The organism is Scardovia wiggsiae, assembly GCF_051045985.1.
Classification (GTDB): Bacteria; Actinomycetota; Actinomycetes; order Actinomycetales; family Bifidobacteriaceae; genus Scardovia; species Scardovia wiggsiae.
This window is the reverse complement of sequence record NZ_CP157350.1, coordinates 1,267,668-1,383,010: the sequence shown is the minus strand read 5'-3', so window position 1 is coordinate 1,383,010 and position 115,343 is coordinate 1,267,668. Positions and strand designations below refer to the sequence as shown.

General features: G+C 52.1%; 95 protein-coding genes, 2 tRNA genes, 3 rRNA genes, 1 other RNA gene and 3 pseudogenes (2 of these 104 cut by a window edge). 81 read left to right on the top strand and 23 right to left on the bottom strand.

Annotated elements, in window-relative coordinates; translation table 11 throughout:
* Together ABKA16_RS05895 and ABKA16_RS05890 are read left to right on the top strand one after the other, a co-directional pair.
* Nucleotides 1-524, top strand: the 3' end of a protein-coding gene (locus tag ABKA16_RS05895) for a YhgE/Pip family protein (protein ID WP_381000039.1). Its footprint begins 1,765 nt before the window's first position; only the last 524 of its 2,289 coding nucleotides appear in the window; the start codon falls outside the window, past its left edge; its stop codon occupies nucleotides 522-524.
* 102 nt (nucleotides 525-626) lie between these two features.
* A complete protein-coding gene (locus tag ABKA16_RS05890; protein ID WP_381000040.1) occupies nucleotides 627-1,211 on the top strand; it encodes an HdeD family acid-resistance protein in 585 nt (194 codons plus the stop codon).
* Between the two features lie 174 nt (nucleotides 1,212-1,385).
* Here ABKA16_RS05890 and ABKA16_RS05885 read toward each other — a convergent pair.
* The 7 genes from ABKA16_RS05885 to ABKA16_RS05855 all read right to left on the bottom strand — a co-directional run bounded on the left by ABKA16_RS05885 (nucleotide 1,386) and on the right by ABKA16_RS05855 (nucleotide 7,591).
* A tRNA-Leu gene (locus ABKA16_RS05885) sits at nucleotides 1,386-1,472 on the bottom strand.
* Nucleotides 1,473-1,573: 101 nt separating this feature from the next.
* On the bottom strand, nucleotides 1,574-2,860 hold the full coding sequence (gene tgt / locus ABKA16_RS05880) for a tRNA guanosine(34) transglycosylase Tgt (protein ID WP_381000042.1): 1,287 nt from the start codon (nucleotides 2,858-2,860) through the stop codon (nucleotides 1,574-1,576).
* Between the two features lie 308 nt (nucleotides 2,861-3,168).
* The gene (locus ABKA16_RS05875; RefSeq protein WP_381000045.1) at nucleotides 3,169-3,690 is read right to left on the bottom strand and encodes a hypothetical protein; all 522 of its coding nucleotides are present in this window, start codon (nucleotides 3,688-3,690) and stop codon (nucleotides 3,169-3,171) included.
* 51 nt (nucleotides 3,691-3,741) lie between these two features.
* Nucleotides 3,742-4,980 carry a hypothetical protein gene (locus ABKA16_RS05870; protein WP_381000046.1) on the bottom strand — a complete coding sequence of 413 codons (1,239 nt, stop codon included), beginning with the start codon at nucleotides 4,978-4,980 and terminating at the stop codon, nucleotides 3,742-3,744.
* Complete coding sequence (locus ABKA16_RS05865) at nucleotides 4,977-6,215, bottom strand: YcxB family protein (protein ID WP_381000048.1); 1,239 nt, start codon at nucleotides 6,213-6,215, stop codon at nucleotides 4,977-4,979. The genes ABKA16_RS05870 and ABKA16_RS05865 overlap by 4 nt, the downstream gene beginning before the upstream one ends.
* The gene (locus ABKA16_RS05860; RefSeq protein WP_381000050.1) at nucleotides 6,212-7,447 is read right to left on the bottom strand and encodes a YcxB family protein; all 1,236 of its coding nucleotides are present in this window, start codon (nucleotides 7,445-7,447) and stop codon (nucleotides 6,212-6,214) included. Before ABKA16_RS05860 ends, ABKA16_RS05865 begins: the two co-directional genes overlap by 4 nt.
* Nucleotides 7,448-7,456: 9 nt before the next feature.
* Nucleotides 7,457-7,591 (bottom strand): hypothetical protein, encoded by a 135-nt coding sequence (locus tag ABKA16_RS05855; RefSeq protein WP_381000052.1) that lies wholly within the window; start codon nucleotides 7,589-7,591, stop codon nucleotides 7,457-7,459.
* A 318-nt stretch (nucleotides 7,592-7,909) separates the two neighbouring features.
* Between ABKA16_RS05855 and ABKA16_RS05850 the strand changes: the two genes are divergently transcribed.
* The 19 genes from ABKA16_RS05850 to ABKA16_RS05760 all read left to right on the top strand — a co-directional run bounded on the left by ABKA16_RS05850 (nucleotide 7,910) and on the right by ABKA16_RS05760 (nucleotide 31,423).
* Nucleotides 7,910-8,203, top strand: a complete 294-nt coding sequence (locus tag ABKA16_RS05850) for a WXG100 family type VII secretion target (RefSeq protein ID WP_381000054.1) — start codon at nucleotides 7,910-7,912, stop codon at nucleotides 8,201-8,203.
* Between the two features lie 181 nt (nucleotides 8,204-8,384).
* Nucleotides 8,385-13,343, top strand: coding sequence for a type VII secretion protein EssC (essC, locus tag ABKA16_RS05845; protein WP_381000055.1), 4,959 nt, complete (start codon nucleotides 8,385-8,387; stop codon nucleotides 13,341-13,343).
* Entirely contained in the window at nucleotides 13,340-13,618 is a 279-nt protein-coding gene (locus ABKA16_RS05840) for a hypothetical protein (protein ID WP_381000056.1), read from the top strand. Before essC ends, ABKA16_RS05840 begins: the two co-directional genes overlap by 4 nt.
* Before the next feature lie 147 nt (nucleotides 13,619-13,765).
* Entirely contained in the window at nucleotides 13,766-14,182 is a 417-nt protein-coding gene (locus ABKA16_RS05835; protein WP_381000058.1) for a hypothetical protein, read from the top strand.
* 85 nt (nucleotides 14,183-14,267) lie between these two features.
* Nucleotides 14,268-14,537, top strand: coding sequence for a hypothetical protein (locus ABKA16_RS05830; protein WP_381000060.1), 270 nt, complete (start codon nucleotides 14,268-14,270; stop codon nucleotides 14,535-14,537).
* A gap of 215 nt (nucleotides 14,538-14,752) precedes the next feature.
* Complete coding sequence (locus ABKA16_RS05825; protein ID WP_007147992.1) at nucleotides 14,753-15,232, top strand: YwqH-like family protein; 480 nt, start codon at nucleotides 14,753-14,755, stop codon at nucleotides 15,230-15,232.
* 236 nt (nucleotides 15,233-15,468) lie between these two features.
* Nucleotides 15,469-16,203, top strand: coding sequence for a WXG100 family type VII secretion target (locus ABKA16_RS05820; RefSeq protein WP_381000062.1), 735 nt, complete (start codon nucleotides 15,469-15,471; stop codon nucleotides 16,201-16,203).
* 44 nt (nucleotides 16,204-16,247) lie between these two features.
* Nucleotides 16,248-17,609 (top strand): hypothetical protein, encoded by a 1,362-nt coding sequence (locus ABKA16_RS05815; RefSeq protein WP_381000064.1) that lies wholly within the window; start codon nucleotides 16,248-16,250, stop codon nucleotides 17,607-17,609.
* 64 nt (nucleotides 17,610-17,673) lie between these two features.
* Nucleotides 17,674-18,138 (top strand): hypothetical protein, encoded by a 465-nt coding sequence (locus ABKA16_RS05810; protein ID WP_007147995.1) that lies wholly within the window; start codon nucleotides 17,674-17,676, stop codon nucleotides 18,136-18,138.
* A 295-nt stretch (nucleotides 18,139-18,433) separates the two neighbouring features.
* On the top strand, nucleotides 18,434-19,003 hold the full coding sequence (locus tag ABKA16_RS05805) for a hypothetical protein (RefSeq protein ID WP_381000066.1): 570 nt from the start codon (nucleotides 18,434-18,436) through the stop codon (nucleotides 19,001-19,003).
* A 207-nt stretch (nucleotides 19,004-19,210) separates the two neighbouring features.
* Nucleotides 19,211-19,786 carry a hypothetical protein gene (locus tag ABKA16_RS05800; protein WP_381000067.1) on the top strand — a complete coding sequence of 192 codons (576 nt, stop codon included), beginning with the start codon at nucleotides 19,211-19,213 and terminating at the stop codon, nucleotides 19,784-19,786.
* Between the two features lie 279 nt (nucleotides 19,787-20,065).
* On the top strand, nucleotides 20,066-20,515 hold the full coding sequence (locus tag ABKA16_RS05795) for a hypothetical protein (RefSeq protein WP_381000069.1): 450 nt from the start codon (nucleotides 20,066-20,068) through the stop codon (nucleotides 20,513-20,515).
* Between the two features lie 100 nt (nucleotides 20,516-20,615).
* Entirely contained in the window at nucleotides 20,616-22,184 is a 1,569-nt protein-coding gene (locus tag ABKA16_RS05790) for an FHA domain-containing protein (RefSeq protein WP_381000071.1), read from the top strand.
* A gap of 59 nt (nucleotides 22,185-22,243) precedes the next feature.
* Nucleotides 22,244-23,974 (top strand): serine/threonine protein kinase, encoded by a 1,731-nt coding sequence (locus ABKA16_RS05785; RefSeq protein WP_381000073.1) that lies wholly within the window; start codon nucleotides 22,244-22,246, stop codon nucleotides 23,972-23,974.
* Nucleotides 23,961-24,470, top strand: a complete 510-nt coding sequence (locus ABKA16_RS05780; RefSeq protein ID WP_381000075.1) for a hypothetical protein — start codon at nucleotides 23,961-23,963, stop codon at nucleotides 24,468-24,470. Before ABKA16_RS05785 ends, ABKA16_RS05780 begins: the two co-directional genes overlap by 14 nt.
* Before the next feature lie 33 nt (nucleotides 24,471-24,503).
* On the top strand, nucleotides 24,504-28,457 hold the full coding sequence (locus ABKA16_RS05775) for a hypothetical protein (protein ID WP_381000077.1): 3,954 nt from the start codon (nucleotides 24,504-24,506) through the stop codon (nucleotides 28,455-28,457).
* A gap of 171 nt (nucleotides 28,458-28,628) precedes the next feature.
* A complete protein-coding gene (locus tag ABKA16_RS05770; protein WP_381000079.1) occupies nucleotides 28,629-30,182 on the top strand; it encodes a glutamate synthase in 1,554 nt (517 codons plus the stop codon).
* A gap of 8 nt (nucleotides 30,183-30,190) precedes the next feature.
* Entirely contained in the window at nucleotides 30,191-31,129 is a 939-nt protein-coding gene (gene htpX, locus ABKA16_RS05765) for a zinc metalloprotease HtpX (RefSeq protein ID WP_381000080.1), read from the top strand.
* A gap of 220 nt (nucleotides 31,130-31,349) precedes the next feature.
* Nucleotides 31,350-31,423, top strand: a tRNA-Gly gene (locus ABKA16_RS05760).
* 20 nt (nucleotides 31,424-31,443) lie between these two features.
* Here the strand turns inward: ABKA16_RS05760 and ABKA16_RS05755 are convergent.
* The 3 genes from ABKA16_RS05755 to ABKA16_RS05745 form a co-directional block, all read right to left on the bottom strand.
* Entirely contained in the window at nucleotides 31,444-32,694 is a 1,251-nt protein-coding gene (locus tag ABKA16_RS05755; RefSeq protein WP_381000082.1) for a hypothetical protein, read from the bottom strand.
* A gap of 96 nt (nucleotides 32,695-32,790) precedes the next feature.
* Nucleotides 32,791-33,207, bottom strand: a complete 417-nt coding sequence (locus tag ABKA16_RS05750; RefSeq protein WP_381000084.1) for a hypothetical protein — start codon at nucleotides 33,205-33,207, stop codon at nucleotides 32,791-32,793.
* The gene (locus ABKA16_RS05745) at nucleotides 33,189-33,818 is read right to left on the bottom strand and encodes a sugar O-acetyltransferase (protein WP_381000085.1); all 630 of its coding nucleotides are present in this window, start codon (nucleotides 33,816-33,818) and stop codon (nucleotides 33,189-33,191) included. The genes ABKA16_RS05750 and ABKA16_RS05745 overlap by 19 nt, the downstream gene beginning before the upstream one ends.
* A 235-nt stretch (nucleotides 33,819-34,053) precedes the next feature.
* Between ABKA16_RS05745 and ABKA16_RS05740 the strand changes: the two genes are divergently transcribed.
* From ABKA16_RS05740 to ABKA16_RS05730, 3 genes are all read left to right on the top strand, one after another.
* Complete coding sequence (locus ABKA16_RS05740; protein ID WP_381000087.1) at nucleotides 34,054-34,602, top strand: TM2 domain-containing protein; 549 nt, start codon at nucleotides 34,054-34,056, stop codon at nucleotides 34,600-34,602.
* A gap of 55 nt (nucleotides 34,603-34,657) precedes the next feature.
* The gene (gene fbaA / locus ABKA16_RS05735) at nucleotides 34,658-35,716 is read left to right on the top strand and encodes a class II fructose-bisphosphate aldolase (RefSeq protein WP_381000089.1); all 1,059 of its coding nucleotides are present in this window, start codon (nucleotides 34,658-34,660) and stop codon (nucleotides 35,714-35,716) included.
* A 97-nt stretch (nucleotides 35,717-35,813) separates the two neighbouring features.
* A complete protein-coding gene (locus tag ABKA16_RS05730) occupies nucleotides 35,814-37,115 on the top strand; it encodes an adenylosuccinate synthase (protein WP_381000091.1) in 1,302 nt (433 codons plus the stop codon).
* Nucleotides 37,116-37,308: 193 nt separating this feature from the next.
* Here ABKA16_RS05730 and ABKA16_RS05725 read toward each other — a convergent pair whose 3' ends face one another.
* Complete coding sequence (locus tag ABKA16_RS05725; RefSeq protein WP_381000093.1) at nucleotides 37,309-39,060, bottom strand: ClC family H(+)/Cl(-) exchange transporter; 1,752 nt, start codon at nucleotides 39,058-39,060, stop codon at nucleotides 37,309-37,311.
* 11 nt (nucleotides 39,061-39,071) lie between these two features.
* Nucleotides 39,072-39,932, bottom strand: a complete 861-nt coding sequence (locus ABKA16_RS05720; protein ID WP_381000094.1) for an SIR2 family NAD-dependent protein deacylase — start codon at nucleotides 39,930-39,932, stop codon at nucleotides 39,072-39,074.
* A gap of 704 nt (nucleotides 39,933-40,636) precedes the next feature.
* Between ABKA16_RS05720 and ABKA16_RS05715 the strand changes: the two genes are divergently transcribed.
* The 4 genes from ABKA16_RS05715 (at nucleotide 40,637) to ABKA16_RS05700 (ending at nucleotide 47,699) form a co-directional block, all read left to right on the top strand.
* Nucleotides 40,637-42,176, top strand: a 16S ribosomal RNA gene (locus tag ABKA16_RS05715).
* A gap of 452 nt (nucleotides 42,177-42,628) precedes the next feature.
* Nucleotides 42,629-45,702, top strand: a 23S ribosomal RNA gene (locus tag ABKA16_RS05710).
* 120 nt (nucleotides 45,703-45,822) lie between these two features.
* Nucleotides 45,823-45,939, top strand: a 5S ribosomal RNA gene (gene rrf / locus ABKA16_RS05705).
* The 16S, 23S and 5S rRNA genes sit together here, the layout of an rRNA operon.
* Before the next feature lie 128 nt (nucleotides 45,940-46,067).
* Nucleotides 46,068-47,699 carry an MDR family MFS transporter gene (locus tag ABKA16_RS05700; protein WP_381000196.1) on the top strand — a complete coding sequence of 544 codons (1,632 nt, stop codon included), beginning with the start codon at nucleotides 46,068-46,070 and terminating at the stop codon, nucleotides 47,697-47,699.
* Here the strand turns inward: ABKA16_RS05700 and ABKA16_RS05695 are convergent.
* Nucleotides 47,652-48,023, bottom strand: coding sequence for a phage holin family protein (locus ABKA16_RS05695; RefSeq protein WP_381000198.1), 372 nt, complete (start codon nucleotides 48,021-48,023; stop codon nucleotides 47,652-47,654). The genes ABKA16_RS05700 and ABKA16_RS05695 overlap by 48 nt on opposite strands.
* A gap of 263 nt (nucleotides 48,024-48,286) precedes the next feature.
* Between ABKA16_RS05695 and ABKA16_RS05690 the strand changes: the two genes are divergently transcribed.
* The 3 genes from ABKA16_RS05690 (at nucleotide 48,287) to ABKA16_RS05680 (ending at nucleotide 51,761) form a co-directional block, all read left to right on the top strand.
* Nucleotides 48,287-48,829 carry a fluoride efflux transporter FluC gene (locus ABKA16_RS05690; protein ID WP_381000200.1) on the top strand — a complete coding sequence of 181 codons (543 nt, stop codon included), beginning with the start codon at nucleotides 48,287-48,289 and terminating at the stop codon, nucleotides 48,827-48,829.
* Complete coding sequence (locus ABKA16_RS05685; RefSeq protein WP_381000602.1) at nucleotides 48,829-49,227, top strand: fluoride efflux transporter FluC; 399 nt, start codon at nucleotides 48,829-48,831, stop codon at nucleotides 49,225-49,227. Before ABKA16_RS05690 ends, ABKA16_RS05685 begins: the two co-directional genes overlap by 1 nt.
* 152 nt (nucleotides 49,228-49,379) lie before the next feature.
* Nucleotides 49,380-51,761, top strand: coding sequence for an acyltransferase family protein (locus tag ABKA16_RS05680; protein ID WP_381000202.1), 2,382 nt, complete (start codon nucleotides 49,380-49,382; stop codon nucleotides 51,759-51,761).
* Between the two features lie 112 nt (nucleotides 51,762-51,873).
* Here ABKA16_RS05680 and ABKA16_RS05675 read toward each other — a convergent pair whose 3' ends face one another.
* Nucleotides 51,874-52,323, bottom strand: coding sequence for a DUF4235 domain-containing protein (locus ABKA16_RS05675; protein ID WP_381000204.1), 450 nt, complete (start codon nucleotides 52,321-52,323; stop codon nucleotides 51,874-51,876).
* 276 nt (nucleotides 52,324-52,599) lie between these two features.
* On the opposite strand from ABKA16_RS05675, the gene ABKA16_RS05670 reads away from it, so the two are divergent.
* The 7 genes from ABKA16_RS05670 (at nucleotide 52,600) to ABKA16_RS05640 (ending at nucleotide 59,383) form a co-directional block, all read left to right on the top strand.
* Complete coding sequence (locus ABKA16_RS05670) at nucleotides 52,600-53,292, top strand: histidine phosphatase family protein (protein WP_381000206.1); 693 nt, start codon at nucleotides 52,600-52,602, stop codon at nucleotides 53,290-53,292.
* 194 nt (nucleotides 53,293-53,486) lie between these two features.
* Nucleotides 53,487-55,385, top strand: a complete 1,899-nt coding sequence (gene dnaK / locus ABKA16_RS05665; RefSeq protein WP_381000207.1) for a molecular chaperone DnaK — start codon at nucleotides 53,487-53,489, stop codon at nucleotides 55,383-55,385.
* The gene (gene grpE / locus ABKA16_RS05660; RefSeq protein WP_381000209.1) at nucleotides 55,385-56,113 is read left to right on the top strand and encodes a nucleotide exchange factor GrpE; all 729 of its coding nucleotides are present in this window, start codon (nucleotides 55,385-55,387) and stop codon (nucleotides 56,111-56,113) included. The genes dnaK and grpE overlap by 1 nt, the downstream gene beginning before the upstream one ends.
* Nucleotides 56,114-56,139: 26 nt before the next feature.
* Nucleotides 56,140-57,225: a DnaJ C-terminal domain-containing protein gene (locus ABKA16_RS05655; RefSeq protein ID WP_381000211.1), complete on the top strand. Its 1,086-nt coding sequence runs from the start codon at nucleotides 56,140-56,142 to the stop codon at nucleotides 57,223-57,225.
* A 63-nt stretch (nucleotides 57,226-57,288) separates the two neighbouring features.
* Nucleotides 57,289-57,882: a heat shock protein transcriptional repressor HspR gene (locus ABKA16_RS05650; RefSeq protein ID WP_007148203.1), complete on the top strand. Its 594-nt coding sequence runs from the start codon at nucleotides 57,289-57,291 to the stop codon at nucleotides 57,880-57,882.
* Nucleotides 57,883-57,926: 44 nt separating this feature from the next.
* The gene (locus tag ABKA16_RS05645) at nucleotides 57,927-58,304 is read left to right on the top strand and encodes a VOC family protein (RefSeq protein WP_381000214.1); all 378 of its coding nucleotides are present in this window, start codon (nucleotides 57,927-57,929) and stop codon (nucleotides 58,302-58,304) included.
* A gap of 305 nt (nucleotides 58,305-58,609) precedes the next feature.
* Nucleotides 58,610-59,383, top strand: coding sequence for a (S)-acetoin forming diacetyl reductase (locus ABKA16_RS05640; RefSeq protein WP_381000216.1), 774 nt, complete (start codon nucleotides 58,610-58,612; stop codon nucleotides 59,381-59,383).
* A 585-nt stretch (nucleotides 59,384-59,968) separates the two neighbouring features.
* Here the strand turns inward: ABKA16_RS05640 and ABKA16_RS05635 are convergent.
* The 3 genes from ABKA16_RS05635 to ABKA16_RS05625 are packed head-to-tail and all read right to left on the bottom strand — an operon-like array spanning nucleotide 59,969 to nucleotide 64,170.
* Nucleotides 59,969-60,652: a thymidine phosphorylase gene (locus ABKA16_RS05635; RefSeq protein ID WP_381000218.1), complete on the bottom strand. Its 684-nt coding sequence runs from the start codon at nucleotides 60,650-60,652 to the stop codon at nucleotides 59,969-59,971.
* Nucleotides 60,642-61,910, bottom strand: a complete 1,269-nt coding sequence (locus ABKA16_RS05630) for an NUDIX hydrolase (RefSeq protein WP_381000220.1) — start codon at nucleotides 61,908-61,910, stop codon at nucleotides 60,642-60,644. Before ABKA16_RS05630 ends, ABKA16_RS05635 begins: the two co-directional genes overlap by 11 nt.
* A gap of 10 nt (nucleotides 61,911-61,920) precedes the next feature.
* The gene (locus ABKA16_RS05625) at nucleotides 61,921-64,170 is read right to left on the bottom strand and encodes an RNA degradosome polyphosphate kinase (RefSeq protein WP_381000222.1); all 2,250 of its coding nucleotides are present in this window, start codon (nucleotides 64,168-64,170) and stop codon (nucleotides 61,921-61,923) included.
* A 187-nt stretch (nucleotides 64,171-64,357) separates the two neighbouring features.
* Between ABKA16_RS05625 and ABKA16_RS05620 the strand changes: the two genes are divergently transcribed.
* From ABKA16_RS05620 to ABKA16_RS05475, 30 genes and pseudogenes are all read left to right on the top strand, one after another.
* Nucleotides 64,358-65,734: a dipeptidase gene (locus ABKA16_RS05620; protein WP_381000224.1), complete on the top strand. Its 1,377-nt coding sequence runs from the start codon at nucleotides 64,358-64,360 to the stop codon at nucleotides 65,732-65,734.
* A gap of 375 nt (nucleotides 65,735-66,109) precedes the next feature.
* A complete protein-coding gene (locus ABKA16_RS05615; RefSeq protein WP_381000226.1) occupies nucleotides 66,110-67,405 on the top strand; it encodes a hypothetical protein in 1,296 nt (431 codons plus the stop codon).
* The gene (locus tag ABKA16_RS05610; protein WP_381000228.1) at nucleotides 67,405-68,508 is read left to right on the top strand and encodes a CpaF family protein; all 1,104 of its coding nucleotides are present in this window, start codon (nucleotides 67,405-67,407) and stop codon (nucleotides 68,506-68,508) included. The genes ABKA16_RS05615 and ABKA16_RS05610 overlap by 1 nt, the downstream gene beginning before the upstream one ends.
* A complete protein-coding gene (locus tag ABKA16_RS05605; RefSeq protein WP_007148211.1) occupies nucleotides 68,505-69,206 on the top strand; it encodes a hypothetical protein in 702 nt (233 codons plus the stop codon). Before ABKA16_RS05610 ends, ABKA16_RS05605 begins: the two co-directional genes overlap by 4 nt.
* Nucleotides 69,207-69,250: 44 nt before the next feature.
* Complete coding sequence (locus ABKA16_RS05600) at nucleotides 69,251-69,931, top strand: hypothetical protein (protein ID WP_017147323.1); 681 nt, start codon at nucleotides 69,251-69,253, stop codon at nucleotides 69,929-69,931.
* A 378-nt stretch (nucleotides 69,932-70,309) separates the two neighbouring features.
* Nucleotides 70,310-70,567 carry a DUF4244 domain-containing protein gene (locus tag ABKA16_RS05595; RefSeq protein WP_381000604.1) on the top strand — a complete coding sequence of 86 codons (258 nt, stop codon included), beginning with the start codon at nucleotides 70,310-70,312 and terminating at the stop codon, nucleotides 70,565-70,567.
* A 151-nt stretch (nucleotides 70,568-70,718) separates the two neighbouring features.
* Nucleotides 70,719-71,069, top strand: a complete 351-nt coding sequence (locus ABKA16_RS05590; RefSeq protein WP_017147325.1) for a TadE family type IV pilus minor pilin — start codon at nucleotides 70,719-70,721, stop codon at nucleotides 71,067-71,069.
* The gene (locus ABKA16_RS05585; RefSeq protein WP_007148215.1) at nucleotides 71,062-71,526 is read left to right on the top strand and encodes an Rv3654c family TadE-like protein; all 465 of its coding nucleotides are present in this window, start codon (nucleotides 71,062-71,064) and stop codon (nucleotides 71,524-71,526) included. Before ABKA16_RS05590 ends, ABKA16_RS05585 begins: the two co-directional genes overlap by 8 nt.
* A 9-nt stretch (nucleotides 71,527-71,535) precedes the next feature.
* The gene (locus tag ABKA16_RS05580; protein WP_007148216.1) at nucleotides 71,536-74,058 is read left to right on the top strand and encodes a DNA polymerase III subunit gamma and tau; all 2,523 of its coding nucleotides are present in this window, start codon (nucleotides 71,536-71,538) and stop codon (nucleotides 74,056-74,058) included.
* A 5-nt stretch (nucleotides 74,059-74,063) separates the two neighbouring features.
* Nucleotides 74,064-74,675: a recombination mediator RecR gene (gene recR, locus ABKA16_RS05575; RefSeq protein WP_381000231.1), complete on the top strand. Its 612-nt coding sequence runs from the start codon at nucleotides 74,064-74,066 to the stop codon at nucleotides 74,673-74,675.
* A gap of 15 nt (nucleotides 74,676-74,690) precedes the next feature.
* Nucleotides 74,691-75,566, top strand: coding sequence for an aspartate kinase (locus ABKA16_RS05570; RefSeq protein ID WP_007148218.1), 876 nt, complete (start codon nucleotides 74,691-74,693; stop codon nucleotides 75,564-75,566).
* A 212-nt stretch (nucleotides 75,567-75,778) separates the two neighbouring features.
* Complete coding sequence (locus ABKA16_RS05565; protein ID WP_029246284.1) at nucleotides 75,779-76,360, top strand: ACT domain-containing protein; 582 nt, start codon at nucleotides 75,779-75,781, stop codon at nucleotides 76,358-76,360.
* A gap of 73 nt (nucleotides 76,361-76,433) precedes the next feature.
* Complete coding sequence (locus ABKA16_RS05560; RefSeq protein ID WP_007148220.1) at nucleotides 76,434-77,522, top strand: aspartate-semialdehyde dehydrogenase; 1,089 nt, start codon at nucleotides 76,434-76,436, stop codon at nucleotides 77,520-77,522.
* Between the two features lie 113 nt (nucleotides 77,523-77,635).
* A pseudogene (locus ABKA16_RS05555) lies at nucleotides 77,636-77,755 on the top strand (phosphoribosylglycinamide synthetase C domain-containing protein); the annotation flags it as partial.
* A gap of 81 nt (nucleotides 77,756-77,836) precedes the next feature.
* A complete protein-coding gene (locus ABKA16_RS05550) occupies nucleotides 77,837-78,118 on the top strand; it encodes a phosphoribosylglycinamide synthetase C domain-containing protein (protein ID WP_394957073.1) in 282 nt (93 codons plus the stop codon).
* 58 nt (nucleotides 78,119-78,176) lie between these two features.
* Entirely contained in the window at nucleotides 78,177-79,415 is a 1,239-nt protein-coding gene (locus tag ABKA16_RS05545; RefSeq protein ID WP_007148222.1) for a hypothetical protein, read from the top strand.
* 41 nt (nucleotides 79,416-79,456) lie between these two features.
* Nucleotides 79,457-79,966, top strand: coding sequence for a helix-turn-helix domain-containing protein (locus tag ABKA16_RS05540; protein WP_007148223.1), 510 nt, complete (start codon nucleotides 79,457-79,459; stop codon nucleotides 79,964-79,966).
* A 17-nt stretch (nucleotides 79,967-79,983) separates the two neighbouring features.
* Nucleotides 79,984-80,520 (top strand): IS630 family transposase, encoded by a 537-nt coding sequence (locus tag ABKA16_RS05535; protein ID WP_081482452.1) that lies wholly within the window; start codon nucleotides 79,984-79,986, stop codon nucleotides 80,518-80,520.
* Between the two features lie 22 nt (nucleotides 80,521-80,542).
* A pseudogene (locus ABKA16_RS05530) lies at nucleotides 80,543-81,118 on the top strand (transposase); the annotation flags it as partial.
* Nucleotides 81,119-81,199: 81 nt separating this feature from the next.
* Nucleotides 81,200-82,090, top strand: a complete 891-nt coding sequence (locus tag ABKA16_RS05525) for a LysR family transcriptional regulator (protein ID WP_007148226.1) — start codon at nucleotides 81,200-81,202, stop codon at nucleotides 82,088-82,090.
* Nucleotides 82,091-82,220: 130 nt separating this feature from the next.
* Nucleotides 82,221-82,670, top strand: a complete 450-nt coding sequence (locus tag ABKA16_RS05520) for a flavodoxin family protein (RefSeq protein WP_381000235.1) — start codon at nucleotides 82,221-82,223, stop codon at nucleotides 82,668-82,670.
* 126 nt (nucleotides 82,671-82,796) lie between these two features.
* The gene (locus ABKA16_RS05515) at nucleotides 82,797-83,753 is read left to right on the top strand and encodes an alpha/beta hydrolase (protein ID WP_231198112.1); all 957 of its coding nucleotides are present in this window, start codon (nucleotides 82,797-82,799) and stop codon (nucleotides 83,751-83,753) included.
* Nucleotides 83,754-83,767: 14 nt separating this feature from the next.
* Nucleotides 83,768-84,286 carry an iron-containing alcohol dehydrogenase gene (locus tag ABKA16_RS05510; protein WP_007148229.1) on the top strand — a complete coding sequence of 173 codons (519 nt, stop codon included), beginning with the start codon at nucleotides 83,768-83,770 and terminating at the stop codon, nucleotides 84,284-84,286.
* On the top strand, nucleotides 84,255-84,920 hold the full coding sequence (locus ABKA16_RS05505; protein WP_007148230.1) for an iron-containing alcohol dehydrogenase: 666 nt from the start codon (nucleotides 84,255-84,257) through the stop codon (nucleotides 84,918-84,920). Before ABKA16_RS05510 ends, ABKA16_RS05505 begins: the two co-directional genes overlap by 32 nt.
* A gap of 24 nt (nucleotides 84,921-84,944) precedes the next feature.
* Nucleotides 84,945-85,694 (top strand): flavodoxin, encoded by a 750-nt coding sequence (locus ABKA16_RS05500; RefSeq protein WP_381000238.1) that lies wholly within the window; start codon nucleotides 84,945-84,947, stop codon nucleotides 85,692-85,694.
* Nucleotides 85,695-85,755: 61 nt separating this feature from the next.
* A complete protein-coding gene (locus ABKA16_RS05495; protein WP_007148232.1) occupies nucleotides 85,756-85,950 on the top strand; it encodes an SDR family NAD(P)-dependent oxidoreductase in 195 nt (64 codons plus the stop codon).
* A gap of 2 nt (nucleotides 85,951-85,952) precedes the next feature.
* Nucleotides 85,953-86,534 (top strand): SDR family oxidoreductase, encoded by a 582-nt coding sequence (locus ABKA16_RS05490; RefSeq protein ID WP_196793130.1) that lies wholly within the window; start codon nucleotides 85,953-85,955, stop codon nucleotides 86,532-86,534.
* 150 nt (nucleotides 86,535-86,684) lie between these two features.
* The gene (locus tag ABKA16_RS05485) at nucleotides 86,685-87,674 is read left to right on the top strand and encodes an aldo/keto reductase (RefSeq protein WP_381000240.1); all 990 of its coding nucleotides are present in this window, start codon (nucleotides 86,685-86,687) and stop codon (nucleotides 87,672-87,674) included.
* 17 nt (nucleotides 87,675-87,691) lie between these two features.
* Nucleotides 87,692-88,543, top strand: coding sequence for an aldo/keto reductase (locus tag ABKA16_RS05480; protein WP_007148235.1), 852 nt, complete (start codon nucleotides 87,692-87,694; stop codon nucleotides 88,541-88,543).
* Between the two features lie 18 nt (nucleotides 88,544-88,561).
* On the top strand, nucleotides 88,562-88,789 hold the full coding sequence (locus tag ABKA16_RS05475) for an NAD(P)H-dependent oxidoreductase (protein ID WP_381000243.1): 228 nt from the start codon (nucleotides 88,562-88,564) through the stop codon (nucleotides 88,787-88,789).
* Here the strand turns inward: ABKA16_RS05475 and ABKA16_RS05470 are convergent.
* From ABKA16_RS05470 to ABKA16_RS05460, 3 genes and pseudogenes are all read right to left on the bottom strand, one after another.
* Nucleotides 88,739-89,863 (bottom strand): annotated as a pseudogene (locus ABKA16_RS05470) (IS1249 family transposase). The gene ABKA16_RS05475 and the pseudogene ABKA16_RS05470 sit on opposite strands and share 51 nt — an antisense overlap.
* A 277-nt stretch (nucleotides 89,864-90,140) precedes the next feature.
* Complete coding sequence (locus ABKA16_RS05465) at nucleotides 90,141-90,929, bottom strand: SDR family NAD(P)-dependent oxidoreductase (RefSeq protein ID WP_381000245.1); 789 nt, start codon at nucleotides 90,927-90,929, stop codon at nucleotides 90,141-90,143.
* A gap of 170 nt (nucleotides 90,930-91,099) precedes the next feature.
* The gene (locus ABKA16_RS05460; protein WP_381000247.1) at nucleotides 91,100-91,981 is read right to left on the bottom strand and encodes an aldo/keto reductase; all 882 of its coding nucleotides are present in this window, start codon (nucleotides 91,979-91,981) and stop codon (nucleotides 91,100-91,102) included.
* A 155-nt stretch (nucleotides 91,982-92,136) separates the two neighbouring features.
* On the opposite strand from ABKA16_RS05460, the gene ABKA16_RS05455 reads away from it, so the two are divergent.
* On the top strand, nucleotides 92,137-92,772 hold the full coding sequence (locus ABKA16_RS05455; protein WP_007148239.1) for a DUF5701 family protein: 636 nt from the start codon (nucleotides 92,137-92,139) through the stop codon (nucleotides 92,770-92,772).
* Between the two features lie 116 nt (nucleotides 92,773-92,888).
* On the opposite strand, the gene ABKA16_RS05450 is transcribed toward ABKA16_RS05455, so the two are convergent.
* Nucleotides 92,889-93,713, bottom strand: a complete 825-nt coding sequence (locus ABKA16_RS05450; protein ID WP_381000249.1) for a hypothetical protein — start codon at nucleotides 93,711-93,713, stop codon at nucleotides 92,889-92,891.
* Between the two features lie 66 nt (nucleotides 93,714-93,779).
* Nucleotides 93,780-95,186 carry a PspC domain-containing protein gene (locus ABKA16_RS05445; protein ID WP_381000250.1) on the bottom strand — a complete coding sequence of 469 codons (1,407 nt, stop codon included), beginning with the start codon at nucleotides 95,184-95,186 and terminating at the stop codon, nucleotides 93,780-93,782.
* Nucleotides 95,187-95,330: 144 nt separating this feature from the next.
* On the opposite strand from ABKA16_RS05445, the gene ABKA16_RS05440 reads away from it, so the two are divergent.
* From ABKA16_RS05440 to ABKA16_RS05430, 3 genes are all read left to right on the top strand, one after another.
* Complete coding sequence (locus ABKA16_RS05440; RefSeq protein ID WP_381000252.1) at nucleotides 95,331-96,692, top strand: ATP-binding protein; 1,362 nt, start codon at nucleotides 95,331-95,333, stop codon at nucleotides 96,690-96,692.
* A gap of 208 nt (nucleotides 96,693-96,900) precedes the next feature.
* Nucleotides 96,901-97,647 carry a LuxR C-terminal-related transcriptional regulator gene (locus ABKA16_RS05435; protein WP_381000607.1) on the top strand — a complete coding sequence of 249 codons (747 nt, stop codon included), beginning with the start codon at nucleotides 96,901-96,903 and terminating at the stop codon, nucleotides 97,645-97,647.
* Nucleotides 97,648-97,930: 283 nt separating this feature from the next.
* Nucleotides 97,931-99,667 carry a S1C family serine protease gene (locus ABKA16_RS05430; protein ID WP_381000254.1) on the top strand — a complete coding sequence of 579 codons (1,737 nt, stop codon included), beginning with the start codon at nucleotides 97,931-97,933 and terminating at the stop codon, nucleotides 99,665-99,667.
* Nucleotides 99,668-100,299: 632 nt separating this feature from the next.
* Here the strand turns inward: ABKA16_RS05430 and ABKA16_RS05425 are convergent.
* Complete coding sequence (locus tag ABKA16_RS05425; protein ID WP_381000256.1) at nucleotides 100,300-102,720, bottom strand: transglycosylase domain-containing protein; 2,421 nt, start codon at nucleotides 102,718-102,720, stop codon at nucleotides 100,300-100,302.
* Nucleotides 102,721-103,198: 478 nt separating this feature from the next.
* Here ABKA16_RS05425 and ABKA16_RS05420 point away from each other — a divergent pair, with 478 nt between their 5' ends.
* The 9 genes from ABKA16_RS05420 to ABKA16_RS05380 form a co-directional block, all read left to right on the top strand.
* Complete coding sequence (locus ABKA16_RS05420; protein ID WP_381000258.1) at nucleotides 103,199-104,341, top strand: inositol-3-phosphate synthase; 1,143 nt, start codon at nucleotides 103,199-103,201, stop codon at nucleotides 104,339-104,341.
* Between the two features lie 200 nt (nucleotides 104,342-104,541).
* Nucleotides 104,542-106,587 (top strand): LTA synthase family protein, encoded by a 2,046-nt coding sequence (locus tag ABKA16_RS05415; protein ID WP_381000260.1) that lies wholly within the window; start codon nucleotides 104,542-104,544, stop codon nucleotides 106,585-106,587.
* Between the two features lie 64 nt (nucleotides 106,588-106,651).
* Nucleotides 106,652-106,742: signal recognition particle sRNA small type (ffs, locus tag ABKA16_RS05410), an RNA gene on the top strand.
* 107 nt (nucleotides 106,743-106,849) lie between these two features.
* Nucleotides 106,850-108,181, top strand: a complete 1,332-nt coding sequence (locus ABKA16_RS05405) for a phosphatase PAP2 family protein (RefSeq protein ID WP_381000262.1) — start codon at nucleotides 106,850-106,852, stop codon at nucleotides 108,179-108,181.
* A gap of 156 nt (nucleotides 108,182-108,337) precedes the next feature.
* On the top strand, nucleotides 108,338-111,316 hold the full coding sequence (topA, locus tag ABKA16_RS05400; RefSeq protein ID WP_381000264.1) for a type I DNA topoisomerase: 2,979 nt from the start codon (nucleotides 108,338-108,340) through the stop codon (nucleotides 111,314-111,316).
* Nucleotides 111,317-111,336: 20 nt separating this feature from the next.
* The gene (gene tmk / locus ABKA16_RS05395) at nucleotides 111,337-112,050 is read left to right on the top strand and encodes a dTMP kinase (RefSeq protein WP_381000266.1); all 714 of its coding nucleotides are present in this window, start codon (nucleotides 111,337-111,339) and stop codon (nucleotides 112,048-112,050) included.
* Nucleotides 112,047-113,342, top strand: coding sequence for a DNA polymerase III subunit delta' (locus ABKA16_RS05390; RefSeq protein WP_381000268.1), 1,296 nt, complete (start codon nucleotides 112,047-112,049; stop codon nucleotides 113,340-113,342). The genes tmk and ABKA16_RS05390 overlap by 4 nt, the downstream gene beginning before the upstream one ends.
* Nucleotides 113,343-113,671: 329 nt before the next feature.
* A complete protein-coding gene (locus tag ABKA16_RS05385; RefSeq protein WP_381000270.1) occupies nucleotides 113,672-114,223 on the top strand; it encodes a YbhB/YbcL family Raf kinase inhibitor-like protein in 552 nt (183 codons plus the stop codon).
* A 337-nt stretch (nucleotides 114,224-114,560) separates the two neighbouring features.
* Nucleotides 114,561-115,343: the 5' portion of a C69 family dipeptidase gene (locus ABKA16_RS05380; RefSeq protein WP_381000272.1), read on the top strand. The gene runs 756 nt beyond the window's last position; only the first 783 of its 1,539 coding nucleotides appear in the window; it begins with the start codon at nucleotides 114,561-114,563; its stop codon lies beyond the right edge, outside the window.

Here is a 115,343-nt window from a genome sequence, read left to right as displayed (position 1 = left end):
GGAATATGCGTTTCCTTGGGCTGCATCTGAACGAAGAATATTTCGGACGCTATATAATATTCATGCTTCTTGCCCTCGCCCAGGCAACACTGATATGCATGGGGGACCTGTGGTTCCTGAAAATACAGTGTGAAAAACCGTGGCAGTTCTTTGTAGCGGGATGGCTGTGCGCATTCGTCTTTTCCAGCCTTATGTATGCGCTTACTGTGGCATTCGGTGCAGCGGGCAAAGCTATAGCTGTAGTCCTTCTTGTCATGCAGGTTGCCGGTACCGGAGGGACATTCCCTATACAGATGCTCCCTGAACCGTTCCAAGTGATCTACCCGCTGTTTCCCTTCCCCTATGCTATCAATGCGATGAGGGAAGCGATAGCAGGCCCCTACCTCGCGAATTACGGAATATATATGGCCCAGCTGTCTATTTTTGCGGTTGCTGCCCTGTTTATAGGTGTTATCCTGCGCAGGCCGTTTATCCTGATGACAACATGGTTCACAAGGCAGGTCGACAGCACCAAAGTATACTGATACTGCTGGCAATACCGGCAGCCGTATGCTGAAGGCCCTGCCTGAATACCCTGCCGGTACGGCGAATCAGTGATTATGTTAGTGACTATAAGAAGGCAAAATATGTCACAGCAATTCGACCATATCCCGGATTTCTTTGAAACGGTTACTGATGAACTCGCCAGAGTCGTCCGCAGGAATACTATTATCCTGAGTATCGTAGCTATTGTGGCGGGTGTCTGCCTGCTGGCCTGGCCTGGGCACACACTTGCAGTTGTTGCTGTTATCCTTGGCCTCTATTTTATCGTTGATGCCATTGTGCGCCTGGTGGCATTATTCCGCATCAAAGGCATATCGGATGGATGGAGGGTACTCCAGATACTGCTCAGCATACTTCTGCTGATCGCGGGTATTTCCGTCCTTCGGGCACCGTTCATTTCCGGTGCATGGCTTGCAGTTTATATGACGATTTTTGTTGGGACCTCATGGCTCATTGAAGGTATGATGTCATTCGCTACTGCTGCCACACAGCTTGCGCCGGGCTGGTCCATATTCTATGGGCTGCTCTCGGTTATAGCTGGTATCGTTGTTCTGGCATCACCGGCATGGAGCACGGAGTTTTTTATCATCTTTGCGGGTATAGCGCTCATTGTTCTCGGTATCTCTGCAGCAGTGCGGGCTTTTGCAATATCGAAGTCGCTGGACTAAATGCTGCTGACAGTACAATAATTAGGATCAGCTGAATGGGCTGACCGATAATAACTGATAATGGATATCTAAGGATGCCCCGGAAATTTTCCCCGGCATCCATTTAATTTATTTATTATTTATTTAGTAAACTTTTATTTAACGGATACTGGGATATCAGGTGTATACAAATACTGGTGCGCACGGGGGGAGTTGAACCCCCACGGCCTTAACGGCCACTGGCACCTGAAGCCAGCGCGTCTACCATTCCGCCACGTGCGCGTACCTGAAAAACTTTAACACGCACCCACCCCAGACCCTGCATGGGTGCCCGGGCTGGCGTGGCGCAATTTCCGGGACAGCTATTTCTCATGGCCTGTATCTTATCCCTTTGACCCGTGCGCATAAAAACGTGAGAGGGTATCATTTTTGAACTCGGTGAAATATCCGCCGTCGATTGAAGCGCGTATATCATCAAGGAGGCGTATAAAAAACCTTTCATTATGGATCGTTGCCAGCGTTGCGCCGGCCATTTCCCCGGCGTGCAGAAGGTGGCAGACGTAAGCGCGCGAATAGTTTTTGCATGTGTAGCAGTCGCACCCGTCTTCTATCGGCCTGAAATCGTTGCGCATAGCTGAACGCTTTACGTTCCAGCGCCCGTCGCGCGTATAGACTGCACCGTTTCTGGCTGTACGTGCAGGCGCAACGCAGTCGAACGTATCCCCGCCGTTTTCTACACATGCAAAAATGTCATCCACAGCTGCAATGCCGAGGACATGACGGGGCTTGCCCTCGGGCAGTTCGTCGCATATCCATGAGCAGATATCGCCGATAATGCGTTTTTCAATGGCCCCGCCGATCCCGAAACCGTCAAAGCCTAAAGAACCGATCTGCGAGGCAGCTTTTCTGCGCAGATCCTCGTAATTCGCCCCCTGGATCACGCCGAACAGGGCCTGATACGGTTTACCGGTGCGCTCCGCTGTCAGTTTCTCGTGTTCCGCGATGCATCGTTTCGCCCACCGGAAGGTTCGTTCGACTGATTTCTCCTGGTAGTGCCGGGTATTCATCAGCGTTGTCAGCTCGTCAAAAGCAAACATGATATCTGCGCCGATCTTGTGCTGTATCTGCATAGAGATTTCAGCGGAAAAACGTTTCTGAGCACCGTTAAGCGGGGATTTGAAGGTTACCCCGTCCTCATCGACGAAAGCCAGGCGGTTCTTGCCCTTGGCTATCACATCGTCGGATTTCTTCCCTTCAGTATCCATTGCCAGCGTCTTCTTGAAGCCGGCTCCGAGGGAGAGCACCTGGAAACCGCCGGAATCTGTGTATGTAGGCTTGTCCCAGTGCATGAATTCATTCAGCCCGCCGGCTGCGTCAAGGATATCTTCGCCCGGGCGCTCAAAAAGGTGGAAAGCATTAGACAGCATGCATTGCGCACCAAGGGCTTCCATCTGTTCGGGGAGCACTGCCTTCATGGTACCCTGAGTGGCGACGGGAACGAACGCGGGAGTGCGGATATCGCCGTGCGGAGTGCGGATCATTCCTGTGCGACCATGGTGCCCGGGCAGCTGCGTGGAAATCTCAAATCCAAATGCAGAGCGGTCGCCGGGCTGTCCCGGGCGCGCACCACGCGGTGCGGGAAGTTTGGCTGTCTTTTCGTTCTTCATCATGCTGTGTTTCTGTTATCTGTTGTTAAGTGCCCTGCGGCTGTCTGCTCCTGCTGTTGAGCAGCTCAGGGCTGATCCGGTTCCGGCCCCGGTCTTCTGCAGGCCTCAGGTTTTATGCTTCCTGACTATTGTGCACAAACCCCTCTATTTTATGGCTGCCGGTACCAGGCCTGTGTGCGTTTTTATAGTATCCGGCCGTGTCTGCTCAGATGCTGGTGGTAAAACACGCAGATACAAAAACAGAAATTGTGGAAAACAGCCGGAATGAATTTTGTATCTGCGTGTTTTACCACCAGCAGGTCCGCAGCCGTTCATCCGCACACAGTGATCGAATTCGATATGCTCAGGAAATCAACCATTGCCTGATCTGCATCTTCGGCTGTACATACCATATTGATCAGTGCTTCCTTACCGTTGACAGGGAATATAAGAAGGCTTGAATACCAGTCCTGTTCAGGTGTGGCGAATGCATAGCGTATCTGTCCAATATACGCACCGTTTTTATTGAGCTGTTTATAGGTCATGTCGTAGTTTTCAAAAAGAGGAAGGCTGCGGGCAAGAAGCGCGGAATACATATTGAGCCTTTCTTCCAGCTTTTCCGAGTGCCAGTCCTCAGGAGTTTCCACTCCGATTATTCTGGTATTTTTATTGCGGATGCTCCTGAAGCTCAGGCCTGGTGAGGAAACAGGCAGGCTTGCTGCATCAGGATCGCTGCTATTCGACAGCAGAGATATCAGGGGACCTGAATCTTCCCCAGCTCCAGGCTCTTTAATATCCCACGGTTCATAGCCTTCAGGAAGCTCAATAGTTACCTGCCTGTTAAACACTTCCATAAGTGTTCCCCTTACTTTCTTGCTTGAGGAACCAGATTATATAAAGGTTTGCTAACGTTTTTGTGAATTCACTGCAGTTTTCAGATTGTCCAGAAATTCCAGTGCGTTGGGCGAGCAGTCAGCTTTTCTGATGGCATAAGCCGTATTGTAGGTAACGGAAATATAGTAATGCTCTTTTGATTCATGGAGACCATATAAGGTTGTGTAGGGCAGTTTGTGTGTATATAAAGAATTGAGTTTCTTGTTACGCTGTCCTGCCGGGATGTCAGAGTATGCCAGGTAGATGCCTGATACCGTGTATCCTGAATCGAATAAGAATATTGAATGTTTCTTTTGTAAAAGCTCGTTGGAATTATGCAATAACTTTAGTATTGGTCGATACCCCAGCACGAGCAGGATCAATACCGAAAGAATAATCCAAAGGAATATGCATAGTTCATATTCTTTTTCCACAGTGCAGAATACAGCGAGAATTAACGATACCGGTACATATAAGCCTACAGCTATTTTCCACCACATCGGGATAGCCGTGCTTACTGATCTGCAGAAGCCTTCAGCTGATGTGTCTATAGGGATAAGGAAATAGTTGGTATCGTCAACTAAGCCGATATCCGGAATATCTGTTTTTGGGATGCTGTTTTCGCTGCCCGTCTGAGGAGAGCTGCTTTTTAACGGCGGATCCTGTGCATTAGCTGTCTGGCGGTTATCCTCAGCAAATCTGTTTTTCGATTTAGAGGTATTATTTTTGAGTGTGCTCAGGAAATGCAGGGCATTAGATGAGCAGTCCTCTTTTTTGATTGTTAAACCGCCATATTGCAGCATAAAGAAATAGAAATCCTTATCTGACTCACTGACGGAGCTGAGGGCACCGTAAGGTGTTATCTGTGAGTATAATTTGCTGAGTATCTTGTCCCGGTCAGATACAGGTATATCAGAATAAGTCAGGTAGTCATCGTTTATTATGAATCCTGAATCGAACAGGAAAACGGAAAATGACTTATTTAGAAAATAAGGACTGATAGAAGCATGAGAATTCTTCTGCCGGTTACAGGTCAAACCCACTACAGATATTATTGTCAGAAAAATAATCCACAGCATCCATCCGGTAAACTGAAAGCCCGAATACACTATAAATATCGTACCGGTAATCGGAAGCAAGGCTAAAAGCAGGCAGAAAATCACTCTGGTTTTAACCGAAGCTGTGTAGGCTGGCCGTCTCTGGAACCCTTCGTATGAGCAATCTACGGGGACAATGAAATAGGTGGAATCGTCGATAAAACTGGTGTTCATTTCTTTCGTTTCTTCCTTGAATTTACTGCGGTTTTCAGGTTGCGCAGGAAGGCCTGGGCGTTAGGGGAACAGTCTGATTTTCTGATAACGTATCCGTTGTTGCCTGCTGTGAAAAGATAATAGTAATCCTTTAATTCGCGGATACCATGTAAAGTTGTGTAGGGCAGTTTGTGCGTGTACAAAGAATTGAGTTTCTTGTTACGCTGCACTGCCGGGATACCAGAGTATTCCAGGTAGACATTGAGTATGGTGTATCCTGAATCAAAAAGAAGCATCGCGCATTTCTTTTGCAGGATCTTACTTGAGTTATAGATTTTGTTTGTCTTTATCCGGTAGAGAATCGGCAAAAGGCATAACAACAGTAAAGATATCCATGCGATTGGGCTTAGTTCGTGTTCTTCTCTATCCAAAGTGCATATAATTGCTAAGAACAGTGATACCGGTATGCATGTATATACCAATATTTTTATCCATAATGGGATAGCAATGCTCCTCATTTTGTAAAATCCCTTAGCGGAAGTATCTATCGGGACAAGGAAATAATTCGTATCATCGATAAATCTGATGTCCGAAGGCTTATCTTCCTGCCAGCCATCGCAGGCTGTTCCCAGAGATGACCCACGTATATGCCGGGTCTGCGTGCAGTCCTGCTGGCCATTCTCCGCAGGCTGGGGTGTTGGTTCGGGGATATTATCTTTAAGTGAGCTTAGGAAATGAAGGGCGCCAGGCGAACAATCTTCCTTTCTGACTGTTAAACCGCCCCGCTCCATTATAAGAAGGTAAAAATCTTTTTCTGATTCCTTAATGGAGCAGAGATCGCTGTAGGGGATCCTTTGCAGATATAATTTTTCCAGTATGCTGTCCTTCCTGTCTGCAGGGATACTGGAATAACTTGAATAATCGTCTGTAATTATAAATCCTGAATCAAATAAAAATAAGTATACCGGATTTGGAAGCTCAATATGATGGTTACCAGGCTTATTTTCCCGTACTCTGAGCAATCCTGCTATAAGTATCAGTATCAGGGACGCGGACAGGACCGTCCAGCCGGCAAGGTGAAAGTTTGTGCATACTATAAGGAATATACCGACGAGTGGCAAGGAGGCCAGGAACAGGTATCTGTAAATCCCGATTCTCCGCGGAGTTATATTGGATGCTCGCCTCTGGAACCCTTCGTATGAGTAGTCTACGGGGACAATGAAATAGGTGGAATCGTCGGTAAAACTGGTGTTCATTTCTTTCGTTTCTTCCTTGAGCCCACTGCAGTTTTCAGATTGCGCAGAAATTCCAATGCGTTAGGGGAACAGTCTGATTTTTTGACAGCATAGCCGCTGTTGATTGATATAAAAAGATAATATTTCTCTTTTGACTCGCCGATTGTGTATAAGTTCTCATACGGGACGGTATGTGTGTATATCATATTCAGCTCGGTTTCGCGGTGTGCCGGTGGGATGTCGGAGTATGCCAAATAAAGATTAGTTACACTGAAACCTGACTCAAAAAGGAAAATATAGCGTTTCACCTGTAAGAGTTTACTGGAGTTATAAAGTTCTTTTAATTTTCGCCTATAATACCATGGAGCAAAGCACGGTATGAGGAATAACACAAAAAACAGCAAACTGAGATTATAATTTTTTTGTAAAACATAGACGACAGCAATAACCAATAATGCAGGTATGCATGCCCACAGAATGGGCTTTAGCCATTTTGGAAGGAAACCAGTAGATAACTTATAAAATCCATTGGCTGAGGTATCCAGCGGAATAAGAAAATAGTTGATATCATCAGCAAACTCCTGTGCGTTTTTCGATATATGGTTATCCTGGCGAAGAGGGCTCTTTGTACCCGATAAGGTATGTAAACGATTGATATTTGTTGCCGGCTGTCTGTTTTCTATTGTATTTATTGCTGTTTGCAGTAGAGAGTATTTGAGGGTGTTTAGGAATTGCAGCGTGTTAGGGGAGCAGCTAGATTTTTTGATAGTATACCCTGTACTCTTCGTTTCAAGAAAATAAAAATCATTTTTTGATCGATGGATGGAATAAAGGTTGTTATAAGGTATTGTTTGTGAATACATTCTAGAGAGTATTTTTTCGTGTTCAGTAGCCGGAATATCGGAATAAGTTAGATAGTCATTACTTAGCACAAACCCTGTATCAAAGAGGAATATAGATAAAGGCTGCTGGGCCAGCTTATTCGAAGTGTATGATTTTTTTCTTTGCAGCCGAGTTAATCCTATTGCCAATATGCTTATTAAAAAGAAGATACAACTTATCCAACCCATAGAGGGAGAGCTTGAATGAAGTATAAGCGTCAACCCTAAAACTGGTAAAATCCCTAAACCTGAGTATACAAAAACTTTTAATCCAACAGGAATTGAAGCGTTCAGTTGCCTTTGGAACCCCTCAAATGAATTATCAACAGGGACAATAAAATAGTTCAGGTCGTCAGTATAAATTTGGCTCATTATGGTACTTTAATTGTTGTGGTCTTCCTCAAGCTCTTTGATTTTTTGCCGTACCTGTGAAAGTTCGGCGGAATACCTGCTTATTCTCCTGTCAATATCAGTGATCGCCGCCTGCGCCTGCTGCGCATATGCAGTATCATCCATACAGCCCCCTTTCCGGTCCTGCCGCGTGGCAGTGTCCACTTGAATACTAACGGTATCGCCGTACTTGGCGTGGGAGGGGTGACGCTGTGAAAGCCGCAGATACACACCTGTATGTGGAGGCAGTCGAGTGGATTTTTGTGCCGCGAAACGCCCGGCATACCGTGTATGGGGGTGACAATATCGCCCATAGCGGCTAAAATAATACGTGAAGCGGGTACAGTTTGTATCATTTATAGTTGCAGTTTGTGCCATCTTCGTAAAATAATAAGGTATTGTGCTCTTAACGGGGCGCAATCTTACAGGAAGGATTCCGTTAATATGGCAGGACAGATTAGGATTACTCCGGATCAGATGCGTTCTCGTGCAGGCGAGTACCGCACTCAGGCAAATACGGTCCAGGAAGTTATTTCCAAGATGGACACATTGCTCAATACACTGCAGGGCGAATGGGAAGGCCAGGCCTCGCAGGCGTATGCACAGCGTTTTTCAGAGCTTCGTCCTGGCTTCGTCAAGGCAGAGGATCTGATCAATGAAATTGCTCAGAGCCTGGATGCAGCGGCTCAGACTCTTGAGACCTCGGATCAGAATGTTGCGACCGGGTTCCGCGCGTAATCAGCCTTTCTGATTCTAATAATCTATAGTCGCTTGGCTTTAGGGCAAGGTCTGATACGGCAGGTGTTGCCGGATTGGTCTTGCCCTTTTCGTATGTATAATATTTCAGTGCTTCATCAATACTTGACCTAAATTAGTAAGTAATTAAGTAATAACAGATTGTTTTAGACAGGCTGCATACATGGATTCTGCATTATTGATCTCGGTATATGATTCCGGCGGGGAAACGACAAATAAATTTATGCTTGGGACAAGCGCCCTGCTTCCGATATATTCTATGGCCGGGACCAGGCATATGGTCGCCAAAATGCATGGCGCCCGTACCGGTGCCGTGCTAACCGCAGAAAAAGGGTATGAGCTCAGGCAGCTGGACAGCAATCCTGCAGCTGGCCATGCTGAGCAGGATAAGGCTTCGGAGCATCAGTTTGCCATAGACCCGTCCAAACGCGCTGTATATACCGCTATATACACAGCAGGTGATGCTCCGGCCGGCTTTTCGTCGGGTTCCGGCCAGCAGCCTGCCCTCCCTCAGCCTTCACGTATTTATATCCGCCGGTCTACAAGAGGGATGCGGCATTATCAGAAAGTTGCTTTTACTTCCGATCAGGCTGTCAGGTTCGGTTCTTCGCCGGACAGCGATATGCAGTATTCCCATCCGCTGGTGTCATCAGACAGTTTTACCCTGCAGCTCCGGGAGAGGCATTTCATGCTCCAGCTGCGTGCGGGAGGCGATCCGCTGTATATCAACGGGGTACCTGTTTCAACGCAGGTAGCCTACAAGCTGAATGTTGGCGATGTTATTTCACTGGCAGACCTGAAAATAGGGATAGGGGACAGGTTCATCACCATCAACCAGCCTTCCGGCCTGGAAGCCAGCGAGAGGACAATGTCCCTGCGGCCTTTGCCTCACAAGGATATCTACGCATCCAGCCCCCAGCCGCAGGATGATGATACGGATATAGATGAGGAAGATAACGATGGCAGCAATTTCTTCCCGGCACCCCGCCTGATGCAGAATATCCATAAACGTGTTTTCAAACTGGACGCGCCGCCCACAAAAGAAGGGGAAAAAATCAGCCCCGCGATCATGCAGATAGGGCCTTCTTTTATGATGGGCCTGGCATCAGTCTTTATGGCAGTTGCATCAATATCCCGTCTGAGGTCGGGGGAGAATATCATGAATGTGCTGCCAACTATTGCAATGGCGGGCGCTATGGTCATAGGCATGATCGTGTGGCCTGTTATCAGCAATTTTTACGATAGGCACCGCAGAAAGAAAGCTGAAGAAAAACGTATCAACCGGTTTACGGACTACTTGAACCGTGTTGAGGCGGAACTCCGCCGGGAGAGCGGGCTGCAGGCAGCTATACTCCGCAGCAACCGTGTCCTTCCTGAAACTGTTATGCAGCGCGCTTACAGCAGGTCTCCGGAACTGATGAACCGGAGCTCGGCGCACAGTGATTTTATGGAATTAAGGCTCGGGATCGGCAGCGAGGAGCTGAAGGCCGAAATCAAATATCCGGAAAACAAATTCACGCTGGACAGTGATATCCTTTCCGACAGGGTGTCTGAAATGCGTAAAAACCGTCCTGCGGTTTCAGATGTCCCCATTGCCCTTGATCTGAAAAAAGACCGTACAGTGGGTTTCGTCGGCACCAGGAACCTGATATGGCCTGTGCTGCGAGGCCTTATGATCCAGCTCAGCGGGCTGTATTCTTATGACGATGTCAAGATTATACTGATTGGCGATAAGGAGGATTCAGGGGAATGGGATTTTGCCAGGCGCCTGCCCCACACATTTTCCGACGACAGGGATATGCGTTTCCTCGCCTGCGAGCCTGAAGATATGATACGGGTCGACCGCTTCCTCCAGAAGCTTTATGATGAGCGTTCCGCACATACCAGGAGCAGCCAGGATACTGTTTTCCCCGGGACATATTATGTTGTTTTCTGCACTGACCGTGATCTGGCATCACGGTCCCCGGCCCTGGCAAAGTGGATGCATGCGGGCAATGATCTCGGGCTGTCAGTGATCTTTAATGCCGATACCCTGAGCGACCTGCCCAGCGAGTGCGCAACAGTAGTCAATATTATAGATCCGCAGGAGGCCCGGCAGACCGGCGCTACATCATCTTTCTTCTACAGGGATGATGTAGACGGGACATCCAGGGCGTTCATCTGCGACATCATGGTCAGTGCGGCAGAGAGCGAAAAGTATGCCTCTGCCCTCAGCGGCGTGAGGATGCGTCAGGTGGGGACCAAGGATGTCGGACTGCCGACATCCCTTAGCTATATGGATATGCAGAAAGTCGGCAATGTCGGTGATTTGAATGTTGCTGAACGGTGGCGCATGCATGATGCCAGCCGTACCCTGGCTACCCGGATTGGTACCGGCGCCCACGGGCAGCCTTTTATCCTTGACCTCCATGAGGACTCCCACGGGCCGCATGGCCTTATAGCAGGGACTACAGGATCCGGCAAATCTGAATTCATTATTACATATATACTTTCTATGGCGCTTGATTATGCACCTGATGAGGCTGCTTTTGTGCTCATCGATTATAAGGGTGGAGGCCTTGCAGGTGCATTCGCCAATGGGCGTTTTGTACTGCCGCATCTGTCCGGGACTATTACCAATCTTGACGGTTCGGCAATCAACCGGTCCCTGTCTGCCATACAAAGTGAGCTGCAGAAACGCCAGCGCCTTTTCAACATTGCGCGTGAGGCTACAGGCGAACCAACGATGGATATTTATAAATATCTCTCTTATTACCGCCAGGGTGTAGTCAAAGACCCTATGCCTCATCTGTTTATAGTAGCCGATGAGTTCGCTGAATTGAAGCAGCAGGAGCCCGACTTTATGGACGAGCTTATTTCTGCAGCACGCATCGGCCGCTCGCTTGGAGTCCATCTTATACTGGCAACGCAGAAACCATCCGGTGTAGTCAATGACCAGATATGGAGCAACTCCCGCTTCAAGGTCTCCCTGAAAGTTGCGGACGGCCCCGATTCCAAGGAAATGATCAGGCGGCCCGATGCGGCAGAGCTGAAGAACCCCGGGCGTTTCTATCTGCTGGTCGGCTTTAATGATTATTTTGCCCAAGGGCAGAGTGCTTACACAGGGACCCGGTATACCCCGCATCAGGAGTTTGAGGAACATCATGATGATATGGTTACCCTCATCGGGAACACTGCTGAGGCGCTTGCATCGCTGAAACCTCAGACTTCCGGGGAGGCTTCCCGGCTGACTGAACTTGATGCCGTCCTGGAACAGATATGCGAAACGGCAGATGATATGGATATCCATGCAGAACAGCTGTGGCTGGATCCGCTCCCGGATCAGATAACAGTGGACGATTTCCGCAGCCAGTACCAGGGCGCCATCAGCGAGACCTCCGCTAAAGAGGCTGATACAAATACCTGTGTGGCAAAAATCGGTATTATTGACGACCCGTCACGGCAGAACCAGCATCTTCTGGCGGTTGACTTCGGCAAAGCCGATAACCTTGTTATTTACGGCCAGACGTCATATGGCACAGAAAGCATCGTCTCAACCGTTTTTGATTCCCTTATAAGAGATTACAGCGCCGAAGACGTCAATATCTACGGCATGGATATGGGCGACGGCGGGCTTACCGCTTTCAACCAGGCTCCGCAGGTCGGCGGGGTCACGGTTATAGATGACCGTGAGCAGGTGACAAGCCTTATGCATTTTATTTCAAGGAAAATTGCCCACAGGCGCAGGGTCCTCAATACTTTTGGTGAAAGGTATGACGACTATGTTTTTGAGTACCGTAAGCAGAAAAATGCGCCGTCGGGCCAGCCAGATACCTCTAGTAGTGAAGTGCCACGCGAACCGATGCCGCGTGTTATCGTTGCCTTAACGAATATAGCTGCTTTCAATGAGGCATACCCGCAGTTTACTGACATGCTCACTGATATAGCCCATGAAGGGCCGCGCTACGGTATCCACTTCATTGTGACTTCGGCGAATTTCAATCAGGTAGGCTGGCGTCTGAGGGCACTGTTCGGCATGTCGCTTGTGACAGCTTTCAATAATGTGGATGAGTACGGCAGTGTCTTTGGAAGTATGTCCGGGGTCACGCCGCCGCAGCATTATTTGCGCGGGCTCCTCCTGGAGGGTGATGAGAAACACGAGTACCAGGCTGCTGATGCCGGTACAGGCCGCGAAATACGGGAGCGCTGCCAGGAGCTGGCTTCTGATAATAATGATGATCTGCAGACTGAGGCGGTCCCCATCCCGCGCCTGCCGCAGTTCGTTACACCGGATATGTTCGTGGGCGATGCCGTAGGGCAGGAACGGGATATCCCGCTTGGATACGACAAGCAGCAGGTCTATCCGTTCACTGTTGACGGAAGGAAGTCGCCATCATTCATTATTACAGGTAATGATGCTGAAGCCCTGGGATACTGTGCTACTGCTCTGAGTGCCACTTTTGCGCTTATCTCTAAAGATATTGCAAGGGGCTCCCTTGTTATTGACCCCTCCCATATGGTCAAAGGCGTGCCCGAAGATGCTGAGAATTTCCATCTTGCTTCTGATATTACAGATATCGATATGCGGGTACAGCAGGTGATTTCAGGGAAGATTTCCCCAGCTACGGTAATTTTTACTGATCTTCTCTCAACTTTCGCTAAATTGCCGGCTGAAACTAAAAATAATCTGATGGGGTATATTGAGCGGGACGAATACAGGGATACGACGAATTTTGTTTTCGTCCTGGAACGCTGGCGGCTTGAGAACGTCTATGAGCCGTGGATGAAGGCTATACGCGCAAATCCGCAGGGTGTGTGGGTAGGCGAAGGCATCAAGACCCAGTCGATTTTCCCGAATACGCATATGCCCCCTGAAATGAACCAGGCGCAGGCCCAGACCGACGGCTGGGTATTCTACAGGGGCGGCAGGTACGGTATCCGCCTTATCCACCAGGATGCCGAAGGCGGTACCGACACCGGTACGGGGACTGCTGCCGGCGTAAGTATTGCTGATATTATCCCCGGGAGGGATACTGCATCTGTATCTGCCGGCGCAGGGAATACTGCATCTGTGGGTGCAGCCGCCCCCATGCATACCGGTAATGGAGAGCCGGCAGATATGAGTACTGGAGAAGAACAATGAATGAATATATCATCCTTAACGTGCTCCTGCCTGCAACCGGGGAAAGCTACGAATTCCGCGTCCCTGAGGAGTCAACGGTAGAAGAGTCCATAAGGCTTATCTCCACCATCCTGGCTTCGGTTGAGTCTGAGTTCTACGAAGACAGCCAGGAAAGCGATCTGGTGATCCGCCAGCCTGGGGACACGCAGGGCATTATGCTTAACCCAAAAGAAAACTATCGGAACTTAGTGAAGCAGGGGCTGCTCACCACCGGAGCAAGGCTAATGCTGGCATAGCACTGCAGTACTTATGTGTATTATGTATAAATAAGGATTATACGTTTGCTTCGGCGGTGAAGTAGGTGAGTGGATGAGTATAAACAGTAATGGTTATTGCAGCTAAAAAAGTAAAGGTAAGGCTGATGAATACTGGAGACAAAAACTATGGATAAAACACTTCAAAAAGAGCATAGCCGGCGGTTCGCTTTGCTGCATGAGAAGTATGCAGCAAAGATGGAAAGCCTGTCAGAGCGTGAAGAAGACTGCAAAAGGATATTCAATAATATAGATCAGCTTAGTGACGAAATAGCCTACAGGCTCCGCTGTGATATGGATTCCCTCCGCGAACAGATAGCTACGGGAGCCCTTGATCCTAAATTCAACAGCGATATCACCGAAATGGAGGCATACTTGCATAAACTCATGGTCCAGGCTGAGGAGGAGAAAGGGAGGCTGTCCGCTGAAATAAAGGGTATCCGCGATGAGATGGCAGATGAGGATATCGCGTATGGCCATGCTGTCCGTTCCCTTGATGAAGAGTTTGACAGCAGGAAACGGTCAGGGGGAACTTTAGCACCTTAATCTGATAATATCTGCTTTATAAATAACCATGCACGCAAAACATTAAAATAAAAATATCAGAATCAAGTATATAAGGGGATCCGTAATGGAAGGGACCATTAAATCAAGTGCAGCCGCGGCGGCTGTTGCCAGGGATAAATTGGGTGACGGCGAGGATACCTTTACCGGCCTGAAAACGAAGAAGCTGTCCGATTCCGGGGAAGTTGAAGGCAACCGTGTACATGACGGTAAAATTGCTGAAAAGATGAAAGGGTTCATGAAGGCATGGCATGAACTGGTCGATACTGATAAGAAAAATATCACTGCCGCCGCCGATGCCCTTGAACAGGCAGACCGTAACGCCGCTGTACGTTAGCAGGCTGGTGCGATGCGGCGAGAAGTGGGACCAAGGCAACTCAACTCAATGCAACGCTAAGAACGGCATTCCTACGCATACGCTGATTTGCACGGCGTAGCCCCGCGCCCTGTTTTTGATAAAATCTTAGCCACACCGTTGTGGATTGTAAGGATTCCCTGTTATAATAGAGCGTGAAAGAATAGAATCTGTAAGAAAAGAGAAAGGGTACTTCCATGGGGGATAACCAGCAGATTCAGGCACAAATTGACGATCTGGCAAGCAGCAGAAGCACTCTGCAGTCAGAAGTTTCAGGCCTCCAGTCGCAGGTAAATGACCTGAACGGCCAAATATCTGCAATCAACGCTAAGCTCACTACTGCGAGAACGTTTCTTAATGATGTCGATACATCATTTACAACGAAAAAGACTAATCTTTCAACTAATCTGGATACGAGTGCGAATCTGTTCCAGACGGCGGTTGACGATACCACAGTCGGTGAGGCTCTGAAGAAGCATAACAGCGATATTGATACGAAGATCTCCGCTGTTAAAACAGCTGTCCAGGCGCTTATTACCCGCCTGCAGAACCAGCTGACCACTGCAACGACAAATCGGGACACAGCACAGAATTCGTTGGATTCAAAACAGTCGCAGCTGAGCTCGACCCAGTCTCAGATCAATGACCTCTCTGACCAGCTGACCACTGCTGAGTAGGTGCGGCTGTTGCTGTAAGCGGCCGCATGCGGCGGGCAGCTCACAAGGCCGGTAGCTTAAGGAGGTAACACTCTGACAGTAATAAAACTTATTGATCTTATCGATAGTGAAACAAAAATATAGGGTACAGCATAATCATCAGGATTAGCATAGGGAAATATTTCTATATGCAGCTGTAACCGTTAACGGCGGAAGCTGTTAACAACCAGCAACAATAATGAAAGCAGGTAGAAGATATGTCCAGTTCAGAAGCAAAAGGCGGAGAATCAGGGTCCTCGGGTTCCTCCGGGTCAGGCGGCGGCGAAAGCAGCGGCGGCTCAACGGGGTCAAAAGGAAAGACTTCCAGCACGATCACCATGAAGCCAGGGGAGGTCAGCGAGGCTGGCGGGGATTTCAAAACGAAGGCAGATGATATAGGTACCCTAGGCACTGACACCCAGGGGCTGACAGATACCCTGTCAGGCTGCGAAGGCGCCGCGTACAATGCCCTTGTTACGCGGATCGGCCAGGTTGCTACAGCTGCTGACGGTATCAAAACCGCGCTGACTACATATTCTACTGCCCTGACTAATGCTGTCACTACTTTCACGAATGCTGACGGGGAGCTCTCTTACCAGTTCAGCTCTTCTGATGGCAAGAATTCCTTCTATGAAGAAGATGGGAATACAATCGTTCGCGGTGCCCACCGAGGGAAGGAAAAATCAACCACATACGATGAGAATGGGAATGTTACTGAGGAGAAAAACAGTGAAACCCGTACATATCGTGACAATGATGGTATGTACTCCACTTCTGAGGAGCGCACAGATACGCATAACCCTGGAACTGGGGAAACAAATGTTTCCACCTCAAGGACTACCCGCACCAGCGGTCCGGACGGGTCAGTTTCAACCCGCAGTGAATCCAACAATACAACTTATCCGGGGCATGGAAGCACCAGTTCACGCCGTTCATCAGGCAAACATAAGTAACTGGACATCATCAGCTAACAGATCTTATTGAAAGGAGTACCACAATGTTTCGTATAAATACGGATAATATCAAATCGGTATCAGATTCCGTCACTGAGGCTAAAACCAGTTATGAAACTAAATTTAGCGATGCCCGGAAGAAGAATATTGAAACTTTGCAGGGGCAGGACGGCAGATGGGCGCAGGCGGCTGAGACCAGCTATAATGCTGCAGATATTAAAATGAACAGCTTCAAGACTGCATACGGCACTTTTGCAACCTCCCTGTCTAACGCGGCTTCGGATGCGACTGATTCTTTACAGCCTAAGTATAAGGACGTGTTTACAGAAGCAGGGACCAGCCCTCAGGATGAAAAGCAGGTTAAGTGCAATCCTGACAGCAATTTTGGCAACAGCCTTGAGGATGCGGCAACTTCTGCTGATTCGTTCGCTACTGAGGCAAATAATTTCGTCACGCGTGCCAGTGAGCTTGATAATGAGCAGGGGGAACGGGACACTATTATTTCTTCCCTTAACGATGTGCACACGTACACTACTGATCAGGCCACCAAATACCGCGATATTAAAACGAAGTGGACTACATTCAGCACGGCTGTCAGCGATTTTGACGGCAAATACTCTTCTGAATTTTCCGGTGAATTTGTTACCCCTGAGATTACCACAGCCGCCCAGCAGGAGACTGCCCAGATGCTTGCTGATAACTTCAGTTTCGATGCCCATGGCGGTACTAAAAAACTGTGCACGGATGGTTCCAAGAGCGGGAGCATAACCGTAGATAAAAATGGGAACATGTCCATTAAAGGTGAGGCTTCAGGGACAGCCACCCTATTCAATGCATCCGGGGAGGCAAGTGCACATGGCAGTGTTTTGGGTATGCGTTCCAGTGCTACGGGCAAAGCGGAATTTGACGTTTCTGCCAAGGGCAGTGCGAGCGGAAGCATAGGTCCCAATGGATTAACCGGGGAAGCTTCAGTTTCTGCCGGAGCAACGGTTTCTGCCGATGGCAGTGTCCACCTTGGAGAAGACCTTCCCTTCGGCGGAGTTGGCGCTTCCGGCCATGCTGAAGGCTTTGCCGGTGCGGAAGCTAACGGCAAGGCAACAGTTGGTAAGGGTGATGACGGGTCGGTTGGTGCTTCTGTAAGCGGTGAAGCCTTTGCCGGTGCGAAGGCTGAGGCCAGCGGCCAGGTTGACCTTGGTCCGCTTTCGCTTTCCGGTGATGCTTCTGCCCGTGCCGGTATAGGCGCCGATGGCCATGCCGGTATTACGTTCAAAGACGGGAAGCTGACTGTCAGCGCCGGAGCCAGCGGTACTCTTGGTGTAGGTGCCGGTGCCCACGGGACAATAAGCCTTGATGTAGGTTCCATAGTTGACGAAGGGGAACATTTCTTCAAGGGATTGTTCAGCTAATCGGAGCTGATCAGAACACAAGTATAAAATATAACTGATAACGCATACTGTATTGGAGGTTTGTATGTTGTTTTTTCCGAGTAAAGAGACAGTGGGTATTCCGGGGTTTTCGTTTGAGATTCCGGAGGGGTGGTCTGTGACGCATCCTGATCATGTGCTGTTTTGTGTTATTCATCCGCAGGAGGTGTTTTCGCCTAATACTGTGGTGGCTTTGGATCGTCGTTCTGGTGATATTGCTGGTGATGTGATTATGGGGGAGATGTCGGAGTATGTTGCTTCGTTGAAGAATTCCCATGTGACTGGCCAGCAGTCTGGTGTTAATGATTTGGGTCAGGAGTGGAGTGTTATTGAGTATACGTATGATCATGAGATTGGTCCGTTGGCGAGTTCTTTGGCGGTGTTGACTGTCCGTCATGATGGTGTTGCTGATGTGTATCGTTTTCATTCTACGGTTGCTGGTGAGGGTGCTGCTGAGGATTTGAAGAAGATCCATGGCTTCCTGTCATCAATCCGCATAGCAGAAAAGTAGAGGATAGGACAAAGCATATAAGGGTATTTCCAGAGCATTCCGGAAATTATGTGCTGGCTGGCCTGAGGGTATGCAGTAATTGCAGGCTCCCAGGCCAGCTGTTATCAGGACCCTTTCCGCCTCGCTTCTCTTTCTTTTCCTTTCTCCTTCTCCACTCTTTTTCCCTCCTCCCCTCGGAGCCGCTGGGAATCGGGAATAGTCAGGATTAGCCTCTTCTGCCAAATTCAGAAAGTAATCAGGAAACTTGTGTATCCTGACAAAGGGTATTAAGTTATATATGAATTTCGGAGGAAAAATGAAAAAATCTTTAATTAGAGTATATGCTGCTGCAGCATCTGTAGCTTTACTGGCAGGATTGGGCGCGTGCAGCATAACATTTACCCCTAATTCGCCATCCTCCAGCTCGGCTGTCCGCGCTCCGAAGGGATGGAAAAAATTCACTTCCACTGAGCTAGGGTATTCCATTTATTTTCCAGGAACTCCTGAGAGGGATACTTATAAGGATAATGGCGGCAGTTATATACGGTATTCAACCCTTGGCGACGGTGAGGATATTAATTATTCTGTATCTTTTACGGGATTTTCTTCCTCGCAGAAGGCAGATGCAGAAAAATTCAATGAGGCGCAGAAAAAGAAAGTCCTTACTAATTTTGCAAAGTTGATCGGCTTAGAGGAGAGCGATATTACTTTCACCACGGTTGACGGGTATCTTGCGTTTACATATGTTTCTCATGCTACAGAAAACTCGTCACTCGTCCTCCGCCGTGCTGTTGTATTCGGCACAAAAGGCCTTTATGGGTTGGAATCTTTTGGCGTGTCTGAGGCCCAGGCCAATACTTTCAGGGATACTTTCCGTATACTGTAGAATCCTCACCAGAACCGCAGATATAACCCGTTGTGAAAAGGTTGAATGCCTCTGCGTATCGTTGTTTCGGTGGGATATACAAAGAATATATAATTTATACTATAAATTATTTTGTGGCGGATCCTATGGTCTTCATGGGTTTTTGTTGTTTTAACACCGGTTTAGACGGTTGTATAGGATAAGCTGTAATTATAGATTGGAAATATTATGAAGAAGCAGTTAGCGAGAATATTGGCGGTTCTTGTTTCGTTGCCGTTGTTTGCTGGTTTGGGTGCGTGCAGTGTGAGGTTTTCTATCGGGTCGTCGCATCCGGTTTCCAGTTCTCCTGTCAATGCCCCGAAGGGGTGGAAGAAATTTACCTCTAAGGACCTCGGGTATTCTGCTTATTTCCCCGGAACCCCTATAAGGGACACTTATGAAGATAGAGCTGGAACTTATAAGCGGGATGCAATTGTTGACAGTAATGAAAATATGGTTTATGCCGTGTCTTATGGGCATTTCTCTGCTTCCCAGGATGGAGATGCGGATGCGCTCACTGATACCCAGAAAAAGGAGCTGCTGCTTAAATTTGCCAGACTTATCGGTGTAAAGGATGAAAAACTGAATTACACCACGATTGATGGGCATATGTCTTTTGTCTATACGACCACAGCGGAAGAAAATGCAGCAATAAAGATTTATCGAGGTATCGTTCTCGGAAAACATGGTTTTTATGCGTTGGATGCTTTCGGTGTTTCAGAAGCTGATGCTAAAACCTTTAGGGATACTTTCCGCATACTATAAAGTTTCAAATTCTAAGCACCCAAAAGGGGGACAAATACTATGGTTTGTAATTATTATGTTCATTATACGACTAATGATTCTATGCCCACTTGGCTTCAAGTACTGTCAGATATTCTTATTGTTGTTGCTGTGGTTGGCGGGCTTATCGCTGCGGTTTTTGGGGTTCGTGCGGCTCGGAGGTCTGGTGGCGGTGGTGTTCGTGTTGCGAATGGGGCGAAGAAGGCGAAGGGGGTTGCCAGTCAGCTGAGTGGGCGTTTTTTGTATAGTGTAGGGAATGCTATGAGCGGCAGTTATGCCCAGGTGCAGGACCGTCATGCTGCTTTTCATTTTGTGCCGTTGAAGGATAAGTTTGAGGAGTATTGTTTCCGTCAGAAGGTTTGGGTTCCGTTGGGGTATGGGCCTTTCGCTTCAGGGAGTAACCGGTATCTGCTTAATTATGTGGAGGTTCCCCGTCCGTATGGGCATATTGCTGCGTATGAGTTTCGGTATGATGATCCTTCTGTGGATTGGCATTTGGCGGTTGTGTATGATATTGCTGTGGATGAGGGGCAGACAGATGCGTCTGTTGCCCATGCTGACAGGGCGGCTTTGGTGGATGCGGCTCAGGAGCATGCGTCGCGGTATTATCCTGTTACGGTGGAGAATGTGGAGGGACACGATATAATTATGTCTATTGATTGTATGCCGGCGGGTATCAACGCGCATTATGCTGCGCTGCTTGATCTGTAAAACCCAACCAGCACACCAAAAACACAGATGGCAATATATCATGCTACTTGTCGCATACAGGAAGATATAACGCAGTAAAGGGCGTTAGGGGGACAGCATCATGAAAGTTCGAGTTGTCAGGGACTGGCATACAAAGGCCAGGACGGTACGTGTCACTCTGACTGGCCGGGAGACCCTTAATTATGCGCTGGCGGAACGGCTGAAGCATACAGATCTGCCCTTTTTGCCGCCTTTCAAATATCAGATAAAAGGCGATTCCGCTGTCCTGTTTTATGATATTACCGGCTGCATGAAAATCAGGAAATTCATGGAGGCAAAGATATCTGTCGGACAGTACCAGGATATTATCCGGTCCGTGGCAGACATCACCGATATATGTACTGAGGCTTCAGCGCCTACGGAAAGTGTGCTGTGGGATAAAAAATATATTTATATCAGCCAGCCTGTGCCGCATCCCGTGTATATCATTGTCCCTGCGCACGGAATTGCGCCGGGGCGTCCAACTGCCAACGACCTGCTGATGTATCTCAGTGATGCTTCAAAAGTACATTTCCCTAATGATGACGGGAATATTTATGTTGAGATCGTACGCGATTATGTCCGGCGCAATCCGATATTCTCTTCAGTTACGCTGCGGGACTGGATGGTGAAAAAAGGGGTGATAGCGCAGGCGGGTATGTCCTCCGGGCAGTTCCTCAGCCCTGATATGGGTACCGCTGCACAGAACCGGCAGCCGGCAGCACAGGCGATGCAGCTGCAGCCTCCTCTGCCGGCCCCTCCCGCTGCCTCTGTGCCGGCCGACGGTTTTGCGCAAGGGCCAGGCTGGGATCCTGTAGGGACTGTCCTTGGGGAAAATGGTGCTGTGGAATACGGCTCTTTAGGCGAGTCTGTTGTGAAAGAAGTTTCCCGGGTACCTGATACATCACGGAAAGATGATAATGCATATACTCCGGTTGTGGATTCAGCGCTGCTGACGATGATGCCGTCCGCAGGAGGCGCAGGTTTTGCCCAGGCAGGTAGTACAAGCTCATCGCAGCTTGTTGCCCGGCAGGGCACTGCGCAGGCTTCTGCAGGAGCGGCGCAGGGCAGTCCGGTACAGCAGTATTCCCAGCAGCCATCCTTATACGGCCTGCAGGAATCGCAGCCGATGGTACAGCAGCAGCCCGGCCTGTACACCTCAGGCGCAGCAGTGCAGGCTCAGCCGCTCCGGCAGCCTGCCTCTCCGTCGGGTATGCCTGCGCAGGCGGCCCCGCAGACACCGTTGGCGTATCCGCAAATGCCGCAGCAGGTATCACCAGCGCAGGCATCGCAGCCGCGGCAGGCAGAGCCCCCTGCGGATCAGCCCGGCAGCACTCCTGTTCATATTCCGGTCTTTACCGTAATACGGCAGCGCGATGGCTATACAGCCCGTATGAAAGCACTGAGGGCGACTATCGGGCGCTCTGAAACAGCGGATATCCATATGGGCGGCGAAGCTACAATGAGTCGGATACATGCAATACTTGAGTATCTTAGCGCAGATGCTTTTGCCCTTATTGACAATAACTCGCCGAATGGTACCTTTGTAAAAGGGGTTCGTTTGCCCTCAGGTGGCAGGACAGTTTTGCGGAGCGGTTCGACTTTTTCGCTGTCTGATGTAGAATTTGAAGTAGTAATAACTTTTGACTGAAAACAGCCAGCCAAAAGCGGCACAATAATTAATGGGACAAGAAGTGAAGAGGATTCATTATGACCCGTGAAAATGACATAGTCGGCGGACGGTACCGTATCATCGCACAGATCGGCACCGGCGGAATGTCTACTGTCTACCTGGCAATAGACAAGACCCTTAACAAGCAGTGGGCTGTTAAGGAAATCCGCAATGTCGAAGACAAGCATAAACGCGAGGTAATTGTCCGGAGCCTTGTAGAGGAAGCCAACCTTATCAAAGCCTTTGACCATCCTGCGATCCCCCGCATCGTTGACCTTGTTGACGAGTATGGAAGCCTTTATGTAGTCATGGATTACATTGAGGGCCGGACCCTGCGTGAAGTGCGTCGCGAGAAGCAGCAGTGCACCGAGAAGGAAGTCGTTGACTGGGGTATCCAGCTGTGCAGTGTGCTTGACTATATCCACCGCCGTAAGCCCCCTGTCGTTTTCTCAGATATGAAACCGTCCAATGTTATGCTTAAGCCTGACGGTACTGTTATGCTGATCGATTTCGGTATCGCGCATATTTCAGGCAAGCCTGTCCACTCAGCGGAAGAGGCTGCCCAGGGGATACTCAACCTGGGGACACCCGGGTACGGTTCGCCCGAACAGTTCAGTAAAGGTGCCGTTACAGATGCCCGTTCCGACGTGTATTCGCTGGGCATGACCCTGCATTTCCTCCTTACAGGGGTTGACCCTACTCAGCAGGTCTATCCGATCAGGCAGTACCGGCCGGAACTTTCTGAGGGGCTTGAAAAGGTCATCGACAGGGCTATTGATAAAAATCCTGATAAAAGGTACCAGAGCTGTGCGGAATTCGCTTATGCACTCAGGCATTACAAAGAGGAAGATGACGCACATATCAGGGCACTTAAACGTAAGTGGTATTCCTTCGTAGCAGTCCTGGCGGCTTCTGTCCTGTGTGCTGTGCTGGGCCTCGGGGCGCTGGGCGCAGAAGCTATCACAAGGAATAACAGTTTTGACTACTGGATGGGTGCAGCACGCCAGGAGCCGCGGAAAGCTGAAGCGGTAAATTTCTATAAGAAGGCTGCCGCCCTCCGCCCGAAGTCCATAGAACCTTTCGAGGGGATGCTTAAGCGGTACAGGGCTGACGGGAAGTTCACGCCCGATGAAGCTGTTCAGTACACGGATGCGGTCCGGGCCAATGAGGGGGTTCTCAAAACAGATGAGATCCGCTGGGCCCAGCTATGCTATGACACAGGGCTGCTGTACTGGTTCTATTATGCGGATTCCCAGTCTGGCAGTGCGCAGGCGGATCCCATTTCCCTGCAGTACGAACGGATCCGTTATTCGCAGCAGTGGATGCGTGATGCGGCCGATACAGGGGCATTCAAGTATCAGAAGCAGGCGCAGACTTATGCAGATATTGCAGCTTTCAATACCCAGGTTGTCCCTGAGATAGTCCAGGGTACGGATAGGGGCAAATTCAGAGGCTATTTCACGGAGCTTGAACAGCTTGTAAATACCGTGCAGAATGAAAGCAACGAAGTTATGCGCCTTTACGTTTCCCAGTTCGTCCAGAACGTCCTGAGCACGTATACACGTAAATTCCGTGCGGATAAGATCGACAAATCCCGCATGCTTGCGCTTGCTGAGCGGTGCATGGCGATAGCGAAGGATACTTCAACGACTTCCCATGCCACGGATGAACTGAAAGAGGCCATCCTCAATCAGGAAAACAATACCAGGCAGTCCATTATTGATGGCTTCGTCGACGCCAGGAAAGTAGGTAATAATGAGGCCCGATAGTTGGCATACGATAGCAATAGTCCTTTTCTGCCTTGCCGCAGTCCTGGCAGTTGCTGCCGTTATCCTCTTCTTCGTCCTGAAGATCAGGATAGTGTACAACCGTCTGAGCGGAAAGACGGCTGAGCGTGAGATCTCCAGCCTGAGGCGTGCGCGCCATGCATTGTGGCGTGCAGAGGCCACGGATTCTTCATCCAGGTCAGGGAGCAGGAGATCGGGAACCGGTTCTTCCGGCGGGAACCACAGCCTGATCCAGATGCGCGTGGCTAAAACCGGGCAAAGTTTCCCCAGCCCTTCCCTCTCCGATGATGAGGCGCTGACAAGCATCCCTGATGATAACAGGGATATGGGCGATGAATCTGAAACAGTTATCGGCGTGCCTGTGCGGCCTGCAGGCTCTGATAGTGAAGCAGGGACTGTTGTCAGGATACAGGATCCGCCGCTTTCGGATGATACTTCTGATGGGACTGATGGGACAGAGGCTGCTGCTTCTGAGTAAATAGAGAAAAGACAAAGATTAAGGAACAGGATAATGAACAGCAAACAGATCAGCCAGATAAAAAAGGTACTCCTGCATGCAGCCGTAATCATGGGTGCAGTGCTCGGCCTGGGGATTTTGGCGTCCCCGGCGCCGGCATCATATGCGGCACCTGATGAACCTGCAATCACAGGGGTCTCGTACTCGATGGCAGATAAGAATAATGCTGTAGGGGCATATCTGGTTTCACCCCTGCATTCGGAACTGAAACTTACCGTATCGGGGGCTTCAAAGCTGTCCGGCGTGGACGCGCGGTACCAGTATACAACTGTTGACAGTGAGGGCAATAAGCATAAAGTCCCGGGCCAGCCGCGTACTGTCCCTATGGATGAAGTACGGCAGGAAGCTGATGGGGATAATACAAAAACCTTCCGGCTCGGGCTGGATGATGAAGGCATCTATGCATTCGGTGATATACGGTTCACCCTTACCTACACGGATTCTGCCCGGAAACCCAGAACAGTGGTTAAAACTTTGTCCAGCCTTATAGCAGAAAGCAAGTCCTCCCCGCAGAACCCGTCCGTGAAAGCCACAGAATCGCTGCAGGGCAGCGGCGTCAGCTCCTTCCTCCTTACAGATACCGATAAAGGCATATCGCTCAATGTAACAGATGCAGACGGCAAAACTGTTGACAATGATGCTACGATTACCGCCGCTTCACGCCTGGACGGGGCTAAGGCTTCTGCAAAAGTCAGCAATACGTATATCAACAAACTTGATGACCTCAAAAAAGCATGGATCGCAAAGCATACTGTTACAGTGGCTAATAATGACACAGGCGCTCGGGTCCAGCTTTCCGGCGATGACCTGGCAGTCAGCGGACAGCAGGACGGCAGCTTCACTGTTACCGCACAGCTGTCGAAGGCAAAAGAAAAGCTCGGCGGCTCTTTTGAAGATGCCGCATATACAGTTAAATACGGCATTGGGTCTGATATAGGGAAAGCATCAGATTTTACTGTTGACACAGGCACCCCGAAAATATCTGCTGAGGTCCCGCATGCTGAGGCGGGCAGGGATCTGGCCGAAAAGGTGAGTATACGCCTGCAGCAGGCTAACGTCCTGATCCGGGGCTCGCAGCCGAAGATCAGGATCACCGTCAATGACGGCGGCGGTATTGATCTGAAAAGCGTAAAAGTTACGGTGAAAAAGGCCGATTCGCTGGATGGCAGCCCCCAGCCGGCAGATGCCTCCTCATGGCTGCGGAAGGTTTCCAGCACACGCAGGAACAGAAAGGTCATTTATGAATTGACACTGCGCGATGACGGGCTTTATAACCTGTCTGATATTGCCATACAGGCGCGCAACAGGGCAGGACGTCCGCTGGTTGCCGACCCTGACGGGCAGACACTGTCAAATAGCGTTGCCAGCAAGCAGTATGACGCTATACTTGTCAACAATGGTGCGGCCGAGTCGCTTAAGCCTGCAATCACCGTACGGCCTTCCGACGGGAATGCCCAGCCGAAAGAACATAACGGCGTCAAATATTACCGGGGTGAAGTCGTTGAGACTGTTACCGTTACAGATAAATGGATAGACGCATACAGGCAGATCACAGGCCTTAAAGTAAAAGTTACCACAAAGGCTGGTTCCGCTGATCCGCAGGTGTCTGAGATACCGCTGACCGATTTCACGTTCACATCCCATGATAATACGGTTTCAGCAGCCTATGAGCGCAAGGTCAGTGATGAAGGCAGATACCACGTTTCCGCAAGCCTCCTTGAAGGCATCAATGATGAAGGCATCGAATTTGTTATTGACCATACTGCGCCGAAGATATCGCGGATGGCAGTAGAACCGGCAGGGGATCCGGTGTGGAACTGGCTCTTCTCTGACAGGCCTGTGAAAGTTACTTTCAGCGGGATGGCAGACCATCTTTCGGGAATAGACCCTGATGCAACCGGATTCACCAAGTATAACGGGCACGATGCAGACGGCAGCACGCCGAAGCTCAATATAGATGATGACACTATATCGTTTACGCTTGAGAAGAATGGGGACAGGCTGGCATTCGCTGATACCGATATCACCATAACTGACTTTGCCGGCAATACAGCCACATTCAAGCTTTCGGATTTCGTCAAAAATGACAGGAACGAGGCAAAGTATGCTTCCAATATCGCCCAGAAAGGGGTGCGCGGCGTTATTGTGCAGACCGAAAAGCCGGTTATCGCTGTTGCCTACGATAACGATTCCGTGCGCAATGGAAAGTACTATGCTTCAGGCCGTACTGCAACAGTTACGGTAACGGACCCTGTATTTGACCTGATCATACAGAATGACTCTCAGCGGGCTATTGTTACAGTAGGGCATGATGGCGGCAGTACAACGGTGGCCGCAGAGAAGTTCACACAGGTTCCAGGCAGGCAGGATACGTGGACTGCACAGGTCAAGTGCGACAGCGACGGTGAGTGGAGACTGTCGGCACAGCTAACTGATCCGAGCGGGCTTTCAGCTGACCCTTATGAGGCTGAGTTCATTGTTGATGCCACTAAACCGTCTCTGACCCTCACTTTTGACAACAACAGGTCGAAAAACGGCAATTACTATAACGCCAACAGGACAGCAACCGTCACTGTGTCTGACCGCAACCTGGACATGGGCAGCACCCATATCGCTGTAACGGCGAAAGGCGATGACGGACGCCCCCTGCCTGCCCCTGCTGTAAGCCCATGGGCGGTGAAAGACGGCGGTGCAGGCAGGGACAGGACCTACACTGCTACGGTGACCTTTACCGGCGAGGAGCATTACTCCATCTCAGCCGTATCTGCCGATCTTGCCGGCAATGCGTCTGAAAAGGTGGAGGAGCCTGAATTCATTATTGACAAGACGATGCCGAGGCTCGACATCTCCCGGGTCGTTGACAAATCAGCGTATGCGGGTGCTGTAGCGCCTCAGATCAGTTCATCGGATTCAAACCTCGACGAATACGGGACGACATATACACTGAAATCATCACATAATAAAGGGTCTTCGGTGTATGTATATCCGAAAGTGCGCAATACGCCTACTACCCAGGATGTCACCTATACTGATTTCCCGCATGAGGTCAAGTACGACGATTTCTACACTCTCAGTGCTACTGCGCAGGACAAGGCGGGGAATACGGTCACGAAAACAGTCGTATTCTCTGTCAACAGGTTCGGGTCCGTGTATTCTTTCGATGATTCCACGCAGGACATACGCGGGAAGTACGTCAAGAAAGCCCGGCAGGTGGTGATCCGCGAGACCAACGTCAGCGGGTTGAATGATAACTCGGTACAGGCAAACCTGATCAAAAATTCACGTGTCCTGCCGCTGGATAAATCCCAGTATTCAGTGAACAACAGCCAGGACAAAGGCTGGTCGCTGACTACATATACTTTCCCGGCTTCCCTGTTTGAAGGCAACAGCTACTACCGGGTCCAGCTCACGTCTACCGATAAGGCCGGGAATTTGGCGCAGAACACTATGGATAACAAGTCCCCCAACCGCAAAGCGGATGCTGAAGTCAATTTTGCTGTTGATGCGAAGAAACCGGCTGCGGCAGTCCTGGGGCTCAGCAGCAACCAGGTGTATTACGGGCCGTCGCATGACCTTTCCCTTTATGCCCGCGATAATATGGCCACTGAGCGGGTAGAGCTTTATGTGGACGGCAGAAAAGTGCAGGCGTGGGATAACAGGGACTTCCTGTCGCAGCCGCCAAGCTATACGATGCAGGCTGACGGCGGGAACCATACTGTTACGGTCAAAGCCTATGACCGTGCGGGGAATGCAACGGAAACAACGTACGGGAATGTAACCATTGCGGCTAACTGGTGGCAGTACATAACCAGGACTCCTGGCATACTCAACCGTGTGATCGCAGGGACTATAGCAGCGCTTGCCCTTATAGCAGGTATCACTGTATTCCTGGTGCGCCGGCACAGGCGGCGCAAGTGGCGCAGGAATCCGTTCAACCGTCTGGCATAATAAGCCGAAAGGGCGGCAACGGATTAACGGACCGGCAAAGGCCAGCTTGCCCATTACCGGGCGGCTGGCTTTTGCTGTATACCTGCCGTGCTTCTGCCGCAGGATCCTGCTGCATGGATTCCTGTTCTAGATTTCTATGGTAACGGGACTGTATAGGATAGTATAAAAACTATGACTGATGATAAGAATACCGCCGGCATGGCAGGCAGGCCGCTGCGTGCGGCCGTTATAGGGGCGGGCCCGGCCGGGATATATACCGCGGATATTTTGCTTCAGCAGCTCCAGCAGAAGGGTCCGGATCTGGGGCTTCCCGCCGAAGCGTATGTTGATATTTTCGAAAAGCTCCCCGTCCCGTTTGGCCTCGTACGGTATGGTGTTGCCCCGGACCATCCGGCAATCAGATTCATTACTGCCGCACTCGATAAAATGCTCAGCAACCCGCATATCCGGCTTTTCGCAGACGTCGAATTCGGGAGGGATATAACGCTTGAAGACCTTCGGGGATACTACGATGCTGTGATCTTTTCCACCGGTGCTGTTGACGACCGTCCGCTGGACATTGAAGGGCGCAGCCTGAGAGGAGTATATGGCGCAGCACGTTTTGTAGAGTGGTATGACGGATATCCCGGTACCCCGCCGGTGTGGCCGCTTGACGCTGAAACGGTAGCGGTGATAGGCGGCGGCAATGTAGCGATGGATGTTACACGCATGCTTATGCGGTATCCTGACGACCTGCTGGGCACGGATATCCCCCAGAATGTTTATGATGGGCTGGCTACAAACAGGGCCAGGGATATCCATGTTTTTGTGCGCCGCGGAGCTGTCCAGGCAAAATTCTCCGTACAGGAGCTGCGTGAGCTGGAAAAGCTTCCCGGTGTCCGGATAATCATTGACCGGAAAGATTTTGATATTGATGATGCCGTAATGCGTGAGGCATCGAAAGACAAGCTGACCCGCCAGATGATAGATGAGCTGTTTGCTGTACGTGACCTGGCAGAACATATGGCAGGCCCTGACGGGGCTGAAGCCGGTCCCGGGCCTGGATTCGGTACTGATTTTGAAGGGAAGCCTGCAAAACAGCGGTGCTATCTCCACTTTAATTCCAATCCGGTCCAGATACTCGGCGATTCCGGGAAAGTGCGGGCCGTCCGTATCGAGCGGACTGTTACCGCCGCCGACGGCGTTATGGCAGGGACCGGGGAATATACCGACTATCCTGTGGGAGCGGTCTACCATGCTATCGGTTATAAGCCTGCAGAGATCAGCGGTATCCCCTACGATGAAATACGGTATACTCTGAAAAATAAAAATGGGCGTGTTATCTCAGGTAATATCCCTGATACCTCTGATACCGCGGAGGCAGGCAGCGGTTTCGGGATTCTGCCGTTTGTGTATACGAGCGGATGGGCGAAGCGCGGGCCGGTAGGCCTGATAGGGTCTACAAAATCGGATGCGCTGGAAACTGTGGGGAATATCCTTGAGGACTGGGCACGTGCTGCACAGGCCGGGCAGCTCAGGGCTGAAGATGGAGCCGGCAGTGCTGATAAGCCTGACACTATTGGACAGCTGCTGGCATCACGCGGTATCAGCCCCTTGGATTATGATGCCTGGCATCGTATCGATGCCTGCGAAAAAGCCGAAGGGGCAAAAGCGGGCAGGGACCGTATCAAAATTACCGATGCAGAAGTGATGCGTTCGTGCGGATCCCAACCCGCTGAAAGATAAAGGATACTATGAATAACCAAAAATTTCGAGTGCATGGGTACGCAAACGGGTTGAAAACCATACTCCTTTTTGGCCTTATGTGGGCTGTTATATTTATTATCTGGTTCCTGACCGGGGCACGGCAGTCTACGCTGGCATATTATGTTGTTATAGCAGTAGTTATGACGATGGGGAGCTACTGGTTTTCAGACAGGATAGCAACGGCAGCAATGGGGGCGCGCGAAGTTTCAGAAGACGAATCCCCGAATCTGTATGCCATAGTGCGCGAGCTGTCCCAGAAAGCCGGGAAACCTATGCCCCGGATATACGTTGCACCTGCTGAATCGCCGAATGCTTTCGCAACAGGGCGCAATGAACGCCATGCTGTGGTATGCTGCACGCAGGGGATACTGCAGATACTTGATTACCGGGAGATCCGCGGTGTGCTCGGACACGAGCTGATGCATGTGTATAATCACGATATCCTGACATCCTCCATAGCATCGGCAATGTCTATGGTGATCACATACCTCGGATACTCCCTGATGTATTTCGGCGGCGGGTCAGACCGTGACGGCGGAAGAAGGGGGAACCCCATTGGGGCACTCCTGACTATGGTACTGGCACCGATAGGGGCATCCCTTATCCAGATGGCAATCTCCCGTACCCGTGAATATGATGCCGATGAAGACGGAAGCAGGCTCACCGAAGATCCGCAGGCGCTGGCCAATGCCCTGCGTAAGATCGAAGCAGGCGTAGGGGAGCGCCCTCTGCGCCCGACGAATGCGACCCGTACGATGTCAGCTGTTATGATAGCGAACCCTTTTAATACCTGCACAGTGAGCCGGCTGTTTTCCACTCATCCTCCCACTGAAGACCGTATTGCACGCCTGGAGGAGATGCAGCGCGAGATGTACGGCGAAAGTTCGGTGCAGGACCCTGCTGATGAACAGTATATGCAGCACTAGCCCGCGGTCCTTGGAGCTGGCGGCTATGCTGTGCTGTACCGGCCCGGCCACCGGGCAGCGGGCTGTGATCCATCCGGCCCTGCTGGCTGCGCTTCGCAGAAGCGGAACACGCGCAAACGTTTTTTAGCAAACATAGTGCGCGCATGTGCTACACTAATAACCGTTGCCCAGATGCGGTGCCCCATATAGCAAGCTATCCGGCCTGCATTAAAGGGCTCCTGCGGATGTAGTTCATTGGTAGAACGACAGCTTCCCAAGCTGTAAAGGCGGGTTCGATTCCCGTCATCCGCTCCATAGATGTTTAGAGAAGCAAGTTATGAGTAATTGGGGTTTACCGCAAAAGATGTTTGAAACAGCCGTTGGCTTTTACCGTTTAAAAGTTCAACAAGTGAGCGCTGTAAAGGTATCTCTTTAACCTGGCGCAGCGTCTTTCTGTCAAGGATACGCAACGAAGTTTGCCGGCTATGTTTGGAAACGGGTGTGAAAAGTGTAAAAATATGCCGCTCGGTTAGATGCATTTCATGGAAAAGAAGTTCCTTGTGCGTATGTTTACCGTTGTCGGGCCTGACCGTCCTGATAATTTTTCCAGTCGATAGTTCTATCTGATAGATTGTGCCGGTATCATTAAACATAAATGTTAGGATCCCATTATCCAAGGAAGCAGCTTCATATGAAAATGGTTCAGAAGTTTCCACTATCAATGTTTTCCCTGATGGCTCTTTTATGGGAATAAACGAATTTTCACCTGTTAACGTATTCCACTTCAATATCTCCCAACTAGCAGCGTACGAATCCTCTTTCTGGCTGGTAATACCGATACCGTAGACTACGTTATTAAGACATGGCATTGTATCGTCAGAAACGGGAGTAAATCTGTCATCAGGATTTGCTATGGAAAATCCCTTTTCATCGGAGATTTTCCTTGAAATTCTTTGTAGTGTAAGCCGCTCGTGACTGTTCAGCATGAGGTTTTCCAGATCAAGTCCGTAAACCCCTGTATCACAGGAGGCTACTGTGTGAAAGGGGAAATGAACGATTTGATACAGTTGCGTTCCATCTGTATGGTCGAATACCTGCAGAATATTTTTGGGCTTGCCCGATACATTGTCGAATCCCTCATCGAACGTTGCTAGAGGTTTCCCATTTTTCTGCTCTATTATTTGGTTTTGTATATATGTCTTTCTGTTAGGGGTCACTATACCTGTGCTGCCGTTACTATTAAAAAAATAATCATTTTCATAATCTGAAAAGAACAGCCCTTTTTTAGTCCATAGTAATTTTTGCAGGCCCATACCTTTTGTATGGACTAAAGAATACGAGCCATTGTTACGGAGTAAGGCAACATATCCTGTTCTGCGGTCGTGCACCTTATCATATTCAGGATTGATGGCAATAGCAGCAACAACATCTTTTAGACTTGTCTGATCTGCTGATAGTACTTCAGGGTGGGCAGGCCCGCAACCGGTCGAAAGGATAAAAGAAAAGAATAAGCTAATTTTTAGCAGATGGCGGAGAAGAAGATCAACTTTTCCCCGCCATCTGTAAAGCAGCTGTTCCGGAGCCATAGCAGCTTCTACCTTACTGTGGCATAAGTAACGGCTTTAGAGGAATCTTTCAAATCCCATGGCCATACTATGTCATCCCCGCTTCGAGCATTCAAGTCAATATGAGCTCCGTACCCAATAAGCTGCCCACACCAGTTGGGCGCAGTGTAACGCACCGCGGTCATCCTTGTTCCCGTACAGGTATGCGGCGTTATAATCCCGGCCAATATATTTTCTGGCACGGCTTGCAGCTTTATTTCGAATTGATGCCTTCTTTCCGCTTAATCCGGATAATATCTGGAGATTTTGATGATAATCATCGGTTATTGTGCCTGCAGATGCTACTTGCGGCAGGGAAACAGCCAAAAGTACGCCTGCAATAAGGGGGGGGGTTATCAGTCCTGAAACCTTTTTTAAATTTTCCATCTCAATATCCTTTAATTGTGTGAATTGAATTATAGTCTTACAAAAAACCTCAGCTTTGAGATTTTTTGGGCGTCTCCGCTCCAGCAGCATCACAGGCCGGTTTTCCATTGCCTGTACCCTTCAGCTTTGCTGCGCCAGTATTCTTTATCTTTATCAGTGATACCGCGGATCACCCGGCATGGATCGCCTGCTGCAACGCTGTGGGACGGGATATTCTTAACGACCACAGAACCGGCCCCGATCACTACGTCATCACCGATAACGACACCCGGGCAGACAGTCACATTGCCGCCGAACCATACATTATTGCCGATCGTGATGGGGAGCGCGCCTTCCAGTTGGCTGTTCCTGGTCTCAGCATCTATGGGATGGTACGGTGTCAGCAGGTTTACCCGTGGGCCGAAGAATACGTTGTCGCCGATCGTGATAGGCGCAACATCAAGGAAAATGCAGCCCATATTCGCGTAGAAATTACGGCCTATGCTAATATTTGAGCCGTAATCGCAGTTGAATGGCGGCTCAAGGAATGCACCATCGCCGAGGCTTTTGAACAGTTCGCGGAACAGGGCCTCGCGTTCGTTGAAAGCATCGTATGCAGAGGTATTTATTGCGTGTACGAGCCGGCGCTTACGCATGCTGTCTTCCTTGAGTTCCGGATCGCTGGCAATATACAGTTCGCCTGCCAGCATGCGTTCTTTTTCACTGGAGAAACCTGCCATACTATAACCTCTTTGCGTGTGTAAAGGTCTGTCCCTCCCCTAAAAGAACAGAGAGGGGCTGCTATAAAGCAGTATATATGGAGGATTATATTGGCTGCAGATATTGCGGTGTCAGGTATGCAGCCGGCGTTCATATCAGCATCCGCAGGATACTGCAAGCGGGCATGGCAGAGGAGCCTCACCGGCAACAGGGCCAGCGTGTCAGTCCTCCCTTCATCTTGGTACAGTAAAACTTATGTCAGAAGCAAATAATAATCATCCTCAGAACGCTGGGGAGCAGAACGGTTACCAGGGTCCCCAGCAGGGGGCTTCCTACCAGCAGCCGTATACACAGCAAGGCTATGCTTATCAGCAGCAGCCGGGTACAGGTCCCCAGCCAGGCCAGAGCGGACCTTCTGCCTATACAGGTTCCGGCAATTCCGGCACATATAATTCATATGGGCCGCAGGGCGGTTCCCCCTATAATGCAGGATATAATGCCGGCCCCCAGTATGCGCCGCAGAGCCCTTATGGCATGCAGATGCCGTATGGGGCAGGGACCCATTCTAAAATTGCCGCAGGCCTTTTAGGGATTTTCCTGGGGACCCTCGGCGTCCATAATTTTTATCTGGGGTACACTGGCAAGGCAGTCGCCCAGCTGCTGTTGACCGTTATCGGGTGGATAATCATAATTGGCCCGTTCGTTTCGGCAATATGGAGCTTTGTTGAGGGGATCATAATCCTCTGCTCGAATCCGGGAAGCCCATGGCACAGGGACGCAGCAGGCTACGAGCTCAGGGACTGAAACAAGTCTTTTTCGTGGCCTTCCTTATGTAGGTTAGACGTGGGATAATAGAGCCATGACTATTGCAACACCGGAACGTTATGCTGAAATGCTTGATGCTGCCCGTAAAGGCGGCTATGCTTATCCCGCTATCAATGTGACCAGTACGCAGACCCTTAATGCTGCGCTGCAGGGTTTTGCTGATGCGCAGTCTGACGGTATCATCCAGATATCCGTCGGTTCTGCTGCCTACCTGTCCGGGCAAAGGGTGAATGACCGTGTAACAGGGTCAATGGCGCTTGCCCGGTATGCCCATGAAGTTGCGAAACACTACACGCATAATACGGTTGCGCTGCATACGGACCATTGCGCAAAACAGTATCTGGATGAATGGGTGCGGCCTATCCTCGCTATAGAGCAGGATGAGGTTTCCCATGGCCAGGAACCCACGTTCCAGTCGCATATGTGGGACGGGTCGGCAATCAGCCTTGAAGAGAATCTTGATATTGCCGAGAAGCTGCTGGCAGAATCAGTAAAAGCCCATACTGTCCTGGAAATCGAGATCGGTGCTGTGGGAGGCGAGGAAGACGGTATCACCGGGGCTATAGACGATAAGCTGTATTCCACTCCTGAAGATGCCTTCCAGGTTGCACAGCGCCTTGGTATGGGTGAAAAAGGGAGCTATATGGCAGCGTTTACTTTCGGCAACGTCCACGGTTCATATAAGCCGGGATATGTGAAGCTGCGCCCGGGACTGCTGGGGAAGATCCAGTCCGAGACTCAGAAAGTGATCAACAGGGGTCTTATACCCCAACCTTCAGAGGCTCCCGACGGGAAGCCGTTCCTTCTCGTGTTCCATGGAGGCTCAGGGTCGCTCCCCGCAGAGATCGCGGAAGCTGTTTCCTACGGGGTAGTGAAGATGAATGTGGATACTGATACGCAATACGCTTTTACCCGTGCTATTGCAGGGCATATGTTCAGCAATTACGATAAAGTGCTGAAAGTTGACGGCAATATTGGCGATAAAGCTGAGTATGACCCGCGGTCATGGGGACGGGAGGCTGAGGATTCTATGGCTGCCAGGGTCATGGAGGCCTGCACAGGCCTCGGCTCGGCTGGCAAGGCGCTGCGCTGAGCGGCCTGGACCCTGGAATAAAGCGGATTTCTGCTTCTGATACCGGGCTGCCGGGCTGACCAGGGGCAGAGGAAAATATAAAGGCAAAGGGGAGCATATGCCTGGAATCGTTTTGGTTGGAGCCCAGTGGGGGGACGAGGGCAAAGGCAAAGCAACCGACCTTATCGGTACGGAAGTCGATTATGTTGCACGTTTTAACGGCGGAAACAACGCCGGGCATACTGTAGTCGTGGGGAATGAATCCTACGCCCTCCATCTGCTGCCCTCAGGGATCATCAGCCCTAATGTCATCCCTGTGATCGGCAATGGGGTGGTTGTTGACCTTGAAGTCCTGTTCCGGGAGATCGACGGGCTGCAGGAAAGGGGTGTTGACTGCTCCAGGCTGCTGGTCAGCGACAGCGCCCATATCATTGCCCCGTTCAGCCGTGTGATCGATAAAGTAACAGAACGTTTCCTGGGCAAGCATAAGATTGGCACAACGGGAAGAGGGATCGGCCCGACATACGCTGATAAAATAAACCGCGTAGGCATACGTGTCCATGACCTTTACCACCCGGGCCATCTGAGGGATAAAGTCGAGGCCTCCCTGCATCAGAAAAACCAGATGCTTATCAAACTGTATAACCGCAGGGCAATAGATGTAGATGAAACCACCGATGAACTTCTCCAACTGGGTGAACGCCTGCGCCCGTATGTGGCGAATACTCAGAACGTATTGAATTCTGCGCTGAATAAGGGCAAGACCGTTCTTTTTGAAGGCGGGCAGGCGACTATGCTTGATATCGACCATGGGACATATCCGTTTGTGACATCATCCAACCCTACGGCTGGAGGAGCCTGCACAGGGACCGGTGTTGGCCCCACAAAAATCAGCAGGGTGATAGGGGTGGCAAAAGCATATATTACGCGCGTCGGGGAAGGGCCTTTCCCTACTGAGCTGGATGATGCGCAGGGCGAATGGCTGCGGACGCAGGGGCATGAGTATGGCGTCACTACCGGCAGGCCGCGCAGATGCGGATGGTTTGATGCCGTAGTCAGCCGCTATGCAGCTGGAGTCAATGGGCTTACCGATATCGTGCTCACCAAGCTTGATGTGCTGACCGGGCTTGAACGTATCCCTATCTGTACCGCATACGATATCAAAGGGCAGGGTGGTGCTGCTGCAAGGCATACTGCCATGCCGACGGACCAGGAGGCGTTTGCACAGGCTGAGCCTGTATATGAAGAGATGCCGGGATGGGATGAAGATATCAGCGCTGTCCGGAAGTTCGATGATCTCCCCCAGGCTACGCAGGATTATGTCCACAGGCTGGAAGAATTGTCCGGATGCCGTATCTCTGCGATCGGTGTGGGCGCTGCGCGCGAGCAGATCATTTCCGTGCACAGCCTGCTTGGGTAGTATTTCCCCGTTTCTTCCGGATCCGTCTTCTCAGCCGGATATCTCAGCAGCCGAAAATCCGCGAATATGACCCTGTTATCGCTTTATACTTTATACCCCTGTACTTTATACTCCTAGCCTATCTTGGGGAGCCCCAGCGGGCCCGCCCGCCTTGCTGCAGCAGATACTGCAATACTGCGATAGAAGATAAAAATCAGTACCCGTTTTCCGGCATCTCACATATTTCTGATAATGATCGGCGCACGCTGCGCTCATCTTCCCCCGAGAAAATAACGACTATAGCATCCCCTGCACGCAGCATGCTGTCGTGGCGGGGCACAAACTCCTGCTCTCCCCGACGGATGGTAATGACGGAAGTACTGTCAGGCCAGCTGATGGCGTGTATCCGTTTGCCTGCTGCCATACTGCCGATCTCAATGGGGATCTCCAGCATCCCGCTGTGTACCGGCATGGCTGAGATATCTGTACCCTCATGCTGTTTCATATAGCGTTCAAGCAGGGCAGGGTAGATCGGCCTGATGTGAAGGGCATCAGAGATAAGAAGGGATACGAAAGCTACAGCAGCAACAGGGAACATATGGACAAGTGATCCGGACATTTCTACAACGAGCAGGATAGAAGTGATCGGTGCTTTTACTGCCGCAGTCAGCGTCCCTGCCATCGCCAGTACGGTGAACGCAGCTGTCCTTTCAGGTGCCAGTACCCCTGCGGAAACCATAGCATGCGCAAAAACGCTTCCCGATAAAGCACCGGCGGCAAGAATCGGCATGAAGATACCGCCAGGAACGCCGCTGCTGTAGCTGATCCCCGTAAACAGTATCCTGACTGCCAGAAGTATGCACAGAATTGCCAGTGTCCCCCGGGCTGTTTCAGCAAATTTGATGGCTTCGGAGCCTCCTCCGAGGGACAGTGGGAGAAGCAGCCCGCATGGCAGGGCAGCTGCCAGGGCTATCATTGGCCTGACAACTGCAGGTATTTTTGAGTAGAGTGTCTGGAATCCCAGGAGGATGCGGTTCATGAGCGCGCCGATGAGGCCGGCAACAATCCCCAGGGGAATGAGCCATGCGTACTGTGCAACCGGTATTTGGCTAACGTGGGTGAAATCCAGTACAGGGGTCAGCCCGAACCAGTATTTTGAAACGATGTCGGAAGACAGCGAAGCTGTAACTGCGGTGAGGAGGACTGACGGCGAAAAGCTTTTGTGCACTTCTTCGAGGGCAAACATCATCCCTGACAGAGGGGCGCTGAAAGCAGCGGATAATCCCGCTGCCGCCCCGCCGGTGATAAGTGTGTTTTCTTCTATCGCATTGCGGCTCATCCTGCTGCCTGCTGCCTTGGAGGCTGCTGCGCCGATCTGGATGGACGGGCCTTCGCGGCCAAGTGACAGGCCGAATAAACTGCAGAGCAGGCCGCCCGCATACCGGACGATGAGGATGCGTCCCCAGCGGAGGGGAAGCCCCCAGAGCATCGTCCCCTCGGTCTGCGGGATACCGGAACCTGATGCGGAGGGTTCCCACTGCACGAGCCTGGTAATGATCCAGCTGGCTGACAGCACGGCAGCGATCCAGCCGAGGAGGCCTAGCGGATGCCCCTTTAACCAGGCGTAGGCACTTACTGCAAACCGTGTCCCGTACTCAATGCCCACCCGGTACCCGACAACGAGCACACCAGCTATGAGCCCGCAAATGATGCCCCGGGCTGCAATAAGCCAGCGCATCCGGTTTGCGCCGGACAGGAGCTGGAGGGTATGGGAGTTATTGCGCAGATGATGGTGTGACGGGGCAGAAGCATCGGAGCGGGATGCGGCAGCCTTCCGCGAATTCCTGCCTGTCCTGTCTGCATTGCCTGCGCTGCCCGGGCTTTCCGCGGCCCCAGCGCTTCCTGTGCTTTCTGTTTTGTTCATCCTGCCTGCGCCCCCAGCTGCGCCTGTATCCGTATCAGCCATACCCACCGTACTCACCGCTTTTTATGCATGGCAATAGTTTCCCTGACAAGTTCCGGCAGGGCATCCTGTATCGGTTCGCGTATCAGGCGTGCTGCCAGCGGGTCAAACTGGGTCTCGCCCATGTTCATGATCATTATGGGTATGCCTGCCCGGGCGGCTACCGGGGCGAGCATTGCTGCAGGGAATACTTCAAGGGTTGAGCCGATCACCCAGAATTCATCAGACTGCCGGACCCGTTCTATGCTTTTTTCCATTGCACCGTCCGGCAAAGCCTCGCCGAAATATGTGACATCTGTTTTTATCAGCCCATTGCATGGCATGTCATTTTTATAGGGCAGCCTGCGCCGACAGTGGGGGTCGGGGTTCTTGTCCAGGTTATTCATGATTTCTGCAGTATCGTATTTTTTATGGCATGACATGCAGTGCGAAGTTGCTATAGTGCCGTGGAGGTTGACTATTACGGAATCCGTGCTCCCGGCTTTCTCATGGAGTCCGTCGAAATTCTGCGTTGCCAGGACGCTCAGCATCCCGGCTTTTTCCAGGTCAGCAAGGGCTTTGTGCGCAATGCTGGGCTGCGCATTCCAGACCGGCGATTCTTTCTGCCAGCGCCATGAATATTTGCGGTCTTCAGTGCTGGTGAGGAATGCCTGGATATCATAAACATCCATCTGTTCAGGATGTTTCGTCCATACGCCGTCAGGACCCCGGAAATCAGGTATCCCTGCGCTGGTGGAAATGCCTGCCCCCGTCAGTACGGCGATTTTGTAAGGGCTATTACCCCTTGAGCTGCTTGCCTGCAGAGCCTCCTGGGGCTCTCGGGGAACATTGTCCCAGCCGGTATCTGTCCCGGTGCTATGTATATCTGCTGCCATTATCTGCTTTCTTCCGTTGTTTTTATCTGTATAAGATTGCAGGAATACCCTGATATTTTATCAGGTGCAGCGTGTATCGGGTTTTGTAAAAGTTGATGCCAATAATAAAAAGAACTAGTAATAAATTAGTGATATTAGCGATGTTAAAGCATGGTATCCATTAGAACAGCTTTCTGGAACGGCTTTTATTTTTTAGGCTTAGCGACAGTGATGACGGTATGGGGGAGGGCAGCCGTCAAGCACGGAGCCGGGCGTGTGAGGCCGGGCGGGGCATGATACAGAAACAGCAGGCGCGGTCTGATGCAGCGGTTTGTTGTGTGTGTGGTGTGCGACACGCCGGGGTTGTGTGGGGTGGGGTGGGGGGTGTATTGTTTTTTGTTGCTGCCTGTTGGGGTGTGCTTCCTGTGTGGGGGTGTGGTTCCTGTGTGTGGTGGTGGTTTGAGAACTCAAGAGCGTGTTTTGTACTACTTTTATGCTTATATGTTTTTGTAAGTTGTGGTCTGATTGAAGGCTGCGCCCTTTTGTGGGGTGTGGTTTTTGGTTGGGTTTTTGATTGCCAGTAGAATGCTCATGTTGTGCTGCCTGTTGGGGTGGTGTGGTGTGGGTGTTTGTTTGTGTGAGGCTGCGCCCTTTTTGTGGGGTGTGGTTTTGCTCGTTAATTTATTTTATTTTTTGTGGGCCTGTGTTGGGCTTTCTACGGTTTTTGTGTGGAGGGTTTGATTCTGGCTCAGGACGAACGCTGGCGGCGTGCTTAACACATGCAAGTCGAACGGGATCCACTGGGCTTTTGTTTGGTGGTGAGAGTGGCGAACGGGTGAGTAATGCGTGACTAACCTGCCGTATGGTTGGGGATAGCTCCTGGAAACGGGTGGTAATACCCAATGCTCCAGCTGGATGCATGTCTGGTTGGGAAAGCTTTTGTGCCATATGATGGGGTCGCGTCCTATCAGCTTGTTGGTGGGGTGATGGCCTACCAAGGCGTCGACGGGTAGCCGGCCTAAGAGGGCGACCGGCCACATTGGGACTGAGATACGGCCCAGACTCCTACGGGAGGCAGCAGTGGGGAATATTGCACAATGGGCGCAAGCCTGATGCAGCGACGCCGCGTGCGGGATGGAGGCCTTCGGGTTGTAAACCGCTTTTATAGGGGGGCAAGCTATGCCTGTGTGGTGTGGTGAGTGGACTTTATGAATAAGCACCGGCTAACTACGTGCCAGCAGCCGCGGTAATACGTAGGGTGCAAGCGTTGTCCGGATTTATTGGGCGTAAAGGGCTCGTAGGCGGTTTGTTGCGTCTGGTGTGAAAGCTTACTGCTTAACGGTAGGTTGCGCTGGATACGGGCAGGCTTGAGTGCAGTAGGGGAGACTGGAATTCTCGGTGTAACGGTGGAATGTGTAGATATCGGGAAGAACACCTATGGCGAAGGCAGGTCTCTGGGCTGTTACTGACGCTGAGGAGCGAAAGCGTGGGGAGCGAACAGGATTAGATACCCTGGTAGTCCATGCTGTAAACGGTGGACGCTGGATGTGGGGCCCATTTCCACGGGTTCTGTGTCGGAGCTAACGCGTTAAGCGTCCCGCCTGGGGAGTACGGCCGCAAGGTTAAAACTCAAAGAAATTGACGGGGGCCCGCACAAGCGGCGGAGCATGCGGATTAATTCGATGCAACGCGAAGAACCTTACCAGGGCTTGACATAACCTGGATGATGCCAGAGATGGTGTGTCCCTTCGGGGCTGGGTTACAGGTGGTGCATGGTCGTCGTCAGCTCGTGTCGTGAGATGTTGGGTTAAGTCCCGCAACGAGCGCAACCCTTGCCTTGTGTTACCAGCGGGTCGTGCCGGGGACTCACAAGGGACCGCCGGGGTTAACTCGGAGGAAGGTGGGGATGACGTCAGATCATCATGCCCCTTACGTCCTGGGCTTCACGCATGCTACAATGGCTGGTACAGCGGGATGCGATACTGTAAGGTGGAGCGGATCCTGTAAAACCGGTCTCAGTTCGGATCGGGGCCTGCAACTCGGCCTCGTGAAGGTGGAGTCGCTAGTAATCGCGGATCAGCAGTGCCGCGGTGAATGCGTTCCCGGGCCTTGTACACACCGCCCGTCAAGTCATGAAAGTGGGCAGCACCCGAAGCCGGTGGCCTAACCTGTTGTGGGGGGGAGCCGTCTAAGGTGAGGTTCGCGATTGGGACTAAGTCGTAACAAGGTAGCCGTACCGGAAGGTGCGGCTGGATCACCTCCTTTCTAAGGAGAATGTGTGCCCTGCACGGTGGTGTGGGGGAAGAAGCACCCTGATTAGTTTCCCTTCTTTTTGTGTGGAGGGGTGTGGGGTGTGTGGTGTGGAAACAGTCAAAAACCCTTTTACCGGGATTTATGTGATGTGTAAGTAGTGGTGGTGCTAAGCGCGCTGTTGGGTTCCCTGGCCATGACTATGGTTTGGGGCAGAAAACCCGTCTCATGGTTCCCTTTCCTCTGGTGGGAGGGGGGTTGTGGGGTGTGGGGTGGTGGTTTGACAACTGGATAGTGGACGCGAGCATACACCTGCCTGTAAGGGGTGGGTGTGTGTCTGTAGCCATACCCTGGTCACTCTTGTTTTTGTGGGGGTGGTGGGGTGTGGCGTGTTTTAGTGTGATCATTTGTGATAATACTTGTAGTGTTGTCTGGGGTTGATAGGCGTGTGTTGTGCCAGGCTGGGTGCTTGGTGTGGCATATGGTGGATGCCTGGGCACGTATGACCGATGAAAGACGTGTGGGGCCGCGATAGGCCTCGGGGAGCTGCCGACAGGGCGTTGATCCGAGGGTGTCTGAATGGGGTAACCTGCCACCTGTTATGGGGTGGTACCGCGTATATGCGGGGGGTACGCAGGGAAGTGAAACATCTTAGTACCTGCAGGAAAAGATATTCCGTTAGTAGTGGCGAGCGAAAGCGGAGGAGACTAAACCATGCGCGTGGTATAAGCGCCTGCTGGTGCGTGTGTGGTGTTGTGGGGTTTCTTGAGGAAGTCAGGCGGCTTCCTGCCTAGTGATAAAGTCTGGTGTGAGGTGAACATGGTTGAAGACATGACCGTAGAGGGTGATGGTCCCGTAGCTGAAGATGCCAGGCCTGGGAAGAATGTCCCCGAGTAGCACGAGCCTCGTGGAATCTCGTGTGAATCTGCCCTGACCGTGGGGTAAGTCTAAATATATGTACGTGACCGATAGTGCACGAGTACCGTGAGGGAAAGGTGAAAAGTAGCCCGGGAGGGTAGTGAAATAGTTCCTGAAACCATGTGCTTTCAATCCGTCAGAGCCTCTTGTTGGGGGTGATGGCGTGCCTATCGAAAAATGAGTCTGCGAGTCAGTGGCATGTAGCGAGGTTAACCCGTGTGGGGGATCCGTAGCGAAAGCGAGTGTTAATAGCGCGTTTTAGTTGCATGTTCTGGACCCGAAGCGGGATGATCTAGCCGTGAGCAGGTTGAAGCGTGGGTGAGACCGCGTGGAGGACCGAACCCACCTAGGTTGAAAACTGGGGGGATGACTTGTGGTTAGGGGTGAAAGGCCAATCAAATTCCGTGATAGCTGGTTCTCTCCGAAATGCATTTAGGTGCAGCGTTCGTGGTCGCCTTCCGGGGGTAGAGCTACTGGATGCCAAAGGGCCCGTATGGGGTACTGATGGCAACCAAACTCCGAATACCGGTATGGTTGTGCACGGGCAGTGAGTCAGCGGGGGATAAGCTCCGTTGTCGAAAGGGAAACAGCCCAGATCGTCGTTTAAGGTCCCTAAGCGTGTGCTAAGTGGGAAAGGATGTGGAGTCGCATGGACAGCCAGGAGGTTGGCTTAGAAGCAGCTATCCTTGAAAGAGTGCGTAACAGCTCACTGGTCTAGTGTCTCCGCGCCGACAATGTAGCGGGGCTCAAGCACACCACCGAAAACGCGGCAGCCGCCTCTTAGGGGGTGGTTGGGTAGGAGAGCGTTCCCTACGGGGTGAAGCCACGGGGTAACCGTGTGGTGGACTGTAGGGAAGTGAGAATGCAGACATGAGTAACGAAACGCGGGTGACAATCCCGCGCGCTGGATGACTAAGGGTTCCGGGGCCACGGTTAACGTCCCCGGGTGAGTCGGGTCCTAAGGCGAGGCCGACAGGCGTAGTCGAATGGATGAACGGGTTGATATTCCCGTACCGGTATCACACCGCCCACACTCGAGGCATCACACGCTAGGCACTGTTTCCTTCCTGTAGGCCCTTTCGGGGGTGTACAGGGGGTGGTGGTGTTTGGTGGTGGGTGTAGTAGGGGAGCAGGGGAGTGACGCATGGGGTAAGCTGGCCTGGCCTGGTGGTTATGGCTGGTTAAGCGTGTAGCAGGTGTCAGAGGCTAATCCCTGACAGCAGACTGTGAGACGTGATGAGCATCATCTTTAGGGGTGGTGTGCTGGTGGTGCCTTGTGCCGAGAAAAGCTTCACTGTTAGGTGTGGTTCCGCTCGTACCCTAAACCGACACAGGTGGTCAGGTAGAGAATACTAAAGCGTTCGAGTGAATCCTGGTCAAGGAACTCGGCAAATTGCTCCCGTGCCTTCGGCATAAGGGAGGCCCTGTGAGATGATCCCACCTAGCGTGGGTGAGTGTTGTGGGGCGGCACAAAACAGGGGGTAGCGACTGTTTACCAAAAACACAGGTGCATGCCAAGACGTAAGTCGCTGTATATGCACTGACGCCTGCCCGGTGCTGGAAGGTTAAGAGGATCCGTTAACCCGTAAGGGTGACGCGGTGAATTTAAGCCCCAGTAAACGGCGGTGGTAACTATAACCATCCTAAGGTAGCGAAATTCCTTGTCGGGTAAGTTCCGACCTGCACGAATGGCGTAACGACTTCCCCACTGTCTCGACCAGGACCTCGGTGAAATTGCAGTACGAGTAAAGATGCTCGTTAAGCGCAGAAGGACGAAAAGACCCCGGGACCTTTACTATACCTTGGTATTGTCGTTCGCTGCTGGTTGTGTAGAATAGGCGGGAGACTATGAAACCCGGCCGCTAGGCTGGGTGGAGTCATCAAGTGAAATACCGTTCTGCTGGCAGTGGGCGTCTAACCTGAGCATGTTATCCATGCTAGGGACAGTGCCTGGCGGGTAGTTTAACTGGGGCGGTTGCCTCCTAAAGAGTAACGGAGGTGCTCAAAGGTCCGCTCAACCCGGTTGGCAATCGGGTGTTGAGTGTAATCACACAAGCGGGCTTGACTGTGAGACTGACAGGTCGAGCAGGGACGAAAGTCGGAGATAATGATCCGGTGCCGGTGTACGGACGCGGCATCGCTCAACGGATAAAAGGTACCCCGGGGATAACAGGCTGATCATTCCCAAGAGTCCATATCGACGGGATGGTTTGGCACCTCGATGTCGGCTCGTCGCATCCTGGGGCTGGAGCAGGTCCCAAGGGTTTGGCTGTTCGCCAATTAAAGCGGCACGCGAGCTGGGTTCAGAACGTCGTGAGACAGTTTGGTCTCTATCCTCTGCGCTCGTTGGAATCTTGAGGAGCCCTGCCCATAGTACGAGAGGACCTGGGTGGACGAACCTCTGGTATGCCAGTTGTCACGCCCGTGGCACTGCTGGTTAGCTACGTTCGGATAGGATAACCGCTGAAAGCATCTAAGCGGGAAGCCTTCTCCAAGATAAGGATTCCCCCACACCTTTGAGTGTGAAGAGTCCCCCCACCAGACCATGGGGTTAATAGGCCAGACGTGGACACATGGCAACATGCGCAGCTGACTGGTACTAACGGACAACAGCACCAACCCGTACACACACACGCTAATCAACCCTACCAATAGCAACACACAAGACCAACACACTAATCACCCGCGTCTACTATCCGGTCGCCAACCCACCACCAACAACACATATAACAGAATATAGTTTTGTGGCGGTCACAGCCCAGGAGAAACGCCCGGCACCATCCCGAACCCGGAAGCTAAGCCCTGGCACGGCAATGATACTCCACCCGACAGGGTGCGGGAAAGTAGCACACCGCCACCACAACACGATAACAAAGGCTCTATCCACTTATCTCCAGCAGATAACGGACAGAGCCTTTTCTTTATCTGACCGGGAGTACCCATAGCTGGAGGCCCGGCACATATACGATACGCGATGGAAGAGTCATAATGCAGACAGACAGCACCAAAAAATCAGTGAAAGCCGGCGAAGAGCGCCTACCCTCAGCTGAAGAGGATAATACACGGCAGCACAATACCTCAGAAAATCCTGACCGCAAGGTGTACCCGGATGTCACTCCGCCGCCTGAAAAGATACCGGGCAGGCTTATTGCGTCCATCATATCTGTCGGAATGGTTTCTTTTATAGGCATCCTCGTTGAAACGCTGACAAGCGTACTTTTCCCGGTCATTATGGCAGAATTCGGGGTTGGCACATCTACAGTCCAATGGCTGACCACAGGCTATCTTCTCGTTGTTTCGCTTATTGTCCCGCTATCATCTTATATAAAACGAAAATTCAGACTTCGCACTGTTTTCCTTGTTGCAGTGACACTATGCATAATCGGGTGCATCGTTGCAGCATGTTCGGCCAGTTTCTCCATGCTCCTTGCCGCGCGTATTTTACAGGGCCTGGGGACCGGGCTTGCAATGCCGCTTATGTTCAATATTATCCTTGAGCAGTCGCCGCGCTCCCATGTAGGGCAGATCATGGGGGTTGGCGGGCTGGTCATTTCCGTTGCCCCTGCGCTTGGCCCGGCTGTTGGAGGGCTTGTCGGTACTTACATGCCGTGGCGTCTTATTTTCGTGATCCTTATCCCTTTCCTGGCTATCCCTCTGGTAACCGGATATCTGTCTATCCGCCAGGTTTCCCGGCTTGAAGCGGCACAGTTCACTGTCCTTCAGGCAGCAGCCCTGATGGTTTCCTTTGTAACGTTTATTTTCGCTGTAAATAAAGGCGGGCAGGCGGCAGTTGCTGTCAGCAGCCATACACCGGGTGCTGTTGCGGATGGCATAGCTGCAGCAGCCCTGCTGGCTGTATCAATTGCTGCGGCAGGGATATTCGCATGGATGTCACGGCGTTCATTCTCTCCGCTTATACGGCTTGGAGTGTTCCGCAGCATCACATTCCGGTGGGCCCTTGCTGCCTACATCCTTATGCAGATATGCCAGATAAGCTTCGGCTATGTTATCCCCAACTCAGCACAGCTCGGATTTGGGGCGTCTGCATTAGTCGGCGGATTCCTGATCCTTCCGGGGGCGCTTTTTGGGGCTTTCCTGGCGCCTTGGGCCGGATCCCTGCTTGATAAATATGGTCCGAAACGGCCTGTACTATCCGCCATGGTCCTGACATTTGCCGGGGTTCTTCTGTTTATGGTATTCATAACTCCGGGGTCGCCGGTGTATCTTCTTGGGATTTTCTATTTCGTATTTATGATGGGATACTCTATGAGTTTTGCGAATTCCATGACCTGCGCCTTGAATACCCTTGATCCTGAGTTCAAAGCTGACGGCAACGCAGTTTTCAATTCGTTCAACCAGCTGTCAGGGGCGCTCGGCACAACACTGATGTCAGCGCTGGTAAGTATTTCGCAGGCAGGCCTGGCCCCCGGGACGCAGCAGTACCAGTTTGCTACGGTCCGCGGCAGCCATTGGTGCTATATAGTGATGGTTGCCGCGATTGGGTGTTCTATCGTATGCCTTATCCGCGCTTTCTCCGGACGCCCGGAGTCCCGCAGCCAGAAAGGGCGGGACTCAGACAAGATCGCTGACGACAGAGTTCAGTATCCCGGAAATAACTGACAGTATCGCGGCGCCAAGTGCTCCCCACCAGAAATTCGATATCGTGATGCCTACGCCGAATACGTTCAGTGCCAGCATAGATGCTAATCCGAACAGTGCTATGTTGATAAGCAGCGCAGCTATGCCGAAACTGACGACCGTTACAGGGATGGCAAGTACCTGGATAACAGGTTTTATTGAAGCGTTGATCAGTGCCATAAAAAGGGCGAATGCTGCATACGCCAGGAACCTGTTCCCGCCTACTGCCTGGATACCGGGAAGGAGCCAGCACATGATCCCGCAGGCGATAGTTATAACAAACCAGTTGATCAGGAATCTCTTCATGATTACAAGTATAGGAGTTATTATGCATCTGCGCACCCGCCCTTACCATATCTGCCCATTCCGGCAGACTGGTTTGCGGAGTTGTTTTGGCAGCAGCGGGATTGCGTATAGGCGGGCTATGGAAAAGCAGAGGCTGGCCAGCGGCAGCAGGGCTGTCAGGGGCTGCGGAGGCCGGTGTAATGATAGAAGGGTACGATAGGCAAGGAATAAAGAATAGGGAGTAAGGACTGTTGGGATTATTGATATAGGACAGGAAGGCGCGAATGGGTACAGAACACTATAAGGGTCCACAAAATACTCCACCCGGGGCACATAGTGCAGAAACAGATCCCGGATCTGCAGCGGCGGATCCGCTGAAAGACTGGACGCTATATGCTGCAGTATTTATAGGAGGCTGTGTAGGGACAGGGCTGCGGTATACATTATCTGCGGTTTTTCCCTATCTGTCATCCTCCGCGCATGGCTGGCAGGCGGATTTCCATCCCGGCACGCTGTGCGCCAATCTGCTGGCCTGTCTCCTGTATGCAGGACTGACCGCTTTCTTCAGCCGCAGACATGTGATAAAAACGCATAACGAAGCTGTTACCGACCGTGCGCTGGGGACGGGCCTGTGCGGAGGGCTGTCGACTATGTCGACACTGGCATTTGAAGGGTTTTCCGCCCTTCATGCAGAAGATATAAGCGGTTTCGCAGCTTATATGGCTGCCACTTTTATCCTGGGGATTATGAGTGCGTGCCTGGGAGCGTACTGCTGGAAGAAAGCCTGTGATCGTATCGGCAGCAGTGAGGGGAAGCGTGAAGGATGATGTCTTTAGCTGGATTCTGTGCTGTCTGCATATGCGGAGGGATAGGGGCAGTATGCCGTTTTGCGCTTGATGCTGCAATCAGACGCTTATGGAAACGCAGTTTTCCCCTGTCAACTTTTATTATCAATGCCCTTGCTTCTTTTGCTATCGGGATTATTGCCGGTATTGCTGCGCATCCTCGGATGCACGGTTTCCTGCCTTCGGCCGTCGATCCGGCTGCAGTCCGCATGATAATAGCTACGGGCTTTCTCGGCGGGTTTTCAACATTTTCAACGGCTGTCAACGAAACTGTCTCCCTCGCACGCCGTAAAAAATACGGCACATGTATAGGGTATTTTTTCAGCATGGCAGCTGCGCCTGTCCTATGTGTAGCATTAGGGTATTTTATTGTGAAGTGAGTCGCAGCCTGCGTACTGGCAGATAAAATACAGGCATACGGGGTACGGGACTGTCCTGACGACACGCATGCAGATGGTTGTACCCGTTAACTATTAGATTTCATATATGATATACGGTATTGTAAGGTCATAATTGCGGATAAAAGGCTAGCATGAAAAGAAATTACGCGCTTGACGGGATCAAGGGAGTGGGCATTATTGCGGTGCTCCTTTACCACTTTTTCGCGCATACTTTTCCCGGCGGATTTATTGGTGTTGAGATATTTTTTACTATTGCTGGGTTCCTTACCTCGGTTTCGCTCCTGAAGGGTTTTGCGCTTCGGGCAGCATTTAAAAACAACATCAGGATAGGATCTGCGAGGCAGCGGGCGGAGGGACAGCAGCCGGCTGGCTTCCGCAGGTTTCCCGGCGCGCTTGCGGATTTTTACGGCAGGCGCCTTATCCGTCTTGTGCCGGCTTTGCTGTTCATGGTTCCGGCAGTTATTACTGCTGCATGGTTTATCAATAAAGATGCCCTTGTGGGTATTGGCAGGCGTGTGGTTGCCGTTTTTACATTTACCTATAATTATTATGAGATATTCAGCGGCGGGAGTTATTTTGACCAGACAGTCCCTCAGCTGCTGGAACCTTTATGGTTTGTTTCCCTCTGCATACAGTTTTACCTGATTATCCCTCTGTTTATTGCACTGGCTGTCGGCATAGCGCACCTTTTTGCGCCGATGGGGACACAGGGCATATTCTCTGATGCGCGGGGAGCAGACGGACGGAGGAAACATAAAGGTGCGAATGCGCAGGGCGGGAACAGGAGGCTGCGGTCCCAGTTTGCCAAGTCGCTGTACGGATACAGTAAATATGCGGCATGGATAAGAGCTGTGGGGAAAACAGGTTTTATCCTTTCTTCCGCTGCAGCATGCATAAGTGCGTTTTTGATGGGGATCCTTTTTGGAGGAGGCTGGGGCAGCCCTACCCGTGTATATTTTGGGTTTGATACGCATTGTTTCGGTTTATTCACTGGGGCGGCTTTTGCTTTTGCCCTTCTGTGGTCGTATGGCGGAAAACTCCGCGGGCAGATAGAGCAGGCATTCCTGGAAAGTACCCGTACTCCGCGCAGGAAAGTCCTTGAGTCCCTTGCGGAAAAAATGGATATATCGCATCTTGCTGACAGCCAGGCTGAAGGCCCATTACTGACGCGCGTGATGCTGCCTGTACTCTCCTTTGTATCACTGATGGCAGTTATCGCAGCAGCATACATCCTCCGCGATAGGGATTATGCCTTTTACGGCGTCCTGTGTGCAGCAAGTATCCTGACAGTGATAATGCTGTGGGGGACGCTTTCGGAGCGTTCATGGATGCGGCCTTTGTTTGCGTGGCGGCCGTTAAGGATTGCAGGGCAGTATTCCTATGGGCTTTATATCTGGCATTGGCCTCTTCTTATTCTCGCACAGCTTTCACTGCCTGGGCTCCGCGGGAAGTACCAGTGGGTTTTCGTACTTGTTTCTTTCTCCCTGACCCTTGTTATGGCATATGTAAGCGCACATTATGTGGAAAAGCCTGCATCGCGCATATATGCGGCCTTTATTTCGCGTATCCCAGGAGCTGGGCCTGCAGAGTCATCACAGCCATCTGCCGGACGTTGCGGTATGGAGGGGGCGGGTACTGCTGATGGTACCGATGAGGCTGCTGATGGTGATAAAAAGCGTGATATAAGTGCTGTAACCGCCGGGCGCATCTCAGATATGGGTACTGCTGCACGGCGGAAATCGGCTGTGAACAGGGCAGTTATCTGCTTTATCCTTGTGGCTTTGTGGACAGGATGCGGTTTCGTGATCGCTTATGCACCCGCACAGACATCAATACAAAACCAGCTGGAGGCACAGGCTGCAATCCTGAAGGGTAGCGGGAAAGCCAGCGGCCCCGCTTCTCAGGATATCCGCAGGGCCCCGGCTCCTGAACCGTCCCCATCGCATCAGACGTCTGCCCCTGCTGAGACGCAGCCTTCAGGATCGCCTTCCCCTCCTGCGCAGCAGCCTGTGATGCCCGCCGGAACTGAGATGACTGCCGTAGGGGATTCGGTGATGCTCGGGTCAGCAACTGCTGTGCAGCAGAGATTCCCCGGGATAATCATTGATGCGAAGGTGTCGCGTTTCCTCCATGAAGGGCCCGGTGTTATTACTTCTTTGAAGGCGAAAGGGCTGTTGCGCAAGTACATTGTTATCGGGCTGAGCACTAATGGTGCCGGTACGCCGCAGCAGTGGGAAAATATCTATAATGCTGCGGGGCCGGGGCATGTTTTCCTGGTGGTCAATGCCCATATGGACCGCACGTGGACTGCTGCCGCCAATCAGAATGTGCGGGATTTTGTAAGCCGGCATCCTCAGGATGCGCTTATGGTCAACTGGGATGCGGCTGCTGCGGCTCACCCCGGGCTTCTGGCAAGCGATGGGATACATGCTGCTTCTTCGGAAGGCGGAAGCCTGTACGCCCAGACTATTTATGATTCCCTCTTGGAATGGCTGCAGGCCCGCGGCAAGTAAGCTGAGCAAGGTAAGTAAGAGTAAGTGACATGGGCCGCGGCAGCGGTCGTGCTGCGCTGTAGCCCGCAAGGCTGTGTGGGTTCTGCTGCGTTTGTTTCCCGGTCGGAACGGCCTATCTGCTGCGTTTATCCTGACGGCGCGCTACGAGTTTTTCTGACCCTTTTGTACTCAGCGTTGATGTGAGGGCCCCTAATGCACCTGTAATAGCAGCAAACAGCATGCCGAGGAGGACTCCCTGGCTTGCCTCTTCGCCGGTAGGCATATCTGCATTATCTTCAAGGCTGTCAGAAATGTCAGACGGATCCTGTTTTTTTGCGAACCGCCCCCTATGGAAAATTGCGTCCCAGGCGATAGCTATGCCTTTGCTTACTACGAAACCTGCGATTGCAGGCAGGGCCCATTTAATGAGCTTATCGGAAAAACTGTCCGGATCAGACTCAATTTTTTCGCGCTGGCCGGTGACAGTTTTATCGACCTTTGCAAGGGCTGAAAAAAGCCCGTCTTTCTTATCGACGGCCTGCCCGTCGCTGCTGCGCGTATCAATGCTGTTCGTAGTGCTCATATAAGCATTATCGCACGCCTCCATGAGAACTCAAAATATGCATGATGCGGGCTGGGTGTGTGCAGCGGATAAAACCTGCAGCCCCGCGCAGGCAGCAGCGGTTGAGCGTGTGCACTGCCGCAGGGGTGCGGCCCCACGGCTGACAGACATTGGTAGCAGTGGTATATTACTATAGAAGGGCACAGTATAGCGGGCTGTGCCGGCATATACCGGTTATAGCTATGCCGGTTATGGCTGTGAGAAAGTACCCGGCAATGAAGCATGAGGTGAGATGTTATGGTACAGGGTGTATTACGGGGCAGGCTGGTCCTGCTGCGGCATGGGCAGACTGTATGGAGCGAAACGGGGCAGTACACGGGACGTACTGATATCCCGCTGACGCAGACAGGCTGTATACAGGCGAAGGATGCAGGCAAGAGGATCCGGGAGTTTTTGGCTGGCCCGGGCGCAGGTGCCTCTGCTGCTTTCCATGTCTATGTGTCGCCGCTTAAGCGGGCGCAGGATACAGCGCAGCTTGCCGGCCTTGGGGAATATACTGTTGACGACGGCCTTGCCGAATTCGATTACGGCCCTGCTGAGGGGCGGACCCGTTCCCAGGTGGCGAAGGCTATTGGTGAGAAAACGTGGAACATATGGGACCGCGGCCCTCTTACCCTCCCTTCTGCGCTTCAGGGGATAAGGCATGAGATGCTGCCGGAGTATGGCGAGATAACTATCAATAACGGTGTCGGGGAGTCTGCCGAAATGGCAGCTGCGCGTACCCGGCAGGTCATACAGCGGGCAGTTCCCGCGCTTGAGGCAGGCGAAGACGTTATATGCGTGGCGCATGCGCATATCCTGCGCATCCTGGCGACGCAGTGGCTTGGCCTCCCTCCTGAAGCGGCCCGCATGTTCGAGCTGGGGACAGCCCATTTCTGTGTGCTGTCGTGGCATCACGAGGACCGCGTCATATCCGGCTGGAATCTGTAGGGCACTCTGCCGGATTTCTGGACAAGCCGGTTTTCATCAATAATTTTTGAAATATTTGCGAATCGCCGGAATATAACTTGACAAAACAAAGTTGAGTTGTGTAGGCTCAAGTTTAGAGTTGAGTTGATAAGGCTCAACTTTATAGAGCACAAGTATAACAGAAAACTTACATACACACATAGTGGAGGATAATAATGGGACGTGCAGTAGGTATTGATTTAGGGACGACTAACTCCTGCATTGCAACTCTGGAAGGCGGACAGCCTACAGTTATCGTGAATGCGGAAGGTATGCGCACAACGCCGTCAGTAGTAGCGTTCAGCAAATCCGGCGAGATCCTGGTCGGTGAAGTAGCCAAGCGCCAGGCAGTAACGAATGTAGATCGTACGATCTCTTCTGTAAAGCGCCACATGGGCACAGACTGGTCGGTAGATATTGACGGCAAGAAGTGGACGCCGCAGGAAGTATCCGCCCAGATCCTGATGAAGCTTAAAAGGGATGCAGAGGCTTATCTCGGTGAGCCCGTTACCGATGCAGTGATCACCTGCCCTGCATACTTTAACGATGCACAGCGCCAGGCTACAAAAGATGCCGGTACGATCGCAGGGCTGAACGTACTGCGTATTATCAATGAGCCGACAGCTGCTGCTCTGGCATACGGCCTCGAAAAAGGCAAGGAAGATGAACGCATCCTGGTCTTTGACCTTGGCGGCGGTACATTCGATGTCTCCCTGCTGGAAATCGGCAAGGATGAAGATGGATTCTCCACCATCCAGGTGCAGGCGACCAACGGCGACAACCACCTCGGCGGTGACGACTGGGACCAGGCAATCATCAACTGGCTTGTCCGCGAAGTTAAGAATAAGTACAACGTGGACCTCTCCAAAGACAAGATCGCGCTGCAGCGTCTGAAGGAAGCGGCAGAGCAGGCTAAGAAAGAGCTGAGCTCCTCGACTTCCACAAATATCTCCATGCAGTATCTTGCTATGACCCCTGACGGAACACCGGTCCATCTTGACGAGCAGCTTACACGCGCGCGTTTTGAAGAAATGACAGCAGACCTGCTTGACAGGTGCCGTGAACCTTTCAACGCTGTCCTGCGTGATTCTGGCGTATCCGTTTCCCAGATCGACCATATCGTCCTGGTCGGCGGGTCTACCCGTATGCCGGCAGTCCAGGAGCTTGTCAAGGAACTCACCGGAGGCAAAGAACCGAATAAGACTGTGAACCCTGATGAAGTCGTGGCTGTTGGTGCTGCTGTGCAGTCAGGCGTTATCAAGGGGGACCGCTCCGACGTCCTGCTTATTGATGTGACACCGCTGAGCCTCGGTATTGAGACCAAGGGCGGGATCATGACCAAGCTGATCGACAGGAATACCGCTATCCCGACCAAGCGCTCGGAGGTCTTCTCTACGGCAGAAGATAACCAGCCAAGCGTACTGATCCAGGTATATCAGGGCGAGCGCGAATTCGCCCGCGACAACAAGCCGCTGGGTACATTCGAGCTGACAGGGATCGCCCCTGCACCCCGCGGTGTACCTCAGATCGAGGTTACGTTCGATATCGATGCAAACGGTATTGTGCACGTATCCGCTAAGGATAAGGGGACGGGCAAGGAACAGTCCATGACCATTACCGGCGGTTCAGGCCTGCCGAAGGATGAAATCGACCGCATGGTCAAGGAAGCGGAATCACACGAAGCCGAAGACAAAAAGCGCCGTGAAGATGCTGAGACCCGCAACCAGGCAGAATCCTTCGCCTATCAGACCGAAAAGCTTGTTTCAGACAACAAGGACAAGCTCTCCGATGACACCGCCAAGGAAGTTACCGATAAGGTCAACGCACTGAAAGAAGCGCTTAAAGGCGATGACATTGAAGCTGTTAAAAGCGCGCAGAGTGAGCTTATGGCTTCTGCCCAGAAGATCGGGCAGCAGCTATACAGCCAGCAGCCGGCAGACCAGGCCCAGGCCGCAGGCGGAACCGGTGCATCCGGTACAGGTTCTTCGGCAGCAGGCAGCGATTCCGGGAGCAACGGCTCTGATGATGACGTCGTTGATGCTGAAGTTGTGGACGATGATAAGGATAACAAGTAATGTCTGAGTTCAGCAAGGAAGATTACCTCGCCGGCATGGAAGATGCGGACAGGCTCGCCAGCAGCGGCGGGCCTGTGCCCCCGGGCCGTGATGGAGATACTTCATCTGCAGATGCTGATCCGGCACAGGTCCCATCTTCGGCCTCAGGCGAAGGAAACAGTATACAGGGGCAGGAAGGCGAAGGCAGCCACCATGCAGATGAGAGCCGGGACAGCAAGGATAGTGATACCCTTACTCCGCTTGGCCAGGCTAAGAAAGAGGCTGCAGACTATCTGGAAGCCCTTCAGCGGGAACGGGCGGAGTTCATCAACTTCCGCAACCGGGCCCAAAAAGAGCAGGACCGGTATCGCCAGCACGGCATCATTGATGTGCTGACAGCGCTGCTGCCCGCACTGGACGACATAGACCGTATACGCACCCATGGTGAGATGGATGATTCCTTCAAAGCTGTGGCAGCGAAAATAGACAGCACGTTTGCAAAATTCGGTGTTGAAAAATATGGTGCAGCCGGTGAGGATTTTGATCCGTCGCGATATGATGCGGTCCTGCGTAAACCTGACGCCGGGGCGGACCATGAAGTAATCGATACCGTTGTTGAGGCAGGATACCGTATCAACGACCGCATTATCCGTGCAGCCAGGGCAGTAGTGGCCGTTCCGGCCGAAGATGATCAGGAAACTGATACAGGGACTGGATCAGGCAGTGCCGGCTCTGACAGGGCAGACTGACAGCCGGGGATGGAAAGGGGGACGATATGGCAGAAAATGAATGGCTGAACAAAGATTTCTATACGACACTGGGCGTATCGAAAGATGCATCCCAGGAAGAGATCACTAAAGCATATCGTAAACTTGCACGCAAGTACCATCCGGATCTGAACAAGACTACAGAGGCTGAAGACAAGTTCAAAAACATTTCTGAAGCCTATGATGTCCTCAATAACAGCGAACAGCGGAAACGGTATGATGCCATACGGCAGTTCGGCATGGGCGGGGCGCGGTTTGCTGGCGGGTCCGGCGCCGGAGGCACTTACAGCAGTGCAGATTTCTCCGACCTTTTCGGATCCATGTTCAGCGGTGCTTCAGGCCAGGGGGCTCAGAATATCCGCTTCTCGACGTCAGGTGCAGGCGCGGAAGGCATAGATATCAACGATATACTTGGGATGATGAATGGTATGGGCGGGTCCGGCGCCGGCAGTACTGCCAGCCCCTTTGGACGGCGGTCTGCTGCCGGTAACGGCAACCCCTTCGCACCCCGTGAGGGTGCCCATGAGCCGGTTAAAGGCGGAAATAAGAATGCCTCCATCACTTTGAGTTTCAGGCAGGCCGTTAACGGCGCCACAGTATCCCTGGGGTCTCTGGGTAATAAGTTCAAAGCCCACATACCGGCCGGAGTCAGGGATGGGCAGAAGATCCGTGTGGCAGGGAAAGGCAAAGCCGGGCAGTTCGGCGGCGCTAACGGGGATCTGTATATTGCTGTTACAGTCAGGCCCGACCCCGTTTTTACCAGTGATGGGCAGGACCTTCGTATGGTGCTTCCCGTTACGTATGAAGAATCGGTCCTCGGGGCTGCGGTCACTGTGCATGATTTTAATGGTGACAGTGTCGAAATCACTGTGCCGGCGGGATCGGATTCAGGTACTGAGATACGTGTCCCGGGAAGGGGCATCCATACGAAAAAGGGTACAGGGGATCTGGTTGCAGTCACCAGTATCCGTGTCCCTCAAAAAATCAGTAAGGCGCAGGAAAAAGCTGTGGCAGATCTTAGCGAAGCCATGGAAGATTTCGATAATACTGTGAGCGAAAGCAGGCTTGATAAAGGCAGCGGTAAACATAGATAATTGATAAAGGATACTGCGGATAACGTTCACAGCAAAGCAGGCAAAGGATAAAGAGGTGGGACTATGGGCAACCGATTGACGGCACGTGACCGCGAAGCATATACTGCATACGCATTTGGCCTTATTTCAGGGGCGTTCGACATTATAGGCGCCGAAGATGAGGGTTTTGATGTCAACAAGCCTGTATTTACCGTAGGTCAGACTGCAGAGCTGGTGGGTATACATCCGCAGACCCTGCGGCAGTATGACAGGCTTGCGCTCATAGTCCCTCAGCGCACAGCGGGCGGCGCGCGGCGGTACAGCCTGCGCGATATCAATAAATTGGTCCTTACCCAGCATCTGGTGATCGAAGAGTCTATCAACCTGTCCGGGGTGTCGCGCATCCTTCGCCTTATGGAGGAAAACCGGCAGTTGCGCAGGCAGATCCGGTATCTGAAAAAGGCGAAGGATCTGCGCATGTTTGCTGCAGGTGCTAATGGGAATGTTACAGAAGTATTCGGCGATGACAGCCCTGCAGGGCAAATGAAGCGTGAACTCGCGCGCCGCCGCCGCGCCCTGCGTATGGCGCGTGCCCGCGGGCGTCTGCTCCCTCCCGGGCAGTATTCGCGTATCCAGCTGCGTATTACTGCGCACACAGAAGGGCCCGATGAGGACTAGCTGCCGGCTGGGGATGCATATACGGGGACACGGGGAATACTGTAATGCGGTTGCTTGCTATTGACCATATTGTTCTGACAACATCAGATATCAGGGAATGCGTCAGTTTTTACGAAGATATCCTCGGGATGAAGCATGAATGCTCTCATGGACGGCATGTTCTGAAATTCGGGAATCAGAAAATCAATATACATGAACGGGCTGGGGAATTCCTTCCTGCCGCATCCCGTCCTGCTGCAGGAAGCCTTGATTTCTGCCTTGTTGCTGAGGGTAATATATCGCAGATTGCAGAAGAGGTCAGGGGCCGTGGAGGCAGGATCATCGAAGGGCCTGTTGAACGGACTGGTGCACGAGGGGTTATGGACAGCATTTATCTGTATGATCCCGACGGTAATTTGGTAGAAATAGCAGTATACAGGTAGATTACTGACGGGATGCCGCCGGGTGTAATACTTACTTATTTATATAGCGAAGGCATCTATATAGCGAAGGCCTGTCAGATGCATATCAAAAGCATCAGAAGAAAATTAAGGGGTATTTCTCGCCGAGGAGGCCGCATTGATGGGTTGCGTGCTGCGAGTATCATTTTACAGTATCTGGCTTGCGCAGGGATGCACAGGTGCAGGTATGGAACTGAGGAAGGCCCGGAGGCAGGCAGTTTAGGCTGGTCCATGACGGATCTATGGCCTGCGGGCGCATATCCTTATAAAATTACGAAAGGAAAAGTATGGCTAAAAAAGTAGCAATGGTCACAGGCGGTGCCCAGGGGATCGGCGAAGCTATTGCACGCCGGCTGTCGCAGGACGGTTTCGCGGTAGCAGTTGCAGACCTCAACTTTGAAGGCGCCCAGAAGCTCGCAGATGAGCTGAATGCAGACGGCGGTGAAGCTGTAGCAGTCAAGCTTGATGTTTCGGATTCGTCAGCGGTTGATGCTGCGGTTGATGAAGTAGTTGAGCGTTTCGGTGATTTTAATGTTATCGTCAACAACGCAGGCCTCGCACCGACTACCCCTGTAGGGACAGTTGACCAGGACCTTTTTGACACAGTGATGCATGTTAATGTTGCAGGCACCATGTGGGGCGTCCAGGCAGCTACGCGCAAGTTCCGTGAGCTTGGGCATGCGGGCAAGATCATCAACGCAACATCACAGGCGGGTGTTGTAGGCAACCCTAACCTCATGCTGTACTGCTCAACAAAATTCGCTATCCGCGGTATTACCCAGGTAGCGGCACGCGAGCTGGCTTCCGAAGGCATACTTGTCAATGCATATGCTCCGGGGATCGTTAAAACACCTATGATGATGGATATTGCACATCAGGTTGCAGTGAATGCCGGGAAGGACGATGAGTGGGGTATGGGCACATTCTCCAAGGATATTGCCCTTGGGCGCCTGTCGGAGCCGTCAGACGTGGCAGCAGCCGTGTCGTTTCTCGCCGGGCCTGATTCCGATTATATTACCGGCCAGACCATTGAAGTTGACGGCGGGATGCAGTTCCACTGATAGCACTGGCCATGCAGTGATCAGTTAGAATGGTCCATGCAGATAAAGGCTGTGGAGGCTGCCGGGTTTTGCCCGGCAGCCTTTTTTCGTGCCGGTGTATTGCAGATATTGCTGTTATGCAGCTGTAGATGCGCGGATATAGCCCGGTGCAGCCCGGTTATACTGCAGATGGACATTCGCCGCTGGTGGTAAAACACGCAGATACAAAATCAAAATTGTGGAAAACTGCCGCAATGGTTTTTGTATCTGCGTGTTTTACCACCACGGGCTGTGGTGTGGATAGTCTGCCTGGAGTCATAAAAGGATACCTGAGTGCTGAAAGGCGCCTGTACGAAGAAGCTGGTACCATAACCGGGGAAAAGAGACTGCAGACACCGGGATCAGGGTTGCTGTAAGAATGCGATATATGAAACAGAGATATAAAAACGCTGAACTGTGAAAGCGCCTGTCGGCGCGCAGGCCGCTCGCAGCGGCAAAAAATGAAGCCCGGGGCTTAAACACAGTTCAGCGCGCTATCCATAATACGCTATATCCGCGTCGCTTTTCCTGTGTGTCTTATTTTCCTGTTCAGCCTGCTGCAGAAAATCAGTACAGTGAACCGTCACGCCACAATCGTGCACCATGTTTGAAAACTGCAGCAGTTGATGCGAGCTTGCGGGAAGTGGACAGGGGAGCCGGCTGTTCTGCCCGTTTGGCGAGAGCCCTGCTGATGACTTCGCAGAATGCTGCTGCCCGTTCCAGTGCTACAGCAAAATCCCCGGTAAAAGCGCCGGCGAGTATGGAGTCTGCAGTGCGCGCAATATCATCTGCACTCGGGGATACGTCAACCCCGGCAATTGCTGAGGCCGAAGTCTCCACGGGCTCGCCTTCACGCCAGAGATGCGAAATGGCCGAGGTGTTCCGGCGCATCCACAGGCGCATGACGTATAGCCGCCACAGTATCCCGGGAAGGGAATCCGGTGCGGCCTTGCTCCATAATTCTGCAATCAAGTCAAGGCCTTCGGCCTCAACCAGTGTGAGCACACGGTCAACCGTTTCGGGGTCCTGGGTATGGCGTACGCGGTCCAGAAGCACTGCAGCAGTAGTATGGCTGAGCTCGCTGATCTCCTGCGGATCAGCGCCGCCGTCCAGCTGTCCGATAAGCGCAGGATCCAGCTGGGTAGGCCGTGCATAGCGCGAAGCACCCGACCGATAGGCCGCGAAGCCCGACCCGGCTGCGCGGACGGAGGGGTTCCCCGGGGTAGACAGGCTGGAAGCATCAGTAGACAAGCGGGGCCACCTTTTGGATATCTATTATTACCGGATCATTACTGCTATTCCTGCCTGGGGCAAGTGTGACTGCAAGCATGTTCCCTGCGGGCATATAGGGGCTGCCGCCTGGAAGCTCATCGGCCAGACGTCTGGTGGCGCACAGGCTCCTCATCCGCTTCAGCATGCCGCCGATCACAGGCCTGTGCATGCAGACAGCACTGTTATGGGGATTGTGCGGATCAATGCAGCTTCGCATAACAGCCAGGAAATCCCGCCACGATGCCTCTTCATCGTCGGCAAATGCGGTTTCTGTCTGAGTACTGAGGGTAAGGATCGGTATATGCACCTCATATGAATAGCCGGATACCGTTTCCATGCACCGCCGCCAGGGGGATGAGAGCAGTTCATCCGGTGCAAAACATGCAATCTCACGGTTAAGCGCATACGCTGCCGCAGCTCCGCGAGGGGTCAGAGGGCGCATGGGTTCCTCGCCTTTCCACGATTTCCTGCTTTCTGCTTTGCCGTGGCGGACTATCAGCACAGTCTGGGCACGGAGGAGGCCTGAGCCGGCTGCGGACTGGAATATATCAATAAGCTGGCGGTCCCCACTATGGGTAAGGAGTTTCCTGGCCCTGTCCAGGCTGACCCATCTGAGTCCGCCGATTTCATGAGGGTCTGGCCCGCTGACTGCACCGAAAACCTGCGGCCGTAATTCAGCAGAAGGGCTTGCAGCCGCCTGGGCCGCCCAGTAGAAAACGTGCTTCACAGGTACTGTATCAGCTTTCTTCGATGTGCGCTGTTTGTTGCCGTTAGGTATCGCGGCCTTTTTGCCTTCATTAGCAAGCGGATAGCTTATATGGCCGAGGAACATCCCGAGCCGGACCTGCAGCCCCGTTTCCTCCTGTATTTCGCGTGCTGCGCAGTGGAAAACAGATTCGTTGCCCTCCAGCTTGCCCTTTGGCCAGCTCCAGTCATCGTATTTCGGACGGTAAATAATACAGACTTCAACAGCGCTGTCAGCATCATTTTCAGTATCGTAGGGAGCGATGCTGTCAGGATGGGCGTTGCCGGGACGTGTAGTGCCGGGGTGAATGCTGATTAGGTTGGGATGGATGCTGCCGGCGCTGACATCAGTATCATCCATGCCGGCATGCTGCCGGCGGGTATACCTCCAGACGATCCCTCCGCCGGCGAGCACAATGTTTCCCCTGTTGCCATACCTGGCATGCTGGGCGTAGCCTTCCTCGATGATATGGCCGAAGCTGGAAAGATACATATCGATAAGGCTAGTGGCTGGCCCTGGGGGAGCGCGAATGCCGTGCAATCAGAAGGCTCTGGGAATCTGTGAGAGCATTGCCGTTGCTGTCAGCAGAATGGCGGACATAGTCGCCATCAGGCTGCATATGCCACGAATTTGTGTTTTCCGACATCTGCAGGTCAATGTAGTCGATAAGCTGCTGGATCTGAGTAGCATCAGTGATGCGGACCAGAGCCTCAACACGGCGGTCAAGATTGCGGTGCATCAGATCTGCCGAACCGATCCATACTTCCGGCCCTGCAGTAGGGCCTTCGCCGATCTGCGGCCCCTGTGAATTGGCGAAAGCAAAAATACGGCTATGTTCCAGGAACCGGCCCAGGACTGAATGGACATGGATATTCTCGCTCAGCCCTTTTCTTCCGGGTTTCAGGGCACAGATACCGCGTTCAACGATATCAATCTTTACTCCGGCCTGGCTTGCACGGTACAAAGCATCAATGCAGCGTTCATCAACAAGGGAATTGACCTTGATCTTGATCCACGCCTCTTTGCCGCTGCGCGCCGCCTGCTCCTCGCGCTGGATGCGCTCAATAAGCCCTGAACGTACTGTACGCGGGGCTACGAGGAGGCGGTGGAAACTGGAATTTGGCGCGTAGCCGGAAAGCTGGTTGAACAGGCGGGTCATATCCTGCCCGACCACCGGGTCACAGGTCAGCAGGCCCAGGTCAGTGTATAGCCGCGCAGTTTTCGGGTTATAGTTTCCGGTGCCGATATGGCAGTAACGCCGCAGCCCGTTATCTTCAGAACGGACGACGAGCAGGAGCTTGCTGTGCGTTTTCAGTCCCACGATGCCATAAACTACGTGGACACCCGCACGCTCAAGCTTCCGCGCCCATTGGATGTTGGCCTGCTCATCAAAACGGGCCTTGATCTCAACAAGTGCCAGCACCTGTTTGCCCGCATGTGCTGCATCGATCAGCGCATCAATGATAGGCGAATTGCCGGAGGTACGGTAAAGTGTCTGCTTGATCGCCAGGACCTTTGGGTCGGCGGCGGCCTGCTCAAGGAATGCCTGCACTGATGTTGAGAACGAATCGTACGGATGGTGGAGAAGGATATCATGCTCGCGGATCGCAGCGAAAATATCCTGCTCGTGGCTTGACTCCACCTCTGCGATCTGCCGGTTAGTCGTAGGGACGAAATTCTGGTATTTCAGATCCGGACGGTCAATATCATGCAGCTCAAAAAGAGCTGTCATATCAAGAGGTTCAGGAAGGCGGTAAACTTCATCCTCGGAGACCCGAAGCTGCGATATCAGCAGATGGGACAGCTGGCCTGACATGGCATCGCTCAGCTCAAGGCGGATCGGGGGGCCGAAACGGCGGCGCAGAAGCTCCCTTTCCATGGCGTTGAGGAGGTTTTCCGCGTCGTCCTCTTCCACATCGATATCTTCATTACGGGTCACACGGAAAGAATGCGCCTCTTTGATGATCATCCCCGGGAACAGCGCGTCAATATGGGCGAGGACAAGGTCTTCGAGAGGGATGAAACCATGGCGTTCCCTACCGCTGTCTGAATCGAGGCTGTCAGACAGATCATCAACAGGGTACAGTCGGGGAAGGTTGTCCGGTATTTTGACGCGTGCAAAATGGGTCCGCCCTGATGTGGCGTTTTCCACGAGGACAGCAAGATTCAGGGATTTGCCCGAGATGTAGGGGAAGGGGTGCGCCGGATCCACGGCAAGCGGTGTCAGTACGGGAAAAATCAGCCGCCGGTATACCTTGGAAAGGCGTTCCTGCTCGTCAAGGGTCAGATCATTCCATTTCATGATAATGATGTTCTCATCCTTCAAAGCGGGTACCAGCTCGTTGCGGAAGCAGGAAGCATGCTCTTCCTGGAGCTTGTGGGCCTGTTCGCTGATCTCATGCAGCTGCCTGCGCGGGCTCATGCCGCTGGCGCTGGGGACTGCGATACCCGAGTCGATGCGGCGTTTAAGCCCCGCCACACGCACCATAAAGAATTCATCAAGGTTGCTGGCAAAGATCGCCTCAAAATTTGTGCGCTCAAGCAAAGGCAGTGTTGGATCCTGTGCCAGCTGCAAAACACGTTTATTGAATTTCAGCCAGCTGATCTCACGGTCAAAAAACCGGTCTTTGGGCAGGCTCCTGTACTGCGAAGCCAGAGCAGTATTTTTCTCCGCCTTTTCGATTTCTGCAATATGCTCCGCGATCTGGCTGCGGAGGACTTCTTTACTGGGTCCCGTAAACTTCTGTGGCATACTTCAATTGTACGGAAAAACCTGCCAAAGGGAAGCTGATATATCAGACAGCGTTACGGCTTCTGCTGCTTCCGGCTTCCATGCGTGCTGCATGCTGCAGCCCCGTGTTTCCAGTAAAAGTACTGCGGCATTGTTACATTGATAGCTGACACGGATTGGGACACAGTAACGTGCGTATGGAGGAATTATGGCTATAGACCGTGACCGCATCCGGGCTGCCGCTGAGGCCGGCATGGATGATGTTATCAGCTTCCTTAACAGGAAAATTGCAATGCGTGCGGTTTCTGCGCAGGGTGTGGATTCACAGGCCATGAAAGACGATGCGCAGTTCGTTGCTGATGCTATGGAGACTGCAGGCGTAAAGGCGGATGTCGTCCAGTCGCAGAACCCTGACGGGACTCCGGGTGCATGGGAAGTCATCGGTTCAAAAACTGTTGACCCGTCAGCACCGACCGTCCTGCTTTATGCTCATCATGATGTGCAGCCTGCGCCTGATGATGACGGTGTGTGGGAGACTGACCCCTTTACCGGTACGGTTAAGGGCGACCGCCTGTATGGCCGGGGATCCTCTGATGACGGCGCGGGAATTGCTATCCATCTTGGGGCGCTGAAGATCCTTGGCGAAGGGCTCGGCGTGAATGTCAAGCTGTTTATTGAGGGCGAAGAGGAGATGGGATCCAACAGTTTTATCCCCTTTGTCAGATCGCATCCTGAAGATTTCGATGCCGACATCATGATTGTTGCTGATTCGGGCAACTGGTCTGACACTGTGCCAAGCCTGACGACATCGCTTCGCGGGAATGCTGCAATTGATGTTACGGTAAAAATGCTTGAGCATCCCCGCCATTCCGGTGTTTTTGGCGGCCCTGTCCTTGATGCAAATACTGCCGCTGCACTGCTTATCAGCACTATGTACAGCCCCAGCGGGGAGCTTGCTGTCCCGGGGGTCGAATCGCAGGAAGTAGTTGGTGGGCTGCAGGAAGATATAGATGAAGCGCAGTGGCGCCAGGATGCTGCCGTGCTGCCGTCCGTGAAACTTGCGGGGACAGGCTCGCTGGCTTCACGTGTATGGGTCAAACCCAGCGTGACTGTGATAGGCTTTGATGCTCATCCCGTGGAAGGATCCTTCAATGTTATGGCTCCCAGCACGCGGTTCCGCCTGTCTATGCGTACGGCACCAAGCCAGGACCCTGTTGAGGCGCAGAAGGCTTTGGGCCGGTTCCTTGTGGAGCATGCGCCGTTCGGCAGCGAAGTAACATGGGAAGCTGTTGATGCCGGACAGGGCTGGGCAATGGAAGCAGGATCCGCAGTGAGCACGTATGCGCAGCAGGCACTTGCAGATGCATTTGAGGCAGGGCCCGTAAACCAGGGGCAGGGCGGGTCCATCCCCTTCATCCCCGAATTCCTCAGGCTTTTCCCGGAGTGCCAGGTCCTGGTGACAGGGCCGGAGGACCCGCAGTCCAATGCGCATAGCCCCAATGAATCACAGTCGATCTCTGCATTAAGGAAGTCTATTATCGCAGAAGCATTTATGCTGCAGGATTTTGCCTCCCTGAATATCTGAGTATATAGAGTATGGGTATGTATTAGGCGGTAAAATACGGGAATAAAAAAGCCAGCTCCGAAGAACTGGCTTTACAAGCTAACAATGAGTGGAAATCTCGCACAACATCCTCGTCATGGCGGTAAGTCTCATATAATCCGCCCAACCTTTGACCTTATGTGATCTAGCTTTTGTGGGCTTCCACTGTTCTGTTTTGCTTGTACTTTTATTATGCATCATAAAGGTAAAAAAGAAAAATCGAAACACCGAATCTTCACAATTAATTTTGCCTTTTGGCGGAGGGCCTGAGTGTGGAAAACCTGCGGCTTTCGGCATATTTAACCACACTGGTATGTATGGTTTTGTGCCCGTATAGTTTTCCGGTTCAATAACAGTATGGTCCAGCTGAATCCGGAATACAGGGCAACGGCACCCGCGGCCTCTTCCGCGGCTTCGCCTATGCCTTCGTCCTCACCCTTAACTGCATCTTCGCCTGCATCTTTTCCCGCGCCGCTGAAGATGCCGGCGACCAGACAGCAGACCGCCGGCCCGGATACCAGTGCTGCGGGAAACGGCGGAGCTGCAGGGGGACATGACGATGGACAGTATTACATGCCCGCATCAGCGCTGGGCAGGCGGACCCGTGATATGGACCATGCAGCTTCTGCCGGCAGATTCGGCAGGGAAGCATATGACGGAGCCCGTATCCACCTTTTTTCTTCCAGCTCCGGAGGATGCGGGACGACTGCTACAGCAGCCATGTTTGCATACCATCTTATGCAGGAAGGGCAGCGTGTGGTGCTGCTTGACCTGGATCTCTCCCGGGGCGGTATGGATATCCTTCTGGGGCTGGAACAGGATGAGGGGCTGCGCTGGTCCGGTATTGATGCCCCGCTTGGTATGATCGACGGACCGGCGCTTATACGGGAAATGCTGCAGTGGGACGGATGCCCTGTACTCAGTGCTGATACCTGGTGTGCTGCCCCGCATCAATGGTGGGAGATATCTGCCGTTATATCAGCTGTGTGTACACAGGCGGATTCAGTCATATGCGACTGCAGCACTAATACCGCTATTATACGGGGGCTTCAAGCTTACTGCGACGGTACCGGCACATCATCTTCACAGGCACAGGACTGGCTCCATATCTGGGAGGCAGTAGGCAACAGGAAAAACGTGTCTGTAGTCTTCCTCGCAGAACTGACTGTCTTGGGGCTTATCCGTACTAAAACAGCTGTTGACAGGTTTTCTGCGCATACATATGCTTTACAGCCTGATATTATTGGAGTCAGCCCGGGGATCGGGAAAACGGCGGGAAGAGGGATGTTTTCTGCGGGCAGGGCTTCGGGCGTTCGGGGCGCTGTTTCTGTTGAGCAGGCCAGCAGCCTTTTACGGTCTGATGTGCTGGGGCCGCTGCACAGGATCAGGACGGTAGATATCAGCATACGGGAAGGCAGGGGGATAGAAGATATCCCCGGAGCGTACCGCCCTATTTTTGAAACACTTTCCAGAAAGACACTGCAGCATTGGTACCCGGATACCGGCAGCAGGGGTGATGCGGACGGCCACACAGACGGCAGTGCTGATGATGATGCGGCAGGCAGCCGATATAGCCCGGATCCGAATAGTGTATCCGGCGGAAATAGAGCTGATGGCAGCGGGTATAGTCCCGCACAGGGAGGCAGGAAGTAATGGCATTGCTTTTAGGGCCTCTCGAATTGATTGCGGCAGAACCTCACGTTACGGATATAGCCGTCACAAGTGACGGAAGGGTCTGGGCTGACAATGGCGATGGTATGCATGAAAGGTTTGTAGACTCGGGTTTGAAGTCGCCGCAGGTTATGCGTGATTTTGCGGTCAGGCTGTGCGCGCAGCTGGGCAGGAGGCTTGACGATTCCTGCCCTATCGCTGATGCTTCCACTCCTGACGGGGTACGTATCCATGCTGTTATAGCGCCGATCGTTTCCCAAGGGGCGGCAATCTCAATAAGGTTCCCGGACCTGTCCCGCGCAACGCTTGATGATTTATGCGCCAATGGTACTTGCCCCAGGCAGTGGAAAAGCCTTTTACAGGGTTTCGTTGAAACACGGTCCACTATCCTTATCAGCGGCGGTACAGGATCAGGGAAAACCACGCTGCTCAAAGCCCTTCTCGGGTACTGCGGCGAGGGTGAACGGATCGTTACAGTTGAAGAGATCCGCGAACTTGGGTCAGTACCGCATAAACACTGCGAATCGCTTGTAGTCCGTGAGCCAAACATCGAAGGGGCAGGGGCAGTGACTTTGGAAGACCTTGTGAAAGCGACGGTACGCATGCGGCCCGACCGTATTGTTCTCGGGGAATGTCGCGGGGAGGAGATCTCTGATCTGCTGCGTGCTTTCAACTCGGGGCATCGGGGAGGTATGGTCACTATCCATGCTGACAGTATTGACCGTATCCCGGCCAGGTTTTCAGCCCTGGGCCTGCTCGCCGGAATACAGCCGCAGGCTACGGCGCTTATGGCCCAGGATGCGTTTGACTGCATTATCCATATGTCGCGTGTCAAAGGGAAGAGGTTCATATCCCAGATAGGATATTGCTGTGTTGACGGCAGGGATAATCTTGAAGGTCGTATAATGGCGCGATGGGACGGGAAGGGCGAGCCGTGGTACAGCTCAGGGTGGGGGCCGTGGGCATCCCGGCGGGCCGGCACAGGGGTCGGCAATATACAGTGTGATACCGGCTGCCAGCTCATGGACTGCACAACTGTGCTGCCGGCTGTCCGGCGCAGTATTGTGGGGATGGAGGGGATATGAGCGCAGAAGGGTGGATATATAGTGTGGCCGTTTTATGTGCTGTACAGGTCCTGGTGCTGTGGAGGGATACTCCCGATCTGCGTCTGGCCGCCATCAGCAGGCATACCGGAAGAAATATTGCAGGAAGAGGCATAGATACTTCAGGCCGTCCGGGAAAGTCCCGCGGCCGGCAGGATATTGCGGATATTATTTCTGAGCTTATCTCACTGGTAAAGAATGGGAGCAGCCTGGTGGAAGCATGCGAAGAAGCTGGCGGAAGCTCTTTCGCGGTCCCGCAGATCACCCCCTCGCGTATCTTTACTATGCTCAGGCGCAGATGCAGCGGGTCTCAGCCATATTGTGCAAGGGTATCATTTCAGCTCTCATCCGCCTGCGAGCTGAGTGCCGTACTGGGATGTGCCGCTGCGAAATGCCTTGAATCAGTATCGGCAGACCATAAACGGTTCACTGCTGTTGAAGACAGGAAACATTCAGCGCTTGCAGTACCCCGTATGACGCTTAAGATCCTGCTGGCACTTCCTGCCCTTATCCTTCTCGGAGCACAGGCATCAGGTTCGCAGCCTTTCGCTGTCCTGTTTACAACACCGGTCGGATGGTCATGCCTGGCCGGCGCAGGTGTTTTTTATGGGATCGGGGCTGTATGGGTAAAATCGCTGATCCGCCATTTCCAGAAAGAAAGTGTGGAATATCTGACGTGACGTATTTTTTCTTAATTCTGGTCATATCGGTATGCGCGGGCTGTATGGTATCCTGTGCAGCTGCCCTGCGCTGCAGCACAGGCAGGAGGGCGGAAGCAGCGGTAACACGCATCCGGCAGCTGCATGCGGCAGCAGATAACAGCAAGGCTGTATCTGCTTATGAGAAACCCTCCGCAGCTTATGGAATCCGGAATCCGGCGGGCCTGCCGGATCTGCTGAATGTGCCCGGTATGACCGGATGGGGGTATCAGGGCCAGTCCGCTTTTGCTGCACCGGTTTTTCCAGTCCAGCTGATCCTTGAAATGTTTGCTGTTGCTATACAGCAGGGGTCCTCAATACCGCGGGCGCTGGAAGCTGTCGGATCCGTTATGGGCGATGGCTGCGGGCGGTGTTTTGCAGCCGTTTCTTCAAGCCTGTGCAAAGGCCAGTCATGGGATGATGCATGGGGTACGCCTGCAATAACCTTAAATGATATTGACAGCCAGATATGTGCTCTTATCAGGAAGGTCCTGGAACCGTCATGGAGGCATGGGGCTTCGCCGCTGATAAGGATTGAAACGGCTATTGATGAGGCCAGCCGCCGTGAGCTGCGTGCGGTGGACGATGCTGCGCATACCCTGTCAGTAAAAGTGCTGCTGCCGTTAGGCCTGTGTTTCCTTCCTGCCTTTGTGGCCCTGACTGTGATCCCATCCCTTGCCACATGGGTAAGCACTATGTGGAACTGACTCCGGCATCGTCGGCGGCGGATAGGAAAGGGCTCTGGTGTGCTGGCTGTGGTGGGTACAGCGGATACAGCGGGTACGGGTTCCCGCGGTAGGAATGGTTTATGCGCTTGCGTCATCTGGTGCAGATGCGGAGAGTACGGATGCCGTGCTGTATGGATGCAAAAAATATCCCATGTTATCCACATTCGACCACATTGCTGTAAATATATCCTGCTGCGCAGCTTATGCGAGCATACTGTATATACCGCACCAGGCAGGACATACTGGAAAACCAGGGCTATACCTGCCTGCATGCGATACGGCAATATACAGAACCCCCGGCCATACGTATCCGGGGCAGCAAGCAAAGGAAGAACTATGGAATTTATTACAACAGGGATGAAAGCCTCTCAGGGGCTTTCCGGTACAGGTATCAGGGAACCGCTGCCGGAGAAAATTGCAAAAGCCGTGTGCATGGCTGATGCCCGTGCCCGTACAGTACTGGATAAGCCTGAAGAAGGTATGGCGACAGCTGAATACGCAATAGTCCTGGTAGCAGCGACAGGCTTTGCAGGTGTCCTGGTCGCTATCCTGAAGTCTGATGCTGTAAGGGTAGTCCTGACAAATCTGGTGAAAAGTGCGTTATCCATTAAGTAACCCGGACCTTCCCTGCCGCTGTCCCCGGAGCCGCTGCCCGCGCTGCCATTGCCGGCAGTGCAGTACAGTGCAGACGCAGGTTTCCTGTAAAATGCGCCGGCGTTGCGGCTTGCTGCGGTGCCATGGCGCCTGCCGGAGTGACAGGGGGACTGTGACCGCAGAATTCGCCGTCATGCTTCCTGCGGTTATCGTTATTGCCATGCTGATACTTGTGCTTACAAGGCTGGCAGCGGTGCAGGTAGGATGTCAGGATGCGGCACGGGATGCAGCGCGTGTTGCACAGACCCTCAGCACGGCCCATGGGGTCCGCGGGCAGGATACCCGAATTATTTCAGCGGCCCGGCGGCATGCAGGCACATATGCATCAGTCGCCATATCGGAAGATGCGCAGGCGGTACGTATAGATGTAACATGCCCCGCTGGCCCGGGGCCGCTGCATATTTTCCCTGCATCCCTGCACGGCCATGCGTATGCAGTAAAGGCTGGTGATAGCTATGAGTGATCCGGCAACCACCAGGGTCCAGGCAAGTGAAACACCTGAGCAGGAAGTGTGCGGCTGCTTCAGGCGGCCGGCTGGGACTCCCCGGGGCCGCGGCCGTGACAGAGGGAGCGGCAGTGCTGCCGGGATAGGCCTTGTTGCGCTTGCTGCAGCAGGCCTGTTCCTGGCCGCCGTTCTGGGCAGTGCCTTTATAGCCCGTTCCCAGGCTCAGACAGCAGCAGACCATGCGGCGCTGGCGGGAGCCATGTATATACAGGATAAAGGTGCTGTATCGAGAGGGGAGGCCTGCCTGTCGGCAGATGCTGCGGCCCGTAATAACCATGCAGACCTTACCGGATGTATAGTCAGGGATAGTGATGTTACCGCGGAAACGGGTGTTTCGCCATTTTTCCGGTTCCTTCCCCGTATCCACGCGAAAGCCAAAGCCGGGCCTGTCGATTGTGTCTCAAGAAATGGATAGCCTAGTGGTATGGCACTTGCACTTTATAGGCGTTACCGTCCGGATACATTTGATGGCGTCGTTGGCCAGGATCAGGTAACCATCCCTCTGAAACGTGCTCTTGATGAGGGCAGGCTGACCCATGCCTACCTGTTTTCCGGCCCTCGCGGCTGCGGCAAAACAAGCTCTGCGCGTATCCTGGCCCGGTGCATCAACTGTGCGGAAGGCCCCACAAGCCATCCCTGCGGGAAGTGCGACAGCTGCAGGGACCTTGCGGCAAATGGGCCTGGCTCTGTTGATGTTATTGAGATCGACGCTGCAAGCCATAACGGTGTCGATGACGCCCGTGAACTGCGTGAGCGGGCAGGTTTTGCCCCGACCCGGGACCGCTACAAGATCTTTATCCTGGACGAAGCCCATATGGTGACCCAGCAGGGTTTTAACGCCCTGCTTAAAGTTGTGGAAGAACCCCCTGAGCATGTTATGTTTATTTTTGCCACTACTGAACCGGATAAGGTTATAGGGACTATACGTTCACGTACTCACCATTATCCTTTCCGTCTGGTTCCGCCTGAAGTAATGGCACCGTACCTTGAGGAGGTATGCAGGCAGGAGAAAATCGCTCCCGAAAATGGCGTGCTTAAGCTTACCATGCGCGCAGGCGGCGGTTCTGTAAGGGACACTCTGTCTGTGCTTGACCAGCTGATGGCAGGTGCTGCCGGCAATAAGATCACCTATGATTCGGCAGTTGCACTCCTGGGGTACACTCCCGATACCCTTATCTCTGATGCTGTTGATGCGGTATGTGCCGGTGATGGTGCACGCCTGTATGATGTTGTTGAAAAAGTTGTTGTAGGGGGTTTTGACCCCAGAAAATTTGTGGAGGACCTCCTTTCACGGGTACGGGATCTGCTTGTACTCACCCTGGCAGGGGATAATGCCCGGTCTGTACTCAGCAGCGATACGGGGGCAGGAAGTGAGGAGGCGCTCCACAGGCAGGCTCAGGAACTTGGGCTTGTGCGGCTGACTTCTATAGCCGAAATTATCAACGATGCTCTGGCGGGCATGTCAGGCGCTACATCGCCGCGTATGAGGCTGGAACTGTTAGCTGCGCAGCTACTGGTCCCCGGACGCGGTCCTGCCGGGGACGGCGGTCAGAGTATGGTGCCGTCCGGCTCCGATACCAGCGCATCTGCACAGCCGGGGGCGAAAGAGGCTCCCCGCGTCCAGCAGAGGCCTGCCGGGGCGAATACGGATCCGCGCCGCGGATATGTGAGGCCGCAGGAATACTCAAACCGTATAAAACAGCAGACGGGCTCGCCGGCTGCCGGGCCTGCCGCGCTCCCTGGCCAGGACCGGCCTGTTTCCGGGCGTCCTTATAACGGTGGGGTACGGGATCCGGAAAATGCCGGTCAGGAGGATACCGGCAGCAGTGTGGAGAGTTCCGGCGGCTTGAAAGGCTCGAATAGGCCAGACAGCACGAATGGCTTCCATGACGCAAACGGCTCAGGCGATTCTGACAGCCCTAATATCTCAGACAGGTCAGACAGCCCGGGTAGTTCCAGCAGTTCACCGGAGCAGACGGGGCCGGCCGATGCGTCGTTATTTACGCCTGACGCAGTAGCGCGCCAGTGGAAGGCTCTGGTCGCAGGGCTCCCGCAGGATATACAGGCGTATGTTAATGAAACCCATATCCCTCATGTGGGAGTACTTGCGAGGGGGGATATGCACAGGATCGTCCTGAGGTTCGCAGACCCGCTCAGCCAGCATGCCTTTGCACTTGGCGTGGCAAAGCAGGGGATCAATGGCCGCACTAAAGTAAGGGATATCATTGAGGATAAATGCGAAGAAGTATTTGGCAAGGGCGTTAAGGCACAGCCGGATAAGCTCACTGCCTCGGGGGATACCGTTACCCCGATATCCCGTATGAGCGACAAGGAACAGCAGAAGGTCAAAGCACAGATTGCGGCAATGGCTATGGCTCAGACCGGGGCCGGGGACGCTTCCCCCGTTTCCCGGAACAGCAGCAATACCCAGCCCGGCAAGGCGTCCCCCACAGAGATGGAAGATGTGCAGGATGAGGACGGAGATCCATGGGATACGCCGGTGGCGAAGCCGCAGGATGCCGTGCAGCGGAAAAAGGGAACCAGTGTGGCGTCTTCTGCTCCTGCAAAGGCGGGTTCTGCGGGAACACATAAGTATGGACCGCGCCGCGGCGGCTTATCTCCTGCGGGCAGTATAAACGCGGATACCGGGGAAAATACGGAAGCTGATGCAGGCGCAGTAAAGCCTGCAGGCAGCTCCCGGGCTGCAGCCTCCTCAGATACAGATGCTGCGGACAGTGCAAATACTCCCCGCAGTACTGATGGTGGCAGCACTGCAAATACGGGTAAAGCTAAAACTTCGCAGAGCGAAGCTGTGCAGCAGGCAGATTATGCTGACGACGATAAGCATGTAGACGGCCAGGGTAAGATGACAGTGGCTGAAGTTGCACGTATGTTCGATGCAAAAAGCGTGGAAACAATAGAACCCCATAATGGTGAAGGCGAGTAAAGATAATGCCAGCTGCATATGAAGGAGCGATCCGGGACCTTATAGACAGGTTCGCAGACCTGCCGGGAATCGGGCCGAAAGGGGCGCAGAGGATAGCATTTTATCTGCTGTCAGTGAGCCAGGAAGATGCGCAGGGCCTCGCTGAATCAATAACTGCCATGAGACAGAAAGTACAGTTCTGTGAGATATGCGGGAATGTCTGTGAAAAAAGCCCGTGTACTATATGCGCTGACCCTCGCCGTGACCGTACAAAAATCTGTGTTGTCCAGGAGCCCAAAGATATTATGAGCATTGAACGTACCCATGAATACAGGGGCGTATACCATGTGCTGGGCGGCGCGATAGACCCTATGTCCAATATTGGCCCGCAGGACCTCAAGATTGCTGAACTGCTTGACAGGCTGAAAAAGGATGAGAATAAGGATGTTGCCGAGATTATTTTTGCCCTTAACCCGGATATTGAGGGCGAGGCGACGACTACTTATTTAAGCAGGCTTCTGGCTCCGACGCAGATCACCCTTACGCAGCTGGCAAGCGGTCTGCCTATGGGGTCTGATCTTGAATATGCCGATGAGATCACACTTGGAAGGGCGCTTGCAGGCAGGCGGGAAGTTTAAGGCAGGCTGGGTGCAATGTCTCTTATCGTACAGAAGTATGGCGGATCTTCCGTTGCTGATGCTGATTCGATCAAACGTGTTGCCCGTCGTGTTGTTGAAACGATGGAGGCGGGGAACCGGGTAGCAGTCGTCGTGTCTGCAATGGGGGATACTACTGATGAGCTTATTGACCGGGCATCAGGTATTGATCCTGACCCTCCAGCGCGTGAGCTTGATATGCTGATGACTGCTGGTGAGCGCATCTCCATGAGCCTGCTGGCGATGGCGATCCATTCCCTGGGGCACCGGGCGTCATCGTTCACCGGGCAGCAGGCGGGCTTCCTCACCGATGCCCGGTATGGCGCAGCACATATACGCGCAGTGAGGCCCGGGCGGGTATCCCGCGCGCTGGATGAGGGGCGGGCTGCAATCGTTGCGGGTTTCCAGGGCATCAATTCACGCGGCGACACAACTACCCTCGGACGGGGCGGATCCGATACTTCTGCTGTTGCCCTTGCTGTTGCCCTTGGCGCGGATGTCTGTGAAATATATACCGATGTGGACGGTATCTTTACTGCTGACCCGCGTATCGTTCCGGCTGCACAGTGCATCCGGCATATATCGTATGAGGAGATGCTTGAATTTGCGGCGTCAGGATCTAAAGTACTGGCTCTGCGCTGTGTGGAATATGCCCGGCGGTTCGGCATGCCGATACATGTCCGCAGTTCCTTCTCCCATGATCCCGGGACCCTTGTTGCGGGGAGCATCCCAGGCAGATATGGTTCAGGCGCTGAGCCGGGTCCTGGTGTCATTGCCGGAGACACGCTTGAATACGGTGCGCAGGAGGATAAAATGGTAAAAGGAAAACAGGCAGATACAGGCAAGTATAGATATACAGATAAATACAGATAAACGAGGCAGGATATATGGGATATACAGGATACGGGGACAGCCGCGAAGATGCTTCCAGTGCTCAAAGTTTGTCCGGCGGGATGATTGAGGGTATGGCCGAGAGTACAGACGGGTCCGCAGGCAGAGGCCCGGATGAGGGCATGGATAAGGGTCTGGGCGAAAACTTGAGTAAAGATCCAAACAAAAATCTGAAAAAAGTTTCAGGCAGAGGCCTGAAGGGCGTATCCGGCGGGTCCCTTGGGGATATCTTCCCGGATCTTCAGGGTCCTGAATCCCCTGTTATTTCAGGCGTAGCCCATGATTCTTCGGAGGCTCTGGTAACGCTGCGGGGGATACTTGACGAACCGGGCCTCGCGGCACATGTATTCGCACAGTTTGCCAAGGCCGGCGTCAACATTGATATGGTAGTCCAGGCACTTGGCCGCAATGATAATGGTTCCCGGACAGCAGATATTTCCATCACTTTCCCCGAAGCCCAGATCGGTACAGTCAGGGAACTGGCTGAATCGGCTAAAGGGCAGCTGGGATACAGCTCCGCCGATGTTAACCCTTCTGTCGGAAAGGTTTCCCTGATAGGGGTAGGGATGAAAACCCATCCCGGGGTCACTGCCCAATTTTTTGAGGCCCTGAGCCGGGAAGGCATCAATGTGCTTATGATCTCGACCTCCGAGATCCGGATATCGGCCATTATCCCGCTTGATATGCTCGCCTGCGGTGTGCGCGCTGTGCATACTGCCTTCGGCCTCGACTCAGAAGGCACCCAGGCAATTGTGTATGCAGGTTCGGGAAGGTGACAGGGATGGCAGGGGCAGCAGGGATGATAAAGACGGTAAAAGTAAATGAGGCAAAAAGGATCGAGGCGGCATAGTGGTTCCGCAGACCGGACAGATATATACCCAGGTACACAGCCATGGCGTTGATCTTGCTGTTTTAGGCGCAACCGGGCAGGTTGGCATGGTTATGCGACAGATCCTTGCCTCGCGGGATTTTCCTGTAAAAACGCTGCGTTTTATGGCGTCTGCCCGGTCGGCCGGACAGAGTATCAGCTTTGAGGGCCATAATATTACGGTCGAAGACGTTGAAACAGCGGATCTGTCTGGTATAGATATAGCCATTTTTTCTGCCGGGAGCAGTACCTCACAAATATGGGCGCCGCGCTTTGCTGAGGCCGGGGCTTTTGTAGTCGATAATTCATCATGCTGGCGGATGGATAATGATGTGCCGCTTGTTGTGTCCGAGGTCAATCCGGACGACCTGGATGTGATCCCCAGGAAGATCATTGCTAACCCAAACTGTACTACTATGGCCTGCATGCCTGCGGTAAACGCCCTGCATAGGGCTTTTGGGCTGAAACGGCTTATAGTTTCCTCGTATCAGGCTGTTTCCGGAGCCGGCCGTGCAGGGGTCCGCCAGCTGGAAGCCGAAGCTGAGAGTGCAGTCGCACAGGGTGCGGAGAAATTAGTATATGACGGGCATGCCGTTGATTTCCCGGTCCCGGAAAAAGTTGTTAAAACTGTTGCGTTTAACGCCGTCCCTTTTATTGGTGCGCTGGCCGATGACGGCAGCGGGGAAACGGATGAGGAGCAGAAGCTGCGCAATGAGAGCCGTAAGATCCTCCATCTTCCGGATCTGCGCGCCTCATGCACGTGCGTACGTGTAGGGGTGTTTACTTCGCATGGCATGAGCGTTAATGCCGAGTTTGACAGGGATGTTACCGCTTCTGCTGCGCGTGAAGTGCTTTCCTGTGCTCCGGGAGTAAGGCTTATGGATGTCCCGACCCCTCTTGATGCTGCCGGCAAAGATCCGAGTTTTGTCGGCAGGATCCGCGAGGACCAGTCAGCTGCCGGCCACAGAGGGTTGTCGTTCTTTATTGCCAGCGATAATCTCCGCAAAGGCGCAGCACTTAATGCTGTCCAGATCGCTGAGATACTTGTCCGTAAATATTGGGCTCTATAATTTCTGTAGTGGGTAAAACTACTGTAGGGATTATGGAGTCTATTTTTTGTAGAAAAAAAGCCCCATAAGACCTATAATGAAAAAGTGACCAAACCCTCATTAGAAAGAATCTTATGGAACAATTAAATTTTATCACAAACATACTTGGAATGAATGACAAAAATATTATTATCTTAGATTATCTTGATGCTGGAACGCATAAAGAAGTCATTTCTAAGCTCGATTATCCTGCCTCGCCTGCCTCCGATTTTGCGCAAAATATCAGCGACATTCTGGATGGCAAGGAGCCAAACCTCACTTGGACAGAACAAGGCGTGACGCTGGGCGTCGTGGTTGCCTCTGAGGGCTACCCTCTAGCTTATGAAAAAGGCGTGGAGCTGCCAGAAAAGACTTCTGGCGACATCATCACCTACTATGCAGGCGCTAAGTTCGCTGAAAATGGCAAAGCTCTGCTGTCAAATGGCGGCCGTGTCTACATGCTGGTCACCACAGCAGACACTGTCAAAGCAGCCCAGGACAAAATCTATGCCCAGATCGCCCAACAAAACACAGACGGCCTCTTTTACCGAACCGACATCGGCAGCAAGGCACTATAAAGCGAGTCTTGTCCACTGTCTGATTAGCAGCCATTAGTGTAAAAAGAGGTGAATAAAAGTGAAAGATAGATTGCTATTTTTAGAAGGAGCCAGTCTAACTTCAAGGGAAACGCTCACGGTATTGCTGGCGGATAACTATAAGGTAGATGTACTATCTCCTGATAGGTTTTCTATTGCGGCATTCAGTCGCTTGACGCACATGCTTACAACAGTTGATGTGAATCGTTCTCCTTTGACCTATTTAAAGCAGCTTGATCAGTTGCTAGAAGAGAAGGACTATAAGGCTATCTTGCCAACCCATGAAGAGGGGTGGCTCTTAGCAAATGGAAAATCCCTCTTATCATCTGATTTACTGCTGGCTCTTTCTGAATCAGAGACTTTTCGGGAAGTGGTAGGAAAAATTGCTTTTGCTGAACTTGCGGATAAGTTAGGCTTGCCGGTTCCCAAGTGGGAGTATGTGAACGACCTGGAATCTATTCACTTGCCCTATCCGTATTGGCTCAAGGCCGATTATGGGACGGCTGGTCGCTCAGTTTATAAAATCACGAGTGATGCTGATTTGAAAAGCCTAGTAAAGCTTCACTTGCTTGACAGTGAAAGTTGGATGGCCCAGCAAGATATGGTAGGGCAATATGGTCAAGTTCAAGCAGTATTTAACTGTGGAAAATTACTGGCCGTGCACTCTAGTATAAAAGTTGGGTCTGGTGCTGGTGGTTCAGCTGCTGCCAGATTAAGTATAGACTCTGAGGTTACAAGAGAACACATTGAGAAGTTAGGACATCATTTAAAATGGCATGGTGGTCTAACATTGGATTTCATCTTCCTTAATCATCACTTCTATTATATAGAATGCAATCCCAGAATGGTCGAGCCGGCTAATGCTTATAAAGCAGGGGTAAATTTTCCCAAACTCTTGATAGAATTGGCCCAAAATAATGATTCACAACCCGATATTTCTGTAGGGAAGCCAGGGGTAAGAACGCATAGTTTATTAGCCTTAATCATTGGGACTGCTGAGAAAACGCAAAGCAGAAGAAAAATATGGGAAACGATCAGGCTGTGGCTGTTTAAAAGTGACAGTGATGAGGTCTTGACCCCGATTAGGAAAGATTTTCCAAGTATCATTCCCTTGGTTGTGATTGCGATTCGGCTACTGCTAAATCCCAAGAGTGTGAAAAAGCTTGTTGAGCATACCGTTGGCCACTATAGTGTGGCTCCTGCCACGATAAAAGCTGTTGAACAGCAGGCGTCGATGAAAACTATAGTTAACGGCATAAATAACTTTACTTTGAAGTAATAAGTCATATATGGTATACTTCTTTTAGGAGGCGCCATGATATGAACTCTCGTAAATATAATGTTGGTCGGGAAGAACTTCTTCGGCAAGGTAAAGAAATTATGTCGTCGTCAAATGAATCGCGTTATTATTTTCGTGTCTTTACCGTAAATATGGTTCTTTCCGGGTTGCCGCCATCTCAAATCTGTGAGATGGCTGGTGTAACAAAACAAGCCATTACCGGTTGGGTTAAGCTTGCCGATGAGCAAGGCTTTGATGCGCTAAAATCAAAAGAAAGATCTGGTAGACCATCAAAACTTACCAAAGAGCAGAAGGCAAGTATCGATGCAGCCTTGAATTCAGATCCTAATAAGTATGGATTCAAAGTTTGGGATGGACCAAGCCTTTCCAAGCACATTCAAAAGGAATTTGGTCTTGATATCAGCGTTCGCCAGTGCCAACGTTTGTTTCATCAGTTAGGCTATTCGCTTATCCGTCCTCAGCCCTATCCAAGCAAAGGATATGAGGATTCAAAGGAGCGGGAAACCTTTAAAAAAAACGAAACGAAATAGAACAAGACGATTCACAGTTGCTTGTATATCAGGACGAAGTCCACTTCCAGATTCAAACAACAGTTACTTCTGGATGGTACAAAAGAGGCAGCGCTCCGAAGGCAAAATCGTTTCCTGGGAGACAAAAAGCTTCTTATAGTGGATTTGTGCGGCCTGATACAGGCGAACTATTTGTGACAAAGCCAGCTCGTTTCAACTACGAAACAGTTATTGCGTCAATACGTGAATTCATTACTGCTCATCCGGTGCCCGAAGGCAAGAGATATGCTCTGGTAATGGGCAACGCACCATGGCACAAAAAGGTAATTCGTTTGGTTGAAACAGAAGAACAGCCAGAGTATGAGGATATCCGAAAGTCTGTTGCTTTTGTCAAATTGCCTCTTTACTCTCCTGACCTAAACCCTATAGAGCAGGTTTGGAGAATTACTCGTAGAGAAAATACACATAATGTATTTTTCTCAAATATTAAAAACCTTGCTGAAACGGTAGAAAACGCCTTTCTAGCCTGGGCAAAACCAAATCAGCAACTTGTAACATTATGTAGCTTTAAGTAAAATTACTTTTGTCGTTTACTATAAAATCGTTCTCGATCGCTTTCATATTGTCCAGCATCTCAGTCGAGCAATGAATCGCGTACGCATCAAAATTATGAATCAGTTTGATAGGAGATCGCACGAATATAAAGCACTGAAACGTTACTGGAAACTCATTCAACAGGATAACTATACGCTGAGCAGTAAACGATTTTATCGTCCAACATTTCGGTCGCATTTAACCAATAAAGAGATTCTTGAAAAACTTCTCTCTTACTCTCAAGATATTAGAGATCACTATGGACTCTATCAGCTTTTACTCTTTCATTTTCAAGAGAAGCACGCTGACTATTTCTTTGAATTGATCACAGAGTCCATTTTTTCTGTGAATCCTATCTTCCAGACCATTTTTAGGACCTTTTTGAGAGATCAGGATAAGATCATTAATGCACTTGAACTTCCCTGCTCAAACGCAAAACTTGAGGCCACAAATAACCTAATCAAAGTCATTAAGCGAAATGCTTTTGGCTTCCGGGACTTTGAAAATTTTAAAACGAGAATTCTCATTGCTTTGAATATCAAAAAGGAGAGAACCAATTTGGTCCTCTCCAGGTTGTAACTTTTTATCAACCCACTACAGTTGACAAAGAGCCACCTTTGGACGGTCGGAAACATAAAAAACAGGCGGGAGGTGATCGTGATGTACAATCCTCAACTTGAAACTTTCCTTCGTGTAGCGGATGCAGGCAGTTTTAATAAGGCTGCGGAGGAAGCCTATATTACGGCCACGGCTGTCATTAAGCAGATCAATCTTCTGGAAGATTCGATTGGAGTGAAATTGTTTGAGAGGACACACCGAGGGCTGATTTTAACGAAAGCGGGAAAATCTTTGTACCAAGATGCGAAATATATTATTCAATACTGTAAGGACTCTGTGACGCGGGCGAAAAATGCGATGCAGGAAGATAATGCCGTAATACGCATTGGGACTTCTCCTATGACACCGGCGCAGCTTTTGATGCAGATTTGGCCTCAAATTCAGGAACAATGCCCCGATTTGAAATTTCAAATTGTTCCCTATGAAAATACGCCGGAAAACGCCCGTGAAATTTTAGCCAATCTGGGAAAAAACATTGATGTGGTTGGAGGAATCTTTGATGAGACCATGCTGGATTTAAGGAGGTGCGCCGGTCTGGAACTATCCCGCGAACCTTTTTGCTGTGCCGTTTCCATTCACCACAGGCTTGCAGGAAAGGATAAACTACAAATACAGGATTTATATGGTGAGAACTTACTTCTGATGCACCGGGACTGGAGCCATTATGTAGATCAGCTCCGGGATGACATTTGGCGAAACCACCCGAAGATTCAAGTTGTAGATTTTGATTTCTACAATATGGATATTTTCAATCGCTGTGAAAACAGTTATGATGTTTTGCTGGCTATTCCGGGATGGGCAAATGTACACCCGCTTTTGAAAGTGATTCCTGTGGAATGGGATTACAGCATCCCATACGGCTTGCTCTATTCTCCACACCCATCCGAATCGGTGAAACGCTTTCTTTCAGCAACGAAAAGCGTCGTAAAATAGAAAAAATAGTTATAACCTTTGGGTAATAACTGATGAACAAATCGAGACTTCTGATGAAGCCTCGATTTTTTTATTATATAAGCAGGAACCACGGAATAAGCCGGTTTCAAAACTGCAAGGAGGATACAAAATGAGTATTTTATTTATCAATGGAAGCCCGAACAAGAATGGGAACACCACCCGCATGGCAAACGCACTGATGAACGGAAAGGATTACCGGACGCTTCATTTGGTGGATTATAGACTGTACGGATACGGGCAGAACTTTGCGGACGATCAGTTTGCTGAAATTCTGGAAGGTATGAAAGAGGCGGATACCGTTGTGATCGGTTCCCCTGTTTACTGGCACAGTATGTGCGGTTTGATCAGAAACCTGATTGACCGCTTTTACGGTCCGGTGAGTCAGGGAGAACTGGGAGAAAGAAAATTTGTCTTTCTGTTTCAGGGCGCTGCCCCGGAAAAATGGATGCTGGAAAGGGCCGAGTACACTATGAACCGTTTTGCCCGGATGTACGGTATGGAGTATGTCGGCATGGCAACAAACGAGGCGGAAGCGAAAAAATTATCTGAAAAGATATGATGCGCATCCTTTGCGAAAGGAGGTGGCAGAGTGAGAAACCTATTTCTGAGCATTTCGATTCTTTGCGTGCTCCTATGCCTTGCCGCGTGCAGTGCGAACGGGAATACGGACAATAGCCTTTCTGATGTGGAAAGCGTCGATGCAGCGCAGGAGCAGACACAGCCGCAGAGTGACCGGGAGGAAACGTCATTGCAAGTAATACCTGTCAGTGAACCATATACAAAAGATACAAGAATATCCGAGGTAATGAATGATCCTGCTTTTGGGGATTACGGCAGACTGATTTTCCCAGTAGACAGCGGCTATTACGGAGGCGACACGTTAGGCGGTTTAAGCCTTACCTGGTACAGCCACATAGATGCGGATAAAACAGTGGAAATTGCAAATTATCTCAAATCTCACGCCGAAGCCGGGGACACGATTTTCTATGACATTTACACGGAAGAAGAAAAGGCCGCAGATCCTGAAAAGGAGAATACAGGGCTGTTCTTCTTCAAAGGAACTCCCGGAGAAAGATTTGCCGTATGCAACGCAGGCGGTGGCTTTGCCTATGTGGCTGCCATGCACGACAGTTTTCCCCACGCTTTGGAATTATCGAAAAGAGGCTACAATGCCTTTGCCCTCATTTACCGTCCCGGTTGGGATACCGCCGTGGAGGACTTAGCAAGAGCCATCAGCTTTATCTTTGAAAACGCAGAGGAATTGGAAATAGACACCGACTGTTACTCCCTTTGGGGCGGTTCCGCTGGTGGCCGGATGACGGCTTACCTTGCATCCTACGGCCCCGCAGCCTTTGGTGGGGACGAATTGCCAAGACCGGGAACCGCAGTCATTCAATATACCGGTCATAGCGAATATACGCAGAATGACCCGCCTACCTACAGTTGTGTGGGGGATCGTGATGGCATCGCAAGCTGGCGTACCATGCAGAACCGCCTGAATGCGATGTCTGCTCTTGGCATTGACACAGAGTTTCATGTGTATGAAGGGCTGGGGCATGGATTTGGACTTGGCACAGGAACAGTCGCTGAGGGATGGCTTGATGATGCGGTGGATTTTTGGGAAAAACAAATGAACAAATAGGAGGATAACACAGAATGAACAATTTTATCTTTGAAAACAAAACCAAAGTTTATTTCGGCAGAGGCTGTGCAAAAGAATACCTGACCTGTCTGCTGAAACAGTACGGAAACAACGTCATGCTCGCCTATGGCGGCGGCTCCATCAAGAAAAACGGTGTTTACACAGAGCTTATGGGCTATCTGAAAGCTGCTGAAAAAACGGTAACGGAATTTTCCGGTATCATGTCCAATCCAACTTATGCAAAGGTGCAGGAGGGCGCAAAGCTCGTCCGTGAAAAAGGGATTGATCCGATTCTTGCGGTAGGCGGCGGCTCGGTTATTGACTGCTGTAAGATTATCTCCGCACAGGCAAAAACGGACGAGGATATTTGGAAGATGGAATTTGAGCATCATACCTATCCGTCCAGCTTTGTACCCATGATTGCCATTGTCACAGCATCCGGGACAGGTGCGGAAATGAATAACGGCGCTGTGATTACCAACGAAGATAAAGGCGGGGCTGTTGGGCGCACAGGCAGATATTGCCATGCTTGATCCCGCTTATACGATGTCCCTGCCTATGACTCAAGTAATCTCCGGGGCCTTTGATACGCTCAGTCACTGCATGGAAACCTATTTCGGCAAGCCGGAAGAAAACAATCTGTCCGATGATATGAACGAAGCAATCATGCGGAGCGTTATCCGCAATATGCGTGTCCTGCTGGATGACCCGCAGAATTACGAGGCCCGGAGCGAACTGATGTGGGCGTCTGCTATGGGAGAAAACAGCATTTTGAAGATTGGCAAAATTACCGACTTCCAGGCACACCAGATTGAGCATCAGTTAGGGGCATACACCGACTGCAATCATGGCCGGGGACTTGCGGTGATTCATCCGGTTCTCTACCGGCATATCTACAAAGAAGGACTGTCCCGCTTTGCCCGCTTTGCCGCCCATGTTTGGGATATTGATTCTTCCGGTAAATCAGAAACGGAAATGGCTCTGGCCGGTATCGACGCTTTGGCGGCCTTCATTAAGGAAATGGGACTGCCAACAACCTTCCGGGAGATGGGGATTACAGACACGCAGTGCTTCCAGGCAGTTGCGGACAGTACGAACGTAACGGCAGGGTGCTGTAAAAAATTGTCGCACGAAGAAATCTATCAAATTCTGATGGAAGCATTTTGAGAGAAATAATAGGAGGAATCTACTGTGAAAAAACTAACCGCATTGATTATGAGCTTGCTGATGATGTTCAGCCTGGTCGCTTGCAACAGCGGTGAAACTAACACTTCTGTTCCTTCTGAGACAGAATCCGCTGAGCCAGAAAGTGTCCAAACTTCCGAACCGGAAAGTACACCATCATCTGAGCCAGAAAACGAAACTGCTGGGGGCTCCGGCAGCAATACGCTGGTCGTTTACTTTTCCATGCCGGAAACAACAAATCCAGATGAAAGCAGCATGACAGAAGAAGAACGCAACAGTACCGTTATTATTGACGGTGAGGTGTTAGGAAATACACAGTATGTGGCCTATGTTATACAGGAGAATACCGGAGCCGATCTGTTCCGTATCGAGCCGGAGGTTCCTTATCCAACAGACCATGACACGCTGGTAGATCAGGCAGCGGAAGAACAGGACAACGGAGCCCGCCCTGCAATTAAAGATACGATTGAAAACTTCGACCAGTACGATACGATTTTTGTCGGCTACCCTAACTGGTGGAGTGACATGCCGATGATTCTTTACACGTTCTTTGATACTTATGATTTTTCGGGCAAAACCATCATCCCGTTTAATACCAACGGCGGTAGCGGTTTCTCGAATACAATCAGCATGATTGCAGAGTTGGAACCGGATGCGAGCATATATGAGGATGGTTTTACCGTATCCAGAAATAATGTGCAGGAGGCAGAGCCGGACATTCTGGCATGGCTGAATGAGCTGGGATATAGTAATTAAAAAACTTTATGCAGGCCGCAGCTAGGCGATGGCTGTGGCCTGTACATTCAGGAGGTAACACATGAAAAGGTTAGAAAACAAAGTTGCTTTGATTACCGGTGGCAGCTCAGGAATCGGTTTTGAATCTGCCTGCAAAATGGTAGAGCAAGGTGCCGTTGTATATATCACAGGTCGCCGGGAACAGGCATTGCAAAAAGCTGTGCAGCAACTTGGGAGCAACGCTCATTATGTATGTGCCGATGTAGCTGCGATGTAGCTGTGAAACAAGATATGCTGCGTGTTTGCGAGGTTATTCAAAGCAAAGAAAAGAAACTGGATGTTCTTTTTGCAAATGCAGGAATTGGCAGATACATGAAGCTGGAAGAACTTACGGAGGAAGAAATTGACCGTACTTTTGATACGAATGTAAAGGGAACCATTTTTACAGTACAGACAATGCTTCCTATTTTATCAGAAGGAGCTTCGATTATTTTGAATACATCCATTACTGCTGAACTTGGTCTGCCTGATTTTTCTCTGTATGCTGCCTCTAAGGCTGCGGTACGTTTCTTTATCCATAGTTGGACGACAGATTTGAAAAGCCGACATATCCGGGTAAATGCTATAAGCCCTGGTGTAATTTCAACTGCCGCCGCTACTGGAGAATTGGGGAGAACAGTTCAGGAAGAACAAGAACTTCAGAAATGGCGCAAGTCACTTACTCCTGTTAGCAGAATGGGAAGTGTAGAGGATATAGCAAATGCTGTGATTTTTCTCGCTTCTGATGAGAGTAGTTTTGTGACGGGAGTAGAGTTGACCGTGGATGGTGGGATGAGCGCAGTATTTGCTAACCGGCTTTAACAGAGATTGTAGTTGTAACCTATGAGTATAAACTGGACAACCAAACGAGACTTCTGTAACTAGAAGTTCCATATTATGATAAAAGCATAAAGTAGCTTCTATCAAACAAAATTTTCAGTCTTAATAGAATAGAAAGGAAGATTTATCGTTATGAAAAAAAGAAAACTTGGAAACAGTGATTTATTTGTGAATCCGGTTGGTCTTGGCTGCATGGGATTTAGCCATGCCTCCGGTGATCCGGTAGATAGTGAAACCGCCGTAAAAACACTGCGGCAAGCCTACGAAATGGGATATGATTTTTTCGATACCGCCGAAGCATATACGGGCTTTTTCCCAGATGGCTCGGTTTCCTACAATGAGGAGTTGGTGGGCAAGGCCCTCCATGATGTGCGGGATAAGGTTGTGATTGCAACTAAAATGGGCGTACATCATAATGAAGATTTAAGCCTAACCGTAGATGTCAGACCGGAGACGATACGCAAAAGTGTAGAGGGAAGTTTAAGAAAGCTGGGAACAGATTATATTGATCTCTATTATCAGCACAGAATCGATCCGAAGGTGGAGTCGGAGATTGTAGCAGAAACAATGGCTGCACTAATCAAAGAAGGGAAAATTCGTTACTGGGGAATTTCAGAGACTACTGAGGACTATCTACGTCGCGCCAATGCGGTCTGTCCGGTGACAGCCATTGAAAACCGCTACTCCATGATGGCGCGGTGGCATGAATCTATCTTTCCCATCTGCGAAGAACTGAATATTGCTTTTGTTGCCTTTTCTCCTATGGCAAATGGGTTCTTAACAGGCAAATATACACCTGACACAAAATTTGAGGGGAAACAGGACTACCGCGCTGGTATGCCGCAGTACACACAGGAAGGATACGAAAAAGCAAAAGCTCTTTTAGAACTGCTCACTGGTATGGCAGAAGAAAAGCAGGCTACTATGGGACAACTCTCGTTGGCGTGGATGCTTTGCAGGAAACCCTATATTGTTCCTATTCCCGGTTCCAGGAAAGTAGAACGGCTGCATGAGAATATAGAAGCCGGGAAGATTGTCCTGACAGAAGATGAGGTTGCAGAAATTGATGCAAAACTGAATACGATGGAGTTTGAAGTATTCGGCGGACACAGCACAAAGTGATAAAGGAGGATTTTATTATGGAATATGTAACTTTGAATAATGGAGTAAAAATGCCGCAGCTTGGCTTTGGCGTTTATCAGATCACCGACCCTGCACAGTGTGAACAGGCAGTCGTGGATGCAATCTCGGTTGGCTACCGCAGCATTGATACTGCGGCTTCCTATGGGAATGAAGAGGCTGTCGGCAGAGCAATCAAGCGCTGCGGTGTTCCCAGAGAAGAATTATTTATTACCACAAAGCTGTGGATCACTAATACCAGCTACGAGGGCGCAAAACGCGGCTTTGAAAAATCTATGCAGAAGCTGGGGCTGGACTATCTTGACCTTTACCTGATTCACCAGCCGCTGAACGACTACTATGGCGCATGGAGGGCGATGACAGAGCTGTATAAAGCAGGCAAAATCCGTGCCATCGGCGTATGCAGTTTTTATCCTGACCGTTTGGCGGATCTAATCGCTTTTAACGAGGTCACGCCCGCCGTCAATCAAGTGGAAGCGAATATATTCTTCCAACAGACGAAAGCGCAGGGATTTATGCAGTCAAAGGGTGTGCAGATGGAAGGCTGGGCACCTTTCGCCGAAGGACGAGGTAATTTGTTCGGAAACGAAACACTCAAAGCGATTGGCGAAAAATATCATAAGAGCGTGGCGCAGGTGGTGCTTCGCTGGCTTTTGCAGCGCGGAATCGTGTGCATTCCCAAGAGCACGAAAAAGGAGCGCATGGAACAGAATCTCGACGTGTTCGATTTTGAACTGAACGGCGATGATATGGCTTTGATTGCCGCGCTTGATACCAACACCAGCGCCTTCTTTGACCACCGCGACCCGGCGGCGATTGAGCGTCTGACAAATCTGGTACGAAATGTGTAAAATGGAGGAAACAAGGCTGTGAAAGTATTACTTGTAAACGGTAGTCCTCATCAGAAAGGATGTACTTATACTGCACTGTGCGAGGTATCGGATGCGCTAAATAATAACGGTGTGGACACGGATGTATTCTGGATTGGAAAAAAGGCGCTGTCCGGCTGTATTGCGGCTTATAGGTATGGGTGTGTTGATGGCTGGTTAGTAGGTTTCGTGCCTGGGTGTGCCGTGATGGAATTCTGTGTAGGCTAGTGCGTCTTCCCATCCCGGGATGGTTGCTTTCCATTGTTGGTATTCGTTGATGTGCCGGTAAAGCTGCGTGATGTCGGTGTCTGTGGGCATGGTGGGTAAGTATTCTTGAGGGTTTTGGGTTGCTGTGGAATGTGTGTAACAGTACCAGAAAATTGTTTTGATGTGCCGGTCAAGTTTCATTCCTCTATGCGCGCGTAGCAGGGCTCTTACCTGGGTGTTGACACCGCCTTCTATCTGGTTATTTGTTACGATGACGTGATTCTTATACGTGTAGTAATACTTGTCATGCAGGTTGGTGAATAACTGGTTTTGTTGAATGAGCGTGTTGATGCTCCTGGCTGCTTTGGCAAGACACGCGTGCGTGTCTTGCCAGCGGGTATCGATGAGAGTTTTCTCATTGAGTCAGTCATGCCATGTCTCATACCATAGGGCATACATGTGTACCCATTGCCGTGCATGGTCAAGAGTTTTTACTTTCAATAGGCTTGTTCCTATACGAAGGAGTTGTTTACCGGGTAGTAGACGCGGGTGCAGAGTTGTTGCTGTGCGTATGGTCATGTATATGTGGAACAGGCAGCGTTGAATTTTCGTGTTAGGCCACGTGTTTTTACAGGCTTTTCTAAAGCCACTTCCTCCATCAGAAACGGCTATCGTGGGAGCTGCTATCCGTGATAGGAGTGCTGTGTATGCGGCTGTGGTCTGGCTTCTAGCCACGTACCAGCCAATAATATGCGTGGTCGTGCACGCGATTAATACCACGATTTTACGAGTGATGTAAATACCGTCAATGAATACAATATCGTAGGATTCATTGACTAAGGGTGGCAGCGGCCAATACTGCCAGAAACGGCGTGTTTTTTCTCTGAGAGTTCTTCCTGCTATCGTGTAGTCGTTTTGGCTATGCGTGTGGGTGACATAGTCCAGGAATAAGGCAAAATCTTTGAATGTTGAATCATACTCGTGTGTGAAACTCGTTTTACAGTTTTTGCAGTAATAGCGTTGTTTACCGCTACTGGTTGTCCCGTTCTTTTTAATATTCGTACTCTGGCAAGTAACACAGACTATGGTTTTCATACCACCTAGCATGCATGGTTTTTAAACAGGGTTACACCCCGCGCAATCACGAGGGGTACACGTGTTTCTAGCAACACTTTCATGCCTATACGTAAAAAAGAACAAGAAATTTAAAACACAGTCAACCCCAATAAACACAAGGAATAAAAACTAAAACAGCAACACACCCATACCTATACGCCCAATTTGGTCCTCTCCAGGTTGTAACTTTTTATCAACCCACTACAGTTGACAAAGAGCCCAAAAGAGGCTGGAGTTCCAACCTTTATTTTAAATATCAGCGTGAAATAAAGCGTTGAAGAATGCGTTCCATAGCTGAATTTGGAAGCAGCTTGGTTAATCGGATAATAAAGCGATAGCCTCTTCCAGGATAATAAGACGATTTATTACGCTTCAGAGCTGCAAGCGATTCTTTTGCACACTGCTGAGGCGTGATTTCAACCTTTTTCAATGGATTATGCGTCGCAAAATCTTGAGAGGAAGACGAACTGCTGCTGTTCCCGAAATTCGTAGCAACAGGTCCCGGTTGAATCTCTGTTATATGGACATCAGTCCCTTTTAAATCAATCCGAAGACCTCTGACCAGCCCATGGATGAGATTTTTGCTGGCGGAGTAATGAACCAGACTGGGCATGGGATGTGTTGCCGCTCCTGCTCCGATAAACAGAATATTTCCCTTGTTTTTGATGATGGCTTTTAAAAATGCCTGAGTCAGCAGGGTCGGCGCCATCGCATTGGTCACCACAGCCTTTTCGACAGTCTCAAGAGGCAGACTGTCAGCCAATCCGCTCACTCCGTAGCCGACATTGTTTACCAGGCTATCAATATCGAGATTTAAATCTTCAATCTGCTCAATGCAGCGGCGGATGCCCTCAATCGTTGATAAATCAGCACTGATTAGGGAAATCTTTAAATTCGGATTCATTGTTATCAGTACTTCTTTAGCCTGAATCAGCCTTGTCAAATTTCGTGCTACAAGGACAATATGATCGGCATCTTTTGCCAATAATTTTGCAATTTCCAGTCCTATTCCAGAGCTTCCCCCTGTGACAATAACATTTTTCATCTATCTGCTCACCCTACCCTGTTTCTAACCTGTTCACTACTATACTCTTAAGCAGCAGCTTCATCAAGTCAAAACATTTGGCTCTATAATTTCTGATATTTGCGGCCCGAAACTTGCGGCCCGAAACTCCAGACAGTCCGGTTTCCTGCCTTTATCCCAATCCGGCCTTATCAGCTGTACGAAAAGGTATAAGGGTCGTGCCCGGCCCGCTGCGGTGAATCAAGGGAATCGATCGCTTTGTGTTCGTCAGGGGTAAGTGCGAAATCAAACAGGCTGAGATTCTCTGCCATGCGTGCACGGTGCGTGGTTTTGGGGATTATAACCGTCCTGTTTTCAATATGCCAGCGGAGGATCACCTGCGCCTCGGTTTTATGATGGGCCTTGGCAATCTTCCTGATAATGCCGCCCCCTGCTGTGAGGTCAGCTCCGCGCGCCATAGGGGAGTACGCCTGGACTGCGATACCGTGATGGGTACAGTATTCCACCGCCTGCCGCTGCTGCCATGTGGGATGCAGCTCAATCTGGTTGATAACAGGATATTCGCCGACTTCACCATAAAGCCTGTCGAGATGCTCGGGCATGAAATTGCATACGCCGATACTCTTTACCAGTCCCTGGCTGCGCAGCTGCGCCATAGCCCGCCAGGTATCCCCGCTGCGCCAGTTGAAAGGCGTTGGCCAGTGGATCATATACATATCCACGTAGTCCAGCCCAAGGCTTTCCAGCTGCGCATCGAAAGCCCTGAGTGTCTGGTCGTAACCCTGCTGGGAATCGCGTACTTTAGTCGTTACCCATAATGATTCCCGCGGCTTTCCGGCGGCGAAACCTGCGCAGCGTATCCCGTCCCCAGTCCCTTCCTCGTTCCCATAGCCTGCAGCAGTATCAATATGGCGGTATCCGGATTCCAGCGCAGCCCTGACCACTGCTGATACGTCACCGTTGCCGATACGGAGGACGCCAAGGCCGATCTGCGGGATACGTTGTCCATCAGATAATGTGATCCGCGGTACAGCAGTTTCAGGGAAAACGCCCCTGTTTAAAGGTTCAGGCATACTGCCACACTACATCACGGATCAGAGAATAACAGCATTCCGCGGTGCTGCATGGCAGAAGCATTCCAATACCTTCAGGCCTGTATATGCCCCGCTGTCAGGACCGCCTGGATACCTGCACGGGATGTTTACATAGTGTGTGCCATACTGGGAACATGACGCAGTCTTCTCAGGAATTGGTTCAGCAGCTTGATCGTATCGTTGCTTTAGGGTATCCCGATGTTGCCGATATGTCGGATGGGGCTTTCCGTGCGCTTGCAGAACCGCTTGTCAAAGTGCTTGAGAGGGTAGAGCTTGGAAGAGATATACTGCTTGTCCCTACCCGCGAGCTTGTTTCCCCCGAATCCCTTATTGCGCGGACAAGCATCCAGCGCAGGGCCGGCTTCACAACGATGCCGCCGCGTGACGTACTGGGGTTCCTGCCCCAGGAAGGGTTCGAACCGCCGGAGGGGCCGTTTTATCTGGTTGTAGAACCGCATACCGGCACTGCTTATACTAACCGCGAACCGGATGTAGCACGGCGCCTCATCGATTCCGACAACCGCCTTCCCCTTACCCTTGAAGAAGGGCTTGCAATTGCTACCCAGCATCCTGACTGGCTGCATGATAAAAATGGTTTCAACCTGCTGGGATCCCGCAGTGCCGACGGCAGATATCCCAGTATATGGATGAGCCAGAATGCCCCGCGGTTGGGGGCAGTCTGGCCCAACAGCCGCCACTCCTGGCTGGGCAATGCTTATTGCACCGGCCGCCGTGGCGTGTCATTATTCACGAATCCTGTGAATAGATGAAATAGATAATAAATATTTAAATTGATGCGTATAGTTTTACTTGTAATCCTTCCGGTTCAGACTGTGCGGCCGCTCTGTATGGCCGCACAGATCATATCAGGACCGTGCCGGGGATTTCAGCGGGCAGCATTGACAGGATTGCCAGTGCTGTCGGGCGCTGCGGCATCCACCGTCATCGGAGCAGAAGAGCTGCCCGGGCCTTCATCTTCTCCAGGCATAGCCCCCTGCCCCTGTGAAGGGCTCGGGTAGTTGGCATAACCCTGCTCACGGTAATCATCAGAATAGCCGTCGGGATAATCATCGGGGTCGCCTTCAGCGTCATACCCGTCTGTACCGTCTCCAGCTTTCCTGCGGTCCCTGCTGACCGCAGCTATTATCCCGCCTATGATTATCGCAGCCCCGACAAGTATGCAGCACACAATACCAAGGAACGCCATATAATCCTGTGATATAAAATCGGTCACCCTGAGTATAGAGAATATGCCTATTATGCCAAGGAGGACGAGGAATATCCCCCATACAACTGTCATGGTGTAGGGGCCTTTTTTATAGTATATCCGCGGCCTGCGGCGTCGATGTTCCGGATACCCTGAATACTGGTCCCATCCCGGATACTGCGGGCCTGGCCTGCCTGAGCCCTGCGGGGGTATACTGCCTGAACCGGGATAGCTGTTGCGGTATGCCTCAGATGCATACTGTGCAGAGGCATCCTGTTGGTCCTGCCATGCCTGCTGCGGTTTCCCTTCCTGCTGGGGCATAGTTTCGGTCGGTATAGCCTGGGTATCTGATGCAGCCGGCATAGCCCGGGTAGGGGAGTTGTCAGGATCTGTGTGTACGTCTGCAGCAGATCCCGGAGAGGAGCTCTGTACGGCAGTTGTGTCAATAGTATTTTTGCCGTCATTCCCCGGGAATGGGGCTGATGCAGTATTGTTATTTACCATAGTAAAATCCTTTCAGATATATAGTCCGGAACATGTTGGGGCAGCAATAGCCCTGCAGCACTGGTATCAGTCCCAGTCCTCATTATTCCCATTATCGCTGTCATCGTTAGATGTCTGGTTAGAAATCCCGCTCAGCCTGGATCTTGGGCTTGGTGAAGCAGTAACTCCGCTGAATACAGCTGATGCATTGACTGTCAGGGTTTTATCTTTGCCCAGCGTTGTCCCTCTGGGCAATCCCGATCCTTCGACAGAACCTGCAACTGCATGCTTGCCCTGATACTGTACTGCGCAGCCGTCGGGTACGCGGATATTAATTTTTGAGAAGTATGCTTCAACATTCAGTGTGCCGGTGGGGCAGGCTGTCTGACGGGCAGAGGCCCAGTCTCGCAGATCTACTGTCACATTCGATGAGCTGGTTTTAAGACCGTGCTGCACCAGGTTGTCGTAGCTGTCGGGGCCGAGCGTTCTAGTGGAAAGAGTAATTTGTACAGGATGTACCAGGCTGCTGTGTATGTCAGCTGTGGAATTGAACGTACCTAAAATACTGAGCATTATAACCGCGCAGATAATGCTGATCGGCATCAGCCCGCCGGCTTTACGCCCACGGATCCCGAGCACAATAATAACAGCCCCAAGAACCAGTACTGCGGCAGTGCAGAAAATAATCCCCAGCCGCAGTGCGCTGAAAAAGTCGAGGCCCTGATAGTATACGATTCCGGAATAGACCCCGAAGGCAATAATGAGGAGCCCCAGGACTATTGATACAACGACTGGCCCCGCGGTTTTGCGGCGCCACGCAGCATAAGGCCTGCTGGGCTCAGTATACCTGTTGTTCATTGGATATGCTCCTTGGTAGTAGTTGGGATTGGATTGATATGGATATGTGTGGTATGCGGTATCGTTTTGTGTGTAGGGCGTGTAGGCGCTTTCCCGGCCGCGCGGCTGCCCCTGCCGGTCGGGCTGTGCAAAACGGTCCTTGAAAGAATCGCGGCCCTCCTTTCCCGACAAGGAAACCATGACGATCAGGCAGCACAGGACCGCCACGCCTATCCAGCCAATAAACGGCGTTAGGATATTCAGCCCGCCGCCCAGAAGGATGGCTACAAGGGCAGCCCAGAACGCGCGGCTTGTGTGGCCGCGAAATAACGCCTCCTCAGCGAGGATCTCATTATTACGGGAGTCCGGCAGGAATATCCACAGGATGGCGTATACGAATACCCCTGAACCGCCGGCTATGCAGAAAGCAAAGAACAGGATCCGTATGATCACAGGGTCCCAACCGAGCTTACCGGCTATAGCCCCTGACACGCCTCCGATCCAGCGGTTGCTGGAACGGTACATGTTCAGTGAACGGATCCATCTGAAGAAGCTGTTGCCGACAGGAGGATCAGGCTGCCCCTGGGCGTTCCCGGGCTGCTGCGGTCCGCCCTGCGGCTGTTCCGGCCCGCTGCCGTATGGATGAGTAGCAGACATTGTGTTTGTGTCTCCTTTTTATGTAGAAACTGGGCTTATGCTTTAATTAAAGCCCGGAAAACGTCTGACGTCTATAAGGGTTTACTCTGATTTTCTGTAAGGGTATACTGCCCCAGCTTTGACGGTGTGCTTTATAATATCTGTATGAACCATCGCAGACAGGCAGATACTGGGCGCGGTTCCGATCCAGACGGCACGGATACTGGCAGAAGCGCAGAGGCACACAATGATGCTGCCCATGATGAGGGCGCGCCGGGACCGCAGCGGCATTATGATTCCCCGCTGCGCCGTACCACGCTAAGCGATATGGTCGATAAAGCGAGCGCAAAGCAGTCATCAGAAGGGTGGCATTCTGATTCTCCGTGGAGGATGGTTTTTATTGTTGGAGTGCTGTGCATTATGGTCAGCTTAGTGGGAGTGTTCAACCGTCTGCAATGGCGCATGATCGTGGGCATGGTCCTTCTGTTCGCCGGTATATCCCTGAGCTGGATACAGACAGGGATACTGACCGAACACCATCCGGCGAGTTTTTTTGATGACCTTCGCCACGGCCGCGCATCATCGTCGCTGAGCATGCGCTATATACTTGTGCTTGCTGGGATCCTGACGGCATTCACCGGGACCTTTGTGGCATTCAGCTCATTCCTTGATTTTAATTCCCTCCTTATAGGCGTGGGGGCAGGGCTGATACTGATTGCCATACTTGTAATGATCGTCGCGCCATGGTGGATCAGCCTTATTTCCGACCTGGGGAAGGAAAGGGCGCATGCTGCACAGGAGGAGCTGCGGGCAGATATCACAGCACAGCTGCATGACTCAGTGCTGCAGACCCTGGCTCTTATCCAGCTGAATGCTGATGATCCCAGTGAGGCAGCCGCTTTGGCCCATGCGCAGGAACGTGAACTGAGGGAGTGGCTGTACGGTGCTGGCAGGGCTTCGGCAGCTCCTGCTGCTGTGCCTTCGCCTGCTCCGCACGCCCCCGGGCATCCTGCAGCATCCGCCTCCGTTCCCATACCTGCCCCTGACAGCCGTGTATCAGCCGGCAGCGGTGCTTCTGCGAATCCTACAACTCTTACCCATGAACTTAAAAGGATCATGGCCCGTATAGAAGATTCATCGCGGGTCCCTATCGAGGTTGTAACTGTTGGGGATGCCCGGTACCGGAAAGAATTTGAGCCGCTCCTGTCAGCCGCTTCGGAAGCTGCGCTGAATGCGGTGCATCATGGCAGGCCCCCGGTATCCGTGTATTGTGAGGTTGACCCTCTCCGCCTGCGGGCTGTTCAGATATTCATCCGGGACCATGGGGACGGGTTTGATGCCACAGCTGACTATCCGGGGCATATGGGCATTACCGAGTCGATTATCGGGAGGATGAGGCGCGGTAAAGGCTCAGCCCAGATCGATTCGCGCAAAGGGTGGGGGACTGAAGTTAAGCTGGCTTTGCCTTTTTCCCCTGCAAACGGCAGTGCAGCCGGGGAAGGGCCGGGTACTGAGGCAGATGCGTAATACATACAATACGGGGCATGGCCAGCAGAAAGGGGCAGGACCCAATATGATAGGTAATATGTCAGAACAGCAGCCAGCAGGGGCAGCGCCGACAGAGGCGGCTGATGCCGCAGGCATCGGGCATGCCAAGGATGCTCCTGCAGAGGCTGGCAACGGCTGCAGCACAGTTTCCCGGCGTATCCGCGTTACCGTTATAGATGACCATGAGATGTTCCGCCGCGGTGTTATCGCAGCAATCAGCGGGGCATGCGATGTTGTCAGCGAGGCCGGCGATGTTGAAGGTGCAGTTGCAGCCATCTCGCGCACCCAGCCTGATGTTGTGCTGCTTGATGTGCACGTTCCCGGCGGCGAAGGCGGAGGCGGCTCCGAAATAATCCTGAAAAGTGTCCCCCACGCCCCTCGGACGCTGTATCTTGCGTTGTCTGTATCGGATTCCCCTGCGGATGTGGGCGCTGTGATCCGTGCAGGGGCGCGGGGCTATGTGACAAAAACGATCACCGGGGACGACCTGGTGTCATCAATTGAGCAGGTAGCCCAGGGGTATGCTGTTTTCAGTCCGCGCCTGGCGGGATTCGTACTGACTGCTTTTCAGGGTTCGGCGGATACTGATGTCCGTGGTCGGCCGGGAACCGGGGGAGGTCCGTCTTCCTCTCCAGCCGGCGGCCGTCCCGGGACCTGGGCTGCCCCTTCCTGGGGCCGCAGTGCCGAGCCGGCAGAGGGCCTGCAGGCTGGCTGGCCTGGTGAGTTTGAAGATATCAGCATTAATGTGCTGACGTCCCGTGAACGCGAAGTCATGCAGCTTATTGCACGCGGATATACATACAGGGAAGTTGCTTCCGAACTGTTCATTTCTATTAAGACAGTGGAGACCCATGTTTCTCACGTGCTGCGCAAGCTTCAGCTGTCCAACCGCGGGGAGCTCGCTTTGTGGGCTGCCCATCAGCGGATCGTCTGACCTATCCGGGTGCAGTTCCGGATTGGGACGGTATGGATGTATATGCTGGTGCAGCCCTGCGCCCAGTGCCGGGCTATAAGCAATGTGCTGCTGTCTATCAGTCGCATCCCTGTCCTGCTGCCCGCTTATCCGCCTTCTCATCCTTAAGGGCACAGGGAATTTTTAGGAAAGAATCAGAAAAACCTGTGTTTAGCTGGAATAGCATAAAAGTTACCTTAATACTGTAGTATTGGGAAAACAGAGACGCTCTATAGGGTATAGGCAACTTGATAAAAGGAGTTTTATGACTGACAGCAAGGGGAATCCTGCAGCGCCTTCGCAGGACGGCCAGCGGTACGGCACGGATGCTGACAATACATACATTCCGCAGGGATATCCGCAGTATGGGCAGTCCCAGCCGCAGTATGCACATACAGAACAGACTGCGAGATTCCGGCAGCCCCCACAGCCTTATCAGCAAACCCAGCAGTATCAGTACGGGAATATGGCTCAGACACAGCAGCTGTCGCAGCAGCTGTTCAGCGGACAGAATGCCGGGCAGTCAGACAATCCGCAGTTTTCAGGGGACCAGCAGCTGGGTCAGCCTTATCAGCCGGCGCAGCAGTACCAGCAGTATCAGGCTCAGCCCGGAGCCGGACAGTTCCCGCCTGTTCCAGGCCAGCCCCAGCAGCCCGCGCACCCGGTGAGTCAGGCAAACCGGGCAGATACGGCGTCAAATCCTTTTGTCAATCCTGCTGCCGGCCGGGCATCAACTGTTTCTGGAACAGCGCCGTCGCCGGCTGATGCAACGAAAAGCACAGGACGTACTGTTTTAACTTCTACACTGACTTCACTCCTTATCACACTCGTGATCCTGGGCCTGGGGTGGCTTGCGGTCTACAGCGGCGTTCTCCCGATTTCCCGCTCATCGAGGCTGAACCCCTCTACGGGCGGCGGCGGAAGCACCTCTACGCAGATCGGTAGTGCCGGCACAAGTACATGGAAGGCTGTAGCCAAGAATGTTGCACCCTCCGTTGTTTCCATTACGATCACGACAGGGACTTCCCGGGTTATGGGATCCGGTGTGATCATTGATAAAAAAGGGTATATCGTTACAAATAACCATGTGGCGAGCAATAACGGGCAGATGGTCGTTACCATGTCTAACGGCGAAATGTACGGGGCCAGCGTTGTGGGGACTGATCCTACAACAGACCTTGCTGTGCTGAAAATCGATAACCCGCCAAGCAACCTCACGGCAGCCAGTTTTGCGAGCTCGTCGAATCTGGCTGTAGGTGAAGATGTTATGGCGATCGGGAACCCGCTGGGGTATGAGAATACGGCCACAACGGGCGTGGTGTCTGCACTTAACCGTCCGGTAGTATTATCCGAATCGGGGTCTTCCTCATCATCATCCAATACAGTATTCACTAATGCTGTCCAGATCGATGCGGCGATAAATTCCGGGAACTCAGGCGGCCCGTCGTTCAACGCCGAAGGCAAGATAATCGGCATCAATACTGCTATAGCATCCACGCGCTCTACTTCCGGTTCCAGCGGCAGTACGGGAAGCATCGGCATTGGATTTGCAATCCCGTCGGATACAGTCAAATGGGTCGCAGAAGATATTATCAAGAACGGGCATGTACAGCATGTTTCACTTGGCGTCACAGTACAGACAGATACTGCTAAAACAGGTAATGCCACACGGTCAGGTGCGGCTGTCAGGGATGTTGCTGCGGGCAGCCCTGCTGAAGCTGCCGGGCTCAAGCCGGGCGATACCATTGTGGGATACAATGGCAATGTCGTAGGTAGCATGCAAAGCCTTCTTGGGTATGTCCGTGCTACCCGCATGGGCAGTAGGGTCACTCTTACGGTTATCCGCGACGGGCGTACTATGAACCTCTCGGCCACTATGGATCAGGCTGAGAATTCCGGTTCCTCCGAAGGGTCCCAGCCGAATGATAATTCGGATGGGAACGGCGGCAATAATGACGGGGGCAATGATGATAACAATAATGATGATGGAAGCGGCAACTAGGGCGGTGTCCCGGGCAGGATGCAGCATAGGGAGTCCTGAAAGGGCTTAAAAACAAGGTTTTGTCCCCTCTCCCTCCCTTCTCCCTTCCTCTCTCTCAAAAGCGTAAAGGGCTGGATGCTGAGCATCCAGCCCTTTACTGTATCCCTTTCCCTTTGATCTCCTAGCTGTGATATTCCTCCCGCTATGCCGTCCGGTTCGCTATACTATTCTTCCCGATGGTGGTAAAACACGCAGATACAAAATCCATTTTGGCGGTTCCCGTAATTCCTATTTTCGTATCTGCGTGTTTTACCACCAGCACCGGCCCATGGCATATAAAAATCCTGCGGTCGCTTATGTAAAATCCGGGCTGACAACGGGGGCGGATACAACAGGGGGCATTTTATGGATAATGCGCCGCGGCTGCGGTTAAAAGAGGAGTGACTTAAAGAGGAGTGACTTAAAGAGGAGTCCATAGCCCATATACATATACATGGCTGGGATTTCTTCCATATCGATGGAAGATATGAGGAGGAACAAGATCTGGCATAACCATGCCCGGAATTCTCCGTCACCGGCTTATCTCCGTGGGAAAACCGTAGTTCTGCCTATACCCTTGCTTTTACATCGGGATACGCTTCCTGTCCTAGCTGCTAGTTTGGAGATGAAGGCTGGACAGGGGTTGTGGGCGAGGGGACGGCAGGATGCTCTCTTCCGGTATTCTGATTATTATTCCCGTTTCCGCTGCCGTTATCATTGCCGGAGTTCCCGCCGCTATTTCCATTATCACTGCCGCCGGAATTGTTACCGCCTGAATTATTGCCATTGCCGGTCCCGTTTCCGCCGCCATTACCGCTCCCGCCGGAATTTTCGCCAGGGGACTTCCTGTCTCCGGGAGCTTCAGGCTCGTTGCCGTTTTTATTGGTATCGCTGTTGTCGGGGCTGGTATTCCGGCCGGTATCACTGCCGTCAGATGCTGCTGCGCCGCGTATGCCCCACGTACCGTTAGGGCCGCCGATTTTCCCGGAGTCTGTGGTGCTCTCGAAGTTTTCATTAGCGGTATTGGCTAAAGCAGATTTCATATACTGCGTAAAAAGGTAGGTAGGGTAGCCGTGCCCGTATTCATATCCGTTGAACGTAGGCAATTCGGCAGCAGACCCGTCGCTGGCCGGGCTCCATATAGCGTATGCCGTAACAACGGATGGCGTATAGCCGACGAATGCAGCTGCCTTGTTATCGTTTGCAGTGCCGGATTTGCCTGCAAGCGTTTTACCTATGCTGCGCGCGGAAGAGCCTGTCCCTGATGTGATAACACCGGTGAGGGCCTTGTTGAGCAGCGCCACGTCTTTAGGCTCAAATACCCGGTTCCCTGAGACTGAGGTCTGGTAAACAGTGCCCTGGCGGGAATCATTGACTTTATCCACAATATGGATCGGCATTTGCTGTCCGCCGTTGGAGAACGTCGCATAAGCCTGGGTCAGTTCTTTCAGCGTTACCCCGTCAATGCCGAGCGTGTTATACGGTGACGTTGTGCTGATAGCCGAGGTTATCCCCGCAGATTTAGCAAGGATCGCTGTTGTTGCAGGGGTCACATCTTCATTCAGCTCCATAAAGACTGTGTTGACAGAGCTGGCGACCGCCTTGTACAGGGTCACATTCCCGTAGCTGGTATCCCCGAAGTTCTTCACCGGGGTCTTAAGCCCTTTGAAGGTCCGCGGCGAATTGCCGTTGAACTGCGTGTCCAGGCTGCACTTTTTCTGTATAGCCCCGAGGAGGGTGAATGCTTTCATTGTGGACCCGGGTTCAAAAGTGGCCTGGGAAACATTGTTGAGCTGTTTTTTCAGATAGTCGCCGCCGGCATAAAGGGAGATGATCCCCCCGGTTCTTGAATTGACAGACAGCCCTCCTGCTTCTACAGAATTGGGGACCTTATTGCGGGCTTTTGATTCCGCAACAGTCCGGTTCATGAGGTCCTGCCTGTTTTTATCAAGCGTAGTGATGATCTTGTATCCGCCTGCGGCAAGGTCGTCTGCAGTAAACCGTTTGGATTTGACCAGCTCATTGCGCACCATGGTCAGTATGTATCCGTTGGTCCCCTGGAAATCGTTGCTTGGAGTGTGTGCAGCGGTCTGGGGGACTGCTGATGCCTGTGCCGCCTGCTCTGCTGTAATATAGCGGTCTTCTTTCATAATACGTATTACGCGCTGGAAACGTTTAGCGGCAGATTCCGGTGATACTGCGGGGTCCCATGCAGAAGGCGCAGGGATTATACCTGCTATCAGTGCAGCTTCATCGAGGCTGAGGTCTTTGGCATCTTTGTTGAAGTAGGCTTTTGCTGCGGCCTGTATGCCGTATGCGCCCCGCCCAAAATAGATAGTGTTCATGTAATTGCACAGCACAGTATTCTTATCCTGGGTCTGTGCGATTTTCAAGGCAAGGAGCGCTTCCTTCACTTTTCCGAAATATGATTTGGTTTCGCCCAGATAGTACCGCTCGGCATACTGCTGTGTAATAGTGGACCCGCCCTGGCGTGACCCGCTCGTTACATTGTGGAACAAAGCCCTTGCGATACCTTTTAGATCTATCCCCGGGTCGCTCCAGAAAGAACGGTTTTCCGATGCGACTACAGCGTTTTTTACATAATCTGGCAGTGCTTTACAGCTGATTATTTCGCGGTTCTGACCTGAGAAACTGCCAATCGGCGTGGTGCCGTCGCTATAATACACAGTAGTTTTCTGTGCGAGCGCGACAGCTTCCGGGCTGGGTACCTCAGTAGCTGCGTAAGCAATGCCCAGGACGGCTGCACCTGTTGCGAAGATAAGGGCTATAGCAATGAGGAATTTCTTCCAGAGCCTCATTTTCGGTTTGCCGTTTTTCTTCAGCCGCCGTGCAGATGATGTACCGTTTTTCCCCGCTGGAGGCTTCCGTGCGCTGCGCGGCGTACCGGTATAAGAGTTGCGGAAGCTGTACGAACCGCTGCTGTGCATGCTCCGTGCCCCCCTTGTGCTGCGCGGACTGTGTGCACTGTTACCCCGTGTATTGTTCTGAGAGTTGCGCGGGCTGTTTTCTGCCATATTTCCTCCGTCTGTTTCTCTATAAACTGGTCGAAACACTGAAGCCTTGGATTACTTATTATTATAGTGTCCAATGGGCTGTGTCAGCGTGCCGGACACTGCTGTGCCGCCTGTCTCCGGGGCCCTGTAGCTGCATGCCTGCAGGGCCGCCATTACTGGCTGCTGTCTGTGTATGCGTATGGCCTGTTTCCCTTCACTGGTCTATACCCTTTATGCTATACCATAATAGTACAGCACCGCCCTTAAAAATCGGGAAGATGGCAGTCCCGGCAGCCACCCGGTCGGGGATGGGTGGGGAATGGTACGTACATATATATACAGGCCAGGATATGCCGGGCAGAGTGCAGGAGGCTGCGCAGCCTGCGGGGCTGCCATTACGGAGGGACACAGAAATATTCAGTTCCCTTCTCCGGTTTAGACAGTGAGGTATCCTGATGGGTGCGTGTCATTTGATGGCAGAATTTCTAAGGAGTTTTTGATGAGTATTCGCGTTGCGATTGCTGGTGTGGGCAATTGTGCTTCATCACTTGTGCAGGGAGTTGAATATTACAGGGATGCAAAAGATGAGGATAAGATCCCTGGGATAATGCATCCGAATTTTGGCGGTTACCGTATCCGCGATATTGAGTTTGTTGCAGCATTCGATGTAGACGCCGACAAAGTGGGCAAGGACCTGAGCGAGGCGATCTTTGCTTCTGAGAATAATACTTACAAGTTCTCAGACGTCCCGGATATGGGTGTGGCTGTCCAGCGCGGCAAAACGCTTGACGGCCTGGGCGAGTACTACCGCCAGATGATCAGCGAATCATCTGAAGAACCGGTAGACGTGGCCCAGGTTCTGCGTGACCGCAAGGTTGATATCCTTATCAGCTATCTGCCTGTCGGCTCCGAAGAGGCAGATAAGTACTATGCCCAGTGCGCTATGGATGCCCACTGCGGTTTTGTGAACTGCCTGCCTGTTTTCATTGCTTCTGACCCTGAGTGGGCTCAGAAATTCCGTGATGCCGGGGTGCCGATCGTCGGCGATGATATCAAAAGCCAGGTCGGGGCAACTATCACCCATCGTGTTATGGCCCGCCTGTTTGAAGACCGCGGCGTCCGCCTTGACCGCACGTACCAGCTTAATGTCGGCGGCAATATGGACTTTATGAATATGCTCCAGCGCAGCCGCCTGGAATCCAAGAAAGTATCCAAGACCCGTGCAGTAACCTCGATCGTCCCGCATGAGATGGATCCCCATAACGTGCATATCGGTCCGTCTGATTATGTGGCGTGGCTGGATGACCGCAAGTTTGCTTTTGTCCGCCTCGAAGGGACAACATTCGGCGATGTCCCCCTGAGCCTTGAATACAAGCTTGAGGTGTGGGATTCCCCTAATTCAGCGGGCGTAGTCATTGATGCCCTGCGCTCCTGCAAGATCGCGCTTGACCGCGGCCTTGCCGGGCCGATCCTTGCCCCGAGCTCGTACTTCATGAAGTCCCCTGCAGTCCAGCATGAGGACAATGAGGCACGCCAGCTTGTTGAATCTTTTATCAGCGGTGATGTAGAGGCTGATGCCCAGCAGCTTGCTGATGATGTTTCTGCGGCCGGCAGGGCAGGCAAGGATGTGTGGCACGCATAAAGCGTAATAACAGCTGAGGCTGTGGATAAGGACCGCTTTCCTGCTTAAGGGTTTCCTGATGCGGGAAGGCGGTTTTTGCATCGTTTATGTTACTAAGGTTATGCTACAGTTATTCAGCCGCATAAAGGGCTGCTCAAAGCTGCGGCCGGCAGCCGCATGGAAAATGGCGGCGCGTACAATGTGTCGGGATAGGTGAAGTAATGAATTCCAATGGGTCTGAGGTAAAAAGAGTATCTGTGAAACAGCGTGTAGCAGATGCGGCGCGGCATGTATTCAGGCGCAGGAAGAATGACTGGGTAGCGTTTTATATCCTTGCTTTTATTGCTATCAACATATATGCTGTCCTTAAAATGCAGACTGTTGCAGAGAGCAAGTTTTCCAATATCTGGAGGTTCTTCACCCAGATGTTCTCCGGCGGGAAGTTCCAGTTCCTTAATAATTTCCTCATCCTGTCGATTATCAGCTTCGCCCTGTGCTTCCTTATCAACCGCTTCTGGGTGGCAATGAGCTTATATGTTTCGCTTGTCGTCCTTATCGCAACGGTAGACAGGTTCAAAGTCCTTGTGCGCAATGAAGCTATCACTCCTGCGGACCTGAGCTTCGTTTCCGGCGGCACTGCCGGGGATGTCGCGTCGTTCATCCCTCCAGGGTCGGGATCTATTATCGTCAGAGCTGTCCTGACTATCGTGATCGCTATTATCCTCGGTGTGCTCCTTACGCGGTGGGACCGCCGTTCGCTCATCGTGCCCAGGAACAGGAGTCTGGGGATAATTTTCCGCATATTGCTTATTATCCTTCCGCTTGGTTTTGAAGCTGCTTTCATTTCTGCAATGTCTACAACCGATTCATGGGCGAATAAAGCTTTGCTGGCGCTGTCTGACAAACCTTCCCTCTGGGATAATCTGACCGATTGCAAAAAGAATGGTACCGTAGTAGCTTTTGCCAGGAATATCAATCCAAAAATTATGACTGAGCCTGAAGGGTATTCTAAGGAAACGATGAAGGCGATAGCCGAGCGGTACTCAAAAGCTGCCCGGGAGATCAATTCTGAACGTACCCAGGACCTTAACAAATCTACGGTGATCACGCTGCTGTCGGAATCGTTCTCCGATCCTACCCGGGCACCGGGGATATCTTTGAACGAGGACCCTATGCCGTATATCCGCTCCCTTAAGAAGGATACGACATCAGGGCTGATGCTGTCTTCCGGATATGGCGGAGGTACTGCGAATATTGAATATATGGTCCTGACCGGGCTGTCGATGGCCAATTTCAGCCCATCGCTGACTTCGCCGTATCAGCAGCTCGTCCCCAAAGCATCATGGACCCCCACATTCAACCAGGACTGGGAAAGTTCACAGAGTTATGCTTTCCACCCCTACAGCTCCGCAATGTATTCGCGCAGATCTAATTATGCAAAGTTCGGGTTTTCCCAGTTCTATACCCTTAACGGCCCGCAGTACCTGAAATATAAGAAGAAAATCGATAAGTCCAGATATGTTGCCGACTCGGAGCTGTATAAGGCTGCACTGGAGAAAATCAACGGTTCTGCAGACGCAAAGCCGCAGTTCATCCAGCTTGCGAGCATGCAGAACCATATGCCATATAACAACTGGTATAACAATAACCAGTTCAAGGCGCATACGACTGATGGCACCAAGCTCAGCAATAACAGGTTGAACAGCATCCAGACATATGCCAAAGGGATGAGCTATACGGATACTGCTACGAAGGAATTCCTTGCCAGACTTGACGCGATGGATAAGCCGATCACAGTTATCTTCTACGGCGACCATCTGCCGGGGATATACCCCAATGCTGCAAAAAACAAAAAGAACACTATAGCGCTCCATGAGACGGATTATTTCATCTGGTCGAATAAAGCTTCCCGCCAGAATGATAAGCTGCCGGAAAAAGAAACTGCATACACGTCTCCGAATTTCCTGATGGCTGAGGCCGCTGCGCAGATGAACGCCAGAGTGAGCCCGTACCTTGCTTTCCTGACACGTCTGCATACAGCTGTCCCCGCTATGGAACCGCCGGTCGTCAACACTATCCAGGGGTGGAAGCGCATACCCGAGGGGGATGCGCTGTATCTGGATTCCAACGGCGAGCAGATAGATATCACTCAGGCGGATAAGGCTACCCGTCAGCTCCTTTCGGATTACCGGCTTATCCAGTACGATATTACGGCAGGCAAACAGTACCTGAGGGATACCGGGTTCATGAAATATCCGCGGGGATAATACGCCCCGGGACTGCAGGATGCGGCACTGAGGGTGTTTTTCCCCTGCCCGTGTATAATTGTCACTGCTCCTACGCGGCGCTATGCCACCCAATCCCCCCAGGGCAGGAATGCAGCAAGGGTAAGTGGCCTCTGGCGGGTGCGTAGGAGTTTTTACTATGATGGGCTGCATAGGCTATGATGGTTTTATATGCAGTATTGCGGGTTTCCCGGTAATGCGGTTCTGCTTCGGCTGGATAATACGGACGGTAAGGATACAGTGAATGGTAAATAACGATCCAATGATTGACAGGCCAGAAAACGGAAGCGGGCAGCCCCGTACCCCGGACTCAGGGCATGATGCCGCAGGGCAGTCAGGCGCAAGGCAGCCCGGCGCAGGGCAGATCAGTACTGCGCAGTTTGATGCAGGTCAGACAAGGCCTATGCCTCAAGCCGGCGGGACGGATACAATGCCTGTATCCGGCCAGGCCCAGGCTCCTGAGGAATCCCCTGTACAGCCTACGCAGATGATGCCGGCTGTACGGGATGTGCAGACAGCCCAGTTCCCTGCGGTCACGCCGTCTGCTGAAATACCGCCGGCTGCAGTACCGCCATCCGCAGCAGCCTCGTCCCAGCCTGGCGGGCAGAAAGGCTTTGACAGCATAATAGGGCCGACGCAGAGGGCTGAAGAACGCCTGCTGACGCATCCGCGCGTCTCGGCAATAGTGTGGTCAGCAATTTTGGGGCTTCTGTTCCTTGCCCTGGCAGCCGGTACATGGCTTGCCGGAGTGTGCACCTACCGCGGTCAGAAATTTGATGACTGGGTGTGGCACAGGTTCCCCGAAACGTATATCCACGCCTCACTGCTTAACCGCATATTTGCTAATTCCCATCTTGTTGTTTACGTATGTGCAGGTATCATCGCGCTTGCAGTACTGATTGCCCTTATCCGGAAAAGATGGTTCCTTCTCATACAGATAGCTGTGTTCGGCGGCCTGGCTTATGCACTGTCGCGCGGGCTTAAGATTATCCTTCCCCGGCCGGTCATCGATGCTTCCATTAGCAATCCGGCGAATTCTGCACCGTCCGGGCATACGGCGCTGGCGGCTGCCGCTGCGGTGATATTCGTGATATCCGTCCCCCGGGTACTGCGCGCGCTGTCATCACTCCTCGCTACAGTATTCGTCCTTCTTGTGGGCTTCAGCGTTATCGCAGATAAATGGCATCGCCCGACTGACGTTATTATGGCGGTATTTCTTGTAACCGGGCTGGCATTGCTTACCCTCGCTTTTACGCGCGGTACCGGCATGGATATGCCCGGCAGGCGGACGGCATCTGCCAGTGTCCAGATATGTGCAACGGTTATGGTCACGGCGGGGGCCATGATGCTTGCCTACGCAGCATACATGGTATGGCAGCTGTGGGATTATATCCTTTTCCAGCCGGTCGGCTTTACTGCACAGATAAATATTACGGCTATTTTTGCGATCTGCGGATGTGCGCTGATATCTTTCGGTGTCCTGTCTGCACTGCGTCAGGCGACAGCTTCCCCGCTGTCCCGTGCGGGGATGGTAGGCGCGCCTCCGGCTCCACCGTCTTCGCCATGGTACAGATAAGGCTATAGGAATAAGATAAAGCCAAGCGAACCGAGGCAGCCGGATTGTATGCCGGTTTGCGGGGTACCCCGGTACCTGTCACGCCGTTCTTGTCGATATATGTGTTATAGTACTTTTCAGTAAGTGTGGTGTTACAGTGCCGTGAAAGGGGTCTGGATGGCAGGGAACAAGCTTGTGATTGTGGAGTCGCCGACAAAAGCGCGCAAAATCGGCGGGTATCTTGGCGACGGCTATACGGTTATGGCATCGGTGGGGCACATCCGGGACCTTGCACAGCCGTCTGAAGTCCCTGCAGCAGATAAGGAAAAATACGGCAAGTTTGGTGTAGATGTTGATGACGGGTTCCTGCCGTACTATGTTGTCGGCCAGGATAAGAAGAAGACAGTCACCCAGCTGCGCAAAGCCCTGAAAGATGCTGATGAATTATATCTGGCAACTGATGAGGACCGCGAGGGGGAGGCGATTGCCTGGCATCTGGTACAGACCCTGAAGCCGAAAGTACCTGTTAAGCGTATGGTTTTCCATGAGATCACAAAGAGCGCCATTGAAGACTCGCTGGGAAAAACCCGTGATGTTGATCTGAACATGGTTGATGCCCAGGAAACCAGAAGGGTGCTTGACCGCCTGTACGGCTATGAGTTGTCGCCTGTGCTGTGGCGCAAGGTCAAAACAGGGCTTTCTGCGGGACGCGTGCAGTCTGTGGCTACGCGGCTGATAGTTGAGCGTGAACGTGAGCGTATGGCGTTTGTCCGGACACCGTACTGGGATGTTATCGCTATAGTGGCTGTAGGCAACGGTGTCGGCAGGGATTCTGAGGGGAATGCAGTGCCCGGCGACAATGCCGTTGATACGTCGTTCAATACGCGCCTGGTGTCATTAGGCGGGCGGCGTATTGCCGGGTCAAAAGATTTTGGCAGTGATGGGAAGCCTTCGCAGGCAATGGCGAAGGATAATGCCATGGTATTAAGCGAGGCTGATGCGCAGCGCATTGCTGATGCTGTGCAGGGGCAGGATTTTACAGTTATATCTATGGAATCAAAGCCGTACCGTCGCCGTCCTGTACCGCCGTTTACCACGTCAACTCTGCAGCAGGCTGCGGGCAACCGCCTCGGGATGTCATCGCGCAGTACTATGCGGGCCGCGCAGGGGCTATATGAAAATGGGTATATCACATATATGCGCACGGATTCCGTCACATTATCGAGTGAAGCCATCCGTGCCGCCCGGCAGCAGGTCAGTGAAAAATGGGGGGACAAATACCTGTCGGAAAAGCCTAAGCAGTATGCTACAACTTCCGCCGGTGCCCAGGAGGCGCACGAGGCCATCCGCCCGTCAGGGGCACATTTCCGCAAGCCTGAGTCACTTGAGGGGAAAGTGCCTGCCGATCAGCTGAAGCTGTACCGCCTTATATGGCAGCGTACCCTTGCTTCACAGATGGCTGATGCCACGGGGTCAACTGCCACAGTGAAGCTGAGTGCTGCTGCAGGGCTGGATGGGGAGGCTGTCTTCCAGGCTTCAGGCACAGTCATTGACTTCCTTGGGTTTCTGAGGGCTTATGGCGATGGCGGACATAAAACAGGGACTGGAAACAGCGCCGGGAAATCCGCCCAGGAGGCTTCTGCTTCTTCAGAAAGCCGTTCTGATGATAATGAAGTACTGCCCATTATGGATGCGGGTGATATCCTCCATGCCCTGGATGCGGAGCCTTCCGGCCACGAAACGCAGCCGCCGGCGCGATACACAGAAGCATCGCTGGTGAAGACCCTTGAGGCGAAAGAGATCGGACGCCCTTCCACGTATGCAAGCATTATTTCTACAATTATTGACCGCGGTTATGTGTATGAGAGGGGGCGGGCGCTGATCCCCTCATGGCTGGCTTTTGCCGTAACAAAGCTGCTCGAACAGAATTTCCCGCAGTACGTTGATTATGAGTTCACTGCACACATGGAAAACGGGCTGGACGCTATTGCACAGGGAGGGCAATCCGGTAAGGAATGGCTGGCTGACTTCTATTTCGGCAGCGGATCCGGATCAGCCAGGAATTCCCGGGAAGCCAGTGAAGGCTTGCAGAAACAGGTAGCACAGCTGGGTGATATTGATGCCCGGGAGATCAATACTATTGTGATTGGGGACGGGCTCCAGGTACGTGTCGGGAGGTATGGCCCATATCTCGAAGATACGAAGGATGCTGATGCGGAAGGCAAGCCGAAGCGGGCGTCTTTGCCCGATACCATGGCTCCCGATGAACTGACCGTAGAAGCAGGGCATGACCTTATCAGCAGCGGTTCCTCCGGACCGCGTGAGCTTGGCACAGACCCTGAAACGGGAGGGACGGTCGAAGTCCGTTCCGGGCGCTTCGGGCCTTATGCGGCGCTGGTTGTCGAAGGCGAAGATAAGCCTAAAATGGCGTCGCTGTTTAAGACAATGTCCCCTGAGTCGGTCACTCTGGATGACGCCCTGAAACTGCTTCGGCTTCCGCGGGTCGTTGGTACTGTTGAAGAAACAGATCCCGGATCCGGTAAGGCCAAAGAAGTTGAAGTCCTGGCGAATAATGGGCGGTATGGCCCGTATCTGTCGAAAACCCTTCCGGGCGGGAAAACGGAGACCCGCTCCCTTGCCAGCGAGGATGATATTTTTACAGTTGATATTGATAAGGCGAAAGAGCTGTTTGCGCAGTCCAAATATGGGCGCCGTACACGGGGTGCCGCGAAGCCTCCGCTCCGCGAGCTGGGTACTGATCCGGAAAATGGCAAAGCCGTAACGATCAAAGACGGGTTTTACGGTGTTTATATTACGGATGGGGAAACGAACCGGACCCTTCCCAAACAGTATACAGCAGAATCGATCGAGCCCGAAGAGGCTTTCAGGCTTCTTGCAGAAAAGCGCGCTGCGGGGCCGTCAAAACGGCGCGGCAGGAAACGCAGCACTGCGAAATCCGGTTCCGGCCCGCGTGCGGTGAAGGCGAAGGACGGTTCTTCTGCACGTGGTGTGAGGGCCGGAAGGTCTTCGGGCACAAAATCAGGCAGGAGTTTGGCTGCTGCCGCGCAAAGCGCCTCGTCCGTAAAGGCTACTGCGGCTGATGCATCCGGTGTATCCGGTGCGTCCGGGCGGAGCACAGCGGGGAGCCGGACATGAGTCCGGGGAGTGCAGGGGATATGCGAAACCTGGGAAGGCAGCCTGCACAGCCGGAGTACCCGGGGTATTTTATCTCTTTTGAAGGTGTGGATGGCGTTGGGAAATCAACGCAGGTAAGGCGTCTGGAAAGGTATCTCGGATCCGCGGGATACGATGTGCTGGTGACCCGGGAACCGGGAGGCACCGCGATAGGTGAGCAGATCCGCAGCATACTCCTTCATGGTGAAGATGAATCACCGCGGACCGAGGCACTGCTGTATGCAGCGTCCCGCGCACAGCATGTTGCACAGAAGATCCGTCCCGCGCTGGATGCCGGCTGTATGGTGATAAGCGACCGCTATATTGACAGTTCGCTGGCGTACCAGGCGGGCGGTCGTAAGCTGGCCCTGGAAGACGTCCGTTCTGTTAATGCATGGGCAACAGGGGGCCTGTGGCCTGTGCGCACATATCTGCTGGATATGAGTTTTGAAGATTCAAAGAAAAGGCTTTCAGGGGAGCCTGACCGGCTGGAGTCTTCAGGCTCCGGATTCTTTGAACGTACCAGGCGGGCATTCCTGTCCCTGGCTGAGGATGAGCCGGACAGGTTTATGGTTGTTGACGCTTCAATGCCTGCAGATAGTGTGTGGGAAGTTATCCAGGCGGATATTGATGCGCTGCTTGGCGGCAGTATAACAGGCAAAAATGCGCTGAAGGGGGATGACCAGGATAGGGCAGGAAGGGATGGGGGAAGATGAGTGTCTGGGACTCCATCATAGGACAGCAGCCGACTGTAGACATGCTGAGCCGCCTTGTAGGCACACCGCAGCCGTGGGAAGGCGGCGGTAAGGAAAGCCTTCACAGCGGGGGTAAGGATATTTCTGATCAGGGGGTTTCTCAGGGGGAATCTGAGAAAGGGGACAAGGACAGCTTTAAGGGAAACGCTGGGGAAAGCGTGAGGGGAACCTTGAGAAGAGGAAGGATCGCGCAGTCGTGGCTGATATGCGGGGCGCCCGGATCCGGCCGCTCCCGGGTTGCGCGTGCATTTGCAGCTGCCCTTGAATGCCCCCGGCATGGCTGCGGAGAGTGCGCTGTCTGCAGGCAGGTCATGCGGGATGAGCATCCTGATGTTACCGTGCTTGCAACAGACCGTGTAACTATATCAATCGATGAAGTGCGCAAACTTGTTGCAGATTCTGAACAGATGCCTTCCACAACACCCTGGCGCATCATTATTATTGAAGATGTTGACAGGATGCTTGAACGCACGACGAATGTGCTGCTCAAAGAAGTCGAAGAACCGGCAGAGCGGACTATATGGCTGTTATGCGCCCCAAGTTCGGAGGATGTCCTCCCTACCATACGCAGCCGGACACGCATAGTTAACCTGGCTGTGCCGCAGGCTGCAGCGGTAGCCGGGTTCCTGCGAAGCACAGCTGGGGCTGATGAGGCGCTGGCAAAACGGTGTGCCCGCCTGGCGCAAGGCCATATCGGCATTGCGCGCCTCTATGCAACAGACGACCAGGCGCTCGCGGACAGGGATGAGATCGTTGTAGGGGTGCTCGGGATGAGGCGCGCATCCGATGCCGTCCTCCTGGCCTCGTCAATGGTTGACAGCGCGCAGGGCCAGGCTAAAACCGGCGTCGATCGTGCCGTCACCCAGGAGGAGGCAAATTTCCGCGAAATTAATGGCCTTGCACCAGGCGACAAGATCCCGGCTGCCTTGAGGCCCGCTTTCAATGCTATTGGCAAAAAAGAGGATATCCGCCGCCGCACTGTGCGGCTTTCGCGTGATGTACTGGACCGTTTCCTGAATACTATTGCAAGCGTATACCGTGATATTTCTGTCCTGCAGAATAATGCTGAGGATGCTGCAGGAATCGTCAACCTTGAGAACCGTACTGCTATTGCCGATATGTCTGCGCGGATATCCCGCGCCCGTACTGTGGCAAATCTCCATGCTATTGATGCTGCACGCCGCCGTCTGCTCCACAACGGTTCCCAACAGCTTGTCCTTGAATCCCTGCTGGCTTCCCTGGTTGTTTACTGATTATCCGCATATCGTGCGTCTTGTATCACACAGCTTGTTATAACACAGCAATCTGCATGGCTGCGCAGGTGCCGGTGGTAAAACACGCAGATACAGAAATGGAAATTGTGGGAAACGCCGGAACTGTATTTTGTATCTGCGTGTTTTACCACCGGCATTGATTTCCCCTGCTGCATATCACCTTTTGTGTGTCAGGATTTGTGCGTTAGAATGGGGAAGATAAGGAAGCGGTGGTCCGCCGGAACAGCGGGGGTGGCCGCTGAGCAAGCGGTTAAACTGTACAATCCGCCCCACCGCAGCCTCCAGCTTTGGCCATAAAGGAGTATCCAATGAAAGTTTCTGCCGATTTTACAACGATCCCTGATGCGTACGCCAAACATGCGCCTGAGGGAAACCTGACCGATGGCGTCCCGGTGGTGTCATTCCCTTTCTATATCAGCGATATTGCCCCTCAGGCCCGGTATGTGCACTGGGAATTCGTTGATGATGATGCGATCCCGGTTTCCGGTTTCCAGTGGATACACTGGTCTGTGGCGAACCTTCCCCTTGATGCGCTGATGTACGATTTCAATGATTCCCACGCGTTGCAGATCCCGGAAGATTTTTCCCGGCAGCTCCCCGCGCTGATCCCCGAAGCCGTGCAGGGGCGTAATTCTGCGGCTTCACCTATGGTCGGCGGTAAGGACCCTGCAGTCAGCCAGCGGTATAACGGCCCCCAGCCTCCGGATAAACAGCATGACTATATGCTTGCTGTTTATGCCACGTCCCGCCCTTTGCAGGGGCTCCGTGAGGGGTTCTGGCTTAATGAACTGCGCAATGGGCTGCGCAAAAGCAGTGATGTGGTGGATTCTGCGGTGATCTGGCTGGCGGGCGAGGCGTAGGGCATAAGGTGCAGGGGTGGATTCCTGTGCATCCTCATATCTGTGCCCTTTCATATCTATGCGCCCTCCGCATCCATTGTGTCATCCATGTGTCCGCGCAGCGGACGCTGCCCGTCACGGTCCGTGCGTTATAGGGGGCTTATGCGGTATAGTTCGTAAAAGGGTATGCGGATTTAGCATAAAGGTGCCTGATATGGGGGAGCCCGCTGCCATGCATATACATACGCATCCGTAATGCATACAATGTATACCGTACGCATAGCACCTATACAGTACGCATACACGATCACGACCAGAGGTATCACGGGGGAGGCCCGGTACCCGGATAAGGAGGATAATGGCCTGCACCACTATACTTGTCGGCAAGAATGCCAGTTACGACGGCTCAACAATGATCGCCCGCAATGAGGATTCACCCAACGGCGAGTTCACCCCAAAAGAGTTTGTCGTAGTGAATCCTGAAGAGCAGCCCCGGCATTACCGTTCGGTGATCAGCCATGTGGAGATCGACCTTCCGGATGATCCGCTGCGGTATACTGCTGTCCCTGATTCCCTGCGCAAAATCGGTATCTGGGGATCTCACGGGGTCAATGAATGCAATGTAGCTATCAGCAATACGGAAACTATTACGACGAATGAGCGCGTGCTTGGGGCAGACCCGCTTGTTGAGCTGCAGAAAGCAGCCGGCAGGGAGGGCGAGGCGGGTTACAGGTCTGAGGTCCCCGGCGGTATCGGCGAGGAAGATATCCTTACCCTCGTTTTGCCGTATGCCCATACTGCCCGCGAGGGTGTGAAACGGTATGGCGAGATCCTGCGCGATTATGGCACTTATGAGATGAACGGCATTGCAATCAGTGATGTTGATGAGATCTGGTGGGTGGAAACTGTCGGCGGGCATCACTGGATGGCGCGGCGCGTACCGGATGATTGCTATGTGACTATGCCGAACCAGCTGGGCATCGATGAGTTTGATTTTGATGATGCTTTTGGCGATCAGGAAGAGTTTATGTGTTCAGATGACCTGCTGGATTTTGTGCGCAGCAACCATCTTGACCTGTCTGTGGAACAGGGCTCGCTGTTCAATCCGCGCTGGGCGTTCGGATCCCATTCTGATGCCGAC

What these genes read in the sequence shown, in the direction of transcription:
- ABKA16_RS05480 (WP_007148235.1), top strand. Translation starts at nt 87,692, where the DNA reads ATGGAATATGTAACTTTGAATAATGGAGTAAAAATGCCGCAGCTTGGC.
- ABKA16_RS05485 (WP_381000240.1), top strand. Translation starts at nt 86,685, where the DNA reads ATGAAAAAAAGAAAACTTGGAAACAGTGATTTATTTGTGAATCCGGTT.
- essC (WP_381000055.1), top strand. Translation starts at nt 8,385, where the DNA reads ATGGATTCTGCATTATTGATCTCGGTATATGATTCCGGCGGGGAAACG.
- ABKA16_RS05870 (WP_381000046.1), bottom strand. Translation starts at nt 4,980, where the DNA reads ATGAACACCAGTTTTATCGACGATTCCACCTATTTCATTGTCCCCGTA.
- ABKA16_RS05630 (WP_381000220.1), bottom strand. Translation starts at nt 61,910, where the DNA reads ATGTATCTTTCCAGCTTCGGCCATATCATCGAGGAAGGCTACGCCCAG.
- ABKA16_RS05595 (WP_381000604.1), top strand. Translation starts at nt 70,310, where the DNA reads ATGAAAGCCTCTCAGGGGCTTTCCGGTACAGGTATCAGGGAACCGCTG.
- ABKA16_RS05640 (WP_381000216.1), top strand. Translation starts at nt 58,610, where the DNA reads ATGGCTAAAAAAGTAGCAATGGTCACAGGCGGTGCCCAGGGGATCGGC.
- ABKA16_RS05615 (WP_381000226.1), top strand. Translation starts at nt 66,110, where the DNA reads ATGGTCCAGCTGAATCCGGAATACAGGGCAACGGCACCCGCGGCCTCT.
- ABKA16_RS05890 (WP_381000040.1), top strand. Translation starts at nt 627, where the DNA reads ATGTCACAGCAATTCGACCATATCCCGGATTTCTTTGAAACGGTTACT.
- ABKA16_RS05780 (WP_381000075.1), top strand. Translation starts at nt 23,961, where the DNA reads ATGAGGCCCGATAGTTGGCATACGATAGCAATAGTCCTTTTCTGCCTT.
- recR (WP_381000231.1), top strand. Translation starts at nt 74,064, where the DNA reads ATGCCAGCTGCATATGAAGGAGCGATCCGGGACCTTATAGACAGGTTC.
- ABKA16_RS05775 (WP_381000077.1), top strand. Translation starts at nt 24,504, where the DNA reads ATGAACAGCAAACAGATCAGCCAGATAAAAAAGGTACTCCTGCATGCA.
- ABKA16_RS05855 (WP_381000052.1), bottom strand. Translation starts at nt 7,591, where the DNA reads ATGGATGATACTGCATATGCGCAGCAGGCGCAGGCGGCGATCACTGAT.
- ABKA16_RS05525 (WP_007148226.1), top strand. Translation starts at nt 81,200, where the DNA reads ATGTACAATCCTCAACTTGAAACTTTCCTTCGTGTAGCGGATGCAGGC.
- ABKA16_RS05790 (WP_381000071.1), top strand. Translation starts at nt 20,616, where the DNA reads ATGAAAGTTCGAGTTGTCAGGGACTGGCATACAAAGGCCAGGACGGTA.
- ABKA16_RS05625 (WP_381000222.1), bottom strand. Translation starts at nt 64,170, where the DNA reads ATGCCACAGAAGTTTACGGGACCCAGTAAAGAAGTCCTCCGCAGCCAG.
- ABKA16_RS05875 (WP_381000045.1), bottom strand. Translation starts at nt 3,690, where the DNA reads ATGGAAGTGTTTAACAGGCAGGTAACTATTGAGCTTCCTGAAGGCTAT.
- ABKA16_RS05620 (WP_381000224.1), top strand. Translation starts at nt 64,358, where the DNA reads ATGGCTATAGACCGTGACCGCATCCGGGCTGCCGCTGAGGCCGGCATG.
- ABKA16_RS05805 (WP_381000066.1), top strand. Translation starts at nt 18,434, where the DNA reads ATGAAAAAATCTTTAATTAGAGTATATGCTGCTGCAGCATCTGTAGCT.
- ABKA16_RS05385 (WP_381000270.1), top strand. Translation starts at nt 113,672, where the DNA reads ATGAAAGTTTCTGCCGATTTTACAACGATCCCTGATGCGTACGCCAAA.
- ABKA16_RS05740 (WP_381000087.1), top strand. Translation starts at nt 34,054, where the DNA reads ATGTCAGAAGCAAATAATAATCATCCTCAGAACGCTGGGGAGCAGAAC.
- ABKA16_RS05815 (WP_381000064.1), top strand. Translation starts at nt 16,248, where the DNA reads ATGTTTCGTATAAATACGGATAATATCAAATCGGTATCAGATTCCGTC.
- ABKA16_RS05460 (WP_381000247.1), bottom strand. Translation starts at nt 91,981, where the DNA reads ATGCCTGAACCTTTAAACAGGGGCGTTTTCCCTGAAACTGCTGTACCG.
- ABKA16_RS05495 (WP_007148232.1), top strand. Translation starts at nt 85,756, where the DNA reads ATGAAAAGGTTAGAAAACAAAGTTGCTTTGATTACCGGTGGCAGCTCA.
- ABKA16_RS05420 (WP_381000258.1), top strand. Translation starts at nt 103,199, where the DNA reads ATGAGTATTCGCGTTGCGATTGCTGGTGTGGGCAATTGTGCTTCATCA.
- ABKA16_RS05785 (WP_381000073.1), top strand. Translation starts at nt 22,244, where the DNA reads ATGACCCGTGAAAATGACATAGTCGGCGGACGGTACCGTATCATCGCA.
- ABKA16_RS05700 (WP_381000196.1), top strand. Translation starts at nt 46,068, where the DNA reads ATGCAGACAGACAGCACCAAAAAATCAGTGAAAGCCGGCGAAGAGCGC.
- ABKA16_RS05580 (WP_007148216.1), top strand. Translation starts at nt 71,536, where the DNA reads ATGGCACTTGCACTTTATAGGCGTTACCGTCCGGATACATTTGATGGC.
- ABKA16_RS05745 (WP_381000085.1), bottom strand. Translation starts at nt 33,818, where the DNA reads ATGGCAGGTTTCTCCAGTGAAAAAGAACGCATGCTGGCAGGCGAACTG.
- ABKA16_RS05510 (WP_007148229.1), top strand. Translation starts at nt 83,768, where the DNA reads ATGAACAATTTTATCTTTGAAAACAAAACCAAAGTTTATTTCGGCAGA.
- ABKA16_RS05670 (WP_381000206.1), top strand. Translation starts at nt 52,600, where the DNA reads ATGGTACAGGGTGTATTACGGGGCAGGCTGGTCCTGCTGCGGCATGGG.
- fbaA (WP_381000089.1), top strand. Translation starts at nt 34,658, where the DNA reads ATGACTATTGCAACACCGGAACGTTATGCTGAAATGCTTGATGCTGCC.
- ABKA16_RS05405 (WP_381000262.1), top strand. Translation starts at nt 106,850, where the DNA reads ATGGTAAATAACGATCCAATGATTGACAGGCCAGAAAACGGAAGCGGG.
- ABKA16_RS05830 (WP_381000060.1), top strand. Translation starts at nt 14,268, where the DNA reads ATGGAAGGGACCATTAAATCAAGTGCAGCCGCGGCGGCTGTTGCCAGG.
- ABKA16_RS05860 (WP_381000050.1), bottom strand. Translation starts at nt 7,447, where the DNA reads ATGAGCCAAATTTATACTGACGACCTGAACTATTTTATTGTCCCTGTT.
- topA (WP_381000264.1), top strand. Translation starts at nt 108,338, where the DNA reads ATGGCAGGGAACAAGCTTGTGATTGTGGAGTCGCCGACAAAAGCGCGC.
- ABKA16_RS05770 (WP_381000079.1), top strand. Translation starts at nt 28,629, where the DNA reads ATGACTGATGATAAGAATACCGCCGGCATGGCAGGCAGGCCGCTGCGT.
- ABKA16_RS05755 (WP_381000082.1), bottom strand. Translation starts at nt 32,694, where the DNA reads ATGGCTCCGGAACAGCTGCTTTACAGATGGCGGGGAAAAGTTGATCTT.
- ABKA16_RS05390 (WP_381000268.1), top strand. Translation starts at nt 112,047, where the DNA reads ATGAGTGTCTGGGACTCCATCATAGGACAGCAGCCGACTGTAGACATG.
- ABKA16_RS05730 (WP_381000091.1), top strand. Translation starts at nt 35,814, where the DNA reads ATGCCTGGAATCGTTTTGGTTGGAGCCCAGTGGGGGGACGAGGGCAAA.
- tmk (WP_381000266.1), top strand. Translation starts at nt 111,337, where the DNA reads ATGCGAAACCTGGGAAGGCAGCCTGCACAGCCGGAGTACCCGGGGTAT.
- ABKA16_RS05465 (WP_381000245.1), bottom strand. Translation starts at nt 90,929, where the DNA reads ATGAAAAATGTTATTGTCACAGGGGGAAGCTCTGGAATAGGACTGGAA.
- ABKA16_RS05835 (WP_381000058.1), top strand. Translation starts at nt 13,766, where the DNA reads ATGGATAAAACACTTCAAAAAGAGCATAGCCGGCGGTTCGCTTTGCTG.
- ABKA16_RS05865 (WP_381000048.1), bottom strand. Translation starts at nt 6,215, where the DNA reads ATGAACACCAGTTTTACCGACGATTCCACCTATTTCATTGTCCCCGTA.
- ABKA16_RS05795 (WP_381000069.1), top strand. Translation starts at nt 20,066, where the DNA reads ATGAGCGGCAGTTATGCCCAGGTGCAGGACCGTCATGCTGCTTTTCAT.
- ABKA16_RS05605 (WP_007148211.1), top strand. Translation starts at nt 68,505, where the DNA reads ATGAGCGCAGAAGGGTGGATATATAGTGTGGCCGTTTTATGTGCTGTA.
- ABKA16_RS05445 (WP_381000250.1), bottom strand. Translation starts at nt 95,186, where the DNA reads ATGTCTGCTACTCATCCATACGGCAGCGGGCCGGAACAGCCGCAGGGC.
- ABKA16_RS05720 (WP_381000094.1), bottom strand. Translation starts at nt 39,932, where the DNA reads ATGGCAGCAGATATACATAGCACCGGGACAGATACCGGCTGGGACAAT.
- ABKA16_RS05810 (WP_007147995.1), top strand. Translation starts at nt 17,674, where the DNA reads ATGTTGTTTTTTCCGAGTAAAGAGACAGTGGGTATTCCGGGGTTTTCG.
- ABKA16_RS05675 (WP_381000204.1), bottom strand. Translation starts at nt 52,323, where the DNA reads ATGAGCACTACGAACAGCATTGATACGCGCAGCAGCGACGGGCAGGCC.
- htpX (WP_381000080.1), top strand. Translation starts at nt 30,191, where the DNA reads ATGAATAACCAAAAATTTCGAGTGCATGGGTACGCAAACGGGTTGAAA.
- ABKA16_RS05430 (WP_381000254.1), top strand. Translation starts at nt 97,931, where the DNA reads ATGACTGACAGCAAGGGGAATCCTGCAGCGCCTTCGCAGGACGGCCAG.
- ABKA16_RS05415 (WP_381000260.1), top strand. Translation starts at nt 104,542, where the DNA reads ATGAATTCCAATGGGTCTGAGGTAAAAAGAGTATCTGTGAAACAGCGT.
- ABKA16_RS05820 (WP_381000062.1), top strand. Translation starts at nt 15,469, where the DNA reads ATGTCCAGTTCAGAAGCAAAAGGCGGAGAATCAGGGTCCTCGGGTTCC.
- ABKA16_RS05610 (WP_381000228.1), top strand. Translation starts at nt 67,405, where the DNA reads ATGGCATTGCTTTTAGGGCCTCTCGAATTGATTGCGGCAGAACCTCAC.
- ABKA16_RS05685 (WP_381000602.1), top strand. Translation starts at nt 48,829, where the DNA reads ATGTCTTTAGCTGGATTCTGTGCTGTCTGCATATGCGGAGGGATAGGG.
- ABKA16_RS05650 (WP_007148203.1), top strand. Translation starts at nt 57,289, where the DNA reads ATGGGCAACCGATTGACGGCACGTGACCGCGAAGCATATACTGCATAC.
- ABKA16_RS05450 (WP_381000249.1), bottom strand. Translation starts at nt 93,713, where the DNA reads ATGGTAAATAACAATACTGCATCAGCCCCATTCCCGGGGAATGACGGC.
- ABKA16_RS05725 (WP_381000093.1), bottom strand. Translation starts at nt 39,060, where the DNA reads ATGGCTGATACGGATACAGGCGCAGCTGGGGGCGCAGGCAGGATGAAC.
- ABKA16_RS05690 (WP_381000200.1), top strand. Translation starts at nt 48,287, where the DNA reads ATGGGTACAGAACACTATAAGGGTCCACAAAATACTCCACCCGGGGCA.
- ABKA16_RS05540 (WP_007148223.1), top strand. Translation starts at nt 79,457, where the DNA reads ATGAACTCTCGTAAATATAATGTTGGTCGGGAAGAACTTCTTCGGCAA.
- ABKA16_RS05800 (WP_381000067.1), top strand. Translation starts at nt 19,211, where the DNA reads ATGAAGAAGCAGTTAGCGAGAATATTGGCGGTTCTTGTTTCGTTGCCG.
- ABKA16_RS05435 (WP_381000607.1), top strand. Translation starts at nt 96,901, where the DNA reads ATGTTCCGCCGCGGTGTTATCGCAGCAATCAGCGGGGCATGCGATGTT.
- ABKA16_RS05750 (WP_381000084.1), bottom strand. Translation starts at nt 33,207, where the DNA reads ATGGAAAACCGGCCTGTGATGCTGCTGGAGCGGAGACGCCCAAAAAAT.
- ABKA16_RS05600 (WP_017147323.1), top strand. Translation starts at nt 69,251, where the DNA reads ATGGTATCCTGTGCAGCTGCCCTGCGCTGCAGCACAGGCAGGAGGGCG.
- ABKA16_RS05825 (WP_007147992.1), top strand. Translation starts at nt 14,753, where the DNA reads ATGGGGGATAACCAGCAGATTCAGGCACAAATTGACGATCTGGCAAGC.
- ABKA16_RS05695 (WP_381000198.1), bottom strand. Translation starts at nt 48,023, where the DNA reads ATGAAGAGATTCCTGATCAACTGGTTTGTTATAACTATCGCCTGCGGG.
- dnaK (WP_381000207.1), top strand. Translation starts at nt 53,487, where the DNA reads ATGGGACGTGCAGTAGGTATTGATTTAGGGACGACTAACTCCTGCATT.
- ABKA16_RS05840 (WP_381000056.1), top strand. Translation starts at nt 13,340, where the DNA reads ATGAATGAATATATCATCCTTAACGTGCTCCTGCCTGCAACCGGGGAA.
- ABKA16_RS05655 (WP_381000211.1), top strand. Translation starts at nt 56,140, where the DNA reads ATGGCAGAAAATGAATGGCTGAACAAAGATTTCTATACGACACTGGGC.
- ABKA16_RS05645 (WP_381000214.1), top strand. Translation starts at nt 57,927, where the DNA reads ATGCGGTTGCTTGCTATTGACCATATTGTTCTGACAACATCAGATATC.
- ABKA16_RS05585 (WP_007148215.1), top strand. Translation starts at nt 71,062, where the DNA reads ATGAGTGATCCGGCAACCACCAGGGTCCAGGCAAGTGAAACACCTGAG.
- tgt (WP_381000042.1), bottom strand. Translation starts at nt 2,860, where the DNA reads ATGATGAAGAACGAAAAGACAGCCAAACTTCCCGCACCGCGTGGTGCG.
- grpE (WP_381000209.1), top strand. Translation starts at nt 55,385, where the DNA reads ATGTCTGAGTTCAGCAAGGAAGATTACCTCGCCGGCATGGAAGATGCG.
- ABKA16_RS05455 (WP_007148239.1), top strand. Translation starts at nt 92,137, where the DNA reads ATGACGCAGTCTTCTCAGGAATTGGTTCAGCAGCTTGATCGTATCGTT.
- ABKA16_RS05570 (WP_007148218.1), top strand. Translation starts at nt 74,691, where the DNA reads ATGTCTCTTATCGTACAGAAGTATGGCGGATCTTCCGTTGCTGATGCT.
- ABKA16_RS05440 (WP_381000252.1), top strand. Translation starts at nt 95,331, where the DNA reads ATGAACCATCGCAGACAGGCAGATACTGGGCGCGGTTCCGATCCAGAC.
- ABKA16_RS05850 (WP_381000054.1), top strand. Translation starts at nt 7,910, where the DNA reads ATGGCAGGACAGATTAGGATTACTCCGGATCAGATGCGTTCTCGTGCA.
- ABKA16_RS05520 (WP_381000235.1), top strand. Translation starts at nt 82,221, where the DNA reads ATGAGTATTTTATTTATCAATGGAAGCCCGAACAAGAATGGGAACACC.
- ABKA16_RS05680 (WP_381000202.1), top strand. Translation starts at nt 49,380, where the DNA reads ATGAAAAGAAATTACGCGCTTGACGGGATCAAGGGAGTGGGCATTATT.
- ABKA16_RS05425 (WP_381000256.1), bottom strand. Translation starts at nt 102,720, where the DNA reads ATGGCAGAAAACAGCCCGCGCAACTCTCAGAACAATACACGGGGTAAC.